Raw genomic sequence first — 113,089 nt, 5'->3', positions numbered from 1 at the left:
CTTTGCGCATCGTACCACGGCGTTTCTGACTGTTTTCGGCCTCTGTCAAATGGGCCAATTCCCGCTCCTGGATAGACAGGATCAGTGAATGCAGGTCGGGATCGCGTTTTCGAAGATATCGCAGTTGCTTCTCAAGGTGCCGATGAACGGTACTCTCCACCGCTTCAGTGCAGATCCACACGGTGTTGCGTCCACACAAAGCCGTCAGGAAACCGAGAACAAAACCGCCCAAGCTCCACAATGCCATGATCCGGCAGGGCCTTGCGTCTCGTGCAGGCATAGCGTCACGGAACAACCGGCAGTGATCGATCTCATCGTCGCGCATCTCTTCGAGTTTCGAAACGATATCCGGGAACAACCAGCGGGCGATGAAAATCTGCGCGCCGTAAATCCTGATGGCACCGAACTCGCCAGCGTGGTTCACCTTTAAAATTCGGCGCACGGTCAACGCGGGATCGCGGGAATCGGTCACATCAAATCCATTTAGCACAGGTGAATGCTTCGGTTATAGCGCAACCTTAAAGAGTGTATTCTGGAGCGCTCGTCAAGGTCATGCTTAGACTGAAATGAAAGAGGCCCCGCAACGCGGAGCCTCGATGTGTTCTTCAGTGCTGAGAGCCCTGCTTAGAAAAAGCCGCGTCTCTGCCACCAGCCGCCCTTGCGAGGCTTGGAGGGATCGCTTTCTGCGGTATCGGAGGATCCAGACGCGGATGTGACCACGGGCTCGGAAGACGAGACGTTTTCACCGCGGTTGGCGCGAACGGGCTTTGCGGTTTCCACTGGCGTTTGGGTTCCCAGATCAGCTGATGCTTCGCCGACTTCCTCGATGGCCGCTTCAGCAACGGTCACGTCAACGATCACCGGTTCCACGGTTTCGACTTCCACGGCTTTGACAGGGGCAGGCGTTGCGGCCGCAGCAGGTTCTACAGATGCCTCCGGCGCCGTTTCCTTTGCCTTGCGGGTCCGGCGTGGCTTCTTCGGCTTTTCCGTTTCTTCTACTGTCGGTGTCGGTGCTTCTGCCTCGACTGCTTTGACAACGGCGGGTTCTTCAACGCCCTCGATCGCAGCAGCAGCAGCGCCATCTTCAACAGCCTCAGACGTTTCTGACTCTGTGCCATCCTCGTCGATGATGTTGCCGTTTTCGTCGCGGTTGCGGCGTCCACCGCGTTTGCCACGGCGGCGACGCTTGCGCTTGCCATCGTCAGATGTTGCATTGTCGCCTGTTTCCGGTGTCGAGGCTGAAGCCTCCTCATCGGAATCCGCGTCTGCATCATCATCCTGATCGTCAGACGATGTTTCGTCATCCGCATCACCATTGGCATCGGCACCGTTCTGGCCGCCATTCTTGCCCCGACGACGACGACGACGCTTGCGCTTGCGCTTGCCATCTTCGCCAGTGTCGGCCTGCGCTGGACGTGCATCGGTCTTTTCAGCCTTTACAACGACCTCTTCATCGTCCTCATCTTCATCGGCTTCGATGATGATGTCGTCTTCCTCTTCCTCGAAGTCCGGAAGCATCTGTATGAGGCTTTCGATCTTGACAGGGTTTTCGACTGCTTCACCGCGATCGATTGCGAAGTGCTGTGCACCGACGCTCTCATCGGCTGCTATGATGATCGCAACGCCGAAGCGGGCTTCGTAATCGACAATCGTCGCGCGCTTGTGGTTGAGCAGGTAAAGCGCCGTATCCGGGGTGCAGCGAACGGTGATGTTGTGCGTGGTGTTGCGCAGCAAATATTCCTCAACGCCGCGCAGAACATGTAGGGCGATGGACGATTCGGAGCGCACATGACCCGTGCCGCCGCAATGCGAGCAAACCTGGGTCGTGGATTCCAAAACAGATGCGCGAATACGCTGACGCGACATTTCGAGAAGGCCGAAATGCGAGATGCGGCCGACCTGAATGCGGGCGCGGTCGTTCTTCAGGCAATCCTTGAGCTTCTTTTCGACGGAGCGGTTGTTGCGCTTTTCTTCCATGTCGATGAAGTCGACGACCACGAGGCCTGCAAGGTCGCGAAGACGCAACTGGCGGGCCACTTCTTCGGCGGCTTCAAGGTTTGTCTGAACAGCGGTTTCTTCGATGGAGTGTTCGCGAGTCGAACGACCGGAGTTCACATCGATGGCAACCAGCGCTTCGGTCTGGTTGATGATGAGATAGCCGCCCGATTTCAAGGTCACCTGCGGCTGCAACATACGGTCCAGCTGCGCCTCGATGCCGGAGCGCGCGAAGATCGGATGAATATCGCGATAAGGCTGAACGACCTTGGCGTGACTCGGCATCAGCATCTTCATGAAGTCTTTCGCTTCACGATAGCCTTCTTCACCGGATACGATGATTTCGCTGATGTCCTTGTTGTAGAGATCGCGGATCGAACGCTTGATCAGCGATCCTTCTTCATACACGAGGCACGGCGCGGTCGAATTGAGCGTCAATGTGCGAACGTTCTCCCACAGACGCATCAAATACTCGAAGTCGCGCTTGATTTCGACGCGGGTGCGGTTTGCACCGGCCGTGCGCAGAATAACGCCCATGCCCTGCGGCACTTCCAGATCGCGCGCGATTTCCTTCAGGCGCTTACGGTCCGTTGGCTGGGTGATCTTGCGGGAAATACCGCCGCCACGCGCCGTGTTCGGCATCAGAACCGAATAGCGACCGGCAAGCGACAGGTAGGTCGTCAGCGCAGCACCCTTGTTGCCACGTTCTTCCTTGGCAACCTGCACCAGCAAAATCTGGCGGCGCTTGATGACTTCCTGAATGCGATATTGCTTGCGTGGCTTGCGCGATACACGGTCTGGAACTTCTTCCATTGCGTCTTCGGCACCAACGGATTCGATGACTTCTTTCTCGTGATGATCGTCATCGTCATCATCGTCGTCATTGTCGCGACGGCCAAGACCTTCAACCTCTTCAGAGATCGTATCTGTGTCCACCATGGCAGCCATTTCACCGCCCTTGCTGCCATCATCCTCGGAGCTTTCATCCGAAGGGGCTGCATCGGCGGAAACGTCGTCTGCATCGGTCTTCTTTTTTGTGCGTGGACGACGAACGCGCTTTTTCGGCTTTTCGTCCTCGGCGGGTGTCTCTACTGCAACGGTCTCGACGGCGTCAGTCTCGCTTAAAGCCGGTTCTGCTGCGATCTCTGAGGCTTCATGCGTTTCATCGGCGACGTCTGTTGCTGCGACGATACCGACATCTGGCTGATCGGTCTGGGAAAGATCGACTGCAAGCGACGATGTGGAGGTCGGCTCGTTCGGTGCGTCGTTTGCTGATTCGAAGTCGTCATTGCGACGATGATCCTCTGCTTCCGCTCTCAGCAGAGCCTGACGATCGGCCAGCGGGATCTGGTAATAATCCGGGTGGATTTCTGCGAAAGCCAGAAAGCCGTGACGATTGCCGCCGTAATCCACAAACGCAGCCTGAAGCGAAGGCTCCACGCGCGTTACCTTGGCAAGATAGATATTGCCGCGGATCTGTTTCTTGTGTTCCGACTCGAAATCAAATTCTTCAATTCGATTTCCACGGACTACAACAACGCGCGTCTCCTCTTCATGGGACGCGTCGATAAGCATTTTGTCTGCCATGTAAGCTGTGCTCCTCGGCGCAGCCCTGTCTTATACGAGAACAGGCCCGTCGCAGGGACAGGCCTTTCATCTAAGGTCGAGGGTGTGCCGGAAATGAAGTTTCCTGCCCGGCGTCTGTAAACTGGCAGCATCCGAACACATGGCAGAGCATAAAGCCTGCTCGTCGTATCCGGTTCATATGAAAGCTGCTGCAACGACATCATTGGCCAAGCGAGAACGACTTTAATAAATAGACCCCGAAGGATCCGATGAAAATGCTCTCCTCGAGCGTGCGGTGGCATGCCACCGGGTATTGTTCTGGCCACGACCAGAATTAATCAAGTTTCAGGATAAAAATGCAGCGACGGCAGATGATTGCCCGATTTTACAGCGCCAGCGTCTTTGTCGATTGGCAGCCGGCGGGCGTCTATCCCGTCAACACTTTTAACCCTCATTCACGTTGTATGGTCTATCCGTCACAATAGCAATAGGGTGGCTAAATATGCCATATCGTTGGTGGAATGTCGTAGTTAAGAATTGCTTCACCAACGGCTGCGATTGTTGCGCGCCAGCGCAAATCAGTCCATTCTGTGATAGGAAAACGGGGCTATTTGGTTTGAACGGCGGCGATTTCTGTCGAAATAACTGAAATACGGAATTTACTTTGGCGACCATCAAAACCGGCATCAAAAGGGCATTTACCTCACGGACTGGCGTCTGTCTTGAGCGAATCGGCAGGCTGTTGGCCCTAGCAACTCTGGGTCTTGTTTCCCTATCGAATCCATCCAGTGCGCAATTGAAGCCCCCCGCCCTCATCGTCAGTGCCGCACGCATCATCGGTGACGAGGCCCGTACCCGTATCGTGATGGATTTCAACGAAGAGCCCGATTTCGACATTCATTATCTGGATTCGCCAGCGCGGATCGTGGTGGATTTTCCAGCCGTCGGCTTTTCGTTTCCAACAAAGGACTTGGCGCCAACGGGTCTTTTCAGCGAGATTCGTTTCGGAAGTATGGGCGAGGGCAGTGCACGTCTGGTGCTGACATCAAAAAAGCCAGTGCAGGTGGCGATTGCAGAAGTGAAAGCGGAGGACGGCGGCAAGGTCTTTCGTTTCGTTCTTGATAGCGAAATTGCCACGAAGCAGAAGTTCACCCAACTTTTGAAGAATCAGAACTGGCAAGCGCTTGCACCTGCGACGACGGCATCGATCACGCCCGATGTCGCTCCGAAGTCTGACCGGCATTCCGATTTTGTGATTGCCGTGGATGCGGGCCACGGCGGAATCGATGCCGGTGCCAAAGGTGGTGTCAGTGGGACTGACGAAAAGGTGATCACGCTCACCTTCGCTAAACAGCTGATGGAGCGTCTCAACAAAACCCCCGGTATCAAGGCATTTCTGACGCGGGATGACGATACCTTCCTGGCCCTGTCGGAGCGCGTAACGCTTGCGCGGCAGCAGAATGCCAACCTTTTCATCTCTGTTCATGCAGACACCTTGAAGCAAAAAGGTATTCGCGGCGCGACCGTCTATACGATTTCCGACCGGGCATCCGACCGAATGGCGCAAGACCTTGCAGAGCGTGAAAATCTGTCCGACCAGATCGCCGGTGTCGCAGCCCAGCATGAGCAGCCGGAAGTGGCGGATATTCTGCTCGACCTCACGCGCCGCGAAACGCAGGCATTTTCAGTCACATTGGCCGAAAATATCGTTCGCTCTTTCGAGGGGCAGGTCGGCTTGATCAACAATCCGCACCGCTATGCGGGTTTTCAGGTCCTGCGCGCTCATGACGTGCCATCGGTTCTTTTGGAGCTGGGCTTTCTATCCAACCCGGACGACGAAAAGCTTTTGCTGGACGAGCAATGGCGTGCGAAGGTTGCCGAAACGCTAGCGACAGCTGTGACGCGGTATAGGGCACAGGCCTTGGCCAATGGCGGCTGATTTAGAGCGTCAGACCAGACTGTGACATCTGAGCGACCCCGGGCTAAAACATCTCGATCGTGTTGGCTCTAGCGCCGATAATTGGGCGTGAGCCCTATTTTACTCACATTCAAGCCGTTACTCAAACACTGGATTCGATGGCGATGTTCTGGTCTTTTCATCTGCGAAGAAAGGCAGCTCGCGATAACATCTCTGAAAATGCCGCTACGGGCGCTTGTCATTGATGAAGCGGTGTGCAAAACGGCACACTATATGCAAAGATGCGCTTATAACTGTGAGCGCAGCCAGTTACGATTCGAAGTATCGGTAGCCTAATATGATCAGACTTATTGGATATTTCTTCGGCTTGGCCAGCATGCTGTTCCTTGTGGCAGCTGGTGGTGTTGCCATCTATTTGGTGACCATCACGAAGGATCTTCCCGATTACGCGGTTCTGAGCAGTTACGAGCCGCCGGTGACGACGCGCATTCATGCGGGTAACGGCGCATTGATGGCGGAATATGCGAAGCAACGGCGCCTGTTTTTGCCGATCCAGGCGGTTCCTGACCGTGTGAAGGCCGCTTTCCTTTCCGCCGAAGACAAGAACTTCTATCAGCATCCCGGTATTGACGTGACAGGCTTTGCGCGTGCAGCCGTCGCCTTTTTGACAGGTGGCCCGACCCAGGGTGGCTCCACGATCACCCAGCAGGTGGCGAAAAACTTTCTTCTGACCAATGAACAGACAATGGAGCGCAAGGCCAAGGAAGCGGTTCTTTCGTTCCGCATCGAGCAAGCCTATAGCAAGGACAAGATCCTCGAACTGTATCTCAACGAGATTTTCTTCGGCCTCAACTCCTATGGTATCGCCAGCGCTGCACTGACCTATTTCAATAAATCCGTCACCGAGCTGACAATTGCCGAAACGGCGTATCTGGCGGCCCTTCCCAAAGGTCCAGCGAATTATCACCCATTGCGCCGCGAAAAGGCAGCGTTGGAGCGCCGCAACTGGGTCATCGACCGCATGGCGGAAAATGGTTACATTACGCAGGCCGATGCGGCAGACGCCAAGACACAGCCACTGGGCGTCAACATCCGCACCGGTGGAGCCCGTCTTGCAGCATCCGATTATTTCTCTGAGGAAGCTCGCCGGCAGATCGTTGAAAAATATGGCGAAAAGGCACTCCTGGAAGGCGGCCTTTCCGTTCGCACCTCGTTCGATCCGGACATTCAGATGGAAGCCCGCAAGGCGCTTCAGGATGGTCTGCTGGATTATGACGAACGCCGTGGTTTTCACGGTGCCGTTGATCAGGTCGACGCATCGGGGGACTGGGTTGCAGCGCTGTTGAAGCTCAGACCTCTGCGTGACGTGCCGGAATGGAAGATGGCCGTCGTCCTGTCTGCCACCGCTGACGGTGTGGATATCGGGCTTCGCCCGGATGGCGATACGGAAAATCCCGACCTTCGCAGCCGTGGCCGCATCAAGCCTGAAAATATGAAATGGGCCTACCGCGATGCCAAGGGCCAGCGCGCGACCGCCAAATCGCCCGCAACCGTGTTGAAGACCGGTGACGTCGTTTATGTCGAGCCTTTGGCCGACAAGGGGGACGACTACCGTCTGCGCCAGCCACCGAAGGTTCAGGGCGGCATGGTGGTGATGGACCCGCATACCGGTCGAGTGTTGGCCATGGTCGGCGGTTTCTCCTACGGACAGTCCGAGTTCAACAGAGCGACGCAGGCCATGCGCCAGCCGGGATCGTCCTTCAAGCCGTTCATTTATGCAGCCGCTCTGGATAACGGCTACACGCCTGCATCCGTCGTCATGGATGCGCCCATCGAGGTAGTGTCGGGTGGTCAGGTCTGGCGACCTCAGAACTACGGCGGTGAATCTGCCGGCCCGTCCACCCTGCGTCTCGGCATTGAAAAGTCTCGAAACCTCATGACTGTGCGTCTTGCTCAGGACATGGGTATGAACCTTGTGGCTGAATATGCGGAGCGTTTCGGCATTTACGACAAGATGCCGCCTCTGCTCGCCATGTCGCTCGGTTCCGGTGAAACGACGGTCATGCGCATGGTGTCTGCCTATTCGGTGATTGCGAATGGCGGCAAGCAGATCAATCCCACCGTGATCGACCGCATTCAGGACCGTTACGGCAAAACGATTTTCCGTCATGAAGACCGTGGCTGCGATGGCTGCAATGCCTCGAGCTGGCAGAATCAGGAAGAGCCGACCATTGTCGACAAGCGTGAGCAGGTTCTGGATCCTATGACCGCGTATCAGACGACATCAATGCTCGAAGGTGTCGTGCAGCGCGGGACTGCCGCAGGAAAGATAAAGGTCGATCTTCCGGTTGCTGGCAAGACCGGAACGACGAACGACGAAAAAGACGCTTGGTTCGTGGGTTACACGCCTGATCTTGTTGCTGGTCTCTATATTGGGTTCGATAGTCCGGCACCGCTTGGCCGTGGCGGCACCGGTGGCTCTCTGGCAGCGCCGATCTTCGGTGAGTTCATTGCGCAGGCCGTCAAGCATTTGCCGCAGAGCAAGTTCATTGTTCCGAACGGCATGCAGTTCGTGGCCGTTAACCGCAAGACCGGCATGGCTGCCAACGAAGGCGAACCTGACACCATTATGGAGGCCTTCAAGCCAGGCACGGGTCCTGCCAGCAGCTTCTCCGTCATCGGTATGGAAGGCACCATGTCGCAGGAGGATATCCTGCGTGCCTCACCTCAGGCCCAGCAGGCCATCACCGGCGGCGGCGGCGGCCTTTATTGATCCCACTGGTTGAAAGGCGAGGGGCGCGGTCTTTACATCCGCGCCCCTCGCCTTTATTCAGCCACCCAGTTTTAATGCCAATCTCCATGAAAGCGAAGTATCTGCGAAATGCGCAATGAGATCGTGAACATCGTCGACGAAATCAAGCAGGCCATAAGCCTGCTGAGGAGGCATCTTTGACTGGGACCAGGCGATAAGACGGCTGGACTGGTTGAACAACAAGGCAGAGGATCCCAACCTCTGGAATGACGCCACCGAGGCGCAGAAGCTGATGCGCGAGCGCCAGCAGTTGGACGAATCCATAAATGGTGTGAAACTGCTCGAGCAGCAGGTTAACGATAATATCGAGTTGATCGAGATGGGGGAGGCTGAAGGCGATGCTGACATCGTCAAGGAAGCCGAAGACGCGCTGAAGGTGCTGAGGAGCGAAGCGAACCGCCGTCAGGTGGAAGCGATGCTGTCAGGCGAAGCTGATAGCAACGATACCTATGTCGAAGTGCATTCCGGCGCCGGTGGTACAGAAAGTCAGGACTGGGCCAACATGCTGTTACGCATGTACACCCGTTGGGCGGAACGCCAAGGGTTCAAGGTCGAGATTCTCGAAATTCACGATGGCGAAGAGGCGGGTATCAAATCCGCGACCATTCTGGTCAAGGGTCACAATGCCTTTGGTTGGATGAAGACGGAATCGGGCGTTCATCGTCTCGTTCGTATCTCGCCCTATGACAGCAATGCGCGCCGTCACACATCGTTTTCTTCCATCTGGGTCTATCCGGTGGTCGATGATTCGATCCAGATCGACATCAATGAGAGCGACTGCCGCATCGATACATATCGCTCTTCGGGTGCCGGCGGACAGCACGTCAACACGACCGATTCCGCTGTGCGCATCACGCATATTCCAAGCGGAATCGCAGTTGCCTGCCAGCAGGAGCGCTCCCAGCACAAGAACCGCGCCAAGGCGTGGGAAATGTTGCGCTCGCGTCTCTACGAAGCAGAACTGATGAAGCGTGAAGCGGCGGCGAACGCTCAGGCAGCCTCGAAGTCCGACATCGGCTGGGGTCATCAAATCCGCTCTTACGTGTTGCAGCCATACCAGTTGGTCAAGGATTTGCGCACCGGCGTCGAAAGTACCGCGCCGAGCAACGTTCTTGATGGTGAACTGAACGAGTTCATGGAGGCGGCCCTTGCCCATCGCATCAGCGGCGGTGCGGATGTCGATGTCGCCGATATCGACTGAATGGGTTGATCGATTGGCAGCCAAGTTTCCGGCCTCTCGCGATGAACTTTGCGGGGGGCTTTTTTAATTGGGGGTGAGCATGAAGCAGGTTCTTTATATCGTTGACGTGCAGCCAAGCTTCCATCCGCCTGCAGACTTCGTACAAGACATAAGGAACCTCGCCCAGCAATTGCCAAGTGTGGCGAGCGTCGAGCGGCACAATGAAAGCATAACACCCTTCGAACGTCAGCTCGGTTGGGCTCCCGGAGTATCGGATGATTCTCTGGTTGACGCGGATCGCATCTTTATCAAGCACGGTTACGCGCCACCGTTGGAAGCCGTTGACTATCTCCTGTCTTTGGACGTGGATCGCGTGCTGGTTTGCGGAATTCAGGCCGATACCTGCGTTCTGGCGGCGGGGTTCAGCTTCTTCGATGCCGGATTGCATCCGACGCTTCTTCCTTGGCTCACGATTGGCTCCAGCCTCGACAGATCCGGCGCGCTGGGCGCAAGGCTATGGAAGCATCATTTTGGTGCGGTTCTGAACGATCCAGAAGACGTGTTCGTCTAGAGCGCTTCCATTGAACAAGGACGTGCTCTAATTGGAGGCTTTCTCGATCTTCATATCACCGAGTTCGTCGATGAGCACGGTCCATGCATCCGCATCTTTCTGAGCAGGATCGGTCTTGAGATGGACAGTAACGAACAGGCCGGGGACGTCAGATGCGCCGGTGGAGCTTTCGGGTCTGATATCGGTCACATAGACTTTCATCTGCGTGAATTCTTCGAGTTCGACGGTTTCAACAAGGTTCGGACCATTGGCCGTGTAAGCGATCTGCTGAAGATAAATTTTCGCCGTACCATCGTCCTGGCGCATGGCGATGACCTTGTAATATCCGCGCGTTGGCTCCTCAGCCGGCTTGGTTTGAGCAGGCGCATCACCCGGTTTGACATCGAGTTGAGCTGTTTTTTCCCACATCCCGCTGCTGGTCACGAAGATGGTAGAAGCGGGCAGGGCGCTGATATCGGCCGTCTGCGCTGACGCACAGGTGAGACTTGCGGCGAGAAATGTTGTCGTGAGAAATGTTTTGATCATCTTGGTTTTCATCAATTCGTGAATTGTTCTGCAAGCACTCTGTCGGACCACGAACGATCCGGGTCCGACAGGATTTTCGCGGTTCTATCCTGAGATTGGGCAATGCGAACCGATTGCACCGATTTGACCTCAATGTGGTCGGCGACCGCGTTGACGGGGCGTTTTTCGCCCTCCAACACGTGGACTTCGACGGTTACCTTGTTTGGCAGGAGGGCTCCACGCCAGCGCCGCGGGCGAAATGCACTGACTGGCGTCAGCGCCAGCAGTGGTGACTCCAAGGGCAGAATCGGACCATGAGCAGAAAAGTTATAAGCGGTGGATCCGGCAGGTGTGGCGACCATCATGCCATCGCAAACCAGTTCTTCCAGCCGCGTTTTACCATCGACGTCCACCCTCAACTTTGCGGCCTGGTGTGATTGACGAAACAGGCTGACCTCGTTCATCGCCAACGCCGAAAACTCGTGACCACTGGCATCGATTGTCGTCATTCGCAGCGGATGAAAGTCGTTGCCGGTCGCGACCGCGATCCGATCTTGCAAACCTTCCAAGCGGTAGTCGTTCATGAGAAAGCCGATAGAGCCCCGGTTCATGCCGTAGATACGCTTGCCGGAGTTCATCGTTTCGTTCAGCACCTGCAACATGAAGCCATCGCCACCAAGGGCAACGATGACATCAGCTTCATCGTAGGTGGCGTTGCCATAGTGCTCTACGAGTTCATCTCGCGCTGATTGCGCATTGTCTGTGGTCGACGCCAGGAAACACAACTTCTGACTTGAACGCGACATGCCGTCACCCCTGTTACCGGCCTTTGGTACATGAAGACACGGTGGGAGGACAAGCGCTTTAAAATTGCCGTGTGTTGGCAGCCAACTCAAGTGCCTCTCGTCATGACCAAAGTCCACAGCTTCTTGTCCGTGCATCATCAACCGGGGTTGCGGATGCGTGTGAGGTCGGGCAGTTTGCGCAGACGGACACGGTTGTGGAAGGTGTGGGGCGTGGCGATAAGTTACAGTATCTACGATGTTTTCACGCGCGATAAACTGGCGGGCAACCCACTGGCCGTGATGTTCAGTGCCGACGGTTTGGACGATATCACCATGCAGTCCATCGCCCGCGAAATGAATCTGTCGGAAACTGTCTTTGTCGAACAATCAGCAAACCCTGCCTATGCCGCGTCTCTGCGGATTTTTACACCCGCTCAGGAATTGCCGTTCGCCGGTCACCCGACGGTCGGTGCCGCCATCGCCATTGCCGAACACAATCATCCGGAAGGCGATACGGATATGGTGGCTATGCTGCAAGAGAAGGTCGGACCAGTACGCTGTGCCATCCGCGTTCGCCGGGGTGAACCCAGCTTTGCTGAATTTGATCTCCCCAGAAAATCTTCCCGTGTGACGTTACCGTTGGATATCGCACAGCTTGCGGATGCCATCAGCCTTGCGGAATCTCAGATCGGTTTCGAAAACCATGGGCCTTCGCTGTGGACCGCCGGGGTGCCTTTTGTCATGATACCCGCGCTTAATCTTGCTGCAATGGAAGAGGTTGATTTCGATCCGACCTTGTGGCTGAAACTGGCGCCTCTTGTCGAGGGGCGCTTGGCATCGGCCTATCTTTATTGTCGTGGGGGCATCAATCACGCGGCGAAGTTTCACACGCGGATGTTTTCGCCCAGCATGGGCATTGCGGAAGATCCTGCAACAGGTTCTGCCGCTGCTGCATTCTCTGGCGTAATTCACCATTTCGATGATCTTGCGGATGGGCATTACCCGATCCTGATTGAGCAAGGCGTTGAAATGGGTCGACCTTCACATATTCACTTGACGATGGATGTGAAGGCAAAAGAGATTTCACGGGCACGGATCGGCGGTCACGCCGTGCGTGTGGCAACTGGTATCTTCGATATTTGACGTTTCTGTCCGAGAGCTAAGCGTCGCCGCATTGACCAGGTAACGAGCTCGTGACAGCGTTGTTAACAACTTTTGTCAGAAAATATTAACCTTTGCGCTTTGAGCGAGGAACTAAACTGCTGTCCTTCCGTTTATTCACGCGAAGGAGACGTGACATGAAGTCGCAAAACAGTTCCGATACCCGTCGTACTTTAGAGGCTGCCAATTGTACATCGGCCTCGCAATACAAGCCTTTGATCGTCCCCCTCAGAGGCACGTACGTAGCGATGATATTCCGCCGCTCGCTTAAAAGTAGACTTGAAATGACAAAAAGCTAGTTTGAAAAGCGGTTATTGGTACGAAAATCCTAACCAGGCATTTGAAATTTAAGTTCAATCGATCAACGAAGGGAGAATGACATGAAGACAGCTCTCATCATTACGGCCCTCATTGGCCTTTCTGCCCCGGCAGCATTTGCGGACGGCATCGTTCGCCAAAACATCACTTCCACGATCCCTGTGGATCGCGAATTCAAGACAGCCAGCATCACCCCGCCAACGGATGTTGCTCAGAAGCCAGTTGTCATTTTGAAAAAGACGAACCGTCTTCCCGGTCTGACGGAAACGGCGACCGCGTCACCACAGTCAGCCTTAGCACGTATGCAATAAAGAAACCCATGGACAGTCTCATTTCAGGAAATCCCGTGCGCGAAACAGCCCATGGGATTTTTTGCTGGTGGTTGCACACTTTCGATGTGCGCCGGAAGACAAGCAAGACCACAACACTCGCCACAGTTTGTAATAACAAGCGTTAAGACCTTCGATTTTCCAGACGCACCTTGTCGAAAAAATTAGCTATCAAGGCGCAGTGACAATTGGCGCCCACCGTTTTTCTTCAAGATATAAAGGGGCTTCACTGTGAGCACCTCAGTGCGACGCTGAAACTCGCGCCGACGCTCCAGCGCGCGTTCGCGAAGGCTGCGCGACTGGGCAACAAGCGATAAAGCGTTTTCAATGGTTTTGTCTGTTGTTGTCATTGCTACAACTCCATTTGTTCACTTTATGTTCCGTTATTTGATTCGTTTTGTCAAGCGTCTTGGATCGGTTGGATTTTAAAGGATGGATTTTGAGCTGAGGAGATCGAAGCACTGGCGAGGCTTAGGTCGCCATTTTAAGCCGGGCAGGGACACAAGCACCGTTTGCTAAAGCCCTGGAATCAAAAACGGCGCAATAAGCGCCGTTTTTGTTTACCTGTCGCTCGGTCGATCTGCTTCCGTGGGAGGTCGGTCGGCAGATGACGTTTTACGCTGATTAGCGGAACGAACGGGAAGCAACGTTGCGAATGTCGTAACGTGTCAGGCCGATGTCGCTCAGAGCCTGGCTGGAAAGGCTGCCAAGTTCATTCATTGTACGACGATAGCTGATCCAGTTCTTGGCGATGCGGATAGGGTTCATGGTGTTTTCCTCAGTCTTGCTTTTGTTTGATCTTTGAAACTTGGTCTCAGAGGCTCAGTCATCTGCGCTCTCTGCTGTTGATCTGTATATACATATGCAGGACAAGGATGTGCAGTGCAGATTTTAGGCGACTGCCATGCAATTGTGCAATGTGTCGACTATTTTTGCATCCAATTTTGCTAGATGTGCATTTTTTAGGCGCAATGAGACCGCCGTGTGAATGGCGACCAAATTGTCTGAAAAACCAGCACAGAAAACGAAAAAAGGTCCTGAGCCGAAGCTCAAGACCTTTTCATATTCGTAGTTCGACGGAAAAGACCGCTTGAACTCAGATTAGATGCCGACTGCAGTACGTGCTACGCGGCGGATGTCGCTACGGCCGATGCCGAGGTCGCTGAGTTCGCGGTCGCTCATGCGGCCAAGTTCAGTGATGGTCTGACGATACTTGCGCCAGTTGTTCAGCGAGCGAGTGATGTTCATGGTCGTGTCCTTCGTTCTATCTTTGGCGCCGCTTGGGTCGGCGATTAACTCATTTCCTGACGCTGAATATAATCGGTTTAATGAGAACAAAAAACAGACAATGAAGTATGCCACCTATGCATCTGACGCAAAGCTCATTGAGATTCGGCGTCTAGTATGTTAACAAATGCATAATTTAAGGGCGTTTTCGTCACCAATCCGGTTATGGAATGCCTCATGCGCGTATTTTTGACCGTTGCAATCAGATTGAGCGCCGGAACCATGGGGTAGGGAGCATCGTCGGTGTTGAGAGGGCAGTCTCCACATTAAGGCTGAGAACTCACCACGGTTTGCGCCGATGTTGGCACAAATAGAGACGTAAAACCGTCATTTTTCCTTTGCGCTCCAGAAAACGGGTGATATAGAGACGCGCGCTCCGGAAGGCCTCGTGTGCCAGATGTTGTTTATGCAGGATTCAAGAGCGCGGGTATGGCGGAATTGGTAGACGCACCAGATTTAGGTTCTGGCGACGAGAGTTGTGGGGGTTCGAGTCCCTCTACCCGCACCAAATGAATCGCCGGGAAGATTGCGCGTTGCACATGCTTCGTCGCTTCTCTGGCTCAAGCGCAGTTTTTGCTCCGCAAAATGCTTGTGCATGCAGTTTATATAGCTACGGCCGGTGAATTTAGGTTCCGGCGCTGTGCTCGAACGTAAACCAACGGCTGTCTGAGCACCGCCGCCATGATGTGAAGGTATGAAAATGCAGGTTATCGAAACGCTCGCTGAAGGGCTGAAGCGCGAAATCAAGGTCGTCATTCCGGCCGCCGATATGAAGTCTCGCCTCGACGAGCGCCTTGCCGATGCCAAGGACAAAGTCCGTATCAACGGTTTCCGCCCAGGCAAGGTGCCATTGACACATCTCAAGAAGATGTACGGCAAATCGATCATGGCTGACCTCGTCAACGAACTGGTTCGTGACAAGCCATCCGAAATCATTTCCGGCCGTGGCGAAAAGTCTGCAACGCAGCCTTCTATCTCCATGACCGAAGATCAGGACGAAGCGGAGAAGATTCTGGCCGCTGAAAGCGATCTGGAATTCACGCTCGCTTATGAAGTGATTCCCGCGATCGAACTGAAGTCCAACGACGGCATCAAGGTGATTCGCGAAGTCGTTGAAGTGACCGAAGATGAAATCAACGAACAGATTCTCAAGATCGCCGAAAGCGCACGCACTTACGAGACCAAGAAGGGCAAGGCCGCTGAAGGCGACCGCGTCACGATGAATTATCTCGGCAAGGTCGATGGCGAAGCTTTCGATGGCGGCGCGGCTGACGATGCAGAGCTCGTGATCGGCTCCAACCGCTTCATTCCTGGTTTCGAAGATCAGCTCGTCGGCGTCAAGGCTGGTGATGAGAAGGCGATTACCGTTACCTTCCCGACTGAATATCCAGCAGCAAATCTTGCTGGCAAGGAAGCCGTGTTTGACATTACCGTCAAGGACGTTGCGTCTGCTGCCGACGTTGAAATCAATGACGATCTGGCAACCAAGCTCGGTCTCGATTCGGCGGAAAAGCTGAAAGAGGTCGTTCGCGGTCAGATCGAAAGCCAGTACAGCAATGTAACACGCCAGAAGGTCAAGCGTCAGATTCTCGATCAGCTGGACGAAGTCTACCAGTTCGAAACACCGGTTGGTCTCGTTGATGCCGAGTTTGAAAATATCTGGCGCCAGATCAACACCGATCTCGCGCAGTCCGGCAAAACTTTTGCTGACGAAGACACGACGGAAGAAGAAGCTCGCGAAGAGTATCGCAAGCTGGCTGAGCGTCGTGTTCGTCTGGGCCTCGTCCTCTCCGAAATCGGTGAAAAGGCAGGCGTAGAAGTCACCGAAGAAGAAATGCAGCGCGCACTGTTTGCGCAGCTTCAGCAGTTCCCAGGTCAGCAGAAGGAAATCCTTGATTTCTTCCGCAACACGCCTGGCGCTTCCGCTTCGCTCCGTGCGCCGATCTTCGAAGAGAAGGTCATCGACAAGCTGCTCGAGGAAGTCTCGGTTACGGACAAGACCGTAACAAAGGAAGAGCTGCTGGCTGACGACGCCGAAGACGGCGACAAGGCTGAAAAGAAGCCTGCGAAGAAGAAGGCTGCTGCCAAGGCCGACGCTGCTGAAGGTGAAGACGCTGCTCCGAAGAAGAAGGCGCCTGCCAAGAAGAAGGCTGCTGAAGGCGACGCCGAGTAAACTCTTCTTTCATGATTTTTTCGAAAGGCCGCTGTATCGACAGCGGCCTTTTGCATGTTTGGACACCGTTAACCTCTGTAACGTTTCGATCACATTGCAGCGCACAATGGCTTTTGTGCCATTTCCAACCTTGTTCATCTGCCGTTCATCTGGCAATCTTGGCTCATCGATTTGCGGTGTATCGCACACAAGCAAGTCCGCTGCGCAACGCGCGGCCCGGCAGTTTGCCCCAGTTTCAACTCTACATCTGGCGTCACCGCATGCGGTTGTTATGCCCGGTGATAACCTGCGCGCCTGATAGCGTTATCTGCAATTCTAAACGGCCGATCCTGCATGGGATCGTCGTCGAAGGCCCAACAAGGCGCACCATTTCTCCCAAGGATGGTGCGCTTTACGAAAGCTTGAGGAAGAGACATGACTTTGAATATGAAACACTGCGTCCTCATCGGCGCTGTTGCCGTCGGCTTGTCTTCTGGACTTGTGCATGCTCAGGAACGCGGGCTGATTTGGGCTCCGACAAAGAACTCCGATACGTCCTATTCGGCTCGGATCGGTGCGAAGCTGCCTACCGAGACACCCATTCGTGGTGGTCTGGAGATGGGCATGAATGCGTCAGATGGCGGAGCCCTGGTCGAGACGCCGGTAAAGTTCTGGGGCACCGTGACGCTTTTGTCCTCCAATCTGCCGGGTGCGAAGGTTGCAGGCGATATTGGCGTGCTGATGAATGCACTGACGGGTTCAAGTGCGTGGACGATGACGACATCGCAGAAACGTATTGCCACACCGGAGTTCGACCTGGAATCCAACCGCAACATGACCGTGCGCTATGATGGCACGGCGCAGCAGTGGAGCGGGCTTGATGTCTCGCAATCGCTGCGGCTGACGCGGTCCGCTACCGGGACGGCATTTGTACTGACGGGTGCCAGCCGCGACACGTTCGATGATTTCACGTCGACTGTCGGGCTGGAACAGAAGCTTGGTGAGAACCTCACCGTCTCGGGCAATCTCAATCAGGGGTATGAGGATCGCTTTCGGCCGTCGGTCAGCGCCCGCTACAACATCCGTTGGTAGGGGCGCTGAAAAGGTCGTTCAAACGGCCTCGTTTTTCTTGATGTCACCCATCCGGTTCCAGGCATCGAGACCGGCAATTTTGTAGGCTTCGGCGAGGGTCGGATAGTTGAAGGTATTTTCAACGAAATATTCAACGGTTCCTTTGAGGTTGAGGACCGCCTGTCCGATGTGGACGAGTTCTGTCGCACCTTCGCCGACGATGTGCACGCCCAGAAGGCGGCGTGTCTTCAGCGAGAAAATCAGCTTGAGTAGCCCGGTATCGAGCCCCATGATGTGGCCGCGCGATGTTTCGCGGAAACGCGCTATGCCGCATTCGTAGGCGATGCCACGTTCCTTCATTTCTTCTTCGGTCAGGCCGCACGTCGAGATTTCCGGTACGGCGTAAATGCCGTAAGGAAAGTATTTCTGTGGCTCCATACCGATGGCACCGACGGCCACACGCGCTGCAATGCGGCCCTGTTCCATGGAGGTTGAGGCGAGGCTCGGAAAGCCGATGACATCGCCCGCTGCAAAGATGCCGGGAACCGATGTCTCGAAGGTTTCCGGGTTGACGGAGAGGCGGCCACGGTTGTCGGCGCTGAGGCCCGCTGCGGCGAGATTGAGCGTATCGGTCGCGCCCATGCGGCCAGCGGCAAACAGCACCATTTCCGTCGTCAGCGTGCGTCCACAGTCCAGCGTCAGCATGACCTTGCCTTCCGGCGTATGCTCCACCTTGTCAGCTTTCTGTCCCAAAAGCAGTTTCATGTTGCGGTCACGCAGCTGGTAGGTGAAATCCTCCACGATTTCCTTGTCGATGAAATCCAGCATGGTCGGCTTCGGGTCTATGATGGTGACAGCAGTATCCAGCGCGCTGAAGATTGTGGCATATTCAATGCCGATAACACCTGCGCCAATGACAACCATGGAGCGTGGCAGCTTCTGCAGCTCCAGGATTTCGTCGCTGTCGATGACTGTCTTGCCATTGAACGGCATGTAATCCGGACGGAAGGGACGCGTACCCACGGCGAGCAAGATGCTCTTGCCCTTGACCAGAACGACCTCCCCATCGTCTTTCGAGATTTCCATCGTGTCTGATGTAACAAAGGCTGCATTGCCGCGAATGTGGGTCACGCGGTTGCGCGCAAACTGGTGTTCCAGTACCTCGACCTCGTGGTCGAGCGTGATCATCAGGCGGCGACGGAGGTCTTCTGCACTGATCTGCTGCTTGACCCTGTAGGAACGGCCGTAGAACCCGCGCTCGCGCCAGCCTGAAAGATTAAGCGCCGTCTCGCGCATGGTCTTGGACGGGATGGTGCCTGTGTGAACCGAGACGCCACCGACGCGGCTTCCTTTTTCGATGACCAGAACTGTTTTATCCAGCTTTGCAGCCTGGATGGCAGCACGTCGACCTGCGGGACCGCTACCGACAACAATAAGATCATATTGGTTCATGAAGAAAACCCCGGGACAGAAATTCGATGGCCGGACTGAATGTTTCCAGCGCGGAGGCGTCGCTACTCGGAAAAGCCTGATGCCATCCTGATACGGAACTGATTCCCGCGTCGCCGCACCAAGAGTGCAATGCAACAAATGCCCGCGTCAATCTGTAGCGGAAGAATCTGACGGATTCGTAACCAAGGCAGAAAAAGGCGCAGGAAGCGATCAATTTGCTAGCCGACTGTTGCGGGCGTACCAGTTATGGGGTGTTGCTACCGCTTTGGCGATGCGTGTGAAGCTTGGTAATCTCTTCACGAAGCAGGGCTAGTTCCGCCAGAACCTTCCCGTCGATCTTGTCATGCAGCGACAAGACCTCCAATTCGGCCTTGAGATTGACCTCATAGTCTTTGGCCGCTTCAAACCGGTCTCGGGTGCCCTGCCGGTTCTGCGACATCATGATAATGGGGGCCTGAATGGCGGCCAGCATGGACAGGATGAGGTTGAGAAAAACGAACGGGTAGGGGTCGAACGCTTTCGTCGTCAGCACCACCGTGTTGATGATGGTCCAGACGACCAGAAAGACCATGAAGCTGATGATGAAAGCCCAGGACCCCCCGATCCGCGCTATGCCGTCTGCCAGCCTCTCCCCGACAGTGGAACTTTCCGAGAAAGCGACGTTTGTATCCGTCGATATGAGTTGACGCTGGTGCGCAACATCGAGAATACGCCGTTCCACCTCACCGATATGTCTTGAGGAACGCTTGAAATGAGAGGAAATGTAATCAGGGAAAGCGGGCATTGGGGTCTCCGGCTAAGCTCGGAACGGCAGGGAAATGAAGAGTTCCGGCGCCTTTGACGAGATAAACCCGGGCACGGGCGATTTCAAATGAATTCGATTGCGGTTTCATGGCAGATCGCGACGATGACACGGTTCGGGACGGGATGTATGGTATTGCGAGAGAGTCCACCGGCCTGCGTTGCGCGATCCGGTAAGCCACGTTAAGTGAGAAGCATGAGCCAGATACACACAACTCCCAACGTCTTGAGAATTGCCGTCGGGCAGTTCAATCCCACTGTCGGCGATGTCTCGGGCAACCTTGCCCTGGCGCGCCAAGCGCGTGCCGATGCAGCCTCCCAAGGCGCCGATTTGCTGCTTCTCAGCGAGTTGTTCATTTCCGGTTATCCGCCGGAGGATCTGGTTCTCAAGCCCGCATTTCTGCATGCCTGCCTTAAGGCGGTCGAAGAGCTCGCGATAGAGACTGCCGATGGCGGGCCGGGCGTCATCATCGGTTTTCCCCGGCAGGGTGAGACCGGGCGTCACAACGCGGTGGCGCTGCTCGACGGCGGCAAAATCGTTGCGTTGCGCGACAAGGTTGATTTGCCGAACTATGGCGAATTCGATGAAAAGCGCGTTTTTTCCGAAGGCTCGATTTCCGGCCCCTATAATTTCCGGGGTGTGCGGATCGGTATAGCCATCTGTGAGGAAATCTGGAACGATCTGGGTGTGTGCGAGACTTTGGCCGAAAGCGGCGCTGAAATTCTATTGGTGCCGAATGGCTCCCCCTATTATCGCGGCAAGGTGGATGTCCGCCATCAGGTGGCATTGCGCCAGGTTATCGAAAGCGGACTGCCGCTCGTCTTCGCCAATCAGGTCGGCGGGCAGGACGAGCTTGTGTTCGATGGCGCAAGCTTTGCATTCAACGCAGACAAGACACTGGCTTTTCAGATGAGCCAGTTCGAAGCCACGCTTGCCGTCACGGATTGGAAGCGCACCGACAAAGGCTGGCATTGCGGCGAAGGACCGTTTTCGCAAATACCAGAAGGCGAAGAGGCTGATTACCGCGCCTGCATGCTGGGCTTCCGCGACTACGTCAACAAGAACGGCTTCAAAAGTGTGGTGCTGGGCCTTTCGGGCGGGATCGACTCGGCCATCTGTGCTGCAATTGCTGTGGATGCGCTGGGTGAGGAGCGGGTGCGCTGCATCATGCTGCCCTATCGCTACACGTCCGAGGACTCGTTCAAGGATGCTGCGGATTGTGCCAAGGCCCTTGGGTGCCGCTACGATATCGTGCCGATCGCCGATCCCGTCGATGGCTTCCTATCGTCGCTTGCCGAACTGTTCGAAGGCACGGAGGAGGGTATCACCGAGGAAAACCTGCAAAGCCGCGCGCGTGGCACCATCCTCATGGCCGTCTCCAACAAGTTCGGCTCCATGGTCGTGACGACGGGCAACAAGTCCGAGATGTCGGTGGGTTACGCCACGCTGTACGGCGACATGAACGGTGGCTTCAATCCGATCAAAGACCTCTACAAGATGCAGGTTTACGCAATCTCCGCCTGGCGAAACAGCCACGTGCCGCCGACGGCGCTTGGGCCATCCGGTAACGTCATTCCGGCCAACATCATCTCCAAGGCGCCATCGGCCGAGTTGCGCCCGAACCAGACCGATCAGGATTCGCTGCCGCCGTATCCGGTGCTGGATGATATTCTGGAATGCCTCGTGGAGTTGGAGATGTCGGTGGACGATATCGTCGCCCGCGGCCATGACATCGCCACCGTGCATCGTATCGAGCATCTGCTATATCTGGCCGAGTACAAACGCCGCCAATCCGCACCCGGTGTGAAGATCACAAAAAAGAACTTCGGCCGTGACCGCCGCTATCCGATCACCAACCGCTTCAGGGATCGGTAGTCCGATGGACAAACTGCGCAGTTCCGTTGAAATCTTCAACATTCGGACCCTTGAGAACCGGGTTGTCTGGCAGACGCCGGAGCTGTTTGAGGCGCCGAACTGGTCGCCGGATGGGACGTATCTTCTGCTGAACAGCGAGGGTTTGCTGTATCGTCTGTCACTGGATGGTGATGCGACTGTTGAAAAGGTCGATACCGGCTTTGCGAGCGCGTGCAACAATGACCATGGCATTTCGCCGGATGGCGCGTTCTATGCCGTTTCCGACAAGGTGGAATTCGGCAAAAGCGCCATCTATCTCATGCCATCTGCAGGCGGAACGCCGAAGCTGATGACCCGTAACCTGCCATCCTACTGGCATGGATGGGCGCCTGATGGCAAAAGTTTCGCCTATTGCGGCATTCGTGATGAGGTTTTCGATATTTATTCGATGGATATCGAAAGCGGCATCGAGACGCGTCTGACCCATGGCGAGGGGCGCAACGACGGGCCGGATTACTCAGCAGATGGGCAATGGATTTATTTCAATTCCAGCCGAACGGGTCGCATGCAGATTTGGCGGGTCCGGGTGGATGGTGGCGATGTCGAGCGCATCACCGACAGCGAATTTGGCGACTGGTTTCCTCATCCGTCACCCCGTGGTGATAAAGTGGTGTTCATTTCCTATGATGGCAGCGTCTTCGACCATCCGCGTGATCTCGATGTGCGTGTGCGATTGATGGATATGGATGGGGGCAGTGTGGAAACATTGTTTGAGCTGTTTGGCGGGCAGGGGACAATGAATTCGCCCAACTGGTCACCGGATGGTGATGAGTTCGCCTATGTCCGTTACATCCCGGCTTAAAAAGATAGCCTCAAACAAAAAGCCCGACCCAGATTTTACTCGGGGGTCGGGCTCGTAACATCTTAAATCGCCTCGATTAAAAGACTGCGAGATACTTCAACATCGAGATAATACCGATGATGATGACGATAACCTGTGCGATCTGCTTTGCGCTACCGCCGATTGGCAGGCGGTTGATCAGCCACAGAATGAGTACGATGACCAGAAATGTGATCAGAATGCTAACGAGTGTCCCTGTAACCATGTGTCCCAGCTCCTATTTTCCGTAAATCCGTAACGGTCGATCACCGTTCCGTGAGTAAAAGTCTTGGCGCGGATTTTGGTTCCATTGTGCAAAATGTAATTTCTGAAAATTCGAATGTAGGGACATTGGGTTGAGTGAGATCAGAGTGAAGACGCGGCAGACAGGAGCGATTGCCACTTTGGGGCGGAATGGGCATCCGCAGATCGAGACGCCCACTGGCGGGGCTCTTTCTGTCGTCACTGCGGCATCCGATCCCGGTTTCAATCCTCTTGATCTTCTTTATTCCTCGCTTGCTGCGTGTCTGGTGCTCAGCGCGCGCATCGCAGCGAGCCATATGGGTGTTCTGGACCGTTTCAAGAGCGTGGAGGCGCGTGTAACGGGTGAGAAGTCTGATGGCCAGCCGGCGCGGATCACGCATTTTCATATGAGCCTTAAGATCAGTGGCGATTTCGATGACGAAACGAAACAGGCGATAGCCCATGAGGCGGAGGCTATCTGCACCGTCAGCAACACGCTGCGCGGTCAGGCCGCTTTCGATCTTTCTGTCGAATGATTAGGCGCGCGATTTTTCCCATTTGCGGATAAGGCGGTCGCGCTTGAGTTTTGACAGACGCTTCAGCCAGAACATTCCGTTCAACTGATCGACTTCATGCTGAATGCAGATCGCGTGGAAGCCTTCAGCTTGCTCTTCGTGCGACTGCCCAGAGACGTCCTGAAAGCTGAGTTTGACGCTGGATGGGCGCTCGACCTCTTCCGTGACACCGGGCATGGAAACACTGCCTTCCACGTGCCGGATGGTCCCTTCAGATGTCTCCACAATCTCTGGATTGACATATGTCCGCACGTCGCCCGGTTTCAGTTCCAGCACGAAAACGCGTTGTGTCTGGCCGATATGAGCGGCGGTTATGCCGACACCGGGCGCTGCGCGCATCGTCTCCAGCAAGTCTTCTGCAAGCTGGGACAATTCGGGTCCGAAATCTGCCACAGGCTCGCAATGGAATGAAAGCGCCGGGTGCGGATAGGTCACGATAGAACGAATTGGCATTGGACGTTCCATTTATTCCATTTGGCTGAGCGAGGGTTTCAGCAGCACGTTCGAAGCAGATTGTGCCAGCATGGAGGCCTCTTCCGTCAATTCCACCCATGTTCGCTGCGTGCGCGCATCGCGTTTGGTGATGGTCATCAGGCGGCCTGAAAGCACGTTGATTTCTCGCAAGACCAGTGCATGGGCAATGCCGAGCTTGTTGGCGAGGCTGCGGCTATCGCTGCCAATGCCCAGATGAACCGCTGCAACAAGTGCGGCCCCGGTCGCGTCCAGCGCAACCGGGGCCGTTTCACTGATCTGTTCCACCACAACAAAAAAGCGCTCGGCGGATTGGTCTTCGCTCATCAGGCAGCAGCTGCTTCTATGCGCATGCGAACCGAAACCAGAACGGATTTCGATGTTGGTGTGAAGCTGCCTTCGCCGTAGCTATGCAGCGGCACCAGAACGTTGAGTTCCGGGTAATAGCCGCCGACGCTGCCTTCTGGAATATTGTAGGGCACGAGGCGGAAATTCTCGGCGATGCGCTCGACGCCGTCCCCATATTCGCCGATGACATCCACGCGCTGCTTGGCATGTGCGCCCAGCTTCTCCATGTCTTTCGGGTTCATGAAGATGACCTGACGCTCGCCATAGACACCGCGATAACGGTCGTCCATGCCGTAGATCGTTGTGTTGTACTGGTCGTGGCTTCGGAAGGTCTGTAGAACAAAAATTCCATTTTTGGAAAGCGCTTCCTGATGGTCGGTCTTTTCCGGCAGCGGTCCGGTGAAGAAAGTGGCTTTCTTGGCAGGCGTGTTCCATTCACGTTCCGCGGCTGCGTTGCGCAGGTGGAAGCCGCGTGGGACGCGGACGCGCGCGTTGAAATCCTGGAACCCGGGAAGAACGCGCGAAATCATGTCGCGGATCAGGTCGTAGTCGTCGGCGAGTTTCGCCCACTCAACTTTTTCATTTCCAAGCGTGGCTTGCGCGATACCAGCGATGATGGCGACTTCGGAGCGCAGTTGCGGTGACGCCGGTTCGTTGATGCCGCCAGAGCCATGCACCATGCTCATGGAATCTTCCACGGTCACGATCTGCGATTTGCCTTGCGAGTTGCGGTCGATTTCGGTGCGACCGAGACATGGCAGGATGAAGGATGTCTCACCGGGCACCAGATGCGAATGATTGAGCTTGGTGGCGATGTTGACCGTCAGCTTCTGCTTTTCGAACGCCTTGATGATGAGCGGGCTGTCCGGCGTGGCGCGCAGAAAGTTGCCGCCGAGCGCGATAAATGCCTGTGCCTTGCCGTCCAGCATCGCGCTGATGGCTTCGACCGTGTTGTGACCACGATTGCGCGGCATTGGAACGCCGAGTTCTTTTTCCAGCGCATCGAGCAAAGCAGGCGGCGCCTTCTCGTCGATACCGACGGTGCGGTCGCCCTGAACGTTGGAGTGACCGCGCACGGGGCAAAGGCCAGCGCCGGGGCGGCCGATATTGCCGCGCAGCAGCATGAAATTGGTGATTTCGCGGATGGTGATGACGGAGTGCTTGTGCTGGGTGATGCCCATCGCCCAGGTAGCGATCACGGACTTCGACGCCATGTAGATGCCAGCGGCTTCCTCGATCTGATCACGTGTCAAACCAGACTGGTCGAGAATGCTGTCCCAGCTTGTCGCATCGACGGCTGCGCGATACGCTTCGAATTCCACCGCGTGTTTGCTCAGGAAGTCGTGATCGATCACACTGGGTCTGCCAGCGGCGCGGGCGGCATCATCGGCAGCAAACACAGCTTTGCTCATGCCGCGCACAGCGGCCATATCGCCACCCTGGCGGGGTTGATAATAGTTTGTGGCAATCTTGGTGTTGCCGCCGGTGATCATCTCCAGCTTGTCCTGAGGATCGGTAAAGCGCTCCAGGCCCTTTTCACGGATCGGGTTTAAGACGACGATGCGGGCGCCACGGATGGCGGCGCGACGCAGGTCACCCAGCATGCGCGGATGATTTGTGCCGGGGTTCTGACCGATGACAAAAATCGCATCAGCCTTCTCGAAATCCTCCAGCAGTACTGTGCCCTTGCCAACTCCAACGGAGGCCTTCAGGCCAACGCCGCTCGCCTCGTGGCACATATTGGAACAGTCTGGAAAATTGTTGGTGCCATAGAGCCGCACCATCAACTGGTAGATGAAGGCCGCTTCGTTGGAAGCGCGCCCGGACGTGTAGAACTCGGCACGATCCGGACTGTCTAGGCTTTTCAGAATGCCGCCGATGGCAGTAAAGGCTTCGTTCCAGGATACGGGCAGATATCTGTCTGTCGCACGGTCGTAGCGCAGCGGGTCCGTGAGGCGGCCCTGCTTTTCCAGACTGTAATCCGACCATGTGCGAAGCTCAGACACCGTATGGCTGGCAAAAAAGTCCGGCGGAACGCGCGCTTCTGTGGCTTCCCATGCGACGGCCTTGACGCCGTTTTCGCAGAACTCAAAGGATGATCCGTGTTCAGGGTCGCCCCAGGCGCAGCCGGGACAATCGAAACCGTCGGGTTGGTTGGCTTTCAACAGGGTTCGCGCGCCAGAAATCGGTGCGCCCGATTCAAGCAGGCGTTTTCCCACGCTTTTGAGTGCGCCCCAGCCGCCTGCAGCTGAAGAGGCTTTGCCGATGAAATCCATCTTGCCCATTTCAAGGTCTCTTTCTGATTTGTTTTTCCGCCCGCCTCAGGTGCCAACCCGTGCGATTGTGGACGCGGTGTTTGGTGTCAGATTCCCGTATAACGACCATATGTCAACTCGTAACTGCCGGTCTTCGTCAATCGCGCGATCAATTCGCTGAGACTGTTTCGCAACCGTTAATGCAGAGCGGTCGGGCTGCGATGGATTGCACATGGAAATGCAACGGTTTTTCTCCTATCCTGTTGTTGACATTGTGCTTTTAAAAGCCATTCTCCTGCGCTTTGGCGAAGCAGGCAGTTTACCGGATAAAGGGGCGCAATTTGACGCAAGCGGACGACCATCATTCCGTGCCGGAAGACGCCAAGAGACCCGAGATCATGGCGGATATCTATTCCGACGATGGCTCGATTCGGTCCGATTTTCTCACGATGGTGGGTGCCGCGATTGCGGATCGGGATGTGCTGTTCTTAAGGCAGAATGTCGCCCGGCTGCACGAATCCGAACTGGGTGACCTGCTCGAATCCATTCAGTCGGAACAGCGCCACGCGATGGTGCGCCTGCTGGGTTCTGATTTCGATATGACGGCGCTGACCGAGGTGGACGAGGCGATCCGTCTCGACATCGTGGAGCAGATGCCGAACGACCAGATCGCCGCCGGTATCGGCGAGATGGATTCGGACGATGCCGTCTACATTCTCGAAGACATGGACCGCGAAGACCGCGAGGACATTCTCGCGCAGATGCCATTTACAGAACGGGTGCGGCTGCTACGTGCGCTGGACTACCCGGAAAGCTCGGCCGGTCGTCGTATGCAGACGGAGTTCGTGGCCGTTCCACCCTTCTGGACGGTCGGGCAGACCATCGACTACATGCGCGAAGAGGAAGAACTGCCGGAATCCTTTTCGCAAATCTTCGTCGTCGATCCCACCTTCAAACTCGTCGGTGCGATGGATCTCGACCGCCTGCTGCGCTCCAAGCGCCAGGTGAGGGTCGAATCGATCATGCATGAAACCAACCACCCCATTGCCGCTGAAATGGACCAGGAAGAGGCCGCACAACTCTTCGAGCAATACGACCTTTTGTCGGCGGCTGTGGTGGACGACAACGGCCGCCTCGTCGGTGTTCTCACCATCGATGACGTGGTGGACGTCATGCAGGAAGAAGCGGAGGAGGACTTGCTGCGCCTCGGCGGCGTGGGCGACGAGGAACTTTCCGATTCCATCGCGGTGACATCACGTTCACGCGTGCCGTGGCTTGCGGTCAACCTCATCACAGCCTTCATGGCCGCATCCGTCATCGGACTATTCGATGCGACCATCGAGCAGATCGTGGCGCTCGCCGTTCTCATGCCGATTGTCGCGGGAATGGGCGGCAATGCCGGTTCGCAGACCATGACCGTATCGGTTCGAGCGCTTGCGACGAAGAACCTCGATATTCACAACGCGGCCCGCATTATCCGGCGTGAGGCGGGTGTGGGTCTATTGAACGGAGCCCTGTTCGGTTGCGCCATCGGCATCATCGCCGGACTGTGGTTCAACGACGTCAATCTGGGTGGCATCATCGCAACCGCCATGCTGATCAATATGTTTGCCGCAGCGATTGCCGGCATTATCATTCCGCTGCTGTTGGACAAGTTCGGTGCTGACCCGGCGGTGTCGTCTGCCGTCTTCGTGACCGCTGTCACCGACATCGTCGGCTTCTTCTCCTTTCTCGGTCTTGCGACCTGGTGGTTCGGCATTTCAGGCTGACGGTTGAAAATTGACTTTTACGTGAAGGTCAATCATAGTGACGTCCATGAGAGATTTATGAGGCCCGTCGCGTCTCGTCATTCTATCTTGTTGTTTGAGCAACGGATATTCCGAAAGCAGTCTGTCATTTTCGGTCCTGTGCTCCAGAATCGGATGAAGCTTTGAACAAGTATTACAGCATTACGGAACTGACGCGTGAATTCGGGGTCTCTACCCGCACCCTTCGTTTTTATGAAGACGAAGGCTTGATTCACCCCGAACGCCGTGGACGCACACGGCTGTTTCGTATGGCGGACCGCAGGCTGATCCAGGAAATCTTACGCGGTCGCCGCATCGGATTCACCATCGCTGAAATCCGCGAAATCATACAGGTTTACAAAGAGCCGCCTGGTGAATCTGGACAGTTGGAGCTTCTGATGAAGAAGGTCGATGAAAAGCGCGCCGACTTGCGCCAGAAGCGCAAGGACATCGAGGAAACGCTGATTGAACTCGACAATGTCGAGGAGGCCTGCCTGACCCGTCTCGCCGAAATCGGCGTCGGCACCTGATCAGACGATCACTGAGTTTCCTTGGAACATTGCGCGGCGATTTCGCCGATCCTTGACTGCTGTTCGGGTACAAGGCTGTTGGCCATCATCGTATCGAACAGGTTTTCCGCTTGAAGTGTCTCCAGCGTACAGCCGCAAAACCGCTGGCACAGTTCCAGTCCGTTTTGTTGTTGCACACAGCTACTCTCGCAACTCTTCTTGTAGGCCTCGACCTGATCGACCGGCGGTGGCGGTATGATGAGCGAAGCAATATAAACGATGCCAATCAAGATCGGCTGGTGAAGTAGGTAGAAGATCAGACTGTTGCGACCAAAAAATGCAATGACGTTGCGTTTGCCGCTGTCTTTTCTGAAGCGATCCAGCCATCCTCGCGGTGTGACGATCTTGGACACTGCCAGTCCCAACAGAAGGGGGGCCAGAAACGGCAAGAGCGGCACATAGTCATTGGACCGGGGAGGCATCGTGGATAGCCCGATCCACGACAACCAGATCGGGTTGAAAGCGTCTGAACTCAGGTAAATCGGCGCGAGAAATGCGGCGACCGCCACCAACGCCGTGATCGCGACGGGAAGCCGCAGAAACAGGAGCCCGATGAGGCTGGCGGCGGCAATATTATGGAGGATGCCAAAGAAGATCCATCCATCCGGCAGCGCAAAAAAGGTTGCGACCGAGATCAGAAGCGCTGCACCGGCGACCATCGCGAAACGCTTGCCGAACGATGACCAGTTGATGCCGCGCTGATGGGCAAGATAAAGACCGAAGCCAGCCAAAAACAGAAAAGAACTAGCGATTGCGCGGGCGTAGAGACGCCACCAGCCCTGCGTCGGGGTGGCGGCGTCGATGTAGCCGAACATCCCCAGATCCCAGGTGAAATGATAGCTTGCCATCGCAATCAGCGCGAACCCGCGCACGGTGTCCAGGATGCCTATACGACCGCCCGGTTTTGGTGCCGCTGCTGTTGCCGGGGCGTCATTCATGCATCCGTTCCTTTATCGGGCTTTGCCAGCGCTTCGCCTTTAAACTGAGGCGATTTCAAGGCGGGTATTTATCTGTCGTCGATGATCGCGAGCCGGGCTTCCGAAAAAAATTGCCGCCGCAACAACGCAACGATGATGATGACCGTGCTGGCCATGAAGACATAGGCGTTGATGAACCAGCCGAGATAGCCAATCGACAGGAAGATGGTGCGCAGACCGTCGTTGAAGTTCTTGGCTGCAATGACATTCATGCGGATCACGTTTTCGGCCGCATGTTCTGCGGCCTTCCTGTCGGCATTGGCCTCATGCATCATCGGCATCGCACCGAACAGGATGGTGCAGTAGTTGAACAGTCGATACGACCAGCCGAACTTGAAGAAGGCGTAGCCGAAGAGGGTTGTCAGCCCGATGACCTTCATCTCGAACGCCGTTCGTCCGCCGTAATAGACGAAGGGCATGTCGCGAAAAACCGATTCGACCCGTTCCGTTGCCCCCAGAAGGGCAAAGCAGCCACCAATGGCAAAGATCGACGTTGAGGCGAAGAAGGCTGTTCCGTTCTGGAGCCCAGCCATGATCTGCGTGTCGATCATCTTTAGATCGCGCGTCAGCGAATTATAGATCCACTTTCTGCGTCGATCGGCCATCGCCTGATTGAGGCTCGTGCGGGGAAATGGCGACCGGGCGGTCGTAAGGTATGTATAGAGATACCAGAGAACCACGAAGATCGTCAGTGCGATGTAATCGATAGTCGTCATGTCGTGCTTGTCCGTCCATTCACGCCGTCGTCCCGCTCTTATATCTCTAGGTTTCGGCTGCAACGCAATTGCGACATGAATATTGTGCCGACTTTGTTTTCGAGAGGCGCGCTAACGATCCGGTAAGGTTATACCGCTAAGACGGATTGTGTGGCGCCGGATTGGGTTTTGCGTACCGGTTGCCTTACGTTCGCTCCTCGTGTTTCGGAGCTCAAGACCGCGTCTGCAGCTTCTGCAACGCGGTTTTTGCGTCTTGAAAATTGACAGGAAGCCGTTTTCTCCCTAGTTTGATATCAGCGATCCGGTGTTGTCGTGTTTTATCTATTTGTCGATATGTCCGCACGGTGCGGGCAGGGACATTCCGGATAAAGACGATACTGTGCCGGTGATGCATGATCGACCGGGAGAACGCCTCCATATCTACGAATCGTTCTCTTTTCATGCTTTTCGCCCCTCAGCGTGCGGTTCTGTCCGCGCTGGCGTCCGGATCGCTTTACCTCTTCCCAATTTCCTAGGTTTTGAATGACAGAGGCGTCCCGTTCCATCCTGGTCCTCGGCGGTGCCCGCTCGGGCAAATCCGCTTTTGCCGAAGATCTGGTGCTGTCGCTCGAAGGGTGCGCGCATTACATCGCCACAGGCCGTGCCTGGGACGAGGAAATGAAAGCGCGGATCGCGCAGCATCGCAGCGATCGCGGCGACGGGTGGATCACCCATGAAGAGCCGTTACGACTGGTCGAGACGCTGAAAAGGCTCGACACCGCCCCCAATACCATTCTCGTCGATTGCCTGACGCTGTGGGTGACGAACCTGATGATGGAGGAGGGCACCGATATGGGCGCGACCTTCGACGCGCTGGTGCACCATGCGGCGGTAGCCCGCGCGACCATCGTCTTCGTCTCCAACGAGGTCGGGCTCGGGATCGTGCCAGAGAATCGCATGGCGCGTGAATTTCGCGATCATGCCGGACGCCTGCATCAGAAGATCGCAGCCGTCGCGGCAAGCGTCTACTTCGTGGCCGCAGGATTACCCCTTAAGATGAAAGGGTGAAATCCCGCATTCCGTGCCGCGCCTTCTCCCTTAAATTCGCCACACAAGTTGCGCGTTCTGGCATCGTCAGGAACGCTTGGCATCAACGACAATAACCCGGAGCGAGAAGCACATGTCATCCTTGGTTATCAAGTCACTCGCCTGCAGCATTTTTCTGGTGGTCGCAGGCCCGTCATTTGCCACCGACATGGCTTGGCCCGACACCCCGGTCCAGCGTCTCGCGGCACTGGCGGTGGTGCAGGATTTGAACATTAAGCTGCTCAGCCACGACAGCGCCACCTTGACGCTCGAGCGCTGGTGCGAGGATCATCGGCTTGCCGATCCGGCAAAAATTTCCGCGACAAGGCTGAAGGACACCAAGGAGCCGCCCGAGACTGTGCGCAAGCAATTGAACGTCACAGCGGCAGACAAGCTCGGCTACCGCCATGTCCTGCTCAAATGCGGCACGCTGGTGCTATCGGAGGCCGACAACTGGTATGTGCCCGCCCGTTTGACGCGAGAGATGAACCAGACGCTGGACACGACCGATACACCTTTTGGAAAGGTCGTGGCACCGCTTCAGTTCCAGCGTCATACCATCTCGTCGCAATTGCTGTGGCAACCTTTGCCGGAAAACTGGGCTGTGGGAGGAGCAATTCCGGCCTCAACGGGTAAGATCATCGATATTCCCGAAACCCTCATCAGCAACCAGGCGCTGTTGAGCAAGCCAGATGGCACGCCGATCAGCTTCGTCGTTGAGAATTACAAGAGCAGCCTCTTGCAGTTTGCCCCGCCCGTTTTCCCGCAATGATCCTGGCACCTGGTGAAACCATACGGTTGGTCTTTTTCGCTCTGCCTAAGATCCAACGGTAGCTTTGATCTCGTGTTTTGCTCCATCCCAGACACGCAGGAAATTGCCGCTATAGACCTTGCAGATCCGCTCCTCCGGCCAGCCGGCGTCCAGCATGGCGCGGGTAAAGTTGCGCAGATCGGCACCCGTGCGCAAACCGATCGGGATGCTGCTGATGCCGCCGTCGAAATCGCTTCCGAAAGACAGGTGGTTCCAGGGATCTTCGGTTATGTCCATGCTGGCGATGAGCTGTGCCAGCCTGTCGTAATAACGCACGACATAGGCAAGGTCGGCGTCCCGGTCAGGGCGGCCGTCAGGCAGGCGTGCATCCTTGAGGTAAAAGGGCGAGAGGATGATGCTGATCGTGCCTCCAGTTTCGACAATAGCCCGTATCGCGTCGTCGGGAAACGTCCGTGCCAGATGTTTCGACCGGGAGGCCTTGTCCGTCGCGCTGATGCTGCGTGCAGCCCCATGCGAAGCGAGCAGCGGCACGCCGCGTGCCTTGCACAGGCCTGCAATATCGACGATCGCTTTGCTGCAGCTATGGGACACGTCGATCATCAGCCCCAGATCGATGCAGCGCTCTACGAAGCGCACTCCGAAAGCGGAAAGGCCGCCACCCCGAACCCGGCGCCAGGGGTTCATCGGCTGAAAGCCCGCCTCACAGATATCCGTATGGCTGAAATGGTTGAGGGTTATGTAGGCCGCCCCTTCTGCCGCGATCTGGGCAAGCCTTGAAAGCCGCTGGGCTTCGGTACGGCGACCGGAAGCTCCAAGTATGTGAGCGCCTTCGACCGACAGGATGGCGCTGGCAACACCATCGTCCCGCGCTTGTCTCACCTCGTCGGGCGTTGTTGTGATCCGCATCGCCCCTTTGCTCTCGGCGGCGATGTGCCGGACATAGCGACTATGATCGAGCCAGTTCTTCCAAGGGTCGAGGAAAGGGGAGGAAATGAGGTTTTCCCAAAGAGCATGAGCGCTGAAGCAAGCGCCGCCATAGCCGCCCTTGAGGAAGTCGGGACCGCTGACATGCTCGCAATGCGGACTGTTATTTCCTTTGGGTGTCGTCTTCTTGATGACCTTGATGGAAAAGGGCTCGTGGGCTGTTTTCCAGTCGCCTTTCCAGAAGTCATAGCCGCCGACGCGGGTGAAGTAGAGCGTGTCGAGATGGGTGTCAATCGGATACGCCTTGAGATGGACTGCGTCCAAAAGGTCGTTATCAATCACGGAGAGACCCGCACTTTGAATGATCATCGCTGCCCCTGAAGAAAAAATGTATGAAATCTAAAACGCAATCGTACAGCAAGAAGCCCCCCCAGAATTATGAAGGCAATAATCGTACCAGTCGCCCTTGTTCACAGGCGAACCCGCGCCCGCCTCGCTGCATCCAGCAGCGGACGGCACGGCCTTCGACACTCCGCTCGAGCCTTACCTGGCGCGTTTGTGCAAAGCAGACATGCGGCCGCGAATTTCACTTTTTTTCCATGGCTGTCGCCTTGCCGTTTGAGAGCTGGAGTGCCAAAACAAGCGCCATGAAATGCAAAATGGAGGCATATCCGTGGAACAGGCAGAAATCGGTTTGATCGGTCTTGGCGTAATGGGGTCGAACCTGGCGCTCAACATCGCAGAAAAAGGTAACAAAATTGCCGTTTTCAACCGAACACCGGAAGTCACGAAGAAATTTTACGCCGATGCTGGCGAATTGCAGGGACAGATCATCCCTTGCGAAACCATCGAAGACTTCATCGCCGCCATTCGCCCACCCCGCCCGATCATCATCATGATCAAGGCTGGCGATCCGGTCGATCAACAGATGGAACTCCTCAAGCCCCATCTCGAAAACGGCGACATCATGATCGATGCTGGCAACGCCAATTTCCGCGATACGATCCGCCGTTTCGACACTCTCAAGGACAGCGGCCTGACCTTCATCGGCATGGGTGTGTCGGGCGGCGAAGAAGGTGCGCGTCACGGTCCATCCATCATGGTCGGCGGCACGGAAGACAGCTGGAAGCGCGTCGAGAAGGTCCTGACCTCCATCTCCGCGAAATACGACAATGACCCATGCGTGGCGTGGCTCGGAAACGATGGCGCAGGCCACTTCGTCAAGACGATCCACAACGGCATCGAATATGCCGACATGCAGATGATCGCTGAGATCTACGGCATTCTGCGCGATGGCCTGAAGCTGAGCGCCACGGAAATTGCCGACGTTTTCGGTACGTGGAACAAGGGGCGCCTGAACTCCTATCTCATCGAGATCACGGAAAAAGTCCTGCGCGCCGCAGACCCTATTACCGGAAAACCGATGGTCGATCTCATTCTCGACAAGGCTGGCCAGAAGGGTACCGGCAAGTGGTCGGTCATCGAAGCGCAAAATATGGGTGTTGCCGCGACCGCCATCGAAGCTGCGGTTGCCGCACGCATTCTGTCGTCGCAGAAGTCGGAGCGCGAATCGGCTGAAAGCATTCTGGGTCTGCCGAAGGCGTTGCCCGCACCGACCGACAGGCAAGCCTTTATCGATGATCTCGAAAACGCACTGTTGGCAGCAAAGATCGGTGCTTACGCGCAGGGCTTTGCCGTGATGGCGGCGGCATCGAAGGAATTCGGCTGGGATCTGCCGATGCCGACCATCGCGCGCATCTGGCGCGACGGTTGCATCATTCGTTCGCAGTTCCTGGATGAGATCACCTCTGCCTTCACCAAGGATCCGCATGTTGCCAATCTGATCGTTACACCGGCATTCTCGCAGATGGTGAAGGATACGGATGCACCGCTACGCCATGTGGTTTCGTATGCCGTTCTGTCCGGTCTGCCGGTTCCCGCGCTGGCGTCGGCATTGGGGTATTTCGATGCCTACCGTCGTGCGCGTGGCAGCGCCAATCTCATTCAGGCGCAGCGTGACTTCTTCGGCGCACATGGTTTCGAGCGCACCGATGGGGTCGACAAGCCGCATGGCCCGTGGGGCAGTGGTCTGGATATTTTCTCGAAGTAATATCAAAAAGCCCGCTTCGCGCGGGCTTTTTTTATGGCCATGGTGCCAAGGCCGTTAAGGTCAACGGATGGTTAAACAAATGCGGTTAGGGTGATTCCCAGTAGCGCGTTTGAAGGCTGTTTCAGAGTATGTGGACCAAGCATCACAAGAAAAGACGTTTTGGACGTCTGGTCGTTCCGGCCATCACGGTCGCCTTTTTGTCCTATTTCGGGTATCATTCCATCCATGGCGATTTCGGTCTCGAAGCTGCAGAACGCCTGGAGCATCAGCGTGTTGCCCGCACAGCGGAGCTTGCGAAGCTGACAAAAACACGCGTTTCGCTGGAGCGGCAGGTCGAATTGATGAGCGATGGCTCGCTGGAGCGGGACATGATCGATGAAATCTCGCGTTACCAGTTGAATATGTCGCGCGCGGACGAAATCGTGATCATGAACGCATATTTCTGATTAACTTAATTCAGGTTAATCGACTTTTTTAATTTATTCACAGCAACTTAGCCAGAATATGAGCCATGCGTTTATAGCATTGCTGCTTTTCCTTTTCTTGCATATGGTGCCTCCCAATCCAACCATTCTAATGGCAACTCAGGGAGGGATGAATGGCGCCGCGAAAAACTGCGACCGTATCCGGCCGCAAGACTACGGCAAAGACCGCCACCAAGGAATTTACCGGCAAGAATACGCCGGACTTTGGTAAAGACGAAGAGTTGCACGCCTATCGTGAAATGCTTCTCATCCGCCGATTCGAAGAAAAGGCCGGCCAGCTTTATGGTATGGGCTTCATCGGCGGTTTCTGTCATCTCTACATCGGGCAGGAAGCTGTCGTTGTCGGCATGAACATGTCGCAGAAGGAAGGCGATCAGGTCATCACCGCTTATCGTGACCACGGCCACATGCTGGCTGCGGGCATGAGTGCGCGTGGCGTCATGGCCGAATTGACCGGCCGTAGCGGCGGCTTGTCCAAGGGCAAGGGCGGCTCCATGCACATGTTCTCGAAAGAGAAGCATTTCTATGGTGGCCACGGCATCGTCGGTGCGCAGGTTTCGCTTGGAACCGGTCTTGCCTTTGCAAATAAGTATCGCGGTAATGACAGCGTCTCCGTCGCTTACTTCGGTGACGGCGCGGCCAACCAGGGTCAGGTCTATGAGAGCTTCAACATGGCTGCTCTGTGGAAACTCCCGATTATCTATATCGTCGAAAACAACCATTACGCCATGGGGACGTCCAGCGCCCGCGCAACGGCGCAATCGAACTACTCGCTGCGCGGCGTCGGTTTCGGCATTCCTGGTGTGCAGGTCGATGGCATGGATGTTCGCGCCGTCAAGGCTGCTGCGGACGAAGCGCTTGAGCACTGCCGGTCCGGCAAGGGGCCGATCATTCTGGAAATGCTGACCTATCGTTATCGTGGTCATTCCATGTCTGACCCGGCGAAATACCGTTCCAAAGATGAAGTGCAGAAAATGCGCGCGGAACATGACCCAATCGAGCAGGTCAAGGCACGACTCCTTCAACAGGGTTGGGCCTCTGAGGACGAACTGAAGGCTATCGACAAGGATGTCCGTGACATCGTGGCCGACAGCGCCGAGTTCGCTCAGAACGATCCTGAGCCGGATGTTTCCGAGCTCTACACCGACATTCTGCTCTGATTTGGGAAGGGAGATATCATGCCTATAGAAATTCTCATGCCCGCCCTTTCTCCAACCATGGAGGAAGGTACGCTTTCCAAATGGCTGAAGAAAGAGGGCGACAAGGTTGCCTCCGGCGACGCGATTGCCGAAATCGAAACCGACAAGGCGACGATGGAAGTCGAAGCCGTCGAGGAAGGGACCATCGGCAAGCTGCTGATCGAGGCCGGTACCGAAGGCGTCAAGGTCAATACTGCCATTGCTATCCTGCTTCAGGACGGTGAGAGCGCTGACGCCATGTCGGCTGCTCCGAAGAAAGAAGAGCCAAAGGCTGAAGCGACAAATTCTGATTCGGACGCTGCTGGTGGCAAAAGCCGCGAAGCTTCGGAAGAGCCTTCTGCGAAGAAGGAGGCAGCCAAGGTTCCTGCAGCACCGAAGATTGACGTCGCGGCTGACCCTGATGTGCCGGAAGGTACGGAAATGGTCATGACAACCGTTCGCGAAGCGCTTCGTGATGCGATGGCAGAGGAAATGCGCTCCGACGAAAACGTCTTCGTCATGGGCGAAGAGGTGGCCGAATATCAAGGCGCTTACAAGATCACGCAGGGGTTGTTGCAGGAGTTTGGCGACAAGCGTGTTATCGATACGCCGATTACCGAACATGGCTTTGCCGGTATCGGCGTCGGCGCGGCGATGACGGGTCTGCGTCCGATCGTTGAATTCATGACGTTCAATTTCGCCATGCAGGCCATCGACCAGATCGTCAACTCTGCCGCAAAGACGCTCTACATGTCTGGCGGACAGATGGGCGCTCCGATGGTCTTCCGTGGTCCTTCAGGTGCCGCTGCTCGCGTTGGCGCGCAGCACTCGCAGTGTTATGCCGCATGGTACAGCCATATTCCGGGCCTCAAGGTCATCATGCCTTATACCGCCGCTGATGCCAAAGGTCTGCTGAAGGCAGCGATCCGCGATCCGAACCCGATTGTCTTCCTGGAAAACGAAATCCTGTACGGTCAGAGTTTCGAAGTGCCAAAGATGGACGATTTCGTTCTGCCGATCGGCAAGGCGCGCATTCATCGCAAGGGCAAGGATGTCACCATCGTGTCCTTCGGCATCGGCATGACCTACGCCATCAAGGCGATTGCCGAGCTTGAAAAGGACGGCATCGATGTCGAGTTGATCGACCTCCGTACGATCCGCCCGATGGATCTTCCGACGGTGATCGAATCCGTCAAGAAGACAGGCCGTCTGGTCACCGTCGAGGAAGGCTTCCCGCAGTCATCGGTCGGTGACTTCATCTCCAACCAGGTCATGCGCGCCGCGTTCGATTATCTCGACGCGCCGATCCTGACAATTGCCGGCAAGGACGTGCCCATGCCTTACGCCGCCAACCTGGAAAAGCTCGCTCTTCCGAACGTGGATGACGTCATTCAGGCTGTCAAAGCCGTCTGCTACAAGTGAAGGAGGAGAGTGTGAGTAAAATCAAACAGATCCTCCCTGCGACGGAAAACTGGCACCGCGTTCTGGGGTCCAAGGATACGCCGCAATTCGAGCGCGTCATCTTCTGGGCCGTCGTAAACGATGGTGAAGGCGATGTCGTCGTCGGTGTTCCGCGTGAGAACATCGGCGTTATCGGCGCTGTCAGTGAATGGCTTAACGACGTTGCGGGATATATCGAGATCGATCCATCGCAACTGAGCCGTTTTACGGAACATCCCGAAGAGTTGGAACAATATAATCTCGTTTGGGGGGAGGGCTAGTCATGCCTATCAACATCACAATGCCTGCCCTGTCTCCGACGATGGAAGAGGGCAATCTGGCCAAGTGGCTGGTCAAGGAAGGCGACAAGGTTGCGCCCGGCGACGTGATTGCCGAGATCGAAACCGATAAGGCGACCATGGAAGTGGAAGCCGTGGATGAGGGCACCGTTGCCAAGCTCCTGGTTCCTGCTGGCACCGAAGCGGTCAAGGTCAATGCCGTGATCGCCATCCTGGCCGGTGAAGGCGAAGACGTGGCCGAAGCTGCCAAGGGCGGCGATGCCGCGCCAGCCAAAACCGAGGCAAAATCTGAAGCCAAAGCCGAGGCTCCCAAGCAGGAAGCCAAGGCTGAAGCGCCGAAGTCGGAGGCGGCTCCAGCCAAGGCTGAAAAGCCGGTTGCCGATCAGGCGGCAGCGCCATCCACACCAGCATCGGTCTCGAAAAGCGGCGAACGTATCTTCGCTTCGCCTCTGGCCCGTCGCCTGGCGAAGGATGCCGGTCTTGATCTGTCTGCTGTTTCCGGCTCCGGCCCGCACGGCCGTATCGTGAAGACAGACGTGGAAAAAGCCGCCGCTTCCGGTGGTGCGAAGGCAGCTCCTGCTGCGGCTCAGTCTTCCGCTGGTGCGTCTGCTTCGGCAATGGCCAAGGGACCATCAGACGAAAACGTGCTCAAGCTGTTTGCGGAAGGCTCCTACGAGCTTCTACCGCATGACGGCATGCGCAAGACGATCGCTTCGCGCCTCACCGAGTCGACGCAGACCGTTCCGTCCTATACGGTTTCGATGGAATGCGAACTCGATGCGATGATGAAGCTGCGTGCCGAGATCAACGCCTCCGCACCGGTGAAGAAGACGGAAAAGGGCGAGGTTCCGGCCTTCAAGCTCTCCGTCAACGACTTCATCATCAAGGCGATGGCGCTGGCTCTGCGCGATGTTCCGATGGCGAATGCCTCATGGACCTCCACGGCCCGCGTTCTGCACAATCATGCAGATGTCGGCGTTGCGGTCTCGATCCCCGATGGCCTGATCACGCCCATCGTGCGCAAGGCCGAGGAAAAGTCCCTGTCCGTCATCTCCAACGAGGTGAAGGATTTGGCCAAGCGCGCCCGTGACAAGAAGCTGAAGCCGGACGAATACCAGGGCGGCACCACATCGGTGTCCAACCTCGGCATGTTCGGCGTCTCATCCTTCACGTCGATCGTCAATCTGCCGCAGGCGTCCATCGTCTCGATTGGAGCAGGCGTCGAGAAGCCGGTCGTTCGCGGCGGCAAGATCGAAGTGGGTACGGTCATGACCGCCACCTTTGCCTTCGACCATCGCGTCATCGATGGCGCGCTCGGCGCGGAACTCGCTTCCGCCTTCAAGCGCTACATCGAAAGCCCGATGTCGATGCTGGTCTGAGACAAGCTGAGCCGGAAGCCGCATGACGGCTTTCGGCTCGCTCCACCGAGGAGTCGGACGTGATGAAAACCGTGCTTTGCTATGGGGATAGCCTGACGTGGGGATATGACGCCGAAAATCTCGGGCGTCATGCCTATGAGGATCGCTGGCCGAGCGTCTTGCAAAAGGCGCTGGGCCAAGAGGTCAACGTCATTGCTGAAGGCCTGAACGGGCGCACGACCGCTTATGACGATCATCTGGCAGATTGCGACCGCAATGGCGCAACTCTGTTGCCAACGCTTCTGCACAGCCATGCGCCGATTGATCTGGTCATCATCATGCTTGGCACGAACGATCTCAAGCGCGGCATCGGCCCCGGCAATGCCGTCGGTGCGGTGAAGGGAGTGGAGCGTCTGGTCAGCCTCGTTCGCAAGCATGCCTGGTCCTTCGAGGATCACGACGAGCCAGAAATCCTGATCGTGTCCGCGCCGCATATCTGCGAGACGGGCAACGAGATATTCGCGGCCATGTTCATCGATGCGGTCGGACAATCGCAGATGATGGGCTCACTCTATCGCGATCTGGCGGATGACAAGGGGTGTGGATTTTTCGATGCGGCATCCGTCGCCGTTACCACGCCCGTGGATGGTGTGCATCTGGATGCGGAAAACACACGTGCGATCGGTCGCGGGCTGGAGCCTGTGGTGCGCATGATGCTGGGACTTTGAAGATACTCGATTGACGCAGCGGCGCAAAGTCGCCGTCAGAAGTTAAAGGCAGGAAATAGAATGGCTCAATCTTACGACGTCATCGTCATTGGCTCCGGTCCGGGTGGTTATATCGCTGCCATTCGCGCGGCTCAGCTCGGTCTGAAGGTTGCCGTCGTGGAGCGCGAACACCTGGCGGGCATCTGCTCCAACTGGGGCTGCATTCCCACCAAGGCCCTGCTGCGCACCGCAGACGTCATGCACAGCGCAACCCATGCGAAGGATTACGGCCTGACGCTGGAAGGCTCGATCAAGCCGGACGTGAAGGCCATCGTCGCCCGCTCGCGCGGCATCGCGGCACGCATGAACAACGGCGTCGGTTTCCTGTTCAAGAAGAACAAGGTTGATATCATCTGGGGTGAGGCCAAGCTGACAAAGCCGGGCGAAATCGTTGTCGGCAAGATGACCAAGCCGGTCGTCCAGCCGCAGGGTCCCGTGCCGAAAAACACGCTGGGCGAGGGCACCTATACCGCCAAGCACATCATCGTCGCCACCGGCGCACGTCCGCGCGCATTGCCGGGCATCGAACCGGATGGCAAGCTGATCTGGACATACTTCGAAGCGATGAAGCCGGAAGAGCTGCCGAAGTCGCTGCTCGTCATGGGTTCGGGCGCCATCGGCATCGAGTTCGCCAGCTTCTATCGCACCATGGGCGTCGATGTGACGGTCGTCGAAATCATGAGTCAGGTCATGCCGGTCGAGGATGCGGAAATCTCCGCCTTCGCAAAGAAGCAGTTCGACAAGCAGGGCATCAAGATCCATCTGGAAGCCAAGGTCGCCAAGGTTGAGAAGGGTGCAAATTCCGTCACCGCCACCATCGAAAAGAAGGACGGCTCGTCCGAGAAGATCACCGCAGACCGGATGATCTCCGCCGTCGGCGTTCAGGCCAATATCGAGAATATCGGCCTTGAAGCAGCGGGCGTGAAGACCGATCGCGGCTTCGTTGTCATCGATGGTTACGGCAAGACCAACGTTCCCGGCATCTATGCCATCGGCGATGTTGCGGGCGGCCCGCTTCTGGCCCACAAGGCCGAGCATGAAGCCGTCATCTGCGTCGAAAAGATCGCAGGCCTGCCGAATGTCCACCCCATGGACAAGAGCAAGATCCCCGGCTGCACCTATTGCAACCCGCAGGTCGCCTCGGTCGGTCTGACGGAAGCCAAGGCCAAGGAACAGGGCCGCGACGTGCGCGTCGGCCGTTTCTCCTTTGCGGCCAACGGCAAGGCCGTGGCGCTCGGCGAAGACCAGGGCATGGTCAAGACCATCTTCGACAGAAAAACCGGCGAGCTCATCGGCGCGCATATGGTGGGTGCGGAAGTGACCGAACTCATCCAGGGCTTCGTCGTCGCCATGAACCTCGAAACCACCGAGGAAGACCTGATGCACACCATCTTCCCGCATCCGACATTGTCGGAAATGATGAAGGAAAGCGTGCTGGATGCCTATGGACGTGCGCTGAACGCTTGATAATTGCGTTGCCTGCTCCCACTCTTTGTGGAGAGCGGCATCAACGGGAGAACGACATGTCAGTTGCAACGGAAGCCTGGATTATCTTTCTCCTGATCGGCCTTGTGGCCGGTTTTCTGGCAAGCCTCATCGTTGGCGGCGGTGGTCTGATCGGTTGCCTGCTCAGCGGTGTTATCGGCGCATTCGTCGGCGGTTATGTGTTCAACGCGCTTGGCATTTCGCTGGGCATTGAAAACGCGCTGGTGGTGCAGATCATCCATGCCACGGTGGGCGCAATCATCGTGACGCTGATTGCGAAACTGATTGTCTGACATAAAAGCGCAGGCGACGGCAGAAGGTGAAGGTTAAGGCATGGAAAGTGTAGGCTGGATTGGCGCAATCTTCATCGGCGGCTTGGCGGGATGGCTCGCAGGCAAGCTGATGGATATGCGTTTCGGCATTTTCATGAACATCATTCTCGGTATCGTCGGCTCCGTGGTGGCGGTTGCCGTGCTGCGCACCTTCGATGTCTTCGTGCAAGATAGTCGCCTCGGTTATTTCGTCACGTCTTTCTTGGGCGCAAGCCTTCTGTTATTCCTCGCCAAGCTCGTCAGGCGCTAAGGCCGCATCCAAGCGGTAGAAGCAGGTCTCTAATGGTCACTATTCTCGACAGGATGTCCCAGACGGACGAAAAGCGCGTTCGTCACCCGGAAAAGGCTCACAAGCCCGATACGGAAGTCCTGCGCAAACCGGAATGGATCCGCGTCAAGGCGCCGACGTCCAAGGGTTACCACGAGACGCGCGAACTGGTGCGCAGCCACAAGCTGGTGACCGTTTGCGAAGAGGCCGGCTGTCCGAATATCGGCGAGTGCTGGGAAAAGAAGCACGCCACCTTCATGATCATGGGCGAAATCTGCACACGCGCCTGCGCCTTCTGCAATGTCTCCACCGGCAAGCCGAATGCGCTCGACATGGCAGAGCCGGAAAACGTCGCCAAGGCCGTCAAGCAGATGGGCCTGTCCCATGTCGTCATCACCTCTGTGGACCGTGACGATCTGGACGATGGAGGTGCGGAGCATTTCGAAAAGGTCATCTGGGCCATCCGCGCAGCGTCGCCAGGGACCACCATTGAAATCTTGACGCCTGACTTCCTCAAGAAGCCCGGCGCGCTTGAACGCGTCGTGGCGGCCAAGCCTGATGTCTTCAACCACAACATGGAAACCGTCCCCGGCAATTATCTCACCGTGCGCCCCGGCGCGCGCTATTTCCATTCCGTACGCCTGCTTCAGCGCGTAAAGGAACTGGACCCGACCATGTTCACCAAATCCGGCATCATGGTCGGCCTTGGCGAAGAGCGCAACGAAGTGCTGCAACTGATGGACGACCTGCGCAGCGCAGACGTCGACTTCCTCACCATCGGCCAGTACCTGCAGCCGACCCGCAAGCACCACAAGGTCGAAAAATTCGTCACGCCGGAAGAGTTCAAATCCTATGAGACGATTGCCTACACCAAGGGCTTTCTGATGGTCGCATCCAGTCCTCTGACACGTTCCTCACACCATGCGGGTGATGATTTCGAGCGGCTACGGGCCAATCGCGAGCGGAAGTTGCTGGCTGCTGCGGAGTAGGTTGAGATACTGTTGTCAGGCAAGGCCTGCCAGCGTACGACGCCCTTATTCTTGGGCATGACACCCACCTTGTCCCGAGGATTTCCCGACGTTGCATGTAGCGGAGCGTTAATTCTGGGATCAAGCCCGAGCATGACGACGGAGGGGGAGGGTTTCCCCTTAGAAGGCAATTGTCTCGCATTGGTTCAAAGCCGTCGCGTTTTACCCATGCACCTTCGCAGGCCGATGCGCCTGCATGCACAGCAACACGCTCACCACGACAGACACAATAGCAGCAGTTTCTATCAGGGTCGGCCCGCGCTGTTCCCACACGAACCCATAGAGAAGCGCAAAAAGCGTTTCGAACAGGATCATCTGTCCGACCATGGTCAGAGGCAGCAGGCGGCTCATACGGTTCCAGAGCGCATTCCCGAAAATGGAGGCGGAGATTCCAAGACCCACCGCGACCGAGGCGAATTGCAGCCAGCCTGCGTGTGTGTGGACATCTGCGTTGAAGCCGAAGGCGGGGACCGCGAGCACGAGGGCCAACCCGCCTGTCACGACGCCCGTCATCAGGTTCCATTCGTCGGCGCTCACATCGTGCAGGCGCGTCAGCCAGCGGGCATTGCCGACGGCAAATGCCGTCCACGATGCGAGCGCTCCGATGGCGCAGACGAGGCCGACGATCTTCGTGAGATCGAACCCGTTTTGCCCTTGGGACAATGACTGCCACGACACGCCAAAAATGCCGATGGCCCCGAAGACGAGTGATGGCCACAGCCGTTTGAGCGAGATCGCGCCATGGTCACGAGTGCCGATAATGGTCACGGCCACAGGAAGAAAGCCGATGATGATGGAGGTAAAGGCGACGCCGCTGAGCTGCACCGCTGTGGAGATGAGAAAGTAATAGACGATATTGCCGATCAGGCTGAGCCACCCCAACGCAATCCATTCCGCTTTGCCGAACCGGGACGCAACACGGCGAAGTTTGGGGCCGATCAACATCAGCGCAAAGACGCCGTAGGTGAGATATCTCGCCGTCGACAGCTGCAACGGCGTAAAGCCATCAGGGATCAGCTTTGGAGCGAGAAAGATCCCTCCCCAAAGCGCGCCTGCCAGCATCCCGTAAAATACGCCCAGTCCCGTCCTGTTCATGCCATGCCCACTCGTTGCCTGACGCTCTTTGCCACGGCGGATGGGTGCTGTCTTGACATAAACTACTGCGGCAGCGCTGAAAACTCACGGCGATAGGCGGCGGGTGTGGTGCCCATGGTTTTCTTCATGGCGCGGGTGAGGGCAGTCTGATCGGAAAAACCTGCCCGGTCGGCAATCTGCGCAATTGGCAGGTTTGAGCCTGTCAGAAGCCTGCATATCGCCTTCATGCGCAGATCGCGGAGCCAGAGATGCGGGCTTTCGTCGAAGTGCTCGCGGAAAACCGCATGCAAGCGGCTGACACTGATGTCGGCCTGGTCTGCCATGCGTTCCAATCGCCACGGCATGAGCGGATTGATTTCCACGAGGGCTTTCAAAGCGGTCAATCGGGAAACAAGATCGGGATTTTCGTCCACGAGACTGGAGAGAAGGATCGGCGCCCAGGCGAGGCTGGCCTTGGCATCCTGTTCGCCGCTTTGAATCAAATCGTGCATGTAGCGGGTGAGCTTGGTGGTGCGCGTGTTGAGATCGATAAAGGGCGTCGACGCGAACCTGTCGAGAATCTGCGCAGGCACTGACTGTTCGTCGATATCGACGACCAGCGAGCGGTTCAAGATATCACTGGTTTGCGTGTGGGCGGTATGTCGATGAACGATCACGCCCTTGGAAGCGGATAGTTTCTCCTGAAGACCGCAGACGTCTATTTCGAGCTGCCCTGTAACGGGAAGAACGATCTGCACGAAGGCATGACGCTCATTCGGCGTTTCGTGGCGGTAGGAGCGCAGATCGACAGACACGGCTTTCATTCCACGACCCTCCCTTCCCAAAACGGAAGATGGCCGCGACGCGGCCACCTATGGACTGGATGATTTCATGTCGGCAGGCAAACCGCCAGCCAAAATCTCAAGCCTCGGCTTCCTGCTTGATGGTCGATTCGCCGCGCTTGCGCTTGCGCAGCACCGGTTTGTTTTCCCGTGCTTCGCACTTGGCAACGTCGATGAGATAGGCAAGCATCGGCATGCTGTTCATGGATGCCAGCTGTTTTGCGGATTCCAGAAGGTTGATGATGTTGGCAAAATCGTCCATCGTATCACTCGGTTGTTTGGTTGCATCCCAAGGCTGCAATCGTCGTTGTTGTTAAATAACGCCGAGCCCGGTCGGGTTGCAATAGTCAATTTCTGCAAACTGCTATGCAAGGGTAGACGAGATGGTCGCCATCAACAGCATCGAGGAAGCCGCCGAGCGTATATCCAAGGCATCCCGCATCATGGTCGTCGGCTCCTCAGGGGGCGGGAAGACGACGCTATCGAGCCAAATTGCGAAACGCTTAGGCCTCACACACATTTCGATGGATAAAGAATTCTTCTGGTTGCCTGGTTGGGTGCCCAGAGAGCGCGCCGAGCAACGTCAGATGATTTCAGAGTTCATCCAAAACGACCGCTGGATTATGGATGGTAGCAACCCATCTAGCTTCGATTTAAGGCTGCCAAGAACAGATTTCATTATATGGGTACGCATATCACGTCTCATCTGCATTTGGAGCGTTTTGAAGCGAGTGGCTAAGAGCTATGGGAAGACACGGCCGGATATGGCGACAGGTTGCGTGGAGCAATGGCCTGACAGGGAGTTCCTCAGCTACATCTGGAACTTCGAGAAGCACCACGCGCCCATATTCCTGCGCAATTTCGAGCTTTACGGTCCGCACGTGCCAATATTTCAGGTGAAATCCAGAGCGCAGGCCAGTCAGCTTCTTGATCTTGTTCGCGCGGCGCATTAACTGCCCCTCATGCCGCAATTCGAAACACGCCGCCCTGTCAAACACTCTCCCGAACGGATGTATAATCTCGTTGCCGATGTGGAGACGTATCCCCAATTTCTGCCGCTTTGCGATGGTTTGACCGTTCGGTCCAGAAAAGAACGCGACACCAAGACCTTGCTGGTGGCGGATATGACGGTGGGCTACAAAGCCATTCGTGAGACTTTCACGACTCAGGTTCTTCTCAAACCTGAGGAATCGGCCATCGATGTTAAATATCTGGATGGGCCGTTCAAATATCTCGACAATCGCTGGCGTTTCGAACCTGGCGAAAATGGTGGCTGCTCAGTCTACTTTTTTATCGATTACGAGTTCAAGAGCCGTTTTCTGGGCGCTGTCATGGGCTCGATGTTCGACCGCGCATTTCGCATGTTCGCGGAAGCGTTCGAAGCGCGCGCCGACAAGATCTATACCGACTGAGACAGTTCAATCAGCATCTCAAGGGATGTCTTGACCGTCGCGAGCCGAACCGTGTCGCGTCCGATATCTCCATACCGCATCTCCCGGTGAAGGATATCACCGGCACGTGTCTTTGCAGCAAGATGAACGAGACCGACCGGCTTGAGGGCGGACCCGCCGCCGGGACCGGCAATGCCCGTGACAGCAATGGACAACTGCGCGCGTGATCGATAAAGCGCGCCATGCGCCATTTGAAAGGCGGTTTCCATGGAAACTGCACCGAAGGTTTCCAGCGTCAGGGTGCTGACCCCGAGCATGTCCATCTTGGCGTCGTTGGTGTAGGTGACGAAGCCACGGTCGACCACGGCGGAAGACCCTGCGATCTCCGTCAGCGCTCCGGCGATCAGTCCGCCCGTGCAGCTCTCCGCCGTCGATAGCATGTATCCCCGTGCTGTGAAGTCGTGCACGATCTTTTGTGCCAGCGCCTCGATGTCTGACGGAAAAACGCTCATGCAGGCCTCTGGCGATAAACAACGGTCGCGGTTGCGATAGCGGCTATTCCCTCACGCCGACCGACGAAGCCTATGGTTTCGTTGGTGGTTGCCTTGACCGAGCAGCGGTCGAGCGAGATGTCGAGGATGTCCGCAAGGTTCTCACGCATCGCCTGCCGGTGAGGGCCGATCCGTGGCTCCTCGGCGATCAGCGAAACGTCGGCATTCATGATCGTGCCGCCATTGCCCCGCACGACCTTTGCCGCATGTTCCAGAAAAATGCGCGATGCAGCACCCTTCCACTGCGGGTCGGATGGCGGAAAATGATCGCCGATATCACCGGCGCCGCACGTCGCCAGCAACGCGTCCGTCAGGGCATGGAGCGCAACGTCTGCATCCGAGTGGCCGATAAGCTTCTGATCGTGGGGGATGAAGATGCCACAAAGCGTCACGCCATCGCCTTCACCCAGTTGATGCACATCGTAACCGTTGCCTGTGCGTACATCCGGCAACGCGGCGGAAAGCTTTTCGTCAGCCATGGTGATATCCCGTTTCAAAGTCAGTTTTACGTTATCGACGATGCCATCCACCAGCTTCACCGGTGTGCCGGCCCATTCGGCAATCGCGGCATCGTCGGTAAAGTCGCTGCGACCGGAAGAGGCGGCATGTCTATGCGCCCCTAAAATGAGACAATAATCGAAAGTTTGCGGCGTCTGTGCCGAGTAGAGATGGCTGCGCGAGACGGTTTCTCCGACATAGCCATCATGGCCGCGCTTCAAGGTATCGGCGACGGGCACCGCAGGCAAAACGGCCTGCGCGCCTGCAGCAAGGGCGTTCGCGATACGCTCCAGCAGATCGACATCGATAAAGGGGCGCACGGCATCATGGATCATGACATGGGTGACGTCGTGAGCTTCAAGTGCTTCAAGCCCTGCCAGAACGGATTGCTGGCGCATCGGCCCGCCCGTCACTTGGCTGATCCGATCATGTGCATTCAGTCTTTGGGCGATAGGTTCGAACAGCGCACGATCGTCGGCATGGGTGACCACCACGATATGCGTGGACTGCTCCCAGTCCAAAAATTGAACGAGCGTGTGTTCGATGACGGCCTTGCCGCCGATAAGGCGATATTGCTTGGGGCCTTCTTCCGGTGCGCCTGCGCGTTCGCCACGACCTGCCGCCACGACGACGATACCGATTCTCATAGAGCTTTCCTGCATTGAACCCATATCATTTATGCATTTCTTCAACGGTTTACTTCGCTGGTCTAGCGTTTTAGGAAAAGGTTGACCAGTGGCAGACGCGCTGGCTTATCCCGCATCCTCGATGCGTATGATCTCTTCAAGCCGCGACAAAACGGCAAGTCAAAAAAACACACGCCTATATCAGTGAAAACGCTTGGCAAGAGCACGAACACTGTCTAAAAATAATGCAAATTTGAAAAATGCATGAAAGTTGACCATTTGCTTAATTCGAAGCTGTCAGACCCATTTCAGATCGGACCCGTCACCGTTCGCAACCGGGCGGTGCTTGCGCCCATGTCTGGTGTGACCGATCTGCCGTTTCGTCAGCTTGCCTGGCGCTTCGGTGCCGGTCTTGTGGTGACGGAAATGGTGGCCAGCCGCGAACTGGTCGCCAATCGCGGAGAATCATGGGCACGACTGAAGAATGCGGGCATGGTTCCGCATATGGTCCAGCTTGCCGGGCGCGAGGCTTACTGGATGGCCGAGGCCGCAAAAATCTCCGCAGATAATGGCGCCGGGATCATCGACATCAATATGGGTTGCCCGGCCAAGAAAGTGACAGGTGGGTTTTCCGGCTCGGCGCTGATGCGGGAGCCCGATCATGCGTTGACACTGATCGAGGCGACGGTCAAAGCGGTGAACGTACCGGTCACATTGAAAATGCGACTGGGCTGGGATGATGATTCCATCAACGCCCCGGAGATTGCCGCGCGTGCAGAGGCCATGGGCGTCAAGCTCATCACCATTCACGGTCGCACACGCATGCAGTTTTACGAAGGCCGCGCCAATTGGGATGCCATCAAGGCTGTGCGTGACGTCATCTCTGTACCTCTCATCGCCAATGGCGATGTGGAAACGAGTGCCGATGCCTCTGAGATCCTGCGCCGCTCCGGCGCGGATGCCGTCATGGTGGGGCGAGGGGCGCAAGGGCAACCGTGGTTGCCGGCTGTTCTGGCAGGCCATGCACCGCCGATGCCGGAGCAGATCGCTGATATCGCCGTCGAACATTATGAATTGATGCTGGAATTTTACGGCATTGAAGCCGGGCTTCGTCACGCGCGCAAGCATCTCGGATGGTATCTGGATCGATTTGCGCCTGACATGAAGACAGATGACAAGGTTGACATCATGACATCGAAAAACACGGCGCAGGTGATAGTCCTGCTGCGCTCGGCCCTGCAGCAGGGCGCGGAAAACTCTGCCGCGAGGCAGGCCGCATGAGTGCCGAGACTGCACCCCCCGGTGGCAGCAATGTGCTGGCCATGGCCGTTCTCAACGCCGTTCAAAACCCGGTGATACTGGTCGATGGAGAGGGCTTCATTGCGTTTGCCAACTGGGAGGCAGAGGCGTTTTTCGGCGCAAGTGCCACGCACCTGGCGCGTTACCGCATTTCGACCTTCATTCCATTTGGTAGCCCACTGCTCGCCCTGATCGATCAGGTGCGCGAACGCCGTGCGCCGGTCAACGAGTACCGCGTCGATCTCTCGTCGCCGCGTCTGGGCCAGGACAAGCTGGTCGATCTCTACGTTGCGCCTGTCGTCAGCGAGCCGGGTTCGGTTGTGGTGGTGTTTCAGGAACGCTCCATGGCCGACAAGATCGACCGTCAGTTGACGCATCGTGCCGCAGCCCGCTCGGTGACGGGGCTGGCGTCGATGCTGGCCCATGAGATCAAGAACCCGCTTTCAGGCATCCGCGGTGCGGCGCAGCTGCTCGAAACATCCGTTCCCGATGAAGACCGCGCACTGACCCGGCTGATCTGCGATGAGACCGACCGCATCGTATCTCTTGTGGATCGAATGGAGATTTTCTCCGACGAGCGCCCCGTCGATCGTATGCCGATCAACATTCACTCGGTTCTGGACCATGTGAAGGCCGTGGCAAAAGCCGGGTTCGCGCGCAATGTGAAGATCAGCGAAAACTACGATCCGTCCTTGCCCCCCGTCTATGCCAATCGCGATCAACTGGTGCAGGTGTTCCTCAATCTGGTGAAGAACGCCGCCGAAGCGGTCAGCAACCAGCAGGATGGCGAAATCATTCTGACGACGGCCTACCGCCCGGGCATTCGTCTGTCTGTCGCGGGGACGCGTGAGCGCATTTCGCTGCCGCTGGAATTTTGCGTGGTCGACAACGGTCCGGGTGTTCCGTCAGATCTCGTGCCGCATCTTTTCGACCCTTTCATTACGACAAAAACAAACGGTTCCGGTCTGGGCCTTGCCCTCGTTGCGAAACTCATCGGTGCCCACGGTGGCATCGTGGAATGCGACAGCCAGAACCACCGCACGACTTTCCGCGTTTTGATGCCTGTTTCCCCCGAAGTGGCGGTGGACGACAGCATTTTGCCGAACCCGACAGGACTTAATCGATGACAGCAACGATTCTCGTGGCCGATGACGACGCGGCCATCCGCACCGTTCTCAATCAGGCTCTCAGCCGTGCCGGGTACGACGTGCGCATTACCTCCAACGCGGCAACGCTGTGGCGCTGGATTTCTGCGGGTGAGGGCGATCTTGTCGTGACCGACGTGGTCATGCCGGACGAAAACGCATTCGACCTTCTTCCTCGAATCAAAAAAGCTCGACCAGATCTTCCGGTGCTGGTCATGAGCGCCCAGAATACTTTCATGACCGCCATCAAGGCCTCTGAAAAAGGCGCCTATGATTATCTGCCCAAGCCGTTTGATCTGACGGAGCTGATCGCCATTATCGGTCGCGCTCTGTCCGAGCCCAAGCGCAAGCCTGCGAAGCTTGATGACGACATGCAAGACGGCATGCCGCTGGTCGGACGGTCCGCCGCCATGCAGGAGATCTACCGCGTCTTGGCGCGGCTGATGCAGACGGATTTGACGCTGATGATCACCGGCGAGTCGGGCACGGGTAAGGAGCTTGTTGCGCGCGCGCTTCACGATTACGGCAAACGCCGCAACGGGCCGTTCGTGGCGATTAACATGGCCGCGATTCCCCGAGACCTCATCGAGTCAGAACTCTTCGGTCACGAAAAGGGCGCTTTTACCGGCGCGCAAAACCGCTCGACCGGTCGCTTCGAGCAGGCCGAGGGTGGGACGTTGTTTCTCGATGAAATCGGCGATATGCCGATGGATGCTCAGACCCGTCTTTTGCGGGTATTGCAGCAGGGGGAATATACCACTGTTGGCGGACGTACGCCCATCCGCACCGATGTTCGCATCGTCGCCGCGACCAATAAGGATCTGAAGACCTCGATCAACCAGGGTCTGTTCCGCGAAGACCTTTACTACAGGCTCAACGTCGTACCGTTGCGCTTGCCGCCCCTGCGTGACCGTGCGGAAGACATTCCCGACCTCGTCCGCCACTTCATCCAGACCGGTGAAAAGGAAGGGCTGGAGGGTAAGCGCTTCGAGACCGAGGCTTTGGAGTTGATGAAGGCCTATGCCTGGCCGGGCAACGTGCGTGAGCTGGAAAACCTTATCCGTCGTCTGATGGCGCTCTATCCGCAGGAAGTGATCACCCGCGAAATCATCGATCAGGAGCTTCAGTCCGATGTGGCCGACAGCCCGATTGATCGGACAGCCGTGCGCAACGGCTCGTTGACGATCTCGCAGGCCGTGGAAGAAAATATGCGCGATTATTTTTCAGGGTTCGGCGAAAGCCTTCCTCCGCCGGGCCTCTATGATCGCGTTCTGCGGGAAATGGAATATCCACTCATTCTTGCTGCACTGACGGCGACGCGTGGCAACCAGATCAAGGCTGCGGACTTGCTGGGATTGAACCGAAATACGTTGCGCAAGAAAATCCGGGAACTCGGCGTGTCGGTGTACAGGAGCTCTAGAACTGCCTGAGTCTGTTGACAAGGCTTGTGTGTCGTTGCATTTTCGCCACAAAGTGTTGCTTGAAAATCACGGGAACGTCTGGATTCGTCGATGAACGGCGTTCTCTCTAGCAAGACGATAATGTCGCAATAAAGCGGCTTGGGAAATGATCGATGCGCAAACCTGTCGCAGATAAGGTTTCCGACCGTGCGTCGGCCGATATAGTCATTGCCGACCGGCGAATGTCATTTGCCTTCCCTGGACTGGTGCTCGCAGGCGTTGCGCTGATCTGTGCGATGCTGACCCTGTTCGTGCTGCTCGGATTGACCCCGATTGCGCCGACGACAAACGTGGTCATCGCTTCGGTCATCATCAACTCGCTGTTCGTCATCGGGCTGATGTACCTTATCGGTCGCGAAATAAATCGTCTCATGAAAGCGCGGCGACGGGGCAGGGCGGCGGCGCGCTTGCATGTGAGAATCGTCGCTCTCTTTTCCATCGTCGCGATCACTCCCGCCGTTCTGGTGGCGATCTTTGCGAGTATTACGCTCAATGTCGGTCTCGACCGTTGGTTTGCCCTGCGCACTCAGGCCATTGTCGATTCGTCCAGCAATATTGCCCAAGCCTATATGCTTGAAAATGCGGGCTATTTGCAGGGCCAGACGCTCTCCATGGCGACTGACCTAGATCGTAACCGCGCGCTTTTCTATCTTGACCGCACCGGCTTTGTTGAACTGATGACGCGGCAGGCCAAGGGCCGCGGGCTGCTTGGCGCATTTCTGGTGCAACAAGACGGCGATGCGGTCGTCCAGGCTGACATCAAGACAGAAAGACCGCTTCCAGCCATTCCGCAGGATGCCCTTCAAAAGGCTGGCGCTGGTCAGCCTACCCTCATTCCTCCTGGTGTCACCAATCTGGTGGGCGCAATCATCAAGCTAGAGGGTATCGGTGGAACGTTTCTTTACACCGTGCGCGCAGTAGACCCGAAGGTCATGTCAGCCATGCGGTTGATGGAAGAAAACCGTGCCGAGTATAAAGCCATGGAGGCGGGTCGCGCACCGCTGCAAATCGCGTTTGCGATTCTCTATCTCGGTTTTGCGCTCATCGTTCTTCTTGCCGCCATCTGGACCGCCATCGCTGTTGCGGACCGTATCGTGCGCCCGATTCGGCTGCTCATCAGCGCAGCCGATAGTGTGGCTATGGGCAACATGCATGTGCTTGTACCCGTCCGTGCGGCCGATGGAGATGTCGGTAGACTTGCGCGAACCTTCAACAAGATGATTGGTGAAATTCGCAGCCAGCAGGACGAAATCATCGAGGCGAAGGATGATATCGACAACCGCCGTCGCTTCATCGAGGCGGTGCTATCGGGCGTGACGGCGGCTGTGATCGGCGTCGACGAACATCGCAACATCACGATTGCCAACCCCTCCGCAGAAGAGTTTCTGGCTGTTTCCTCCGAACAGCTGGTGGGTTCACCGCTGGTCGAGATCGCGCCTGAAATCGAGCACGTCGTGACGGAAGCCGCAGCGTCCGCGCGGATGGATTTCCGCCACCAGATCAATATCATCAGGCGCGGTAAAGAGCGTACGTTGAACGTTCAGGTGACGCGGGAGGATGCTCGTGATGGCCACGAATCCTACGTCATTACGCTCGATGACATCACAGATCTCGTCATCGCCCAACGCTCGACCGCGTGGTCGGAAGTGGCACGGCGCATCGCCCATGAAATCAAAAACCCGCTGACACCGATTCAGCTTTCGGCAGAGCGCATCAAACGTCGCTTCGGCAAGCAGATACACGATGAAACAGACCGTGCCGTGTTCGATCAGTGCACCGACACGATTGTGCGTCAGGTTGGTGATATCGGGCGCATGGTCGACGAGTTCTCCGCCTTTGCCCGTATGCCGAAGCCGACCAAGGAGATGTCCGATTTGCGGACAATCCTCAAGGACGCCACATTCCTCAGGGAAATGGGTGCAGCGCATGTAAAATTCACAACCGAACTGGGCGACGAGCCACTTGAGGCGATGTTCGATTCGCGCATGCTCGAGCAGGCCTTCGGCAATCTCATCAAGAATGCCACGGAGGCGATCGAGTCGGTTGAAACGAGCGATGCGCCCCGCGAAGGAAGAGTTCTCGTCAGGGCCTCTTTTGACGAGGAGAACAACCGGTTTATTGCAGATGTGATCGATAACGGTCGTGGTTTGCCAGTCGAAAACCGTCATCGCATTCTCGAGCCTTACATGACGATGCGCGAAAAGGGCACAGGCCTTGGTCTAGCCATCGTCAAGAAGATCATTGAAGAACACGGCGGTCATCTGGAATTGCATGATGCGCCGACCGATTTCGATCACGGCCACGGCGCCATGATCAGAGTGCTGCTGCCGCGTGTCGAAGTGGCGGTAAGCGAGAGAGACAAGGAAGTTGCATATGGCGTCTGATATTCTGGTCGTAGATGACGAAGCGGACATCCGCGAAATCGTAGCCGGTATTCTGTCCGACGAAGGCCATGAGACACGTATGGCTTTCGATAGCGACAGCGCGCTGGCCGCGATTTCCGAGCGCGTTCCCAGGCTGATTTTTCTCGATATCTGGATGCAGGGTAGCAAGCTGGATGGTCTTGCGCTGCTCGATGAGATCAAAAGCCGTCATCCCGATCTTCCCGTCGTAATGATTTCGGGTCATGGCAATATCGAGACGGCGGTCAATGCCATCAAGCGCGGCGCCTTCGACTTTATCGAGAAGCCCTTTAAAGCAGATCGTCTGATTCTGATTGCCGAGCGAGCGCTTGAAAATTCAAAACTGAAACGTGAGGTTTCAGAACTGAAAAAACGCACCGGAGATGCCGTCGAGCTCATCGGCGCGTCACTGGCGGTCTCGCAGCTGCGCCAAACTATCGACCGCGTTTCGCCCACCAATAGCCGCATCATGATTCTCGGTCCGTCCGGTTCCGGGAAGGAGCTTGTGGCGCGTATGATCCATAAGAAGTCCTCGCGGGCGACAGGACCCTTCGTCGCTCTGAATGCCGCGACGATCACGCCTGACCGTATGGAAATTGCGCTCTTCGGCACCGAAGGCCTTCCAGGTCAGCCACGCAAGGTTGGCGCACTGGAGGAGGCGCATCGCGGCGTTCTTTATCTGGACGAAGTGGGAGAAATGCCACGCGAAACGCAAAACAAGATTCTGCGTGTTCTTGTCGACCAGCAATTCGAGCGTGTCGGTGGTGGCAAACGGGTGAAGGTGGATGTCCGTATCATCTCCTCCACGGCCCATAATCTGGAAGGATTGATTGCAGACGGTCTGTTTCGCGAAGATTTGTATCACCGTCTCGCCGTGGTTCCGGTCAAGGTTCCGGCGCTTTCCGAACGTCGCGAAGATATTCCGTTTCTTGTCGATATGTTTATGCGCCAGATTTCCGAACAGGCAGGTATTCGTCCGCGTAAGATTGGGGATGACGCGATGGCTGTGCTTCAGACGCACGACTGGCCAGGCAATATCCGCCAGCTTCGCAACAATATCGAGCGGCTGATGATCCTTGCACGCCCCGATAATGTCGAGACGCCGATTTCCGCCGATATGCTGCCTGCCGATATTGGCGACATGCTGCCGAAGATCGCGGCGCAGGGGGACCAGCACATCATGACGCTTCCTTTGCGCGAAGCGCGTGAAATGTTCGAGCGGGATTATCTGGTGGCGCAGATCAACCGGTTTGGCGGCAACATTTCCCGCACGGCGGAATTTGTCGGGATGGAGCGGTCCGCTCTCCATCGGAAACTGAAGTCGCTTGGCGTCTGACGATCCTAAATTTGCTGTTCCGGCCTGTAGAGAGAGCGTATGAAAGTCATCATTTGCGGCGCAGGCCAGGTGGGTTACGGCATTGCGGAGCAATTGTCGCGAGAAGATAACGAGGTTTCCGTTATCGATACCTCAGCCGCTCTGATTGCAGCCATCACCGAAACGCTGGATGTGCGCGGATATGTCGGGCATGGCTCGCACCCGGACATGCTTGCGAAAGCGGGTGCCGATCAAGCAGACATGATCATCGCCGTGACGCTGTACGACGAAATCAACATCGTTGCCTGCGAAGTGGCGCACGCGTTGTTTAGCGTCCCCACGAAGGTTGCGCGCATTCGCGACCAAAGCTACCTCCAGCCGGAATACGGTGATCTGTTCAGTCGCGAAAACATGTCCATCGATGTGACGATTTCGCCCGAGATCGAAGTTGGCAAGATGGTGTTGCGGCGTATCGCGTTCCCGGGCGCGACGGATGTGGTGCGTTTTGCGGACGACAATGTCTCCATGCTGGCCATCGAGTGCAAGGAAGACTGCCCTGTCGTCAACACGCCCTTGCAGCAGCTCAGCCACCTTTTCCCCGACCTGATTGCGACAGTCGTGGGTGTGTATCGCAACGGACATCTGAAAGCAGTCGATTCGGCGGAGCAGCTTCGGACCGGTGATCTGGCCTACGTCATCTGCCAGCGCCAACACGCGCGCCGTACGCTTGGTCTTTTCGGCCACGAGGAAAAGGAGGCAGCCCGCATCGTGATCGCAGGCGGCGGTAACATCGGCCAATATGTGGCACGCTGCATCGAAGACGTTCAGCCAAAAACGCGTGTAAAGATCATTGAGTCTGACCGTGAACGCGCCATCGCGGCATCCGAAAAACTCAACTCGACAATCGTGCTGAATGGCTCGGTCCTGGACCAGAAAATCCTGCATCAGGCGGATATTCAGGATGCAGATCTGATCGTGACGCTGACCAACAACGATCAGACCAACATTCTGGGCGCGGTCATGGCTAAGCAACTCGGCTGCAAATCCAATCTCGCACTTCTGAACGGCCCATCATTTCACGATGTCGCGAAGTCGTTGGGTTTGGATGCCTATATCAATCCGCGTGCGGTCACCATTTCTCGTGTTCTTCAACACGTTCGGAAAGGTCGCATCCGTTCTGTCTATGCGGTGCAACGCGGCAATGGTGAAATTATTGAGGCCGAGGCCTTGGATACGTCGCCGCTGGTGGGGCAGGCGCTGCGCGATATGGAGTTGCCAGATGGTGTTCGCATCGGCGTCATCTACCGGGACAAAACCGTGATCCGCCCGGACGGCGGTACCAAAATCAAGGCGAGAGATCGCGTTGTCCTGTTTGCGTCATCGGATGCAGTGCGTGAGGTAGAACAGCTATTCCGTGTATCCATTCAATATTTCTAAAATATTGTGTATGAAGTGAAAAAGCTCATCCTAGTAAATCCGGGTAAGTTTTTCGACATTGCGGAACAGATCGTGATTTGATACCAGAGTTGCTGATCGGCTGACACGGGGACGAGGTTCAGCCGATCCCATTATTGATTATGCATTCCCGGTCTCCCATCCGGGCAAAAAAGAAAGAAGCGGCGCCATGGCGGAACGTTCTCAAAACCTGCAAGATCTTTTCCTGAACACAGTTCGCAAGCAGAAGATTTCGCTCACAATATTTCTCATTAACGGTGTTAAACTGACGGGTGTGGTTACATCCTTCGATAATTTCTGTGTTCTTCTTCGCCGTGACGGACACTCTCAGCTCGTCTACAAGCACGCGATTTCGACCATCATGCCCGGTCAGCCGATGCAGATGTTTGAGTCGGAAGAAGGCGCCGCTTGAATTAGCGGCCACGACGACAATACGACAGTCATGATTTTGCCAACAACGGAACCTTGAGCTAGGTTCCGTTGTTTTTCGGCGCATGCGCTCTTATATCTTGATGGAGCGATTTCTTTACGATCCGAAAGGTGCGGGCACATTTCTACACGCGACACATCGAATGAATCCATTATCCCGGAACTGGAAAAGCGTCGGGATGACATGCGCGCCGTCGTCATTATTCCGGTCCTGAAGCAGGGGCGCGCCCCAAAGGAAGCCTCTGCGACGACGCCCCCTCGTTCGATGGAAGCGAAGCTTGAAGAAGCAAAGGGTCTGGCCCTTGCCATTGACCTTCACGTGGCCCAAGGTTTGATCGTGCCGGTCAACCAGCCACGCCCGGGAACACTGTTCGGGAGCGGGAAGATCGAGGAAATCGGTCAGCTTCTGGACGAAACCGATTGCGGGCTGGTCATCATCGATCATCCTTTGACGCCGGTTCAGCAGCGCAATCTCGAAAAAGAGTGGAATGCCAAGGTCATAGATCGCACCGGCCTCATTCTTGAGATATTTGGCCGTCGCGCCAATACCAAAGAAGGCACGCTTCAGGTCGATCTTGCGCATCTGAACTATCAGAAGGGCCGTCTGGTCAGAAGCTGGACCCACCTCGAGCGACAGCGCGGTGGCGCAGGCTTCATGGGTGGCCCCGGTGAAACCCAGATCGAAGCTGACCGTCGTTTGCTGCAGGATCGCATCGTCAAGCTTGAGCGCGAACTGGAGCAGGTTGTTCGCACGCGCCAACTCCATCGCGCCAAGCGCCGCAAGGTGCCGCATCCGATCGTGGCGCTGGTCGGTTACACCAATGCCGGAAAATCGACCCTGTTCAACCGTGTAACCGGCGCAGGCGTGCTGGCAGAAGACATGCTCTTCGCCACGCTGGACCCGACATTGCGCCGCATGAAATTGCCGCATGGCCGCACCGTCATCATGTCCGATACGGTGGGTTTTATCTCCGATCTCCCGACCCATCTGGTTGCAGCGTTCCGCGCGACACTGGAAGAGGTTCTGGAGGCTGACCTTATTCTTCATGTCCGCGACATGGCTGATCCTGATAATGGTGCGCAATCGTCTGACGTTCTTCGTATTCTGAACGATCTCGGAATCGATGAGAAAGTCGCGGATGCGCGTATCATCGAAGTCTGGAACAAGGTCGACAGGCTGGATCAGGAAACGCACGACGCCATAATGCACAAGGCGGAAGGACGTGCCAACGTCCGTGCGGTCTCAGCTATCACAGGCGAGGGTGTTGACGCCCTGATGGATGAAATCTCGCAGCGGCTCTCCGGCGTTCTGGTGACAAGCTCAATTGTGCTCGACGTCGATCAGCTTCACCTTCTGTCATGGGTCTACAGCAATGCCATCGTTGATGGACGCCAAGACAACGAGGATGGCTCTGTCACGCTGGACGTTCGTCTTTCAGACGCGCAGGCGCTTGAACTAGACAGAAGACTTGGTCACCCGAACAAATCCGTATCGGAAGATTGGGAAGCCTAGAAGTCCGCTCGCCGCGCATGCAGGAGCGTCATATAGAATGCAAGGCTAGCCGGGATACCTCTGATCTAATTTCCGGTTGGGATTGATAATATTCACTATTCTAGAGTTTATGATCAAACTCTGATAAGTGTATCATCTCATCAATCACCACTATTTAGTTAGACTTTCGTAATGAAATCCATGCGATATCATTGTCTCGTTCGCACGAGCTGATGAATATGCAAGCTTTAGATCTCAACACCGTTATGCTGCTCCACAAGCTGTCCTTCTTTGTGGCTGGGCTTTGCTTTTTGTACGTACGTTCCCAGTCGCGTGAAAGCGTGGGGCTCGGTTTTCTGGCTGCGGGTTTCTTTCTGGTCGCGATGGCAACGACACTGCTCGGAATCGGCAAGATTTTCGCGGATTACACCAATGTCTTATCCTTAGCCGGTAACTTTGCCGGGTTGGTCGGATATTCCATCTTCTGGATTGGTATGTGCAGAATCAGCAGGCAGCGCCTGAGGCGCCGCGAGTGGTTCATGTTATGCTTGCCCGTCACCGTCTGTATAACCCTCTTTGTTACAGGCGGCTACAACTCGACTGAAATCCGTACGATTGTCTTTCAAACGACGGCAGCATCGCTGCTGTTCGCCGCAGCCTTCACCGTTTTTGCGGATCGGGTTGTTGAGCCTCTTCCGGTTCGAAAAGCGCTGGCGGGAACGATCATTTTTGCTTCGTTTCTCAGTGTCTTGATTGCCATCGGTATTCTTTTTCCCAGCATTGCATATGTCTCCCCACGGAACGCTTTCTTCATCTCCATCCTTTGCCACTTTGCCATTGCTGTCTTCGTTCTGGCATTGGTGAAGGAACGTGCCGAGGAGGGCCTGAAGCGACTGGTCGGTCTCGATGTCCTGACGGGCGTTCCGAACAGGCGGTCGTTTTCCTCCCGCCTTCCAGACCTGATGCGCCAAGGCGATGCAATTGTGATGATCGACATCGATCACTTCAAGCGCATCAATGACGGCTTTGGACACCTGGCAGGCGACGAGATCCTGATCCGGGTCGCTCAAGAATTGTCGAACCGAATTCGTCCGAATGAAAGCTTCGCGCGTTTCGGTGGAGAGGAGTTCATCCTCTATATTCCTGCAAAGGACGACGCCGACGCAATAACTTTTGCCGAAACTATTCGGCAGGTGGTCAGTTCGATCAAGCATTCCATAGAAGACCAGAAAGTCGTCGCAACACTCAGCATGGGGGTTGCCGTTTGCGAGGGCAAAAGCTGTTCTCCGCTGGCTCTGATGAAACGTGCCGACACAGCGCTCTACGCATCGAAAGCTGCCGGTCGGGACCGGATGACTGTTTACAGCGAGGGGGATGCCGCGCGTCCGCAAGATGTACGGCACGCGAGTTGATAGGCGACCTACGTCTCAATCTGGCGCTCAATAGCCTTTGCCGATTGCCATAGTTCCTCCATCCGCTCCAGCGTTGCCGCTTCCATGGTTTCACCACTTTTGCTTAACGACGTCTCGATGTGGTGGAAGCGACGGCGGAACTTGGTGTTGGTGCCGCGCAAGGCATTTTCCGCGTCAGTCTTGACGTGACGACCGATATTGACGAGCGCGAATATCAGATCGCCCAGTTCATCCGATACCTTCTCTGGTTTCCCCGATGCCAGAGCTTCTCGCAGTTCTCCGATTTCCTCTTCGATTTTATCGAGGATGGGCTCTGGTGCGGACCAGTCGAAGCCAACCTGTGCCGCCTGTTCCTGAAGCTTCAACGCTTCTGTCAAAGATGGCTGCGTCCGCTGGATTGATCCCAATAGCCCGGCTTTGAAATCCTCGGTCATTCCGCGAGCCGCACGACGCTCGGCACGTTCCCGCTTCTCCTCAGCCTTGATGACATTCCATTGGATTTTAACGGATTCCTGCGTATCTGCCTCAGATGCAGCAAACACATGCGGATGGCGGCGGATCATTTTCGAGGTTACGGCCTCAACGACGTCGCCAAACGTAAACGCACCCATTTCCTCGGCAATGCGGGAATGAAACACCACTTGCAACAACAGGTCACCAAGCTCTTCGCACAGATCATCCAAATCGTTACGCTCTATGGCGTCGGCGACCTCGTAGGCCTCCTCGACCGTATAGGGCTTTATCGTCTCAAACGTCTGCACGATATCCCAAGGGCACCCCGTTTCGGGTTGTCGCAATGCCTCCATTATCTCGATGAGACGGGAAATATCCTTCGAGGGTTCCATATGCTGGCTGCTTTCTGCTGCGGTTCAGTTGAGCGGAATATCGTTTTCAGCCTTGGAGGACTGATAGTTTACCGACAGGTCTGCGTAGGTTTTCTTGATACGGGCAACCTGCTCCTTAAGAGAGATCTTGCGCTGCGCTTCTTCGGTCTCAACGAGATCGGTGATGAAATACGAAGTCCAAAAAGCATTGCTGCGCCTGTAGCCGCCTGGCTCAAGACCGAAGACTTCTTTCAGAATTTTCAGATCATGCGGGATAGCGAAGGCATCACGCGAATCTTCATGGCTGAAGAAAGAATAGAAATTGTCGAACCCAGCCCAGGTTATGGCTGACATACACATTGTGCAGGGTTCATGGGTGGAAAGAAAGATCAGCTCTTTCGGATCCGGCTTCTCGCCCAATTCATGAAAGCGCTTCAGCGTGTGGACTTCACCATGCCACAAGGGGTTTTCCAGCTCATTGTTGGTTTCCGCCACCACGAGCGACAGGTCTGATTTGCGCAATATGGCGGCGCCGAAGACTTTATTACCCAGTGCGACGCCCTTTTTGGTCAGTGGCAGAATGTCGTTCTCGATGACCTCGAGAAGACGAGACGCGATCGTGTGTTCAGTCAAGGTATTTTCCTGTTCAATTGGAGCCTCATCATTGGGCATTCGGAAGCAAAAAACGCCAGCAAAATGCACAAAATTTGTAGAAAATGGTTGGAATTACAACAGTGTGACGAATTCGCGCCATCGGTCGCTTTTCCTCCAAATCAGCGCTTGCCGAGAAATAAAAATCTACTGCAATATAGCAATGGAATTTCTGTACCTTCAATCCTGACGCTTGATCGGACATAAGTATGGGTATGCTTACGAACGCCCCAGACAAAGCTGACCATCGGCTTACGACTTTTCCTGCTTTTTTCAAGGTGGACAAGCGTCCCGTCGCGGTTTTTGGAAATGGCGATGAGGCGTTCGCGAAGGTCCGTCTTCTGCTCAACACCAGCGCCGATATTCGCGCTTTTGCCGACGCGCCACAGGATGATTACGCGGCGTTGCTCGGGCGAGGAGAGGTGACCCATCACCCGCTGCCTTTCTCGCCGGAACTCGTTGATGGCATGGTCCTCGTTTTTGCTGCGACCGGTGAAGAAGCGCTCGACCGTCAGATTGTCGATGCTGCGCGTTCTAAATCTATTCCCGCAAATGCCGTGGATCAGCCCGGCTATTGCGATTTCTATACACCTGGCCTCGTGTCCCGCGCGCCTCTTGCCGTTGCCATCTGTACTGAAGGTGCCGGGCCTGTCTTGGGTCAGATCGTTCGCGCGCGGATCGATCAGATGCTGGCACCATCCCTTGGTCGGCTTGCCCGTCTGGCGGTCGAGTACCGGGATGCGGCCGAACAGAATATCCCCAAGGGTGCTCTGCGTCGAAACTTCTGGCGGCGTTTCTTCTCTGGCAGCGTCGCCGACTCCGTTGCGCTGAACGATATCGATGCTGCGCATAGTGCTGCTTCCCATCTGCTGGCGTCGCCGGAGCGCCCCGAAGGTTACGTCTGGCTAGTCGGCGCGGGTCCGGGTGCCGAGGATTTGCTGACATTGCGCGCCCAGCGCGTTCTGATGCAGGCTGATGTCATTGTCTACGACGCATTGGTACCCCTGGAAATCGTCAATATGGGCCGCCGCGATGCAGAGCGTCTTTCCGTTGGCAAGCGCAAGGGCTGCCACTCGAAATCGCAGTCCGACATCAACAGGCTTTTGGTGACGTTGGGTGAAGAGGGCAAGCGCGTTGTGCGTCTCAAGTCTGGCGACCCGCTTGTCTACGGTCGTGCAGCCGAGGAAATGGCTGCGCTGCGGGAGGCTGGCATTGGTTACGAGATCGTGCCGGGCATTACCTCGGCGTTTGCGGCTGCCGCCGATTTTGAATTGCCGCTGACGTTGCGTGGCGTTGCGTCTTCGCTCATTTTTACCACCGGTCATGATCTCGCGGGCGATATCCTGCCGGATTGGGCACGTCTGGCAGTGTCGGGTGCGACGATTGCGGTCTATATGGGCCGTTCGGTCGCGGCATCTGTTGCCACACGGCTGATGAATGCTGGCCTTAATGGAGATACGACGGTTGCTGTCATCGAAAATGCCAGCCGGTCCTATCGCCGCCTTATGCACGGGACACTGAAGGATCTACCCGATCTGGAACATCGCGACGAATTGACGGGTCCTGTCATGGTTATCATCGGCGATGCGGTCGCGGGTGCAAATTTCGAACGGTCTGAAGCGCTGGCATCTGCCGATGCCCTTTCTGATCCAAAGCAGGAGTATGCAAATGGTTGACAAGGTTCTGACAGCCAACCGTCTCGATGACGGCATCGCCGTATGGCTCGATGCGAACGGTGTCTGGAACGAAGATCTTCAGTCGGCGCTCGTTGCCCGTCACGCTGAGGCGGAAGCCTCGCTCGAAGAGATTGGCAAGCGCGATTTTTCTGCCAATAAGGTGGTGGATGTCAACATCGTCGACGTGACGGAAGAAAACGGCCTGTTGTGGCCGACACGCCTGCGTGAACGCATCCGCGCTGCTGGCCCAACAATTCCATACGCCGACGGCTTCAAGGCAGCCGACGCGGCATTCATTGCAGTCTGAGGAATACCATGTACCGCTACGACGAGTTCGACCACGCTTTTGTTCAGGGTCGCGTGGAGCAATTCCGCGATCAGGTGGAACGACGCCTTTCAGGTGAGCTGGCGGAAGACGCTTTCAAGCCGCTGCGCCTTATGAACGGCGTCTATCTGCAACTGCATGCCTATATGCTGCGCGTTGCCATTCCCTACGGTACCCTGAATGCAAAACAGATGCGGATGTTGGCGCATATCGCTCGCAAATATGACCGTGGCTACGGCCACTTTACGACGCGTCAGAACATTCAATACAACTGGCCTCGCCTTGCCGATACACCAGATATTCTGGCTGAACTGGCAAGCGTTGAGATGCACGCATTGCAGACATCCGGCAATTGCATTCGCAACGTCACGGCTGATCACTTTGCCGGCGCTGCGGCCGATGAAGTTGCAGACCCGCGTCCCTATGCGGAAATCCTGCGTCAATGGTCGTCCGTTCACCCGGAATTCTCTTTCCTGCCACGCAAGTTCAAGATTGCCGTTACGGGTGCAGAGAAGGATCGCGCTGCCATTCAGGTGCATGACATCGGTTTGCATTTGAAGAAGAACGAAAAGGGCGAGATTGGCTTTGCCGTTTATGTCGGTGGCGGGCAGGGCAGAACACCGATGATCGCCAAAAAGATCAACGACTTCCTGCCCGAAGAAGATCTGCTGTCTTACACGACTGCCATCATGCGCGTTTATAATCTGCATGGCCGTCGAGACAACAAGTACAAGGCTCGAATCAAGATTCTTGTTCACGAGACGGGCGCTGAGGAACTAGCGCGTCAGGTAGAAGCGGAATTTGCCCAGCTGAAAAATGGTGAGCTGAAACTGCCGGATGCCGATATCGCGGCCATTACCTCCTACTTCGCCCTGCCGGATTTAAAGGCGCGTCCCGAAGGGTGGGAAAGCCTTGCTCGATGGAAAAAGGCAGATACAGATTTTGCTCGCTGGGTGGACCAGAACGTCCAGCCGCATCAAAACCCGGATTACGGCATGGTGACGGTTTCGTTGAAGCCCATCGGCGGCATTCCCGGCGACGCATCCGACGCGCAGATGGATCTGATGGCCGATATAGCCGAAGAATACGCTTTTGATGAAATCCGCATCAGCCATGAACAGAATATCATTTTGCCGCATGTGGCGTTGGCCGATCTGGAACCCGTCTATAGAGCGCTCCTGGGGTCAGGACTCGCCACGGCGAATGCCGGGTTGATTACCGATATCATTGCCTGTCCGGGGTTGGATTATTGTGCGCTGGCCAATGCGCGCTCTATCCCAGTCTCGCAGGAAATCTCGAATCGCTTTGGTTCGCCGGAACGTCAGGCCGAAATTGGCGAGCTGAAGATCAAGATTTCCGGCTGTATCAACGCCTGCGGCCACCACCATGTCGGCCATATCGGTCTGCTCGGTGTGGAAAAGAAAGGTGCCGAACTCTACCAGATCACACTGGGTGGATCGGGTGATGAAAACTCGTCCATCGGTGAAATCATCGGTCGCGGTTTTGAGCCGGAGAAGGTAACGGACGCGGTGGAAACCATTGTCGATACTTACCTTGGCCTGCGCCTGTCGAAAGAAGAGACATTCCTTCAGGCCTATCGCCGCGTCGGTGCGCAGCCTTTCAAGGAAGCGCTCTATCCGGCAGCCGCCGCAGCCGCATAAGGAACAGCAGGATGACGAAAATCTGGAACGAGAGCGGCTTCGTGGAGAACGATCCGTGGGTTATCGAGACCGAAGAGGTCACGGCGCAGGATGGCCAACAGCCGGTTCTCGGCCTCGACGCGTTCATTTCGCGTGCCGAGGAAAGCAATGATATCGGCCTTGGGGTACTCGTGACACCGGCGGACGACGTTGAAAAGCTGCGTCCCTTCATCGATCGCATTGCTTTGGTTGCGGTCAGCTTTCCCGCTTTCAGCGATGGTCGTGGGTTCAGCCACGCATCTCTGTTGCGAACGCGCCTGAACTATCAGGGCGAGTTGCGGGCGGTCGGTGACGTATTGATCGATCAGGTGCCGCTCATGCTGCGGACCGGCTTTACAAGCTTTGCGGTCATGAACGAGACGGCAATCCGTCGTCTGTCCGAAAACCGTCTGCCCGCTATCGATGTCTATTACCAGCCAACGGCGAAACCTTCGGTGGGTGGAGAGGCGTATAGCTGGCGTCGTCAAAAAGCGGTCTGAGATATTGCGCAGAAACATGATTTTTTGACACATATTTCTGCGCGCATATCACCAATGACAATCCTTTGCCTTCAAAAGCAGGTCCAGATGGTTTATTGCCCCATCTGAAAATATTGCACATCACGTGAAATGGACGGATAGAGAATGAACGCTCCAGCCAAGACGGAAGAATTTGCTGTGAAGATCCCCGATGGCGTTTACGCCGAAACAGTGCTTTCGGTCGAGCATTATACCGATCACCTGTTCCGTTTTCGCATGACGCGGCCTGCGGGCTTTCGTTTCCGTTCAGGTGAATTCGCCATGATTGGTCTGATGGTTGGCGATAAGCCTGTCTATCGTGCCTATTCCATTGCTAGTCCCGCCTGGGATGAGGAACTGGAGTTCTTCTCCATCAAGGTGCCGGATGGCCCTTTGACCTCACATCTGCAGCAGATCAAGCCCGGTGACACCGTGCTGATGCGCAAGAAGCCGACAGGCACGCTGGTTCTGGATGCTCTGACGCCTGGCAAGCGCCTCTATATGTTTTCGACAGGAACAGGTATCGCGCCCTTCGCCAGCCTGATCCGTGATCCTGAAACCTATGAAAAGTTCGAGGACGTCATCCTCACCCACACGTGCCGTGACGTGGCAGAACTGAAATACGGCTTCGATCTGGTCGAGGAAATCAAGAACCACGAGTTCCTCAGCGAGTTGGTAGGCGATAAACTGAAGCATTATGCAACGGTAACGCGCGAGGACTATGCTTTCACGGGCCGCATCACCGACCTTATCGAGAATGGCAAGATGTTTGCGGATCTCGGTGTGCCATCATTCGACCCAGCCATTGACCGGGGAATGATCTGCGGATCGTCTGCCATGCTGAAGGATACCAAGGCGCTTCTGGAGCAGGCAGGTTTGAATGAAGGTGCCAACAACAAGCCTGCGGAGTTCGTTATCGAACGCGCTTTTGTTGGCTGATCATCTATGTATGGACTGAAAAAAGGAAGCTCTCGGCTTCCTTTTTTCGTATCAAACCCTTGCTTCAGCTTCTTCCTGGCTGGGCGCTATATCGTGTCTGAAGATCAGGAAGAGAACGATCGCGATGGCTGCAACACCGCCACCAACAAGGTGGGATAGCGCGTAACCGCCTTCCGTGGTCAACCAGCCGGCTACGCCATTGCTGAGCGAAGCGCCGATGCCTTGTACCGTCATGACACTGGCCAGCCCGACGTTGAAGCGTCCGGTACCCTTCAAGATGCGTTCGACGGCAATAGGGGTCGCGATGCCGAGAAGACCGGCACCGATGCCGTCCAGCAACTGGACCGGATAGATTACCCAGAAATCGCTGAACGATGCCGCCAGCAGGCCACGGATAGGTAGAGCGGCGAGCGCGATGATAAAAACCGCCGAAAGCCCGAAACGCCGGATAAGCCAAGGGGTGAGCGCCGCCACGAAGATCATGGCAAATTGTGCGACACCGGTGATGATCGCGGTCGTGCGGAAGGGCGTATTGAGCTCGATCGCGAAGTTTTGCGCGATCAACCGTCCCATAGGCGCATTACCGAAGTGGAAAATCAAAAGGATGATGGACAAAAAGATCAGGCCGCGCTCCTTGAAGAGGACCTTGAAGCCGGATGGTCCCGGTTCGCCTTCGTCATGGCCCAGGCCGCGCGCCACCTTGTGGTCGATGCGTTTGGGATCGATAGCCACGACGGCGGCAAGCGCGCCGATGGCGGTTGCGACCATAAGTCCGATCACGCCAGAAATGCCGAAGGCGGTTACAGCGAAGTAGGTCGCAAATAGCGAGACAAAATTACCGCCGTGGTTCCAGAACTCGTTGCGCGAAATCTGCTGGGAGAACATCCGTTCGCCAACCAGACCCAATGTTAAACCGGCAAGAGCCGGACCGACGACGGCACCAACGACCGCCGTCATGATCTGCCCGGTCCAGACCACAGCCTCGTTTGTAAAGATGAGCGTGATCAGCGCACCGACCGTGACCAGCACCACCGGCACAGCAATCAGGGTCCGTTTCCACGTCGATCCGTCCACGAGCGCGCCGCATAGTGGCGTGGCAGCGAGCCCGATGAGGCCACCAACCGTGGCGATAACGCCCAGTTGCATGGCAGACCATCCATTGGTCGCAAGAAATGCATCCAGAAACGGCCCAAGCCCGTCACGGGCATCCGCAAGGAAAAAATTGAGGGCAGCGAGCGCAAAAATAGAGCGGTCTGATAGGCCTGCATTCTGTGAACCTCCGGAGGAGCGTCCGCTTTCGGCGAGAGGCGTTGTCAGCGTTGTCATGGAAGGGCTCTCCGAAAGGGATGAGACGAAGCTGGCGAGAAACGCGTGGAACGGGTTTAGGTTGCTTATGGAGCATAACGACAGGTGCAAAGGAACTATCGTTGCGGTGGGGCGTTCGATTTTCACAAACAAGGAAAACGCGCATGAATGCCAAACTGATTTCCATAGTAGCACTCGCGGCCGGGCTGGCGGCATCACCGGTATTGGCTGACGAGAGCGAGTTTCTTTCTTCGCTGAAAGGAAGCTGGAAAGGTTCCGGCACAGTTACGATGAAGATTGGCTCAAAACCCATCAACGTCACCTGCACCTTCGACTCGACCGCTTCAGGCCCGACCCTGCGAATGAACGGAACATGCCGCGGACTGTTGGTCGTTCGCCGTGCGATTTCCGCCGATCTGAGTGCCTCGGGGACGCGCTACCGGGGGAACTATGTCGGTCCATCCGGAATACCTTCGGCACTTTCGGGCAGCCGCAGCGGCAACTCCGTCAATCTCTCGGTCGCCTGGAAGCGCGTCATCAATGGGGACCGGGTCGCAGCGATGACGATTACGAAGGTTGGCAGCAACGGCTTGCGTTTGCGCACCACCGATAAAGACGGTGCTGGCGGACCGACGGTGGTCACGGCGGATATTCAGCTGACCCGTTAACGACAGGCAGTCGCCGTTCAGTGAAAAGGCCCGGATCTCTCCGGGCCTTTCGTGTCTGTGAATGTTACTCCGCCGCTTCCGCGTATTCGCTCATCGGCGGGCATGTGCAGATGAGGTTGCGGTCGCCATAAACGTTGTCGACGCGGTTAACCGGTGACCAATATTTGTCCACGCGGAATGCACCCGGTGGATAGCAGGCCTGTTCGCGAGAGTAGGGACGATCCCACTCGCCGACCAGATCTTCCACGGTGTGAGGTGCGTTCTTCAGAGGATTGTTGGTCTTGTCGGACCGACCTTCCTCAATGTCGCGGGCTTCCCGACGGATGGCCAGCATCGCATCGCAGAAGCGGTCGAGTTCGGCCTTTGGCTCGGATTCGGTCGGCTCGATCATCAGCGTACCGGCAACTGGCCAGCTCATGGTCGGGGCGTGGAAGCCGCAGTCGATCAAGCGCTTGGCAACATCGTCCACCGTCACGCCGCAGCTGTCCGCCAGCGGGCGTGTGTCGATGATGCACTCATGTGCCACGCGTCCGGCCTCGGACTTGTAAAGCACATCGTAAGCGCCCTTCAGCCTGGCCGCGATATAGTTGGCGTTCAGGATCGCGACCTTGGTCGCCTGCGTCAAACCTTCGCCGCCCATCATCAGGCAGTAGCTCCAGGAGATCGGCAGGATCGACGGCGAGCCGAACGGTGCCGCCGAGACCGCGCCTGAGCGCCCATCGCTCGCAGGGTGGCCGGGCAGGTATGGCGCCAGATGGGCTTTGACGCCGATGGGGCCCATGCCGGGACCACCGCCGCCATGCGGAATGCAGAAGGTCTTGTGCAGATTGAGGTGGGAAACATCAGAGCCGATATCGCCCGGACGGGACAGACCGACCATGGCGTTCATATTCGCGCCGTCGAGATAGACCTGGCCGCCATGCTCGTGAGTGATATCGCAAATTTCGCGAACGGTCTCTTCAAACACGCCGTGGGTAGAAGGATAGGTGATCATGCAGCATGAGAGGTTTTCGGCGTACTGCTTTGCTTTTGCACGGAAATCATCGATATCGATATCGCCGTTTTCAAGCACTTTCACCGGGATAACGCGCATGCCCACCATCTGCGCCGACGCAGGGTTCGTGCCGTGTGCGGATGTCGGGATGAGGCAGAGATCACGGTGGGCGTCACCCCGTGCGAGGTGGTAGTTGCGAATGGTCAGCAGACCCGCATATTCGCCCTGCGCACCGGAATTCGGCTGCATGGAGAACGCGTCGTAACCGGTGACTTCGCATAGCTTGGAAGAGAGATCATCGATCATTTCCTTGTAACCCAGCGCCTGATCGGCTGGTACGAAGGGGTGAATATCCGAAAACTCAGGCCATGTGATCGGCAGCATTTCGGCTGTCGCATTCAGTTTCATGGTGCAGGAGCCGAGCGGGATCATAGAGCGATCAAGCGCCAGATCGCGGTCCGAAAGACGGCGGATGTAACGGGTCATCTCGCTTTCGGCGCGGTTCATGTGGAAGATCGGATGCGTCATGTACTGGCTGGTGCGCAACAAATCCTTCGGTAGGCGGTACTCCGGGTCGAAATCCGAGATCGAGAAATTACCGCCAAAGGCGCGCCAGACGGCTTCGAGCGTCGCGGGGCGTGTGCGCTCGTCGAGACTCATGCCGATCTTGGTCGCGCCGATCTTGCGAAGGTTCACGCCTCCTGAAACGGCCGCTCGCATAATGACGCCCTGCATGTGGCCAACATCGACGGTAATCGTGTCGAAGAATGTTTCAGGCTCGATCACGTAGCCCAGCTTTTCGAGCCCCTTGGCCATCAGCACAGCCTTCTGATGGGTCTGCTGAGCAATGGCCTTGATGCCCTGCGGGCCATGGAACACGCCATACATGGAGGCCATGACGGCGAGAAGCACCTGCGCGGTGCAGATGTTGGACGTGGCTTTTTCGCGGCGGATATGCTGCTCGCGTGTCTGAAGCGACAGGCGGTAGGCACGGTTGCCGCGCGCATCCACCGACACACCGACAAGACGGCCAGGCATGGAGCGCTTGATCGCGTCCTTGACGGCCATGAAGGCCGCGTGTGGGCCGCCATAACCAACCGGAACACCGAAACGCTGAGAGGAGCCAATGGCGATGTCAGCCTTCATTTCGCCTGGGGATTTTAAGAGCGTCAGCGCCAGAAGGTCAGTCGCGACCGCAGCGATGGCACCCGTCTGGTGCAGTCGGGAAATCAGTCCGGTGAAGTCGTTCACGTGGCCGTGCGTTCCGGGATATTGGAACAGGGCACCGAAAACGTCGACTGGATCGAGATCGGTGAAGGGATTGCCGACAATGACATTCCAGCCCAGCGGTGCGGCACGCGTTTCGATCAGCGCAATGGTCTGCGGATGGCAGTTGGCGTCCACGAAGAAGGCCGTCGCCTTGGACTTCGCAACGCGCTGGCACATCGCCATGGCTTCGGCAGCAGCCGTTGCTTCATCGAGCAGCGAGGCGTTTGCAACGTCCAGACCGGTGAGATCTGAAATCATGGTCTGGAAATTCAACAGCGCTTCAAGACGGCCTTGAGAAATTTCCGGCTGGTACGGCGTATACGCGGTGTACCAGGCAGGGTTTTCCAGAATGTTGCGCTGGATGACCGGCGGCGTGATGGTGCCGTAGTAGCCCTGACCGATGAGCGATGTCAGAACCTTGTTCTTGTTGGCGGTTTCGCGGAGACGGTCCAGCGCCTCGCGTTCCGTCAGCGCAGCACCCCAGGCGAGCGGCGCCTTCTGGCGAATGGAGGAGGGCACGGTCGCATCGATGAGGGCGTCGAGGCTGTTGTAACCGATGACCTTCAACATATCCGTCATTTCCGACGGAGACGGCCCGATATGACGCCGGTTGGCAAAGTCATAGGGCTGATAGTCGGTGAAATGGAACTCTGTGGGAGTCGTCATTACGCAATAAGCTCCTTATAGGCGGCTTCATCCAGCAGCGCATCGGCGTCAGACGTGTTGGAAAGCTTGAGCTTGAAGAACCAGCCGGCACCCTGCGGATCGGAGTTGACCAGCGACGGATCGTCCACGATCGCCTGATTGATTTCGGTGATTTCGCCGTCGAGCGGACAATAGACGTCCGATGCTGCCTTGACGCTTTCAACGGTTGCGGCATCTCCATCCTTGGAGAAGGTCGCGCCGACTTCCGGCAATTCCACAAAGACCAGATCGCCCAGCTGTTCTGCGGCATGGGTGGTGATGCCAACAGTTGCGACATCGCCTTCAATCTTCAGCCACTCGTGTTCTTGAGTAAATTTCAGCATTGGTCTCTCCGGAAATTAGCGTTTGTAAGTGGGTGTAATGAAGGGCAGGGCGGCAACGGCCACTGGCAGATACTTGCCGCGAACTTCCGCGAAAACAGCCGTGCCGGGTGTTGCGAATTCTTTTGGTAGATAACCCATGGCAACCGGGCCTTCGACAGTGGGGCCGAAACCGCCTGACGTGACTTTACCGATTTCAGTTTTGCCTTCCGCATCGGCAAAAAGCTTGGCGTGGCCGCGCACGGGTGCCTTGCCATCCGGCTTCAGGCCTACACGGCGACGGGTCGTGCCGTTTGCGAGTTCGTCCAAAATCCGGTCTGCACCAGGAAAACCGCCTTCGCGATCACCGCCCGTGCGGCGTGCCTTCTGTATGGCCCACTCAAGCGAGGCCTCGACAGGCGATGTCGTGGTATCGATATCATTGCCGTAAAGGCAGAGGCCAGCTTCGAGACGCAGGCTGTCGCGGGCACCAAGGCCAATGGCTTCGCAGTCTGGGTGTTCAAGCAGTGCCTTCGCAACCTCTTCGGCCTTGTCGGCCGGAATGGAAATTTCAAAACCGTCTTCGCCGGAATATCCGGACCGCGAGACGATGCAGAGGACGTCGTGGAGCGGTACCTCACGCACATCCATGAACTTCATGGCGGAAACGCCCGCCCAAAGTTCGGCCAGAACAGCCTCGGCACGGGGACCCTGGAGAGCAATCAAGGCGCGGTCATCGAGCAGTGTAATATCGCAGCTATCGGAAAGATGCGCTTTCATATGCGCGAGATCGGCGTCCTTGCAGGCGGCGTTGACGACGATGAAAAGGTGATCGCCACGGTTGGTGATCATGAGGTCGTCCAGAATGCCGCCATTGTCATCCGTGAAGAAACCGTAGCGCTGACGGCCTTCTTTCAGACTGAGGATGTCGACCGGAACCAGCTTTTCGAGTGCCAGGGCTGCGTCTTCAACCTTGCCGGACTTCGCCCTCACGATAACTTGGCCCATGTGGGACACGTCGAACAGGCCAGCGGATGTGCGGGTGTGGAGATGCTCCTTCATGACGCCAGCAGGGTACTGCACAGGCATGTCGTAACCTGCGAAGGGCACCATGCGGGCGCCAAGAGACAGATGAAGGGAGTGCAGTGGTGTGACTTGTAACTCGGCTGTATCGGCCAAGGACGCCTCCAGGGTTACGCGATGTCGCGCGGGCTCATGTCAAGACACCGTTGAAAGTGCCGGGTTCAAGAGCCCCCTCTGTCCTTGTCGCCTGAGATTGTTATCCCTTCGGCGAGCCGTCCTTATGCAGGTGGCTTCTCTCCAGAGTTCCGTCCTTTTCCGCTGGTCCTTTTGCCTGAGAGTTTCCGGGGCGGTTGCTCCTTCGGCCCCGCCCTGAGGCGGTGTCTCCCAGCGGGATAGACTTTCATTATCTGCTAAGCCAGTTTCTTGGCAAGGACCAAATGACGCAGCCAAACAGTTTTTTGTTCCGGTTGCGCCATCGATCAATGAGGGGCTTGGCAGATCGATCAGCGACGGACCGGATGTCCTGAGTCATCTTTCCTTTCTGGCAGTCTCGCGTGTTTAGTTGATGCCAAATCTTCAAGTTCCTTTTCTGTCATGGACTTAGCCATGGTTTTTGAAGCGCCTTGTAAACGTGATTTCGGCATATCGCCACGCTTTGCGGCAAGTGCGGCCCCAGCGGCCTTTTGTTGGGCTTTGGATTTTGCAGGCATGATGATCGTATCCTCACGGTTTTCGAACGTTGAGGGAACGTAGCTTTGGAGGCAGCGGTTCCGCTGCGGTGCAATTGTACTTTGATTTACGACAAAAACCGAGATATCGCTTCGTGCCATGAGAGCTTCGATGAGCAGGCAACAGGTATCGGCGAAAACGATTCTGCGCATCTTTTGCGCCACGCTGATGCTGTCGCTGGGTTTTGCTCACAAGCCCGTCGCGGCTATGGCAGCTCCTGCAATTGCTTTCGATGAAGCCTACCGTTTTCCCGATGGAAGTTTTGCCGAGATTTGCGCGGCACATGCGGACGTCGATACGCCGCATAAAACCAGCAAGTCGGATCACTCCGGCATGCCGTTGCTATTTTGCGAAGCCTGCCTTCTGGCGTCCTCGATTCTTCTCCCGACACCGGACACGACGTCTTGGGTGAGGGCGCATTTCGCGTGGCTCGACAATCGCCCGACGCTTTACATGTCGCCATCGCGGAGTGTCGATGACCACCGCCCCAGAGCGAGAGCACCGCCTGTTTCTCTTTGATCCTGAAAAACACTTTCCCCTGAAACGACGATTGCCGCGCTCCAGGAGCCGCAATCGAGAGGATCCAAAGATGAATATTCGCCACGTCTCGCTCTACACCGCTTTGCTGGCTTCCGCTTCTGCCGTGCCGGCGTTCGCGCACACCAGCTTCGTCAACCCCACAGCCGCACAGGAGAGCACCATCGTCGCTGCCCTTCAGGTTCCGCATGGTTGCGAGGGTGGTCTTGCCACCACAGAGGTGGACATAAAGCTTCCGGAAGGGTTCATTTCGGCAAAACCGCAGCCCAAAGCCGGTTGGGACATCGAGATCATGCAGGGCGATTACCAGAAGAGCTACATGAACCACGGTACCGAGGTTAAAAGCGGACCAGTGGAGATCCGATGGAAAGGCGGCGATCTGCCGGATGCCTATTACGATACCTTTAATGTGCAGGGGAAGATTTCAGGCGTCGATGCGGATACCAACCTGCCATTCAAGGTGACGCAGGTGTGCGGGAAGAACGGAACTGCACGCTGGGATGAGATCGCTGCGAACGGCCAGGACCCGCATGCGCTGAAAAATCCGGCCCCCACCATTCACATTGTCGCGCAAAAGGCCTCAGGTGCCGAGCATGACCACAGCTCGGCTGCAAAGGATCACGGCGCCATGGAAGAGATGGCAGATGTCGTCAAAGCCGGAGATCTGGAAATCTCTGGTGCGATGAGCAAGGCCATGCTTCCCGGACAACCGGTCGGCGGCGGTTTCGTCACGATCAAGAATGATGGTTCTGCTGATGATCGTCTGGTTTCGGTGGCATCACCACTGGCCGGTCGTGCCGAAATTCATGAAATGGCGATGGTCAGTGACGTCATGAAAATGCGTAAACTGGATGCCGGTATCGCCATTCCCGCTGGCAAGACAGTCGAACTGACGCCGGGTGGCCTTCACTTCATGTTCTTCAACGTCAGCAAACCATTCGCCGAGGGCGACAAGGTGCCTGTCACACTGACGTTCGAGAAGGCCGGGAAGGTCGATGTGATGATGAACGTCGGCTCAGCCAAGGGTGGCCAGGACAAGCATCAGCACAATTGATCGGACAAAAGCTGCCGGGGAGTTATCTCGACCCGGCAGTCAATCTGGTAGACGAGACCGCTCAGACTTCTGCGCGACCCTTGTTTTCCTCATAGGCCTCGATGACTTCCTCGAGAGTGGCCTGCGGGTTCTGATGTTGCCCGGCCGTCAGGAAATGCGTCGACATCGCGGATGGCTTGACGATGGCCGTCATCACATTGACGTCCGCCTCATCGCTCTGGCCGGTCTTTCGCGCGAGTTCACGAACGGCCTGCTCAACCTCCGCCTTTCTCGACGGACGCTGGACGGACTTGATGCTGTCGGCCACATATCCGGCGGTGGTCGCTGAAACTGTCAAAACTTGCACCATGCGATCACCCTCCTGATCTTGAATTTTACCAAGGTAGCAGCGGCGTATTTATTCTCAATTAAATCCATTGGTTGCAATTGAGGCGTATCTTAACGGATCCATCAATGGATTTTTTATGACGTTTGCAAGGTTGGGGATTTTCTCTTTCCTGACCTTTGTCGTAGACATCATTTCGGCTTTTATGGTCGTCAGTTCCTGTTGGAGATTCTCATGCTCAACATCGCCCTCGTGGCTGCCGGAGGCGCAATCGGTTCGATTGCCCGTTATCTCGTGGGCGTTTGGAGTGTGCGTCTCGCTGGTCCGAATTTTCCCTGGGGTACGATCACCGTCAATATCGTTGGCGCGTTCCTGATCGGCCTGATGGTCGAGGTGGTGGCCCGTCGCTTCGATGCTTCGGCCGAAATGCGGGTTTTTATCGTCACCGGAGTCATCGGTGGCTTTACCACATGGTCTTCGTTTACGCTGGATGCGGTGACGCTTTTCGAGCGTGGAGACATGGGGCAGGCGGCACTTTATCTGGCGGGAAGTCTCACCCTTTCTTTCGCCGCCATCTTTGCCGGGCTGGCCTTGGGGCGCAGTTTGTTCTAAAGGCAACCCAAATGCCGCACATCAACGATGCGGCGCCCAATAAAAGAAAGACTAGAATCGTCATGGCAGGTATCGAGCACATCAAGGTTGAAGCCGAAGAGTCCGGCATGCGGCTCGATCGCTGGTTCAAGATCCACTATCCCGGCCTCGGCTTCGGTCCGCTGCAAAAGCTCATGCGTTCCGGTCAGGTTCGTGTCGATGGCGGTCGCGTGAAGACGGATGCACGCGTGGAAGCCGGGCAGATGGTTCGGGTTCCGCCATTGGATGTCGATTCAAAGGTCAAGGGCGGGCCGATCAGCTCGACCGATTTGAAAAACGCTGACGATGTCGATCTGTTGAAGCGCATGCTGCTGCATGAAGACGAAAAAGTCTTCGTTTTCAACAAACCTGCTGGCATAGCCGTGCAGGGCGGCTCCGGCATCAACCGTCACATCGATGGTCTGCTGGAAGCATGGACAAGCTCCAAGGGCGAGAAGCCGCGTCTGGTTCACCGCATCGACCGCGATACGTCAGGCGTTCTCGTCGTTGCCCGCACCAGAGGTGCCGCGCAAAAGTTGACTGCCGCATTCCGCGAGCGCGATACCAAGAAGACGTATTGGTCTCTGGTCAAGGGCGTGCCGCGCAAGCATCAGGACAAGCTTTCGACGTGGCTCGTCAAGGAGCAAACGCCGGATGGTGATCGGATGCGGATTGCAAAGCATGGTGAGGAGGGCGCCGACCACGCCATATCCTATTATCGCGTCATCGATACCGCTGCGCAAAACCTCGCATGGCTGGAAATGGAACCCTATACGGGCCGTACGCATCAGCTGCGCGTTCATGCGCTTCACATGGGCCATCCGATTATCGGCGATCCGAAATATTATGTCGAAGACACCAACTGGGATTTCCCCGGTGGTGTCCAGAAACGCCTGCATCTGCATGCACGAAAGATTGACATCCCTCATCCCTCTGGTGGACGCCTGCGCGTAACGGCGCCCTTGCCGCCGCACATGGTTCAGACCTGGAACCTGCTGGGTCTCGACGTGGCCGATGGCGACAGGGACGACGAATGAAACTTGTTCTGTTTGATTGCGATGGCACGCTGGTCGATAGCGCCGGACTGATCCATGAGGTCATGGCCCGCACCTTCGTCCATTTCGGTTATGATCGGCCTGACGTCTCGCTGACGAAATCCATCATCGGTCTGACGCTGGATATCGCCATTGCCCGCATGCAGGGAAAGCCGCATGTGGATGATGAAGCCGTTGCGATGACCGCGCATTATAAGGCGATCTTCGGAGCAACACGTGCAGAAGCCGGGTTTGAGGAGCCAGCATTCGATGGCATTGGCGCCATGATCGAGACATTGGCCATACGCGCTGAGTTGTCGATGGGTGCGGTGACGGGCAAGTCGCGTCGCGGCCTTGATCTCATCATGGACACCCATGGTTTTCGCCAGCACTTCATCGTCTCGCGCACGGCCGACGATTGCCCTTCCAAGCCGCATCCGGCCATGGTGACGGAATGTTGCAGCCAGACGGGCATCGTTCCGGCAGATACCATTGTTATCGGCGATGCGATTTACGACATGCAGATGGCGAAGGCCGCGGGTGCCAAGGCTATTGGCGTTGCCTGGGGCTACGCATCCGTCGAAGATCTCTGGAAAGCGGGTGCTGACGCCATCGTCAACCATCCTAGTGAAATTCCCGGTCATATTCCGGGTTGATGAGGACGTATCATGCGTGACCTGTTGAATGATTTGACAGAGGGTCTGAGCCATCCAGATCCCATTCGCCGCTCGCAAATCCAGATGCAGAAGCCTCTGCCAAAGCGTTTCTACAAGGATGTGACCGTTGGTGAAACGGAGGAGGGTGGCTTTACCGTTCTGCTCGACGGCAAGACGATGCGCACGCCAGCGAAAAGCGTGCTGACCGTGCCGACGCGTGCGCTTGCGCAGTTGCTACGAGATGAATGGGATGCGCAGGTCGAGGTCGTCGATCCGACGATCATGCCTGTTTCCCGCCATATCAATACCGCTATCGATGGCATTGCCAGCGATCCCCAGGCGGTGTTCGAAGATATCTTGCGCTTTTCGTCCAGCGATCTTCTTTGCTACAGGGCAGGCGAGCCGCAGGCTCTTGTCGAACGCCAGTCGAAGCAATGGGACCCCATCATCGACTGGGCCGCCAACACGCTTGGCGCACGGTTCATTCTGGTCGAGGGTGTCATGCACCAAGACCAACCACGCGAAGCGATTGCGGCGTTTGCCGTCACGGTGAGAAGATACGATACGCCGATCGAGCTTGCGGCGCTCCATACCATGACGACGCTGACCGGCTCTGCTCTTCTGGCGCTTGCCCTGGCTGAGGGTGAACGCAGCGTAGAAGAGATTTGGGCGCTTGCGCATCTGGATGAGAACTGGACGGCCGAGCAATGGGGCGAAGACGAAGACGCGCAAATTCGAACTGCCAAGCGCTTCGTGGACATGCGTGCGGCTGTTGACGTCCTGCGAGCTGCTCGGGCAAACCGCGCTTGACGTTTTAACGGTTTTCTAACCGTAAATGATGATGATGGATGCAGAGCCTGACGTTGGGGGAGGCGTCTATCATGCATCATTCGCTGAAGCGCCTTTGCGTCATTCTACCCATGTCGCTCGCCCTCATGTCTTTCCGGCTTGAGCCGGAGGCGCGTGATGCCGATCGGCTGCTCTACGACGTCCGTGGCGCGTTCGTGGCTGCAAGACCCGAGATATCAGCCGAGCTGATGCAATCGATCCAATATGAGATATCCAACGCGATCGAGTCTACTACACGCGATAAAACCCGCCCGCGTATTGTCCTCACCATTCGTCTTTTGAACGTTTCCAACGCGTCGCTGATGTTCGGAGAGCGGGCGTCTGCACGTGTCATCGTTCGTGCCGCCGCTGTGCAGACCGGCGAGGTTATCGCAGAATCAAAATTCACCGCCACCATTCTCGGCATCGACAAATCCTCTATCCAGCGCGAACTTGCACATGGCATTGCCGAGCGCGTGATCACCGAGTTTCGCCTGAACCACCCGTCCGCTGTCACGACGGCCTTGTTTCCGAGCCGTTTTTAATTCACCGTCATAATCTTTGGATAGGCAGTGGTTGCAACGGCTGACGGAGGATAAGGTGAAGTTTCTCGGTATCATTGGTTTGACATTCTCTGTCCTCATGCCCTTCAGCCTTCACGCAGACGAAAACCGCATCGACAGAATTAGACCGGACGCGCCGCTTCTCGCGCCCTATGGTACGTTTCCTGTTGGCGTCCGCAGCCTCAAGGTGGTCAATCCAAAGCAGATCGATATCGTTCATATCGAGCCCGGCAAGGAACCTCCGCGCTATGACCGCCCGTTGCAGCTGGAAGTGTGGTACCCGACCGACAATGCCGATGGCGGCGGCACATACAGCGTTCTCTTGCGCGACGGACAGACATCGGTTTCCCTCAGGGGACGCGCCAAGCGTGACGCAGAGCCACGCAAGGCCAATGGCGAAAAATTCCCGCTCGTCATCATCTCGCATGGTTATCCGGGCAACCGCTTCCTGTTGAGCCCGATTGCGGAAAATCTTGCCAGCAAGGGATATGTCGTTGCTGCGATCGACCATACCGACAGCACCTATGACGATCAGACGGCTTTCGGCAGCACGCTGGTCAACCGCCCGCTTGATCAGCGCTTCGTCCTCGATGAAATAGCAAGACTGTCTGCCGATAAAAGCAGCTTTCTGTCAGGTCTCGTCGATGTCTCCAAGACGGGTTTGATCGGCTATTCAATGGGCGGATATGGCGCCGTGGTGACGGCTGGTGCCGGTGTATCGGAAAAGGCCGTTGACGCAGACTGGAGCGCGAATGATGGCGCACTGGCCATTCACCAGGCCGGAACCAAAGAACACGAGGCCCTCTTCGATCCCCGCTTCAAAGCCATCATCGCCATCGCGCCCTGGGGCATGCAGCGTGGGATGTGGGACGACAAGGGATTGGCTGAAATCAAGGTGCCGATCCTCTTCATGGCGGGCAGCGCAGACGACGTCTCCGACTATCAAAAGGGAATTCGCAAGATATTCGAAGGCAAGATGCCGGTCGACCGCTACCTCCTGACCTTCGCTGAGGCCAACCACAATGCGGCCGCCACCATGCCAGCACCTGCGGAAAGCTGGGCAATGAACGAGAAACTGGGCTTTGCGCCGTTCGAACACTATGCCGACCCGGTCTGGGACACGGTGCGCATGAACAACATCGCCCAGCACTTCGCCACCGCCTGGTTCGACCTGAAGCTCAAGAACGATGAGACCAAGGCACGTTATCTCGATCTCACCGAGCGGTCTGACGATGGCGTATGGGCAGCCGACAAGGATGGCAGCCTGAAACCCGAACATACCTATTGGGTTGGTTTCGCCAATCGCACCGCCAAGGGCTTGCGACTGGAACATCGCAAGCCGGATTGATCTTTTGGCGGCCTCAGTAATCAGCCAAGGCGTTCTGCATGCCACTTCAAATGATCGTCCATGAATGTGGAGATGAAATAATAGGAGTGGTCGTAGCGCTCGTGCATGCGCAGCGTCAGATCAATGTCCGTATCTTTGATCGCTTCCTCAAACAGCCAAGGACGCAGGCCTGATTCAAGGAAGTTGTCGGCCTTGCCCTGATCGATCAGGAATTCGGGAAAGCGCGCGCCGTCTTCGACCAGCGCACAAGCATCGTATGAACGCCATGCGGCCCTGTCTTCTCCGAGATATTTTTCGAAGGCAGGCGCGGACCAATCGGCGGATGAGGGAGCGACGATAGGTGCGAAAGCCGAGCAACTCTTGAAGCGGCTAGGATTTTTCAAGGCAATCGTCATAGCGCCATGGCCACCCATGGAGTGTCCGAAGATGCCTTGGCGGTTCATGTCTACCCGGAACTGTTCAGAGATGAGGGCAGGGAGCTCTTGCGTGAGATAGCTGTACATCTGGTAGTGATTGGCCCAAGGCTTTTCAGTCGCATCGAGGTAAAATCCGGCGCCTTTGCCCATCTGCCAGTTGGTAAGTTCATCTGCGACGTCATTGCCGCGTGGGCTCGTATCCGGGCAGACGATGATCAAGCCGAGCTCCGACGCCATGCGCCTGTATTCACCCTTATCCATCACATTGGCATGGGTGCAGGTTAGGCCGGACAAATACCAGAGAACCGGGCAGGGCGCCTCGATTGCTTTTGGCGGTACAAAGACTGCGAAGGTCATCTCGCAGTTGTTGACGTCTGAATCATGCGTGAAAACGCCCTGCATGCCGCCAAACGCGGTGTTTTGAGAGATGATTTTCATGGAGATTCCTTATTCTGGATGAGCAGATCACGTTGCGAGCGACACCGCGGCATTCACTGCCGCGGCTACCAGCACGGTGTTGAAGAAGAAAGACACGATAGAATGCAAAAGCACGACCTTGCGCATTGAGGTCGTCGTCACCGCGACATCCGATGTCTGCGCCGTCATGCCGATGACGATGGAAAAATACAGGAATTCATAAATGCTTGGCTCTTTGGTCTGAGGGAAGTCCATGCCACCGTGCGTTTGCTGTCTGCCGGTGGCCTTTGTCGGACGCCAGAACACATGAGCATAATGCATCGCGGTCATGGTGTGAATCGTCAACCAACCGAAAACGACGGACAGAAAAGCAAGAGTGAGCGACCAGACCGTTTCACCACTCGTATGATTGAGCGCGCTGAAAAGAGACGCGACCGCTACACCGACCGCCAGCAAGGTGATCGCGATGATCAGGATGGCGGGGAGGTCGTCGCTATCGGCATGCGCCTTCAAATGAGCGGCGGTGAGGCGAGGGAGCCGGAACAGGATGATCACCAGATAGGTCAGGAAGAAGACGATGGCAGCACCCTCAACCGCCAGGGAGGGCGTGACGATCAGTGAGCCGATCAGGACCAGTGCAGCGAGCGCGATCGCGATCAGAAAAGGACGATGGCGGTAGAAATTGCTGACCCGAGGCTGAGTGGGTTTCATTATGGCACTCCGATGCGTTGCCTATCTTTTGACGCGGCGGCAGAGGCGGTCAAGCGTTTCGAGAAACTGCGACCGGTCGCGAGGCGAGAAGGCCGCGTTGTAGCCCTTGCTTTCACCTGTCTCACGCAAATGCGCGCCCAAATCTCGCATCGCAGTCGCCATGCCGATATTGGTCTTGTCAAAGATTCGACCCGTCGGCCCGGTGACCTGCGCGCCGTTGGCAACGCAGCGTCCAGCCAAGGGAACGTCAGCGGTGATAACGATATCGTCGTCGCCAGCGCGCTCCGCAATCCAGTCGTCGGCCGCATCGAAAGAACTTGATACAATCACATTCTTGACCATGGGATCACGGGACGGTCGCAAACCCGAATTGGCCACGAACGTGACCTCCAGTCCATGCCGCTCAGCAACCTTCAAAATCTCCGCCTTCACAGGGCAAGCATCGGCATCGACATAGATTTGCGGCATCGTTCTCTTCTTAAGTCTAGTCTTCAGATCGCTTTTAGAAGGACTGGCCAAAATACCCAAGAGCTATTTGCAGCTTGGCTCTGGCTTCGTCAATTCCCTTGGAACATGAGGTCGCTCCTTAACAGAGAGGGCAGTTTCTCATAGCTTGACAATTATACGATATATATAATAATATAATATATATCGTATTTATGGAGCCCTTCATGCAAGCCGTCGCATTATCACCAAAACTCTCCGTCGCAACGCAGCCTGCTCTCGAAGACATCATGGTTCTTCGTGACCTAGGATTTACGACCCTTATCAATAACAGGCCGGATAAAGAAGACGATGTTCAACCGGGCACCCGCGCCGAACGGGATGAGGCAGAGCGCTTTAACCTCTCCTATTCATTCATTCCCATCAGCGTTACCACGATAACAGAGGCGGACGTTCGTGCGTTTCAGCAGGCAGTTGATCAATCGGAGGGCCGCGTGTTTGCCCATTGCAAAACCGGAACCCGATCCCTTAGCCTATATTTGATAGGTGAGGCTCTTGACGATCGCATGTCCGTTGATGGGGTGGTTGAATTCGGGCGCCGCAACGGCTTAGATACCAGCATTGCTGTGACTTGGCTTAGGGAGCATGCAGCGCGAAGGCCTCAGGTGAAGGGATTTTTCGATGAACGCACATCGAGCATTCAGTATGTCGTGTCGGATCCTTCAACGCGGAAGTGCGCGGTCATAGACCCTGTGCTCGACTTCGATGAAAAATCCGGTGCCACTGCGACGATCAATGCAGACGCGATCGTCGACTACATCCGCGACAATGACCTGATCGTTGAGTGGATACTCGACACCCATCCTCACGCCGACCACTTCTCAGCAGCTCACTATCTGAAGGGAAAGACCGGTGCGAAGACGGCGATCGGTGAGCGCGTGGTCGGTGTTCAAGAGCTTTGGAAAGCGATCTACCACTGGCCGGATTTTGCCACTGACGGCTCACAGTGGGATCGACTATTTGCCGATGGCGAGACCTTCAAGATCGGCTCGATTGACGCGCGGGTACTGTTTTCGCCTGGGCACACGCTCGCTTCTATCACCTATGTCATTGGCGACGCCGCCTTCGTAAACGACACGCTGTTTATGCCAGACAGCGGAACTGCCCGTGCCGACTTTCCTGGGGGCGATGCTCGCCGCCTGTGGCAGTCTATTCAGAGCATCCTCACGTTACCGGATTCAACGCGGATATTTACCGGCCACGACTATCAACCGGGTGGCCGGGCACCGCGCTGGGAAAGCACTGTGGCTGTTCAAAAAGCGTTCAACCCGCATGTCGTCGGTATTGGCGAGGAAGAATTCGTTGCCCTTCGAACGAAACGCGATCAGTCACTTCCCATGCCGAAGCTTATTATGCATGCATTGCAGGTGAATATTCGGGGAGGGCGTCTGCCGGAACCTGAAGCCAATGGCGAGCGCTATCTCAAGTTTCCGTTGAACGCACTACAGGGGGCCACATGGTCATGAATATAGACGGGAAAACAAAGGCTAAACTAGCACCTGCGGAGATGTCCCTGCGTGCTGACACGGTTTCAAGTCTCTTGAAGGTTCTATCGCACCCCGCACGGTTGATGATCGTCTGTACGCTGGTAGATGGCGAATACTCCGTCGGTGAACTGGAAGAAAAAGTCGATGTTCACCAACCGCATCTGTCCCAACATATGACGGTCCTACGCAGTTCCGGCATCGTTGAAACGCGCAGGGACGGTAAACAGATTTTTTACCGCCTGACAGAGAAGAAGGCCGCAAAACTGGTCGGCGCACTCTATGACATTTTCTGCGTGGAGGACGATCAGTGAACACATATCTTCTCTCCACGATCGGAGGCATGCTGATTGGCTTGTCTGCCGTCATGCTGTTGATCCTCAACGGACGCATTGCCGGGGTCAGCGGGATAGTCGGGCGTCTGGCTCTAGGGATCGATGTGGCGACCAATCTCGCCTTTATCGTCGGGCTGCTGCTTGGACCAATCGTCTATCTGTTTTTGTTTGGCGGTTGGCCCATCATACAGACGATCGCCGGCTGGCCACTAATCGTCCTTTCCGGGCTACTTGTCGGGTTCGGCACTCGCATGGGATCGGGATGCACCAGTGGTCACGGCGTGCTGGGTCTGGCACGCCTTTCTCCGCGATCCATCGTCGCTGTAGCGACGTTCCTGATTGCTGGCGTGGTCGCTGTTGCGGCTCTTCGAGGTCTGGGATCATGACAAGAGCCATATCTCAATTTGCGGCGGCGCTTGGATCGGGCGTGGTTTTCGGATTTGGATTGTCGCTTTCCGGAATGTTGAACCCGGTACGCGTTCAAGGTTTCCTCGATATCTTCGGTTTATGGGACGCCAGTCTCGCATTCGTTCTTGGTGGTGCAGTCTTGATCACCTTTGTCGGAATGCAGATAATAAAGGGCATGCCGCATCCTGTTCTGCACGACACTTTCGATTTGCCAAAGAACCGGCGGGTCGATGCACCGCTGGTTGGCGGATCAATTCTCTTCGGTCTCGGCTGGGGGCTAGGCGGCTTTTGCCCAGGTCCGGCAATTGCATCCCTTTCGCTGGGGCTGCCCCAAACCGCTCTGTTCGTTATCGCAATGCTGGTCGGTATGACCTTACACGACACATTATGGAGAAAACGCATTTGAGCGCTTCTATTGCTCGCTTGAAGATAGGGCCAATCAGCGAAATCTGTATGGTGATCAAAAAGGACATGACGACTCCGAACGCTTCTGACCGCAGTCAGGCTGAACATTGCCGCGCATCCTTGCTCCCAACGTTGATATTGACCAGCGTCGTCGTGCGAGGAGAGTGTCGCATTTCTATCCGGCCCAACTGTCGCATTTATAAATGGGCGCTATATACAAATATCGCATAAGATATATTATGGAACAATTCGAGTGGTATTATTGTATTGTCAGACCATGGTCCTCTTCTCGACCTCGATCTGAACGCCGCAATCAACTCGGCTTAACCGCACCTTGGTGGAAAAGCATCTGCCACCGGTGTCCATTACGCTTCCAGATCGAACTCCGCAAAACATGCCGTTTTGTCCCGTCTTTCTGTGTGCTCTCACTTTCATAGGTCAATAGCACAGCATCATCAGACACGCTCGTCAGAGCGTAATGGGTTGACCTGAGATTATTATCGCTCCTGCCATCATCCCGGATCAAACGATCGATAACAGTCGCTCGATTGTAAACTTTACCTGAGGCCCCGAATTCGACAAAACCGACTGCCAGCAATGCTTCAAGATCGTCTTTTGATCGCCTCACGTCCGGCCGCTGAAGCGTCTCTTCAAGGGATTGGATATCATCAAGTTCTGGGTAACGGCTTGTCATGGTTGGCAATTCCAGTGAAGCTCCGAAGCCGAAACCGCCTCTTTAGAGCTTTCTCGTGTGTTTCGGTGATCGGCGATGAGGCAATTTCCGTCAACAACATGCTTGCAATAAGGCTGGCGGCACCTGTCTCTGAACGATAATAATGCGACATGAAAATATGTATTCTGCCTGGATTGGATGGAACTGGACTTCTTCTAACGCAAGTTGAGGCTGTACTGGCCCGAGAAAACGCGGTTTCTCTGATCCGATATCCTACGGACATATACCGATACGATAGTCTCCTCAAATGGGTTGAAGATGCAGTTCCCGACGAGGATTTTATCGTTGTAGCAGAATCTTTTTCAGGGCCGTTGGCTATCATGCTGGCATCGCAAAAGCCTAGAGGTTTGAGAGGCGTCGTTTTCGTTGCGACGTTTGCGCGATCGCCTATTCGTCTACCCTCTAAATTCGCCCGGATCGCAAGAGTGTTGCCGGTGAGATCGACTTTTTTGACGTGGCTCATCCAGCCGCTTCTCATGGGGCAATGGTCAAGTAAGGCATTTTCTCAACAGTTTAGGCGCGCTTTAAGATTGGTCCCCGCCAAAACGATCGCAGGAAGATTGGAAGAGGTTCTCAAAGTCGATGTACGAGAACACCTACAAAAATTGCCTTCTCCTTTTATCTATCTTCAAGCGACACGCGATCGACTGATACCGTCGAAAATCTCTCGCGATTTCGACTTTGCTCCCGATACAATTTTTAAGATCAACGGGCCGCACTTTCTTTTGCAATCAAAAGCCGATACCGCCGCCGCCTGCATATCGACGTTTATAGCTCACCTTGATTGATCGGACTTGGATGCGCAAACATGTGGTAAGTCCTTTGTTCTGGACTAACCCGATCTTGTCTCGATGCCCTATTTTGTTTCGATGACAGACACACCAATCAACCGGCATTATATCTCTCCCGATGCTTCGCGGCGTCTGATATCCAGTTCTTCGCTGTAGCGACGCAGCGTGTGGCTTTCGGTCAGCAAACCGATGGGTCTGTTTTCGATCCTGTCGTTGACCACAGCCAGCGCTTCACTTTCCGTCGTGTCGAACAAGGCCGCAGCCTGGCGGGCGTTCATGGTCGGGAGCAGCACGTCGGTCTTGTAGCGCAGATAGCTCTCAAGGCTGATTTTTTCAGCGTCGCGCTCCATCGGGTCGGCGTAGATTTCAGCGACCAGAACGATGCCGGCGTAGCGACCGTCGTCATGGATCATGATGACGCGTTGCGTTGAACCGAGCGAGAACGTCTCCTTGAACGCCGGCAGGCCCATGCTGACTTTTGCCGTTCGGACATCGGCACGCATGATCTTCCCAACCGTCAGGTCGCGTATCCAGCCGATGTCGTGGGCGCTGCGGATACTTTCACCACGAAGGTGGAAGCGCCATGTGGCGAACGAGTAGCCGAAGGTCGTGCGCACCACCAGAGACGTGGTGATCACGGCTGCGAGCACCAACACCGTGATCTGGAAATCGCCAGTGAGTTCAAGAGCGAGAAACGTCATCGTCAATGGTCCGCCGATGATGGCAGCCGCAAAAGCGCTCATACCGATGACGGCATAGACGATGGGTTGGGTGTCGCCGTAACCGATATAGGGCGCGCAAATGGAGAAGATCTTGCCAATCAGCGACCCCATGAAGAGTGAGGCGAAAAACAGACCGCCGCGGAAGCTGGATCCTATGGAGATCGCGCTGGCGGCGGCTTTCAAAAGAAAAATCCCAATCAACCCGGCCAGTGTCATATTGGCATCGAGGTTGAGATGTAGAGCACCGTGACCGCTGGAGAGAACCTGTGGCGAGATCAGTGCCAAGGCGCCAACCACTACGCCACCCATAGCCGGTCGCAGCCACAGCGGAATTTTGCTTTTACGCGCGGTTTCCTCGATGAAGGATACGGTCTGCATGAGCACGATGCCGATGCCAGCGCAGACCGCTCCCAGAAAGATCGCCGGTAGGTAGTCGGGCGGCGTAACTTCGCTGGTGCCAAAGATATCGATGCTGAGGCCGTTTTGCGATAACAGCCCAGCAACGACGGTCGCAACCAGCGCAGAAACGATCAAGGGTGCAAGCGTGACGATCGTATAGCTGCCGATGATGAGCTCGATGGCGTAGAACGCCCCGGTCAAAGGCGCATTGAAGGCCGCGGCAATGGCGCCTGCTGCGCCACAGCCGACGAGGATACGCATGTCCCCTCGCCGCATTTTCAAATTGATACCCAGTTTGGATGCGATGCCGCTTGCAACCTGCGTGTAGCCAGCTTCCAATCCCACGGATGCGCCAAACCCGTTGGAGATGATGTTTTGCGCGCACACGATGATACTGTCCGTGAGCGACAGGCGTCCGCCGTGCAAGGCATTGGCTTCGATCGGGTCGATCATCGGCTTTTTGCGGGTTCTGGAAATCACGAAGATGAAGGCGCCGAGCAGAATGCCACCCATCAGCGGCCCGGCCAGCACGATCCAGCTGGAGAGATCACTGCTGCTGAGCCTCTCCACACCGAAGATGACGACATGAAGCTGAGTGGCGACGGCGCCGATCAGCACGACGAAAAGGCCCGCAGCAGCGCCGACGAAGATGGCAAGCACGACGAGAGCAAGCTCGCCGCGACGAAAGACAGCGCGCAGTCGCGTGGAACGCAGATTATCGAAAAAACTTGCGAGACTAGGGGCGCTGAAGGGTTTTGTCGGCATCATATTCCCTTGGCTTATTCATGGCGGTCACGCACCGCTAACCCTGAACTGCGAGCTCGATTTCAAATTGCATCTGATCATAGCCGGGCTTGACGTGATCCGGCGTCTCACGCAAGACTATGTCATAATCAAGTGGTGTGTGCATATGCGTGAGCACGGCCCGTTTTGGGTCAAGCTTCTCGATCCAGCCCAGGGACTGTTCTAGGGACAGGTGGCTGGGGTGATACTTGTATTGCAGCGTATCGATAATCAATACGTCGAGACCGCCAAGCGTTGCCACTGCCTCCGGCGGAAAATCGCTGACGTCGGTGCAGTAAGCGATGTCGCCGATGCGAAAGCCGAGCGAGTGAGTATCACCATGCGTTTGCATGTGAGGCTTGAAATAGATTGTCCCACCTGCCCCGCTGACCGAGAATTCCACGCCCATATCGGCAATCAGGTGAGGTTCAACGATAGGCGGATAATTGCTGCCTTGCGGCGTCTCAAGGCAATAGGGAAAGCCATAGCGAATGCGCTGCATGGTGACGGTGTCTGCGTAGATGGGAATGCGTTTGCGGCTGGAGATGAAATAACCACGGAGATCGTCAATGCCGTGGAGATGATCGGCATGGGCATGGGTGTAAAGGACGGCGTCGATATGCTCAACCTTCGCCGCGATCAGTTGTGCGCGTAAGTCCGGCCCGGTATCGATAACAACGGTCGTCACGCCACCGTCGGGCGAAAATTGCTGCACCATGAAGGCGGCGCGGGTGCGCTGGTTCTTGGGGTTATCAGGATCACAGGCACCCCAGTCGCCGTTGATGCGCGGCACACCGGGCGAAGAGCCACAACCGAGTATCGTGAAGCGACGCCGAAAGCCTGTCACAGCCTACACCTTCGTCATTTTCGAAAAACAGCGGAAGGCGTTTTCGGTGGTTATACGTGCCATCTCTTCGTAGCTGATGCCATGAACCTCTGCCAAGATCTCAGCGGTGTTGACCACGTAAGACGGCTCGTTGCGCTTTCCACGCCAACGCTTCGGTGCAAGGTAGGGCGCGTCGGTTTCCACCAGCAGGCGGTCCAACGGAATGGTTGCGGCTATGTCGCGGATATCCTGTGATTTCGGAAAGGTCAGAATGCCGGACAACGAAACGTAGCCGCCAAGCTCCACGCCGGTTTTTGCAAGTTCCGGTCCTGCCGAGAAGCAATGGAGAATGAAGGGAAACGCCCCCTTCCCGCTTTCCTCGCGCAGGATGGAAATCATGTCGTCGTCGGCACTGCGACTATGAATGACGAGCGGCAACCTTGTGACACGCGCAGCCTCGATGTGGCGTCGCAGGCCGGTCTTCTGATCTTCCGGTTTCTGCGTGTCATAGAAATAGTCGAGACCCGCCTCGCCGATGGCGACGATCTTGTCGTGACTGTTGGCCAGCTGCACCAGATCATCTGCTGTGATGTCGAGTTCTTCATCCGCGTTGTTGGGATGCGTACCCACAGAGCAAAATACGGACGGATATTTTTCCGTGATCTTCAATAACTCCGGCAGGCGCGCGACCCGGGTGGAGATCGTCACCATCTGGGCCACGCCGGATGCATGAGCGCGCGCAATAATATCGTCGCGCTCCGCATCGAAGTCGGCAAAATCCAGGTGGCAGTGTGTATCGATCAGCATCGGCTTCAAGTCTCTGGGGCCACGTAACGCGGGAAGACCGGCTTTGGCGCTTCGAGTGGTGTGCCCGGAACGAGACGACCCGCCTCTCCCAACGCGGCGAAATCACGCTTGTCTGCGGCAGACGCCACGAGATCCAGCAGCTTTTCGCAGGAACCGGGCATGAAAGGCTGCAGCAAAATACCAATCTGGCGCACGACTTCGGCGGTTATATACAGCACGGTGCCCATCCGCTCGGGATCGGTTTTCTTCAGTGCCCATGGCTCCTGACCCGCAAAGTAGCGGTCGGTTTCCGATACGACAGCGATGATCGCAGCAAGTGCTTTGTGGATCATCTGCTTGCCCATCTCGTCTCTGCAAATCGAATGCAGCGCATCGGCAGCAGCGAGCATGGCCCTGTCTTCATCCGTGAAAGCTGCAGGTGTCGGAATCTGTCCATCGCAGTTCTTGACAATCATCGACAGCGAGCGGCTGGCGAGATTGCCGATGCCATTGGCAAGATCCGCGTTGATGCGCGTGGCGATGCCCTCTTCGCTGTAACTGCCGTCCTGTCCGAAGGAGACTTCGCGCAGGAAGAAGTAGCGTACCTGATCGAGCCCGAAATGGTTCACCAGATCCACGGGGTCGACGACGTTGCCGACGGACTTCGACATCTTCTCACCCTTATTGAGAAGGAAGCCGTGCGCATAGACGCGCTTGGGCAGCGGCAATCCAGCGCTCATCAGGAAGGCAGGCCAGTAGACCGCGTGGAAACGGATGATGTCCTTGCCGATGATGTGAACGTCGGCGGGCCAGTATTTTGCACGCGGACCGTTTTTGTCTTCGATGTAGCCAGTTGCGGTCATGTAGCTGGTCAGCGCGTCGACCCACACATACATGACGTGTTTCGGATCATTCGGCACCTTGACGCCCCAGTCGAATGTCGTACGTGAGATCGAAAGATCCTTCAGTCCGGACTTGACGAAGGAGATCACTTCGTTACGTCGCTCCGACGGACCGATGAAGTCAGGATTGTCTTCGTAGAGTTTCAGCAGCTTGTCCTGATATTCCGACAGCTTGAAGAAATAGCTTTCTTCCTCAACCCACTCCACGGGTGAGCCCTGCGGACCATAGCGAACGCCATCGGCACGAACTTCGGTTTCATCCTCGCCATAATAGGCCTCGTCACGCACGGAATACCATCCGGCATAGCTGTCCTTGTAGATGTCGCCAGCATCAGCCATCCGTTTCCAGATGTTGCACGATGCCTCATGATGACGCTCTTCGGTAGTGCGGATGAAATCGTCGTTGGAGGCGTTGAGCAATTTGCCCATGGCGCGGAACTGGTCGGAATTGCGCTGCGCCAATTCCTGCGGCGTAATGCCTTCCGCCTTTGCGGTCTGCTGCATCTTCTGGCCGTGTTCGTCCGTGCCGGTCAGGAAAAAGACGTCCTTTCCATCCAGACGCTGAAAGCGCGCCATGGCATCCGTCGCGATAAGCTCGTAGGCATGGCCAATATGCGGCTTGCCGTTGGGATAGGAAATCGCTGTGGTGATGTAGAAAGGTGTCTTGTCTGTCATGACGCTCAATCGGTTTCATGGTCTGTTTTGAGATAAACCGCTCTTAGCCTATTGTTCGCACAAGCGAAAGCAAAAGCCGTACAAAAACGACGGGTTCAAACCGAGCGCATGTCTTCCAGAATGGAAAGGACCATCTGCTTCTTGTCCAGATTATACGCCTGCGCAATGGTGATGCGTTCTGAAAGCGACGATGACAAACGTGCGTGACGTTCGGCGGCGTTGAGATCGCCTGCCATGGCCGCCGCCCTCGCCCGCTCCATCAGGGTCTCGGTGGCGTGTTCCATGAAGAAGCCGAGGACGATATCCCCCTCTTTTTGCGCCAGAACGTCGGCCAACTTGTGCATTTGCCTGCGGGCAGACGGTCCCGTCGCCGCCATGACTTCATCGAAGACATCGACGATATCCGAGCCGCCGTAATTGAGAAGTTTCAGGGCTTGGGAAACGCTGCCCTTGGACGCATCCAGCAAAGTATCGCGCTTGTCGGCAGACATGGTCAGGCCGAGGTTTTGCAGCGCCTGCTCCATCTCGTCGTTCTGCAAAGGCAGCAGACGGAGCGGCATGCAACGTGAACGGATGGTGGGCAACAGCTTGCCGGGTGCATGCGATAACACCAGAAACATCGCCCGTTTCGGTGGCTCTTCGAGTATTTTCAAAATGGCATTGGCAGCGTTTCGATTGAGGTCGTCGGCCGGATCGATGATGACGATGCGCCAGTTTCCCGTGCCGGACGTCTGAGAGAAGAAATGCCCTGCCCTGCGCACCTCATCCACTGTGATGGCGGATTTAACCTTGCCGGTCTTCTCGTCCACCGGACGCGTCAGATGCAGCAGATTATGCGATGCGCCGGAGGATATCTGACGGCTGACCATGGATGCGATGTCAGGATCGGCAATGGTTTCCGGTGCGAACAACGGGTCCTGATGAGATAAGACGTGGTTGGCGAAACGGAAAGCCAGCGTTGCCTTGCCGATACCCTCGGGTCCTTCGATCAGAATGGCGTGGTGGCCTTTGCCGGAACGATAGGATTGCGCCAGAAATTGCTCCGCCTCGTGATGGCCGAACAGTTTCGTGTTTTCCTGCGGCGCGATCGCCCCGTCCAGAACGCCCTGAACGTCGCTCATTCCGTTACGTCCGCCCGGGGTTTGATTTTATCGAGAAGCGACTCGACCAGCGCAAGCACATCCTCCGTCACCTTGTCCTGCGGCTGATCGGCATTGACCGTGCGACAGCGTCGTGGCTCGTCGAGTGCTATGTCGAGATAGGCTTCGCGGCGCTTCTCGTGCGTTTCAAGCTCTTCCTTTTCGAAGCGGTCTGGTGTCGCGCCCTCGTCTGCACGCTTGCGCGCACGGGCAAGGCCAGCGGCGGCGGGAATATCGAAGATCAATGTCAAATCCGGCATTGTTCCGTCGATGGCAATCCGTTGCAGGGTCTCGATAAATTCGGGTTCAAGGTTCCCCGTGGCTCCCTGGTACACACGCGAGGAATCGAGAAAACGGTCGCACAACACGACGGCTCCTTTCCCGAGCGCTGGACGAATGACTTCTTCGACATGGTCATTTCGGGCTGCGGCAAACAGCATCGCCTCCATACGCACGCCGAATGGCTCGGCAGCGCCAGATAGCAGCACATGCCGTACCGCTTCGGCGCCCGGCGAACCGCCGGGCTCACGCGTGACAACAACCTCAAACCCACGCTCGCGCAAGGTTTCAGCCAGAATCTTGATCTGCGTGGATTTACCAGCGCCCTCGCCGCCTTCGAAACTGATGAACAATCCGGTATTTTCGGGCAATATCTTTTCCTGATTTCAGCGGTTACGCCAACGCCTGTTTAAACCATCTAGAACCGTCGGGAAACCGGGCATATCACAGCCAGAAGAAAAGGAGTTCCTTTAGCGCGCCGGTCGCGTTCTGGGTCAATGTTCCCTTTTCCACCGCAGCCGTCGTATAAAGCGGCACTTCACGCAACAGCTTTTCACCGGAAAAAATTTTCAATGTCGCTGCGTTGTAACCTGCCTCCAAGGGCGCGTTCAACGGCCAATTATAAACGATGCGACCCGATAGACGATCGGGATTGTTGATTGATACCAGCACACTCACCTGCTCGCGCACCGCAAGGTCGACTGCGCTCGTCGAGCCGCCGTAAACGCCGATATTGCCGACTGTCTCGTCTTTTTGGAACAGATCGCGCTTTTGAAATGCCGTCAGTCCCCACTCCACCACGCGGCGGGCTTCTTCCTGACGGGTCTTGTCGTCCGGTAAGCCTGCAAGCGTCAGATAGATGCGGCGCCCGTCACGTTCAGCGGAAACGACCGCGGAAAAGCCTTGCCCCTCGGCAAAACCAAGGCCAACGCCATCGATACCGTTACCCAGAAGGGAATTTTTGTTGCGCTGAAAAATACGGTTCCATTCGAAATCCGGCTTGCTGAAAAGGCCGTAACGATCCGCATAACTGTCGTGAATGTGCTTGGCCAGAACAACCATATCACGCGCTGTCGTCTTGCTGACCTGATCAGGCAGGCCTGTCGAATTGGCAAAGGAACTGCCGGTGAGGCCCAAAGAGCCAGCGCGTTCCGTCATGCGTTTGGCAAATGCCGTGTCAGATCCGGCCATGCCCTCGGCAACGACAAGGCAGCCGTCATTGGCGTTCTGGACGATGATACCAATCAGGAGATCATTGATGCTGACGGTGGATTTGAGCGCCGCGAACATGGTTGAAGTGCGAGAAGGCGCTCCACCCGTGCGCCAGGCGTATTCCGAGACGGGATAACTGGCATCGGCACTGATTTGACCTGTGGTCAGCGCATCCATTACCACTTCAACCGTCATGAGCTTAGCCAGCGAGGCCGGTGCAAATGGCGTGTTTTCATTGATAGCCAGCAAAACAGTGCCGGTTTCGGCATCGATCATATAAGCCTGTTGCGCCTTTATGGCCAAACTGCCGGACTGTGCGTGGAGCGTGCAGACGCTCGCCCCCAGTAGGGAAGCTGAAATCAACAACGCTGTGATGTATCGGTTTAATATGCGCTTCAAAACGCGAGCCCGCCGTCGCTTGTATCACAATGCCTGCGCCACGTCATAACACACCAGCATCCGGCTGTGGCCGATACCAACGGAGTGATACGCAGGGTCTCAGATTATGCGCGAGACAAAACCAAAGGGTAAAGATCAGCGAAGATTACCCTGTCTGTTTTTCACGAAAGCAACGATGGACTGCTCGTTTAGCTGGTCTTTGTTGACAAGAACTTTATCGAAGGCACTTGCTGCCCTGGAGACGGATGCGGGTTCTTCCGAATAGGCTGAAGCAAACCGGCCGGATGGTGTCGGCGCTCTCAGGAAGTTACCTTCAGGCCGTTCATTCAGGAGCGGGCCGAATTCCGGCAGGACAACGAATTGTTCTGCGCCCTGACCCGTCGTAGGTGCAGGACCATTGACGAGTGGCATGGCCTGAAGCGCCTGGCTCTTCTTGGAGCCGACCAGCGCCGTTTGTGCAGAACCGCCATATGCAGGACTATTTGGGATAGGAAGGTTCGACGATGACGCGGATGCCACCATCACGCCACTGGCGATCTGCCCCTCGGGATTGATGCCCGGATAACGGGATCCCTTCGGCGAATAGGACGCCATCAGATATGGCATATCGTGGCCATCCAGCGGTGCACGTCCAACGTATTGAACGCGCACATTGGCGGTCCCTGTCGCCTTCATGTCCAGCAAATCTGCGGTCTTGCTCGAAACGTCGATCAGACGACCTTCATGGAACGGGCCACGATCGTTCACGCGAACGACGACGGAAGAGCCGTTGGTCAAATTGGTCACACGAGCGTAGCTGGGCAGCGGAAACGTCGGATGGGCAGCGGAGAGATGTTCTTTGTCGTACGCTTCGCCGTTGGCCGTCAGACGACCGTGAAATGCTGCGCCATACCAGGATGCGAGACCTGACTTGTCGTAATTCTGCTCTTCCTTGGGGAAGTAGCGACGACCCTTGACGGTATAGGCGTTGCCGACCAGAAAACGTCCGCCGCCCTTCGGCACGTTCGCGCCGTCGGCGACACGGGGGCTGGCTTTCACGCCGTATTCGGCTTCGGAAAAATATTCCTTGCTGCGTTTTTGCTTCGGCTTTGTTTCCGACGTTGTCGAACAGGATGCGGTTGCCGCGCACAGAACGGCAATGCCGAGCCACTTGGCGCCCACACCGACTTTCATAACAGCAGATTTCAAATCCATGCCCCGTATCACTATGGGCTTGCTCCGCAGCAGCCCTACACGCCTCGATCGTCACGCCCTTTGACATCGAAGCACCTAACAGGCGCCTAATCTTGCCCGTAACATGGCGAAATTGCGAACGTCGTGTGCGATTTCAGTAAAATTGTAATCAACGTGGTTAGCTTTTAGTTAATGCGACGCGGCCCCAACCGACACAGAAATGCCTGCCGCAACGGATTGACGGCGTGACGCAAACCGATATAAAGCGACACGCACAACACGGATGGGTGTCCGAGTGGTTTAAGGAACCGGTCTTGAAAACCGGCGTGCGTGAGAGCGTACCGTGGGTTCGAATCCCACCCCATCTGCCATAAGATTATGTGGTGTGTTTGTCTGTCGCCTGTTCGACATTGATACCAAAACCTAAAATCACAAGAGAATATGCATTGGTCGCAAGACCATACCTCTCGCTCAACCGCAAAAATGCTTGAGACTCACCCCCGTGGCTTTATAAGGGCATCAATAAGCGATTCTTTAGGGGCTTTGCGATGTGGATTGAAGTGACAGCGGTGAGCAACAATCAGAAGTTTGCCATTAATTTTGATCACGTCTTGCAGATATCGCCGCTGGCGCAAGGCACACTTGTGCTTCGCAGTGGAAATGATCGCGTCCACGTGATGGAGGGCTATGACTACATCATCGCGCGTCTCCACGCGACTGCGGTCAAATAATCAGATACCTGCCAGAACGGCTAGAAGCGCGATAGCCGCAGGAAGCGCCTGGATGAGCAGGATTTTTTTGTGCGCCGTGACCGCGCCGAAAACGCCAGCCACGAAAACACACACGAGGAAGAACGTCGCGACTGTTCTATCACCTTGTCCCGGCATTAGGCCAAAGATGAGACCTGCCGCGAGAAAGCCATTGTAGAGACCCTGATTTGCAGCCAGCGCTCTGGTAGACTGCGCAAATTCGGGCGAAAGTCTGAAAGCTTTGCGACCGGCCGGTTTTGTCCAGAACACCATTTGCAGAACAAGAATGTAGCAATGCAACAGGGCAATCAGCCCGATCAAAATATCGGCAATCAATTTTCATCCTCCCACAGCAACTAGATGCTGAATGAAGGACGAAAATCGTTTGAACGCAATGTTGCTTATGGTTTCAGCAGGACTTTTCCAGCTTTGCCTGGCGCCAGCGACGCTTTCACCGCGTCGGAAATATCTGCCAGATCAAATATCGCCTCGACAGGAAGGCGGATCGTTCCTTGGACAACATGCTGGATCAACTTGCCAATCAGGCGCCGGCGTTCATCAGCAGGCGTCTTGGCGATAACGGTGCTGCCCCAGAAACCCTTGATCGTCAGCTGTTTGAAAATGACCGCGCCGGAGGAGATTTGCATGTGCTCTCCCGTCATCGACCCAAATGACACAAGGAGGGCCTCATCGCCGAGAAGCTCCGCGATATCGTTGCTTGCACCGCCGCCAATCGAGTCGACGCCAGCGCGGATTGGCTTGTCTGCCGTAAGTTTTCGAACACGGTCTTTCCAGTCGTTTTCGGCAGTCGAAATACCGTTAGCGATACCCAGTTCGGAAAGCTCCTCGACACCTTCAGGGCGGCGAACGAGATTCACCACGTGGATGCCGCGTGCATGCGCCAACATTGCGACCGCCTTGCCAACCGCACCGTTTGCCGTGTTCTGGATGATCCAATCACCCGTCTTTGCGCCCAAGAACTCTAGCAATGTCATGGCGCTAAACGGCATTGCGATCAGTTGTGCTGCTGCCTCGTCAGAAATTTCATCCGGGACCGGAACGACGCCCGCCGCCGGTGACAGAAAATATTCGGCCCATGCGCCGTGCACACCGGCTGCCGTGACACGTTTGCCCTTGAGAGATGGGTCGGCGCCCTCGCCCAGCGCATCGACAATACCGACTGCTTCACTGCCGCCGATGGCGCCTGGCAATGGCGGTTTGTATCCATAATTGCCACGTACGGTCCAAAGGTCATGATTGTGGATCGGCGATAACAGAGTGCGGATCCGCAGCTGTCCTTTGCCGGGCTCCGGAACCGGGGCTTCGGTCAACTGAAGCACATCCTGCGGTTCGCCGAAAATATCGTGTGTTGCGCTGCGCATGGCTCATCCTCGTCATGTTGTTCGTGATCAGAGCGTTTCGAAACAATGCGGCAATGCTATGAAGAGTCGTCACACCTGCAAACAACAAAGCCGGCCACGTGGCCGGCTTCATGATCTATCGTTGCGTCATGCATTACTGGCAGACGCGCATGCTTTCCATGTGCCAGCCGCCATCATAGGCATTGCGGACCTGGCGATCTTCGAACCAGCAACGTGGCGGTGGTGGTGGCGGCTCTACGTAGCGGGGACCATCATCTCTTGCCAGAGCGCCGCCGATGAGACCACCCAGGACGCCAGCGGCGATGCCACCGGCAATGATCCTGCCATTATCGCGATCGCGGTGTCTGCGCGGCGGGTCGCGATATGGCGGTGGTGGTGGTCCACGCCGATCGTAGCGGTAAGGGCCATCATAATATTGAGCTGACGCAGGCTGCACACTGGTCAAGACAGCGCCACTGGCGATCACTGCTGCAAGTGTGGTGAGAAGAAATTTCTTCATGGGGGTGTCTCCAATTGAGACGAACCTACACAGGCTCGCATCTCAGAACGCCGGTAAATTGACATGGGACTGATGAACAAGTCCTGAATGCGAGGTGCGCAAACCGTTCATGAACGTTCATCTGGCGTTTACGCCAGGGCGTACCGTAAGCCACCACACTGACCTTTCGCGCAGGCGCATATGTGGCTATCGCTGACCTGCTTCCTCCATGCGAGGAGCTCCCAAGTCCTGAAAGCCAATCAGGCAAACTTTGGCCCCGCCTTTTGGTGGGGCTTTTTTTATGATGCTATCTGTAGCGCTTGGATAAAAGCCTATTGCATTAACGCACTTTGTCTCTCAGGCGTAAGGAATGGGCGACACTTGCCCATCCAGCGCTCGTGAATTTCGTTTATCGAGAGCGTATCGCTGAAGGGCTTTGCCCGATTTTTCCGCAAGCGACCAGCCTGCCCCGCGGAGATTGCGGGCCTTTCTTGTTTGAACCGCCAGGACTTATTGCAGTGTCGGCCGCGTCGCGACGGAGACATCAAGTTTCGGGGCCGTGCGACCATCATCCTGATGCTCTTTCAGCAAATCTCTGAACAGTTCGATGATTTCGGACGGCATGTTGCGAGAAAACTCTTCGAATAGCTCCGATGCACGGTTCCAGGAATAAATTGCAGCCAAGGTCAAGATCAGCAGCAGAAGCCATGGCCATAATGGTTTTTTGCGGGGTGGCCTGTTGTCAAGATTCTGATCTGTTGTCATAGGCAGCCCTTTGTTCCTCACCGTCGTCCCTGCCTCGGCTCTCCGCCTGGTGCATAGGCGACTTTTTGCTGGAAGCGGAAGATATTGCCGCATTGAGCGCAGCGTATCATGTATTCGGCCGGATTGACCGAAGGACGCTCCGTGCGAAAACCGGCTGGCATTTCATCGATGCGAAAATCCACGTTGGTTTTCTGCTTCTCATCCTTTTCCGATACTTCGGCAAAGCCGCTATGGCCGCATTTCGAGCATTCGAGTTTGCGGGAATATCGATCACGAGAAGCCATGGTCCATCCTTCTTTTGGCGACAGGTAGCAACCGACGCTCGCCAGTTCAATACATATTGCCAGTCCATCCCCGCTTTGCACCCCTCATCAACAGCCCGACTGTGCCAAACCTGCAAAAACTTGTGTGCTGATTTCGATCAATCGCCGCATTTTATCAGCTTCAGATACCATTCATAAACCACTTGGTAACGCCATCCCTCTAAGGTTGGCGGATGAAAAGTCTGGCGGGGCGTGTCGGACGGAAAAATGTGGCATGCGATTAAAGAGTTTAACCGTGTTGAAAAAGCTATCTGAGGCACTACAGCGCGCGGCAGGCGCTACGTCTTTCGTGAAGGTTTTCATGTTTGCGATGGCGATGGCGACGACAACCGCCGCTACCACCCAAATCGCGAAAGCTGACCCGAAGTTTGCTGGTATCGTCATTGATGCCAAGACGGGCAAGGTTCTCTACGGAGAGGATCCTGATGGCTTGCGTTATCCAGCATCTCTGACGAAGATGATGACCCTGTATTTGACGTTTGAGGCGTTGAATTCCGGGCGCATCACGTTGGATTCGAGGGTTCCGGTATCGGCTAACGCTGCCAAGGAGCCTCCCTCCAAGCTTGGTGTGCGGGCTGGCGGCTCCGTCTCGGTCGAGCAGGCCATCCTGGCACTTGTCACGCGTTCGGCCAATGATATCGCCACTGCGTTGGGCGAGTACATCGGCGGAAACGAAGAGCGTTTCGGCCGCATCATGACGGCAAAAGCCCGTGCACTTGGTATGACGCGTACGACCTATCGCAACGCCAACGGTTTGCCAAACACGGCGCAGATGACGACGGCGCGCGATCAGGCTCGTCTCAGTGTCGCGCTGCGCCAGCACTTCCCGCAATATTATGGTTATTTCAACACGCGCAGCTTTACCTTCGGCAAGCAGGTCATCGGTAATCACAACCGGCTCGTCGGTACTGTTCGTGGCGTCGATGGCATCAAAACGGGCTATACCCGTGCCGCTGGTAGCAATCTGGCGACATCCGCACAACTCGATGGCCGCTCTATCGTCGCCGTTGTTCTTGGCGGTCGCTCCAGCGCCGCTCGTGATGCCACGATGCGCAAGTTGGTGGCCGAATATCTTCCCCAGGCATCGCGCGGTGCCAGCAGCAACCTCATTGCCGCGTCGGCCTCAGCGCCGATCGAAGAGCCTCAGGCCGTTGTTGCTGCAACAGCCACAACAGGCCTGCCGAACGATGGTCCTGTTCCACAGGCACGGTATGCTGACGAGACACCCATGTCTGCCTTCGCCCCGACACAGGCCAACGCTGCCGTCAAGGCAATGGATGTGGTAACGCGTCCAAAGTCGCAGGCACGCGCTGTTCCGCCAGTTAACATGAAGCCGGATCGCTCGCTGGTGACCAATTCGACCAAGGTTGACAACATCGTGACGGCCTCGACAACGCCAGCTTCCTCCGTCGCCGGAAACGATGGTTGGGTGATCCAGATCGGCGCATCTCCAGACGAAGGCTCCGCACGGAACTTGCTTCAGGTTGCACAGGAAAAGGGTGGTGTCCTGCTTCGCTCGGCTAAGCCCTTCACGGTCGCCTTCAGCAAGGATGGCGCCCAGATGTATCGCGCCCGTTTCGGTGGCTTCGGTGGCCAGAACGATGCGGTCAACGCGTGCAACGCTTTGAAAAAGAAAGGCATCAGCTGCTGGGCCTCTCTCCAGTAGCCAAGTGACGATTTCAGGGGCCGGTAATGCGCATGAAACTACAGATTACCGGTTCCGCTCCTCGAATTGTATTGTGTAACGAGGCTTTCCAAATGGCGATCAACGAAAACTATTCGGATATGGCAGCAGTTAAAGGCAGACAGCAAAGTCTTTCCGTTCTGCACCCGATCCACGAAGCGGCGATGAGAATTGCAGATCTCGGCTTGAACAAGTCGCGACATAAGACCCGTGATCTCGTCAACTTATTGCTTTCCCACGGAGCTCGAGCTTGGCGCAGCAACCAGCCGGAAGCAAAAATCCATCTTCACATTGCTTCCCGCTCCGGCCGTGGCGCAATCCATATGCGTCTGCGCTGACGACAACGTCGAAACGGGCACCAGCAGTGCTTTGAGATCGAACAGAAAAAGGCCCCGCGAAACATTCGTTTCGCGGGGCCTTTTGTTTGGAACGTCACTTCAATGGATAGGGGCGAGTGACGATCACACGCCCCTTTTGCTTTGGACGTATCAGGCTTCGCCCTCAGGTGCAGCACCGTCCTCTGGCTGTGCGCCGGTGATCTCGGCCTCACCATCGAGCACGTCAACCTCTTCCTCGCCCTCCGGCTCGTTGATACGCTCAACGGAAACGACCTTTTCGTCCTTTGCCGTCGAGAAGATCGTAACGCCCTTGGTGGCGCGGCTTGCAAAGCGAATGCCGTTGACGGGCACGCGGATCAACTGGCCACCGTCGGAGACAAGCATGATCTGATCTGTGTCTTCAACCGGGAAGGCAGCAACAAGTTCGCCAATCTCCGCCGTCTTGGAAGTATCCGTTGCGCGGATGCCCTTGCCGCCGCGACCCGAGGTACGGAAGTCGTAAGAGGATGAGCGCTTGCCAAATCCCTTTTCGGAAACAGTCAGCACGAACTGCTCCTGCGACTTGAGGAACTGGTATCGCTCTTCGGTAAGATGACCTTCTTCCGTCACGTCCTCACCAACGAGTGCGATTTCTTCGACTTCCGTCTCGCCTGTCAGCGCCCGACGTTCGGAGGCCGCACGCTTGAGGTAAGCGGCCCGCTCCCACGGTTCGGCATTGACGTGGCTGACGATGGTCATGGAGATGATCCGGTCGCCCTCGCCCATGTTGATCCCACGAACACCAACCGAATTGCGGCCAGCAAACACGCGAACATCGTCAACGGGGAAGCGAATGCATTGGCCAAGCGCCGTCGTCAGCAACACGTCGTCACCGGCCTCTTCGCCAAGCGCATCCGGACCGCTGCAGGTTTCGACGGAGAGGATTTCGTCACCCTCCTCGTCCAGCTTCATGGCAATCTTGCCGTTGCGGTTCACCTGCACGAAGTCCGACAGCTTGTTACGGCGAACCGTTCCGCGTGTGGTGGAGAACATCACGTCCAGTGTTTCCCAGGTCGTCTCGTCTTCCGGTAATGGCATGATGGTGGTGATGCGCTCACCTGCTGCCAAAGGCAGCATATTGATCAGCGCCTTGCCCTTGGACTGAGGCGTACCAATCGGCAAACGCCAGACTTTTTCCTTATAGACAATGCCGCGCGACGAGAAGAACAGGACTGGTGTATGGGTGTTGGCAACGAACAGGCGATTGACGAAATCGGCATCGCGTGTCGCCATGCCGGAGCGGCCCTTGCCGCCGCGACGTTGCGCCTTGTAGGTCGTCAGCGGTACGCGCTTGATGTAACCTAGATGCGACACTGTGACGACCATATCTTCGCGAGCGATGAGATCCTCATCGTCCATATCAGGGCCACCTTCGACGATCTGACTGCGGCGCGGTGTGCCGAACTCGTCGCGAACAGCTGCAAGTTCATCCTTGACGATCTGTTGGATGCGAATGCGCGATGAAAGAATATCGAGATATTCGCTGATTTCGGCGCCGATCTTGTTCAACTCGTCGCTGATCTCATCGCGACCGAGAGCCGTCAGACGGGCCAGGCGAAGCTCGAGGATCGCACGGGCCTGTTCCTCGGAAAGATTGTAGGTCAAATCTTCGTTGATACGATGGCGTGGGTCATCGATCAGAAGAATAAGGCTTTCCACGTCGGATGCTGGCCAGCGGCGCGTCATCAACTGCTCGCGGGCTGTCGCCGGGTCCGGTGCCTGACGGATGACACGGATGACTTCATCGATGTTCGCAACAGCAATGGCCAGACCGACCAACACATGCGCGCGGTCACGCGCCTTGCGCAGCAGGTACTTGGTGCGTCGGCTGACGACTTCTTCGCGGAAGGACACGAAGGCCCGAAGCATGTCGAGCAACGTCATCTGCTCTGGCTTGCCGCCATTGAGCGCCACCATGTTGCAGCCGAACGAGGTTTGCAAAGGTGTGTAGCGGTAAAGCTGGTTCAGAATGACTTCAGCATTTGCATCGCGCTTCAGTTCAACGACCACGCGGTAGCCCTGACGGTCGGACTCGTCGCGAAGGTCGGAAATGCCCTCCACGCGCTTGTCTTTGACCAGTTCGGCCATCTTTTCGATCATCGAAGACTTGTTCACCTGGAAGGGAACTTCGGTGATGATGATCTGCTCGCGGTCGCCACGCATCGGTTCGATCGTTGCACGGCCGCGCATGATGACGGAGCCACGACCCGTCTCGTAAGCAGAGCGAATGCCCGAGCGTCCCAGAATGAACGCGCCTGTGGGGAAATCCGGGCCGGGAATGATTTCCATCATTTCCGGAAGCTCGATCTCTGGGTTGTCGATCAACGCGATGGATCCGTTGATAACTTCGGTCAGATTGTGCGGCGGAATGTTGGTGGCCATGCCGACGGCGATGCCGCCTGCGCCATTGACGAGAAGGTTGGGAAATTTCGCAGGCACAACGACTGGCTCAGACATGGTGCCGTCATAGTTGTCGCGGAAATCGACCGTTTCCTTGTCGAGATCGTCGAGCAGCGCATGCGCCACTTTCTCGAGTCGGCATTCGGTATAACGCTGGGCTGCTGGCGGATCGCCGTCGATGGATCCGAAATTGCCCTGACCATCGATCAGCGGCATCCGCAGCGACCAGTCCTGAGCCATACGTGCCAAGGCGTCATAGATGGCCGAGTCACCATGCGGATGGTATTTACCCATCACGTCACCGGTGACACGAGCGGACTTGACGTATTTCTTGTTCCAGTCGAGGCCGAGTTCATTCATCCCGTAAAGGATACGACGATGAACGGGTTTCAGTCCGTCACGAACATCGGGAAGTGCGCGGCTGACGATAACGCTCATCGCGTAATCGAGATACGACCGCTGCATTTCCTCTATGATGGAAATGGGCTCAATACCTGGCGGAAGCTTTCCGCCGCCTGGGGGGCTCTGATCAGTCAAATCGGATCACATTCTATGTTAAGAATCGGATGGATTTTTATAGCGGAAACAGCGCTAAAGCGCTAATTTCCAGCGCCGTTATGAACAGTCTTTTGCGTCATTTGCAAGACGATGCACAGTTTTCTCCGCGTGCTTGATGAAAACAGGGCAATCAGGGTTTCAAACACCGGCAGACTTACCTAACATCCTCCGATAAGCGATCCTGAAACAGGCCGAGACGCCTCGATTTTTAGGACACAAGACGGGGACATCATGGCAACCACCGAACTTCTCATCAACGCGTTGACGACGATGCTGGTTACGCTAGATCCGCCGGGTCTCGCTCCCGTGTTTCTGGCGCTGACGGTTGGCATGACGCGGGCTCAGCGTGGCCAGGTGGCAATGAGAGGCTCCATCATCGCCTTTGCCATTCTCGCCATGTTCGCGCTGTTCGGATCGTCCATTCTGGAACTGCTTGGTATTTCTCTCGGTGCTTTCCGTATCTCCGGCGGCCTGTTGCTTTTCTGGATATCGTTCGAAATGATTTTCGAGAAGCGACAGGAGCGCAAGGAGAAGACATCTGAAATGGCCATCACCCTGGATCACATCCAGAACATCGCCGTTTTCCCGCTGGCACTTCCGCTGATCGCCGGCCCTGGTGCGATCTCGGCTACCGTGCTGATCTCAGGCTCGATGCAGACCACTGTCGACAAGGTCATCTTCATTCTGCTGCTCGCATTCAGCATGTTGCTGGTGTTTCTCGCGTTGCTCGCAGCCGACCGGCTGGATCGCTTCCTGGGCAACACCGGCCGCGCCATCCTTACACGCTTGCTTGGCGTCCTTCTTGCCGCGCTTTCGGTTCAATTCGTAGTGGACGGCGTGAAATCCGTGATCGTATCGTGACGGAACTGACCAGATTTTGAGTCAGGAAGGACAAACCACAGACGATCCTCGGGTCAAGCCCGAGGATGACGCCGTTGGGGAACGAACCCGTTTACACACTCACGAAACAACCGGATCCAGTGAACCGGATGCATAACGCTTTGCCATCTCTCGAAGCGGAATCGGCGTGATCTTAGAAGCCTGCCCCGCTGTCCAGAAGAGTTCAAACCGTTCCTTGCAAAGCTTCGTCATCGCGTCACGCGCAGGCTTCAGATACTTGCGCAGATCGAATTCCGCCGGGTCTTCTGCCAAAACCTTGCGGATTTGTCCGGTGATGGCCATGCGGCAGTCGGTGTCGATGTTGATCTTGCGAACGCCGTTCTTGATCCCGCGCTGGATTTCCTCGATCGGCACGCCCCAGGTCGGCTTGATCGCGCCGCCATAGGCATTGATGATATCCTGCAAATCCTGCGGCACGGTCGATGATCCGTGCATGACGAGATGGGTGTTCGGCAGCTTGTTGTGGATTTCCTCGATGACGTTCATCGCCAGCACGCTGCCATCCGGTCTGCGCGTGAATTTGTAAGCGCCGTGGCTGGTGCCCATGGCAACGGCCAAAGCATCCACCTTGGTTTCCTGTACAAACTTGACCGCCTCATCCGGGTCGGTCAGCAACTGGTCGTGCGAGAGAACACCTTCGGCACCGTGGCCGTCTTCCGCCTCGCCCATGCCACTTTCCAGCGAACCGAGAACACCCAGTTCACCCTCGACGGAGATACCACCGTAATGCGCCATCTCGGTAACCTGGCGCGTGACGCCGACATTGTAATCCCAGTCACCCGGCGTCTTACCATCGGCCTTGAGAGAGCCATCCATCATGACGGATGTGAAACCGGCCTGAATGGCGGTCATGCAGCTGGCGGCCTCATTGCCATGGTCCAGGTGCACGCAGACGGGTATGTGCGGGTAGATTTCCACGACCGCATCCATCATGTGCTTGAGCATGATGTCGTTTGCGTAGGCACGTGCGCCGCGCGACGCCTGCATGATGACAGGTGAGTTGGTCGCATCCGCTGCGTCCATGATGGCCAGCGCCTGTTCCATATTGTTGATGTTGAAGGCAGGGACGCCATAGCCGTTTTCTGCCGCGTGATCGAGCAATTGACGGAGCGTTATTCGAGCCAAGGTATTTCCCCCTAAACGAGTTGTTTTGAGAATGGCATCCCTCAACACCACCCTGTCCTTTACCGGACAGTTGCTAGTATTGCCTTGGCAATACCAACTATCCAGCTTTTTTTGACATCGATCAGCAAAGATTGAGCGATCCCCAGGTCACAAGCCGACAGTGCTGAAAGTTACCTGAAGATTAAAATGCCGTGACCTGTCGTGGTTTGGCGAATGGCCGTCGCATTTCGCGTAGGTTCACGGTCGGGCTTCACGCCATCATCCCATCAACTTTGCAAAGACAAAGACAGGGGCAGACCCAAGCGGCAGGTTCGTCTCTTTATAAGCGTCGCCAATAAAGGGAACAGATATGAAGACATTGCTTGCATCGACCTGTCTGGTGTTCGGTTTGCTGGGCGGCGCGGCTGCGGCCAGCGCTGCAGAGTGCGGTAGTCCGACCATTGCCAGCATGAACTGGCAGAGCGCCGAAGTGCTGTCCGCCATCGACAAGATTATTCTCAACGAAGGCTATGGTTGCAGCGCCGATATCACCATTGGCGATACCGTTCCAACCATCACATCCATGGTCGAAAAAGGCCAACCCGATATCGCGCCGGAAGCCTGGGCCGATACATTGCCGGAAGTCGTCAAGCGTGGCGTGGACGAAGGCAAGCTGGTGGTTGCCGCAACGGCCTTGCCTGATGGCGGTATTCAAGGCTGGTGGATTCCCAAATACGTGGCCGACGCACATCCTGATATCAAGACCATCGGCGATCTCATGAAGAACCCGAAGCTTTTCCCGGATGCGGAAAATCCAGACAAGGGCGCCATCGTCAACGGTCCACAAGGCTGGGGCGGTACCGTTGTCACAGGTCAGCTCTACAAGGCATTCGACGCAGAAGAAGCAGGCTTCAACCTTATCGATAGCGGCTCGTCCGCTGGCCTCGATGGCTCCATTGCCAAGGCCTATGAGCGTAAGCAGCCATGGGTTGGCTACTACTGGTCGCCGACCGCCCTCCTCGGCAAATACGAGATGGTGAAGCTCGAGCCCGGCGTTGCCGGCGATGCCGCCGAGTGGAAGCGCTGCAACACGGTTGCGGATTGCCCGGACCCGAAGCCGAACGCATGGCCGGTGGACAAGGTTGTGACGCTGGTTGCCAAACCATTTGCCGACAAGGCAGGTCCAGAGATCATGGACTACCTGAACAAGCGCTCGTGGAGCAACACCACCGTCAACAAGCTGATGGCATGGATGACCGACAATCAGGCGACCGGTGAAGACAGCGCCAAGCATTTCCTCAAGGAAAACCCAGACATCTGGACGAAGTGGGTTTCTGCCGACGCTGCGGAAAAGGTCAAGGCCTCGCTCTGACAGAGTTCCCTCCTGCCTGACGAAGCGTCCGGCAGACACGCAACCAGACATGCGATTGGCAAACACCCATCGCATGTCGACGTGATCACAGGGGACGCGCATGGACTGGTTTTACAAGTTTCCGAGCATGAACGACGATACGCTTCGTGGTCTGAAAAAGATGATCGATGACGGCTTTCGTGAGTTCACCCGCGCCTGGGGCGGAAGCATCGAAGGTTTCTTTTCACCACTGCAGCAATTTCTGATCTGGGCCGAGCGTTTTATGACGCAAACGCCGTGGCCAATCATCATCCTGATCATTCTCGCCATTGCCTGGGCTGGCAGCCGCAGCCTCAAGATCGTGCTGGGCTGTCTTTTCACACTTCTGGCTATCGGTTACTTCGACATGTGGACGGATACGATGCGGACGATCTCGATGATCTTCGTCTGCACGGTTTTGTCCATCGCCATCGGGCTTCCTCTCGGCATTGCCATGTCGCATTCCAACCGTGTCCAGCGGGTCGTCAATCCGATCCTGGATGTCATGCAGACCATGCCGAGCTTCGTCTACCTCATCCCCGTCGTCATGCTGCTGGGTATCGGCCGCGTGCCGGGTCTGATCGCCGTCGTCATCTATGCCATTCCGCCGATGATACGCCTCACCAATCTCGGTATCCGGCTGGTGGATGGGGATGTGCTGGAGGCCGCCGACGCCTTCGGCTCTTCCGGCTGGCAAAAGCTCTTCAAGGTGCAATTGCCGCTGGCACTCCCCACCATCATGGCCGGCATCAACCAGACCATCATGATGGCGCTCGCCATGGTCGTCATCGCCTCGATGATCGGCGTGCAGGGACTGGGCCAGCCGGTTCTCAAAGCCATCGCCAACCAGTATTTCACGCTGGGCATCTTCAATGGCATGGCCATCGTCGGCATCGCCATCATCTTCGACCGCATCAGCCAGGCCTATGGCAAAAGGCTCCAGAAACATCAGGAGATTGCCCATGGCTGAAACTGCATTCGGCGGCATAAAGATCAGCAACCTCTACAAGGTGTTCGGCGCCAAACCGCACGCTCATATCGACGCCGTTCGCAATGGGCTGACAAAAACCGAACTCAACGAGAAGCACGGTCATGTCCTTGGCCTTCGAGATATCAACATCGATATTCCCTCCGGCTGCATTCAGGTCATCATGGGCCTTTCCGGCTCCGGCAAGTCAACGTTGATCCGCCACATCAACCGGCTGATAGACCCAACGGCTGGCGAGGTGCTGGTCGATGGCGTTGATGTCATGAAGATGAATGCGACAGAGCTGCGCGCCTTTCGCCGCCACCAGACAGCGATGGTTTTTCAAAAATTCGCCCTTCTGCCGCATCGCAACGTTCTGGATAACACCCTCTATGGCCTTGAAGTGCAGGGCATGGCGAGGGCGAAGAGCGTCGATATTGCCATGCGCTGGCTGGACCGCGTCGGCCTGAAAGGCTTCGAGACACGCTTTCCCAACCAGCTGTCGGGTGGCATGCAGCAGCGCGTGGGGCTGGCGCGGGCGCTCTCCAACGATGCGCCTGTTCTCCTGATGGATGAAGCCTATTCCGCGCTCGACCCGCTGATCCGCACCGACATGCAATCCGTGCTTCTCGATATTCAAAAGGAAATCAGGAAAACCATCGTCTTCATCACCCATGATCTGGACGAGGCACTTCGGCTGGGCGATCAGATCGCGATCCTGCGGGATGGCGAGGTCATTCAACAGGGCACCAGTCAGGACATTGTGCTGCATCCGGCCGATGAGTACATCGCCAACTTCGTGAAGGAGGTGAACAGGGGTCGGGTCATCAATGTCGAGGCCGTGATGTCTCCAGTTGCGCCGGGAATACCGGCCGTCGGTCCGCAAGTTGTTGTCGGCACCAGCATCGAGGACACGATGCGAATGCTGGCGCGGAGCGGCGATGAAAAAGCAACGGTCTGCGACCCCTCGGGCAAGGCTATGGGAACCGTCAGCTTCCGCCAACTTGCCAGCGCAATCGTCGATGTGTCGGCGGCGGACCTCAATCTTAGCGAGACGACGGATCTTGCTCGGGCCAAGGCCTGAACAGACTGTTCACAATCTTGGCCGTACATTCCCTGAATTGCGCACTATATGTTTGGCAACGAAACATATGCAGATTCAGGTAGAATATCATGAAGAAGATTGGCTTTCTGTCTTTTGGACATTGGGGTCCGGGGCCACATTCCCAAGCACGCACCGCCAAGGACGTACTTCAACAATCGATAGAGCTTGCTGTCGCGGCCGAAGAGATCGGTGTCGACGGCGCATACTTTCGCGTGCATCACTTCGCCCGGCAACTGGCCTCGCCGTTTCCTTTGCTGGCAGCCGTCGGCGCCAGAACGAGCAAAATCGAGATCGGCACGGGCGTCATCGATATGCGTTATGAAAACCCGCTCTACATGGCGGAAGATGCGGGTTCTGCCGACCTGATTTCCGATGGTCGCCTGCAACTTGGCCTCAGCCGTGGTTCGCCCGAACAGGTGATCGAGGGTTGGCGCTACTTCGGCTATCAGCCGAAAGACGGCGCGAGCGATGCCGACATGGGTCGCAACAACACGGAAGTGTTTCTGGAGGTGCTGAAGGGCGAGGGTTTTGCCGAGCCCAATCCCCGGCCGATGTTTGCCAACCCTCCCGGACTGCTGCGTCTCGAACCGCATTCCGAAGGTTTGCGTGAGCGTATCTGGTGGGGTGCTGGCTCCAATGCCACCGCCGTCTGGGCGGCAAAGCTCGGTATGAACTTGCAGAGTTCGACGCTGAAGGACGACGAGACCGGAGAACCGTTTCATGTCCAGCAAGCCAAGCAAATCCGCGCCTATCGTGCCGCTTGGAAGGAAGCTGGCCACACCCGCACACCGCGTGTGTCCGTCAGCCGCAGCATTTTTGCGCTGGTGGATGATCGCGACCGCGCCTATTTCGGTGGCAGCGGCAAAGAGAGCGACAGCATCGGTTATCTCGATGCAAACACCCGCGCTGTTTTCGGACGCTCATATGCCGCAGAGCCGGAGATGCTGATCAAGGAGCTGGCGAAGGATGAAGCCGTCGCTGAGGCCGATACCCTGTTGTTGACGATCCCGAACCAGCTCGGCGTCGAGTACAACGTCCATGTTCTCGATTCCATCTTGAAACACGTCGCGCCAGAACTCGGCTGGCGTTGATGGTACTGGGTCCACGGCATCCGTGAATGCTGTGGACCAGCGCCGTTATTCGGCGACATCCAGAACCAGTGCCTTCGTCAGTTCCAGCGCCTGGCGTTCGAACAGACCGCGATAGATGCCACCTTTTTCTGGATGAGGCTGACATGCGTTCTCTCTCCGATAATCGTTCCATGGCATGCTTTGTAAGCGTTTGCGCATATCGGTATGGTCCGTTGCCAACCTGGCCTTCACGCCAGCAGGAACCGGATCAATGCGGAT

General features: G+C 56.3%; 113 protein-coding genes, 2 tRNA genes and 1 riboswitch (2 of these 116 only partly in view). Of the genes, 66 read left to right on the top strand and 49 right to left on the bottom strand.

Features of this window, described 5'->3' with window-relative positions; genetic code table 11:
- Both RMR21_RS07435 and RMR21_RS07430 read right to left on the bottom strand, forming a co-directional pair.
- Positions 1 to 472, bottom strand: partial view of a demethoxyubiquinone hydroxylase family protein gene (locus RMR21_RS07435; protein WP_498670009.1) — the 5' portion only. 110 nt of this gene lie to the left of the window's left edge; 472 of the gene's 582 nt are visible here — the first part of the coding sequence; its start codon is at positions 470 to 472; its stop codon lies beyond the left edge, outside the window.
- A 152-nt stretch (positions 473 to 624) separates the two neighbouring features.
- Positions 625 to 3,582: an Rne/Rng family ribonuclease gene (locus RMR21_RS07430; protein WP_498670008.1), complete on the bottom strand. Its 2,958-nt coding sequence runs from the start codon at positions 3,580 to 3,582 to the stop codon at positions 625 to 627.
- Between the two features lie 652 nt (positions 3,583 to 4,234).
- On the opposite strand from RMR21_RS07430, the gene RMR21_RS07425 reads away from it, so the two are divergent.
- From RMR21_RS07425 to RMR21_RS07410, 4 genes are all read left to right on the top strand, one after another.
- On the top strand, positions 4,235 to 5,500 hold the full coding sequence (locus RMR21_RS07425; protein WP_498670107.1) for an N-acetylmuramoyl-L-alanine amidase: 1,266 nt from the start codon (positions 4,235 to 4,237) through the stop codon (positions 5,498 to 5,500).
- A gap of 316 nt (positions 5,501 to 5,816) precedes the next feature.
- The gene (locus RMR21_RS07420; protein WP_498670007.1) at positions 5,817 to 8,252 is read left to right on the top strand and encodes a penicillin-binding protein 1A; all 2,436 of its coding nucleotides are present in this window, start codon (positions 5,817 to 5,819) and stop codon (positions 8,250 to 8,252) included.
- 108 nt (positions 8,253 to 8,360) lie between these two features.
- Positions 8,361 to 9,492 (top strand): peptide chain release factor 2 gene (gene prfB, locus RMR21_RS07415; protein WP_498670006.1). Its coding sequence is split into 2 segments (ribosomal slippage): positions 8,361 to 8,429 and positions 8,431 to 9,492, totalling 1,131 coding nucleotides; the frame shifts between segments, so codons are not numbered across the junction.
- 79 nt (positions 9,493 to 9,571) lie between these two features.
- Positions 9,572 to 10,042, top strand: coding sequence for a cysteine hydrolase family protein (locus tag RMR21_RS07410; RefSeq protein ID WP_498670005.1), 471 nt, complete (start codon positions 9,572 to 9,574; stop codon positions 10,040 to 10,042).
- A 27-nt stretch (positions 10,043 to 10,069) separates the two neighbouring features.
- On the opposite strand, the gene RMR21_RS07405 is transcribed toward RMR21_RS07410, so the two are convergent.
- A complete protein-coding gene (locus RMR21_RS07405; RefSeq protein ID WP_498670004.1) occupies positions 10,070 to 10,567 on the bottom strand; it encodes a hypothetical protein in 498 nt (165 codons plus the stop codon).
- Between the two features lie 11 nt (positions 10,568 to 10,578).
- Complete coding sequence (locus RMR21_RS07400; RefSeq protein WP_498670003.1) at positions 10,579 to 11,352, bottom strand: NAD kinase; 774 nt, start codon at positions 11,350 to 11,352, stop codon at positions 10,579 to 10,581.
- A gap of 210 nt (positions 11,353 to 11,562) precedes the next feature.
- Between RMR21_RS07400 and RMR21_RS07395 the strand changes: the two genes are divergently transcribed.
- Complete coding sequence (locus RMR21_RS07395; RefSeq protein WP_498670002.1) at positions 11,563 to 12,474, top strand: PhzF family phenazine biosynthesis protein; 912 nt, start codon at positions 11,563 to 11,565, stop codon at positions 12,472 to 12,474.
- Between the two features lie 398 nt (positions 12,475 to 12,872).
- Positions 12,873 to 13,121, top strand: a complete 249-nt coding sequence (locus RMR21_RS07390; protein WP_498670001.1) for a hypothetical protein — start codon at positions 12,873 to 12,875, stop codon at positions 13,119 to 13,121.
- A 182-nt stretch (positions 13,122 to 13,303) separates the two neighbouring features.
- Here the strand turns inward: RMR21_RS07390 and RMR21_RS07385 are convergent, their stop codons facing one another.
- The 3 genes from RMR21_RS07385 to RMR21_RS07375 form a co-directional block, all read right to left on the bottom strand.
- A complete protein-coding gene (locus tag RMR21_RS07385) occupies positions 13,304 to 13,489 on the bottom strand; it encodes a hypothetical protein (protein ID WP_498670000.1) in 186 nt (61 codons plus the stop codon).
- A gap of 274 nt (positions 13,490 to 13,763) precedes the next feature.
- On the bottom strand, positions 13,764 to 13,907 hold the full coding sequence (locus RMR21_RS07380; RefSeq protein ID WP_065698172.1) for a DUF1127 domain-containing protein: 144 nt from the start codon (positions 13,905 to 13,907) through the stop codon (positions 13,764 to 13,766).
- Positions 13,908 to 14,240: 333 nt separating this feature from the next.
- The gene (locus RMR21_RS07375) at positions 14,241 to 14,387 is read right to left on the bottom strand and encodes a DUF1127 domain-containing protein (protein WP_174153172.1); all 147 of its coding nucleotides are present in this window, start codon (positions 14,385 to 14,387) and stop codon (positions 14,241 to 14,243) included.
- 462 nt (positions 14,388 to 14,849) lie between these two features.
- On the opposite strand from RMR21_RS07375, the gene RMR21_RS07370 reads away from it, so the two are divergent.
- The 3 genes from RMR21_RS07370 (at position 14,850) to RMR21_RS07360 (ending at position 17,670) form a co-directional block, all read left to right on the top strand.
- A tRNA-Leu gene (locus RMR21_RS07370) sits at positions 14,850 to 14,934 on the top strand.
- 192 nt (positions 14,935 to 15,126) lie between these two features.
- Positions 15,127 to 16,599, top strand: a complete 1,473-nt coding sequence (gene tig, locus RMR21_RS07365; RefSeq protein ID WP_498670106.1) for a trigger factor — start codon at positions 15,127 to 15,129, stop codon at positions 16,597 to 16,599.
- A gap of 426 nt (positions 16,600 to 17,025) precedes the next feature.
- A complete protein-coding gene (locus tag RMR21_RS07360; protein WP_498670105.1) occupies positions 17,026 to 17,670 on the top strand; it encodes a hypothetical protein in 645 nt (214 codons plus the stop codon).
- Positions 17,671 to 17,688: 18 nt separating this feature from the next.
- Here RMR21_RS07360 and sthA read toward each other — a convergent pair whose 3' ends face one another.
- Together sthA and RMR21_RS07350 are read right to left on the bottom strand one after the other, a co-directional pair.
- Positions 17,689 to 19,101, bottom strand: a complete 1,413-nt coding sequence (sthA, locus tag RMR21_RS07355) for a Si-specific NAD(P)(+) transhydrogenase (RefSeq protein WP_498669999.1) — start codon at positions 19,099 to 19,101, stop codon at positions 17,689 to 17,691.
- Positions 19,102 to 19,345: 244 nt separating this feature from the next.
- Positions 19,346 to 19,885, bottom strand: coding sequence for a DUF1003 domain-containing protein (locus tag RMR21_RS07350; protein ID WP_498669998.1), 540 nt, complete (start codon positions 19,883 to 19,885; stop codon positions 19,346 to 19,348).
- Positions 19,886 to 20,098: 213 nt separating this feature from the next.
- Here RMR21_RS07350 and RMR21_RS07345 point away from each other — a divergent pair, with 213 nt between their 5' ends.
- Positions 20,099 to 21,778, top strand: coding sequence for an NAD+ synthase (locus RMR21_RS07345; protein ID WP_498669997.1), 1,680 nt, complete (start codon positions 20,099 to 20,101; stop codon positions 21,776 to 21,778).
- 13 nt (positions 21,779 to 21,791) lie between these two features.
- Positions 21,792 to 22,619, top strand: coding sequence for a TolB family protein (locus tag RMR21_RS07340; protein ID WP_498670104.1), 828 nt, complete (start codon positions 21,792 to 21,794; stop codon positions 22,617 to 22,619).
- 76 nt (positions 22,620 to 22,695) lie between these two features.
- Here the strand turns inward: RMR21_RS07340 and RMR21_RS07335 are convergent, their stop codons facing one another.
- Positions 22,696 to 22,863, bottom strand: coding sequence for a Thivi_2564 family membrane protein (locus RMR21_RS07335; RefSeq protein WP_174153176.1), 168 nt, complete (start codon positions 22,861 to 22,863; stop codon positions 22,696 to 22,698).
- 130 nt (positions 22,864 to 22,993) lie between these two features.
- On the opposite strand from RMR21_RS07335, the gene RMR21_RS07330 reads away from it, so the two are divergent.
- Positions 22,994 to 23,416, top strand: a complete 423-nt coding sequence (locus RMR21_RS07330; RefSeq protein WP_498669996.1) for an OsmC family protein — start codon at positions 22,994 to 22,996, stop codon at positions 23,414 to 23,416.
- On the opposite strand, the gene RMR21_RS07325 is transcribed toward RMR21_RS07330, so the two are convergent.
- The 3 genes from RMR21_RS07325 to RMR21_RS07315 are packed head-to-tail and all read right to left on the bottom strand — an operon-like array spanning position 23,417 to position 26,559.
- Positions 23,417 to 23,908, bottom strand: a complete 492-nt coding sequence (locus RMR21_RS07325) for a peptide deformylase (protein WP_498669995.1) — start codon at positions 23,906 to 23,908, stop codon at positions 23,417 to 23,419.
- Between the two features lie 12 nt (positions 23,909 to 23,920).
- Positions 23,921 to 24,253 carry a hypothetical protein gene (locus RMR21_RS07320; protein ID WP_498669994.1) on the bottom strand — a complete coding sequence of 111 codons (333 nt, stop codon included), beginning with the start codon at positions 24,251 to 24,253 and terminating at the stop codon, positions 23,921 to 23,923.
- Positions 24,253 to 26,559, bottom strand: a complete 2,307-nt coding sequence (locus RMR21_RS07315; RefSeq protein ID WP_498669993.1) for an FdhF/YdeP family oxidoreductase — start codon at positions 26,557 to 26,559, stop codon at positions 24,253 to 24,255. Before RMR21_RS07315 ends, RMR21_RS07320 begins: the two co-directional genes overlap by 1 nt.
- A 368-nt stretch (positions 26,560 to 26,927) precedes the next feature.
- Here RMR21_RS07315 and mgtE point away from each other — a divergent pair, with 368 nt between their 5' ends.
- Together mgtE and RMR21_RS07305 are read left to right on the top strand one after the other, a co-directional pair.
- Entirely contained in the window at positions 26,928 to 28,298 is a 1,371-nt protein-coding gene (mgtE, locus tag RMR21_RS07310) for a magnesium transporter (protein WP_498670103.1), read from the top strand.
- 161 nt (positions 28,299 to 28,459) lie between these two features.
- Complete coding sequence (locus RMR21_RS07305) at positions 28,460 to 28,846, top strand: MerR family transcriptional regulator (protein WP_174153181.1); 387 nt, start codon at positions 28,460 to 28,462, stop codon at positions 28,844 to 28,846.
- Between the two features lie 8 nt (positions 28,847 to 28,854).
- Here RMR21_RS07305 and RMR21_RS07300 read toward each other — a convergent pair whose 3' ends face one another.
- Positions 28,855 to 29,823 (bottom strand): heparan-alpha-glucosaminide N-acetyltransferase, encoded by a 969-nt coding sequence (locus RMR21_RS07300; protein ID WP_498669992.1) that lies wholly within the window; start codon positions 29,821 to 29,823, stop codon positions 28,855 to 28,857.
- 68 nt (positions 29,824 to 29,891) lie between these two features.
- Positions 29,892 to 30,578, bottom strand: a complete 687-nt coding sequence (locus RMR21_RS07295) for a DUF599 domain-containing protein (RefSeq protein WP_498669991.1) — start codon at positions 30,576 to 30,578, stop codon at positions 29,892 to 29,894.
- 522 nt (positions 30,579 to 31,100) lie between these two features.
- On the opposite strand from RMR21_RS07295, the gene cobU reads away from it, so the two are divergent.
- Positions 31,101 to 31,625, top strand: a complete 525-nt coding sequence (gene cobU, locus RMR21_RS07290) for a bifunctional adenosylcobinamide kinase/adenosylcobinamide-phosphate guanylyltransferase (protein WP_498669990.1) — start codon at positions 31,101 to 31,103, stop codon at positions 31,623 to 31,625.
- A gap of 112 nt (positions 31,626 to 31,737) precedes the next feature.
- On the top strand, positions 31,738 to 32,415 hold the full coding sequence (locus RMR21_RS07285) for a hypothetical protein (RefSeq protein ID WP_498669989.1): 678 nt from the start codon (positions 31,738 to 31,740) through the stop codon (positions 32,413 to 32,415).
- 45 nt (positions 32,416 to 32,460) lie between these two features.
- Here RMR21_RS07285 and RMR21_RS07280 read toward each other — a convergent pair whose 3' ends face one another.
- Positions 32,461 to 33,708, bottom strand: a complete 1,248-nt coding sequence (locus tag RMR21_RS07280) for a membrane dipeptidase (RefSeq protein WP_498669988.1) — start codon at positions 33,706 to 33,708, stop codon at positions 32,461 to 32,463.
- Between the two features lie 304 nt (positions 33,709 to 34,012).
- Between RMR21_RS07280 and gnd the strand changes: the two genes are divergently transcribed.
- The 11 genes from gnd to lipA all read left to right on the top strand — a co-directional run bounded on the left by gnd (position 34,013) and on the right by lipA (position 44,050).
- Complete coding sequence (gnd, locus tag RMR21_RS07275) at positions 34,013 to 35,449, top strand: NADP-dependent phosphogluconate dehydrogenase (RefSeq protein WP_498669987.1); 1,437 nt, start codon at positions 34,013 to 34,015, stop codon at positions 35,447 to 35,449.
- Positions 35,450 to 35,577: 128 nt separating this feature from the next.
- A complete protein-coding gene (locus RMR21_RS07270) occupies positions 35,578 to 35,895 on the top strand; it encodes an FtsB family cell division protein (RefSeq protein ID WP_045230427.1) in 318 nt (105 codons plus the stop codon).
- Between the two features lie 152 nt (positions 35,896 to 36,047).
- The gene (gene pdhA, locus RMR21_RS07265) at positions 36,048 to 37,094 is read left to right on the top strand and encodes a pyruvate dehydrogenase (acetyl-transferring) E1 component subunit alpha (protein ID WP_498669985.1); all 1,047 of its coding nucleotides are present in this window, start codon (positions 36,048 to 36,050) and stop codon (positions 37,092 to 37,094) included.
- 18 nt (positions 37,095 to 37,112) lie between these two features.
- Positions 37,113 to 38,534: a pyruvate dehydrogenase complex E1 component subunit beta gene (locus RMR21_RS07260; protein ID WP_498669984.1), complete on the top strand. Its 1,422-nt coding sequence runs from the start codon at positions 37,113 to 37,115 to the stop codon at positions 38,532 to 38,534.
- An 11-nt stretch (positions 38,535 to 38,545) separates the two neighbouring features.
- Positions 38,546 to 38,833, top strand: coding sequence for a hypothetical protein (locus tag RMR21_RS07255; RefSeq protein WP_498669983.1), 288 nt, complete (start codon positions 38,546 to 38,548; stop codon positions 38,831 to 38,833).
- 2 nt (positions 38,834 to 38,835) lie between these two features.
- Positions 38,836 to 40,230, top strand: coding sequence for a pyruvate dehydrogenase complex dihydrolipoamide acetyltransferase (locus tag RMR21_RS07250; protein ID WP_498669982.1), 1,395 nt, complete (start codon positions 38,836 to 38,838; stop codon positions 40,228 to 40,230).
- 62 nt (positions 40,231 to 40,292) lie between these two features.
- A complete protein-coding gene (locus RMR21_RS07245; RefSeq protein WP_498669981.1) occupies positions 40,293 to 40,937 on the top strand; it encodes an SGNH/GDSL hydrolase family protein in 645 nt (214 codons plus the stop codon).
- Positions 40,938 to 40,997: 60 nt separating this feature from the next.
- Positions 40,998 to 42,443: a dihydrolipoyl dehydrogenase gene (gene lpdA / locus RMR21_RS07240; protein ID WP_498669980.1), complete on the top strand. Its 1,446-nt coding sequence runs from the start codon at positions 40,998 to 41,000 to the stop codon at positions 42,441 to 42,443.
- A gap of 56 nt (positions 42,444 to 42,499) precedes the next feature.
- Positions 42,500 to 42,754, top strand: coding sequence for a GlsB/YeaQ/YmgE family stress response membrane protein (locus RMR21_RS07235; protein WP_183896836.1), 255 nt, complete (start codon positions 42,500 to 42,502; stop codon positions 42,752 to 42,754).
- A gap of 40 nt (positions 42,755 to 42,794) precedes the next feature.
- On the top strand, positions 42,795 to 43,043 hold the full coding sequence (locus RMR21_RS07230; protein ID WP_498669979.1) for a GlsB/YeaQ/YmgE family stress response membrane protein: 249 nt from the start codon (positions 42,795 to 42,797) through the stop codon (positions 43,041 to 43,043).
- 32 nt (positions 43,044 to 43,075) lie between these two features.
- On the top strand, positions 43,076 to 44,050 hold the full coding sequence (gene lipA / locus RMR21_RS07225) for a lipoyl synthase (protein ID WP_498669978.1): 975 nt from the start codon (positions 43,076 to 43,078) through the stop codon (positions 44,048 to 44,050).
- Between the two features lie 201 nt (positions 44,051 to 44,251).
- Here lipA and RMR21_RS07220 read toward each other — a convergent pair whose 3' ends face one another.
- From RMR21_RS07220 to RMR21_RS07210, 3 genes are all read right to left on the bottom strand, one after another.
- A complete protein-coding gene (locus RMR21_RS07220; protein WP_498669977.1) occupies positions 44,252 to 45,184 on the bottom strand; it encodes a DMT family transporter in 933 nt (310 codons plus the stop codon).
- A 62-nt stretch (positions 45,185 to 45,246) separates the two neighbouring features.
- Positions 45,247 to 45,987: an AraC family transcriptional regulator gene (locus RMR21_RS07215; protein ID WP_498669976.1), complete on the bottom strand. Its 741-nt coding sequence runs from the start codon at positions 45,985 to 45,987 to the stop codon at positions 45,247 to 45,249.
- 97 nt (positions 45,988 to 46,084) lie between these two features.
- On the bottom strand, positions 46,085 to 46,267 hold the full coding sequence (locus tag RMR21_RS07210) for a hypothetical protein (protein WP_174153199.1): 183 nt from the start codon (positions 46,265 to 46,267) through the stop codon (positions 46,085 to 46,087).
- A gap of 121 nt (positions 46,268 to 46,388) precedes the next feature.
- On the opposite strand from RMR21_RS07210, the gene RMR21_RS07205 reads away from it, so the two are divergent.
- Positions 46,389 to 46,958, top strand: a complete 570-nt coding sequence (locus RMR21_RS07205; protein WP_498669975.1) for a P-loop NTPase family protein — start codon at positions 46,389 to 46,391, stop codon at positions 46,956 to 46,958.
- Between the two features lie 9 nt (positions 46,959 to 46,967).
- The gene (locus tag RMR21_RS07200) at positions 46,968 to 47,417 is read left to right on the top strand and encodes a type II toxin-antitoxin system RatA family toxin (RefSeq protein ID WP_498669974.1); all 450 of its coding nucleotides are present in this window, start codon (positions 46,968 to 46,970) and stop codon (positions 47,415 to 47,417) included.
- On the opposite strand, the gene RMR21_RS07195 is transcribed toward RMR21_RS07200, so the two are convergent.
- Both RMR21_RS07195 and RMR21_RS07190 read right to left on the bottom strand, forming a co-directional pair.
- A complete protein-coding gene (locus tag RMR21_RS07195; protein WP_498669973.1) occupies positions 47,405 to 47,908 on the bottom strand; it encodes a CinA family protein in 504 nt (167 codons plus the stop codon). The two genes, RMR21_RS07200 and RMR21_RS07195, sit on opposite strands and share 13 nt — an antisense overlap.
- Complete coding sequence (locus RMR21_RS07190) at positions 47,905 to 49,092, bottom strand: bifunctional 2-C-methyl-D-erythritol 4-phosphate cytidylyltransferase/2-C-methyl-D-erythritol 2,4-cyclodiphosphate synthase (protein WP_498669972.1); 1,188 nt, start codon at positions 49,090 to 49,092, stop codon at positions 47,905 to 47,907. Before RMR21_RS07190 ends, RMR21_RS07195 begins: the two co-directional genes overlap by 4 nt.
- A gap of 243 nt (positions 49,093 to 49,335) precedes the next feature.
- Between RMR21_RS07190 and dusB the strand changes: the two genes are divergently transcribed.
- From dusB to RMR21_RS07145, 9 genes are all read left to right on the top strand, one after another.
- Entirely contained in the window at positions 49,336 to 50,352 is a 1,017-nt protein-coding gene (dusB, locus tag RMR21_RS07185; RefSeq protein ID WP_498669971.1) for a tRNA dihydrouridine synthase DusB, read from the top strand.
- The gene (locus RMR21_RS07180) at positions 50,349 to 51,497 is read left to right on the top strand and encodes a two-component system sensor histidine kinase NtrB (protein ID WP_498669970.1); all 1,149 of its coding nucleotides are present in this window, start codon (positions 50,349 to 50,351) and stop codon (positions 51,495 to 51,497) included. The genes dusB and RMR21_RS07180 overlap by 4 nt, the downstream gene beginning before the upstream one ends.
- Positions 51,494 to 52,945 carry a nitrogen regulation protein NR(I) gene (gene ntrC, locus RMR21_RS07175; RefSeq protein ID WP_498669969.1) on the top strand — a complete coding sequence of 484 codons (1,452 nt, stop codon included), beginning with the start codon at positions 51,494 to 51,496 and terminating at the stop codon, positions 52,943 to 52,945. The genes RMR21_RS07180 and ntrC overlap by 4 nt, the downstream gene beginning before the upstream one ends.
- 143 nt (positions 52,946 to 53,088) lie before the next feature.
- Positions 53,089 to 55,359, top strand: a complete 2,271-nt coding sequence (locus RMR21_RS07170; RefSeq protein ID WP_498669968.1) for a sensor histidine kinase NtrY-like — start codon at positions 53,089 to 53,091, stop codon at positions 55,357 to 55,359.
- A complete protein-coding gene (gene ntrX, locus RMR21_RS07165; RefSeq protein WP_498669967.1) occupies positions 55,349 to 56,713 on the top strand; it encodes a nitrogen assimilation response regulator NtrX in 1,365 nt (454 codons plus the stop codon). The genes RMR21_RS07170 and ntrX overlap by 11 nt, the downstream gene beginning before the upstream one ends.
- Positions 56,714 to 56,752: 39 nt before the next feature.
- A complete protein-coding gene (gene trkA / locus RMR21_RS07160) occupies positions 56,753 to 58,129 on the top strand; it encodes a Trk system potassium transporter TrkA (RefSeq protein ID WP_498669966.1) in 1,377 nt (458 codons plus the stop codon).
- 187 nt (positions 58,130 to 58,316) lie between these two features.
- Positions 58,317 to 58,559 (top strand): RNA chaperone Hfq, encoded by a 243-nt coding sequence (gene hfq, locus RMR21_RS07155; RefSeq protein WP_003496145.1) that lies wholly within the window; start codon positions 58,317 to 58,319, stop codon positions 58,557 to 58,559.
- 201 nt (positions 58,560 to 58,760) lie between these two features.
- Positions 58,761 to 60,089: a GTPase HflX gene (gene hflX / locus RMR21_RS07150; RefSeq protein ID WP_498669965.1), complete on the top strand. Its 1,329-nt coding sequence runs from the start codon at positions 58,761 to 58,763 to the stop codon at positions 60,087 to 60,089.
- A 218-nt stretch (positions 60,090 to 60,307) separates the two neighbouring features.
- Positions 60,308 to 61,480 (top strand): GGDEF domain-containing protein, encoded by a 1,173-nt coding sequence (locus RMR21_RS07145; RefSeq protein WP_498669964.1) that lies wholly within the window; start codon positions 60,308 to 60,310, stop codon positions 61,478 to 61,480.
- An 8-nt stretch (positions 61,481 to 61,488) separates the two neighbouring features.
- Here RMR21_RS07145 and mazG read toward each other — a convergent pair whose 3' ends face one another.
- The gene (gene mazG / locus RMR21_RS07140) at positions 61,489 to 62,325 is read right to left on the bottom strand and encodes a nucleoside triphosphate pyrophosphohydrolase (RefSeq protein WP_498669963.1); all 837 of its coding nucleotides are present in this window, start codon (positions 62,323 to 62,325) and stop codon (positions 61,489 to 61,491) included.
- Between the two features lie 24 nt (positions 62,326 to 62,349).
- Positions 62,350 to 62,937, bottom strand: coding sequence for a tRNA-specific adenosine deaminase (locus RMR21_RS07135; protein ID WP_498669961.1), 588 nt, complete (start codon positions 62,935 to 62,937; stop codon positions 62,350 to 62,352).
- Positions 62,938 to 63,170: 233 nt separating this feature from the next.
- Between RMR21_RS07135 and cysG the strand changes: the two genes are divergently transcribed.
- The 5 genes from cysG (at position 63,171) to RMR21_RS07110 (ending at position 68,092) form a co-directional block, all read left to right on the top strand.
- Positions 63,171 to 64,631 carry a siroheme synthase CysG gene (cysG, locus tag RMR21_RS07130; RefSeq protein WP_498670102.1) on the top strand — a complete coding sequence of 487 codons (1,461 nt, stop codon included), beginning with the start codon at positions 63,171 to 63,173 and terminating at the stop codon, positions 64,629 to 64,631.
- A complete protein-coding gene (locus RMR21_RS07125; protein ID WP_174153213.1) occupies positions 64,624 to 64,938 on the top strand; it encodes a DUF2849 domain-containing protein in 315 nt (104 codons plus the stop codon). The genes cysG and RMR21_RS07125 overlap by 8 nt, the downstream gene beginning before the upstream one ends.
- 8 nt (positions 64,939 to 64,946) lie before the next feature.
- The gene (locus tag RMR21_RS07120; RefSeq protein ID WP_498669960.1) at positions 64,947 to 66,617 is read left to right on the top strand and encodes a nitrite/sulfite reductase; all 1,671 of its coding nucleotides are present in this window, start codon (positions 64,947 to 64,949) and stop codon (positions 66,615 to 66,617) included.
- 11 nt (positions 66,618 to 66,628) lie between these two features.
- A complete protein-coding gene (locus tag RMR21_RS07115) occupies positions 66,629 to 67,135 on the top strand; it encodes a DUF934 domain-containing protein (protein WP_498669959.1) in 507 nt (168 codons plus the stop codon).
- Positions 67,136 to 67,279: 144 nt separating this feature from the next.
- Complete coding sequence (locus tag RMR21_RS07110) at positions 67,280 to 68,092, top strand: ferredoxin--NADP reductase (RefSeq protein WP_498669958.1); 813 nt, start codon at positions 67,280 to 67,282, stop codon at positions 68,090 to 68,092.
- A 51-nt stretch (positions 68,093 to 68,143) separates the two neighbouring features.
- Here RMR21_RS07110 and RMR21_RS07105 read toward each other — a convergent pair whose 3' ends face one another.
- Complete coding sequence (locus tag RMR21_RS07105) at positions 68,144 to 69,418, bottom strand: MFS transporter (RefSeq protein ID WP_498669957.1); 1,275 nt, start codon at positions 69,416 to 69,418, stop codon at positions 68,144 to 68,146.
- Between the two features lie 143 nt (positions 69,419 to 69,561).
- On the opposite strand from RMR21_RS07105, the gene RMR21_RS07100 reads away from it, so the two are divergent.
- On the top strand, positions 69,562 to 70,065 hold the full coding sequence (locus RMR21_RS07100) for a hypothetical protein (RefSeq protein WP_498669956.1): 504 nt from the start codon (positions 69,562 to 69,564) through the stop codon (positions 70,063 to 70,065).
- A gap of 64 nt (positions 70,066 to 70,129) precedes the next feature.
- Here the strand turns inward: RMR21_RS07100 and gcvP are convergent, their stop codons facing one another.
- From gcvP to RMR21_RS07080, 4 genes are all read right to left on the bottom strand, one after another.
- Positions 70,130 to 72,994 (bottom strand): aminomethyl-transferring glycine dehydrogenase, encoded by a 2,865-nt coding sequence (gene gcvP / locus RMR21_RS07095; RefSeq protein WP_498669955.1) that lies wholly within the window; start codon positions 72,992 to 72,994, stop codon positions 70,130 to 70,132.
- Positions 72,994 to 73,356 (bottom strand): glycine cleavage system protein GcvH, encoded by a 363-nt coding sequence (gcvH, locus tag RMR21_RS07090; RefSeq protein WP_498669954.1) that lies wholly within the window; start codon positions 73,354 to 73,356, stop codon positions 72,994 to 72,996. The genes gcvP and gcvH overlap by 1 nt, the downstream gene beginning before the upstream one ends.
- A 15-nt stretch (positions 73,357 to 73,371) precedes the next feature.
- Positions 73,372 to 74,511 carry a glycine cleavage system aminomethyltransferase GcvT gene (gene gcvT / locus RMR21_RS07085; RefSeq protein WP_498669953.1) on the bottom strand — a complete coding sequence of 380 codons (1,140 nt, stop codon included), beginning with the start codon at positions 74,509 to 74,511 and terminating at the stop codon, positions 73,372 to 73,374.
- Positions 74,512 to 74,664: 153 nt separating this feature from the next.
- Positions 74,665 to 74,752: riboswitch (glycine riboswitch) on the bottom strand.
- Between the two features lie 106 nt (positions 74,753 to 74,858).
- Positions 74,859 to 75,065 carry a DUF3008 family protein gene (locus tag RMR21_RS07080; protein ID WP_498670101.1) on the bottom strand — a complete coding sequence of 69 codons (207 nt, stop codon included), beginning with the start codon at positions 75,063 to 75,065 and terminating at the stop codon, positions 74,859 to 74,861.
- A 130-nt stretch (positions 75,066 to 75,195) separates the two neighbouring features.
- On the opposite strand from RMR21_RS07080, the gene RMR21_RS07075 reads away from it, so the two are divergent.
- Positions 75,196 to 75,603 carry a hypothetical protein gene (locus tag RMR21_RS07075; protein WP_498669952.1) on the top strand — a complete coding sequence of 136 codons (408 nt, stop codon included), beginning with the start codon at positions 75,196 to 75,198 and terminating at the stop codon, positions 75,601 to 75,603.
- Between the two features lie 70 nt (positions 75,604 to 75,673).
- Positions 75,674 to 76,675 (top strand): copper chaperone PCu(A)C domain-containing protein, encoded by a 1,002-nt coding sequence (locus RMR21_RS07070; RefSeq protein ID WP_498669951.1) that lies wholly within the window; start codon positions 75,674 to 75,676, stop codon positions 76,673 to 76,675.
- A 61-nt stretch (positions 76,676 to 76,736) separates the two neighbouring features.
- Here RMR21_RS07070 and RMR21_RS07065 read toward each other — a convergent pair whose 3' ends face one another.
- On the bottom strand, positions 76,737 to 77,024 hold the full coding sequence (locus tag RMR21_RS07065) for a hypothetical protein (protein ID WP_498669950.1): 288 nt from the start codon (positions 77,022 to 77,024) through the stop codon (positions 76,737 to 76,739).
- 210 nt (positions 77,025 to 77,234) lie between these two features.
- On the opposite strand from RMR21_RS07065, the gene crcB reads away from it, so the two are divergent.
- The 6 genes from crcB (at position 77,235) to RMR21_RS07035 (ending at position 82,059) form a co-directional block, all read left to right on the top strand.
- A complete protein-coding gene (gene crcB, locus RMR21_RS07060; RefSeq protein WP_498669949.1) occupies positions 77,235 to 77,612 on the top strand; it encodes a fluoride efflux transporter CrcB in 378 nt (125 codons plus the stop codon).
- Positions 77,613 to 77,674: 62 nt separating this feature from the next.
- The gene (locus RMR21_RS07055) at positions 77,675 to 78,667 is read left to right on the top strand and encodes an RluA family pseudouridine synthase (RefSeq protein ID WP_498669948.1); all 993 of its coding nucleotides are present in this window, start codon (positions 77,675 to 77,677) and stop codon (positions 78,665 to 78,667) included.
- The gene (locus RMR21_RS07050) at positions 78,664 to 79,320 is read left to right on the top strand and encodes an HAD-IA family hydrolase (protein WP_498669947.1); all 657 of its coding nucleotides are present in this window, start codon (positions 78,664 to 78,666) and stop codon (positions 79,318 to 79,320) included. Before RMR21_RS07055 ends, RMR21_RS07050 begins: the two co-directional genes overlap by 4 nt.
- Before the next feature lie 12 nt (positions 79,321 to 79,332).
- Positions 79,333 to 80,130, top strand: a complete 798-nt coding sequence (locus tag RMR21_RS07045; protein WP_498669946.1) for an ATP12 family chaperone protein — start codon at positions 79,333 to 79,335, stop codon at positions 80,128 to 80,130.
- A 71-nt stretch (positions 80,131 to 80,201) separates the two neighbouring features.
- Positions 80,202 to 80,693, top strand: a complete 492-nt coding sequence (locus RMR21_RS07040) for a hypothetical protein (protein WP_498669945.1) — start codon at positions 80,202 to 80,204, stop codon at positions 80,691 to 80,693.
- Positions 80,694 to 80,748: 55 nt separating this feature from the next.
- Positions 80,749 to 82,059: an alpha/beta hydrolase family protein gene (locus RMR21_RS07035; protein ID WP_498669944.1), complete on the top strand. Its 1,311-nt coding sequence runs from the start codon at positions 80,749 to 80,751 to the stop codon at positions 82,057 to 82,059.
- A 20-nt stretch (positions 82,060 to 82,079) separates the two neighbouring features.
- Here the strand turns inward: RMR21_RS07035 and fghA are convergent, their stop codons facing one another.
- The 3 genes from fghA to RMR21_RS07020 are packed head-to-tail and all read right to left on the bottom strand — an operon-like array spanning position 82,080 to position 84,071.
- Positions 82,080 to 82,913, bottom strand: coding sequence for an S-formylglutathione hydrolase (gene fghA, locus RMR21_RS07030; RefSeq protein WP_498669943.1), 834 nt, complete (start codon positions 82,911 to 82,913; stop codon positions 82,080 to 82,082).
- 27 nt (positions 82,914 to 82,940) lie between these two features.
- On the bottom strand, positions 82,941 to 83,603 hold the full coding sequence (locus RMR21_RS07025) for a DUF1345 domain-containing protein (protein WP_498669942.1): 663 nt from the start codon (positions 83,601 to 83,603) through the stop codon (positions 82,941 to 82,943).
- Between the two features lie 21 nt (positions 83,604 to 83,624).
- Positions 83,625 to 84,071: a YaiI/YqxD family protein gene (locus RMR21_RS07020; protein WP_498669941.1), complete on the bottom strand. Its 447-nt coding sequence runs from the start codon at positions 84,069 to 84,071 to the stop codon at positions 83,625 to 83,627.
- A 203-nt stretch (positions 84,072 to 84,274) separates the two neighbouring features.
- Between RMR21_RS07020 and blh the strand changes: the two genes are divergently transcribed.
- Genes blh through RMR21_RS07000 form a run of 4 tightly spaced genes read left to right on the top strand, consistent with a single transcriptional unit; the run spans position 84,275 to position 86,740 of the window.
- The gene (gene blh, locus RMR21_RS07015) at positions 84,275 to 85,573 is read left to right on the top strand and encodes a bifunctional sulfur transferase/dioxygenase Blh (RefSeq protein WP_498669940.1); all 1,299 of its coding nucleotides are present in this window, start codon (positions 84,275 to 84,277) and stop codon (positions 85,571 to 85,573) included.
- Positions 85,564 to 85,905 carry a sulfite-sensing transcriptional repressor BigR gene (gene bigR / locus RMR21_RS07010; RefSeq protein WP_498669939.1) on the top strand — a complete coding sequence of 114 codons (342 nt, stop codon included), beginning with the start codon at positions 85,564 to 85,566 and terminating at the stop codon, positions 85,903 to 85,905. The genes blh and bigR overlap by 10 nt, the downstream gene beginning before the upstream one ends.
- Positions 85,902 to 86,312, top strand: a complete 411-nt coding sequence (locus RMR21_RS07005; RefSeq protein WP_498669938.1) for a YeeE/YedE family protein — start codon at positions 85,902 to 85,904, stop codon at positions 86,310 to 86,312. The genes bigR and RMR21_RS07005 overlap by 4 nt, the downstream gene beginning before the upstream one ends.
- Positions 86,309 to 86,740 carry a DUF6691 family protein gene (locus RMR21_RS07000; RefSeq protein WP_498669937.1) on the top strand — a complete coding sequence of 144 codons (432 nt, stop codon included), beginning with the start codon at positions 86,309 to 86,311 and terminating at the stop codon, positions 86,738 to 86,740. Before RMR21_RS07005 ends, RMR21_RS07000 begins: the two co-directional genes overlap by 4 nt.
- A gap of 312 nt (positions 86,741 to 87,052) precedes the next feature.
- Here the strand turns inward: RMR21_RS07000 and RMR21_RS06995 are convergent, their stop codons facing one another.
- Complete coding sequence (locus RMR21_RS06995; protein WP_498669936.1) at positions 87,053 to 87,433, bottom strand: nuclear transport factor 2 family protein; 381 nt, start codon at positions 87,431 to 87,433, stop codon at positions 87,053 to 87,055.
- Positions 87,434 to 87,582: 149 nt separating this feature from the next.
- On the opposite strand from RMR21_RS06995, the gene RMR21_RS06990 reads away from it, so the two are divergent.
- Positions 87,583 to 88,260, top strand: a complete 678-nt coding sequence (locus RMR21_RS06990) for an alpha/beta fold hydrolase (RefSeq protein ID WP_498669935.1) — start codon at positions 87,583 to 87,585, stop codon at positions 88,258 to 88,260.
- Between the two features lie 107 nt (positions 88,261 to 88,367).
- Here the strand turns inward: RMR21_RS06990 and RMR21_RS06985 are convergent, their stop codons facing one another.
- The 8 genes from RMR21_RS06985 to RMR21_RS06950 all read right to left on the bottom strand — a co-directional run bounded on the left by RMR21_RS06985 (position 88,368) and on the right by RMR21_RS06950 (position 97,579).
- Complete coding sequence (locus tag RMR21_RS06985; protein ID WP_498670100.1) at positions 88,368 to 90,149, bottom strand: chloride channel protein; 1,782 nt, start codon at positions 90,147 to 90,149, stop codon at positions 88,368 to 88,370.
- Positions 90,150 to 90,186: 37 nt separating this feature from the next.
- The gene (locus tag RMR21_RS06980; RefSeq protein WP_498669934.1) at positions 90,187 to 91,014 is read right to left on the bottom strand and encodes an MBL fold metallo-hydrolase; all 828 of its coding nucleotides are present in this window, start codon (positions 91,012 to 91,014) and stop codon (positions 90,187 to 90,189) included.
- A gap of 3 nt (positions 91,015 to 91,017) precedes the next feature.
- Positions 91,018 to 91,800, bottom strand: coding sequence for a TatD family hydrolase (locus RMR21_RS06975; protein WP_498669933.1), 783 nt, complete (start codon positions 91,798 to 91,800; stop codon positions 91,018 to 91,020).
- 5 nt (positions 91,801 to 91,805) lie between these two features.
- Positions 91,806 to 93,356 (bottom strand): methionine--tRNA ligase, encoded by a 1,551-nt coding sequence (gene metG / locus RMR21_RS06970; RefSeq protein WP_498669932.1) that lies wholly within the window; start codon positions 93,354 to 93,356, stop codon positions 91,806 to 91,808.
- Positions 93,357 to 93,451: 95 nt separating this feature from the next.
- A complete protein-coding gene (locus tag RMR21_RS06965; RefSeq protein WP_498669931.1) occupies positions 93,452 to 94,477 on the bottom strand; it encodes a DNA polymerase III subunit delta' in 1,026 nt (341 codons plus the stop codon).
- The gene (gene tmk, locus RMR21_RS06960; protein ID WP_498669930.1) at positions 94,474 to 95,145 is read right to left on the bottom strand and encodes a dTMP kinase; all 672 of its coding nucleotides are present in this window, start codon (positions 95,143 to 95,145) and stop codon (positions 94,474 to 94,476) included. The genes RMR21_RS06965 and tmk overlap by 4 nt, the downstream gene beginning before the upstream one ends.
- A gap of 73 nt (positions 95,146 to 95,218) precedes the next feature.
- Entirely contained in the window at positions 95,219 to 96,331 is a 1,113-nt protein-coding gene (locus tag RMR21_RS06955) for a D-alanyl-D-alanine carboxypeptidase family protein (protein WP_498670099.1), read from the bottom strand.
- 189 nt (positions 96,332 to 96,520) lie between these two features.
- The gene (locus RMR21_RS06950) at positions 96,521 to 97,579 is read right to left on the bottom strand and encodes a septal ring lytic transglycosylase RlpA family protein (protein ID WP_498669929.1); all 1,059 of its coding nucleotides are present in this window, start codon (positions 97,577 to 97,579) and stop codon (positions 96,521 to 96,523) included.
- A gap of 260 nt (positions 97,580 to 97,839) precedes the next feature.
- On the opposite strand from RMR21_RS06950, the gene RMR21_RS06945 reads away from it, so the two are divergent.
- Positions 97,840 to 97,929: transfer RNA gene (locus RMR21_RS06945), tRNA-Ser, on the top strand.
- A 177-nt stretch (positions 97,930 to 98,106) separates the two neighbouring features.
- Positions 98,107 to 98,289, top strand: coding sequence for a hypothetical protein (locus RMR21_RS06940; RefSeq protein ID WP_498669928.1), 183 nt, complete (start codon positions 98,107 to 98,109; stop codon positions 98,287 to 98,289).
- On the opposite strand, the gene RMR21_RS06935 is transcribed toward RMR21_RS06940, so the two are convergent.
- The 5 genes from RMR21_RS06935 to RMR21_RS06915 form a co-directional block, all read right to left on the bottom strand.
- The gene (locus RMR21_RS06935) at positions 98,290 to 98,643 is read right to left on the bottom strand and encodes a DUF1304 domain-containing protein (RefSeq protein WP_498669927.1); all 354 of its coding nucleotides are present in this window, start codon (positions 98,641 to 98,643) and stop codon (positions 98,290 to 98,292) included.
- Between the two features lie 65 nt (positions 98,644 to 98,708).
- Positions 98,709 to 99,689 (bottom strand): zinc-binding dehydrogenase, encoded by a 981-nt coding sequence (locus RMR21_RS06930; RefSeq protein ID WP_498669926.1) that lies wholly within the window; start codon positions 99,687 to 99,689, stop codon positions 98,709 to 98,711.
- A gap of 133 nt (positions 99,690 to 99,822) precedes the next feature.
- Entirely contained in the window at positions 99,823 to 100,188 is a 366-nt protein-coding gene (locus RMR21_RS06925) for a hypothetical protein (RefSeq protein WP_498669925.1), read from the bottom strand.
- 489 nt (positions 100,189 to 100,677) lie between these two features.
- Positions 100,678 to 100,932, bottom strand: coding sequence for a hypothetical protein (locus RMR21_RS06920; RefSeq protein WP_498669924.1), 255 nt, complete (start codon positions 100,930 to 100,932; stop codon positions 100,678 to 100,680).
- 17 nt (positions 100,933 to 100,949) lie between these two features.
- Positions 100,950 to 101,216, bottom strand: coding sequence for a hypothetical protein (locus RMR21_RS06915; RefSeq protein WP_498669923.1), 267 nt, complete (start codon positions 101,214 to 101,216; stop codon positions 100,950 to 100,952).
- Between the two features lie 340 nt (positions 101,217 to 101,556).
- Here RMR21_RS06915 and RMR21_RS06910 point away from each other — a divergent pair, with 340 nt between their 5' ends.
- Positions 101,557 to 102,921, top strand: a complete 1,365-nt coding sequence (locus RMR21_RS06910; RefSeq protein ID WP_498670098.1) for a D-alanyl-D-alanine carboxypeptidase — start codon at positions 101,557 to 101,559, stop codon at positions 102,919 to 102,921.
- Between the two features lie 92 nt (positions 102,922 to 103,013).
- The gene (locus RMR21_RS06905; protein WP_498670097.1) at positions 103,014 to 103,277 is read left to right on the top strand and encodes a hypothetical protein; all 264 of its coding nucleotides are present in this window, start codon (positions 103,014 to 103,016) and stop codon (positions 103,275 to 103,277) included.
- Positions 103,278 to 103,427: 150 nt separating this feature from the next.
- On the opposite strand, the gene gyrA is transcribed toward RMR21_RS06905, so the two are convergent.
- Positions 103,428 to 106,253 (bottom strand): DNA gyrase subunit A, encoded by a 2,826-nt coding sequence (gene gyrA, locus RMR21_RS06900; RefSeq protein WP_498669922.1) that lies wholly within the window; start codon positions 106,251 to 106,253, stop codon positions 103,428 to 103,430.
- A 252-nt stretch (positions 106,254 to 106,505) separates the two neighbouring features.
- Here gyrA and RMR21_RS06895 point away from each other — a divergent pair, with 252 nt between their 5' ends.
- Positions 106,506 to 107,135, top strand: a complete 630-nt coding sequence (locus tag RMR21_RS06895; protein ID WP_498669921.1) for a MarC family protein — start codon at positions 106,506 to 106,508, stop codon at positions 107,133 to 107,135.
- A 99-nt stretch (positions 107,136 to 107,234) separates the two neighbouring features.
- On the opposite strand, the gene fba is transcribed toward RMR21_RS06895, so the two are convergent.
- Positions 107,235 to 108,299 carry a class II fructose-bisphosphate aldolase gene (gene fba / locus RMR21_RS06890; RefSeq protein ID WP_498669920.1) on the bottom strand — a complete coding sequence of 355 codons (1,065 nt, stop codon included), beginning with the start codon at positions 108,297 to 108,299 and terminating at the stop codon, positions 107,235 to 107,237.
- Between the two features lie 349 nt (positions 108,300 to 108,648).
- On the opposite strand from fba, the gene RMR21_RS06885 reads away from it, so the two are divergent.
- From RMR21_RS06885 to RMR21_RS06870, 4 genes are all read left to right on the top strand, one after another.
- Positions 108,649 to 109,650, top strand: coding sequence for an ABC transporter substrate-binding protein (locus RMR21_RS06885; protein WP_498669919.1), 1,002 nt, complete (start codon positions 108,649 to 108,651; stop codon positions 109,648 to 109,650).
- Between the two features lie 100 nt (positions 109,651 to 109,750).
- Entirely contained in the window at positions 109,751 to 110,638 is an 888-nt protein-coding gene (locus tag RMR21_RS06880; protein ID WP_498669918.1) for an ABC transporter permease, read from the top strand.
- The gene (locus tag RMR21_RS06875) at positions 110,631 to 111,719 is read left to right on the top strand and encodes a quaternary amine ABC transporter ATP-binding protein (protein WP_498669917.1); all 1,089 of its coding nucleotides are present in this window, start codon (positions 110,631 to 110,633) and stop codon (positions 111,717 to 111,719) included. Before RMR21_RS06880 ends, RMR21_RS06875 begins: the two co-directional genes overlap by 8 nt.
- An 89-nt stretch (positions 111,720 to 111,808) precedes the next feature.
- Entirely contained in the window at positions 111,809 to 112,831 is a 1,023-nt protein-coding gene (locus RMR21_RS06870; protein ID WP_498669916.1) for an LLM class flavin-dependent oxidoreductase, read from the top strand.
- Between the two features lie 45 nt (positions 112,832 to 112,876).
- On the opposite strand, the gene RMR21_RS06865 is transcribed toward RMR21_RS06870, so the two are convergent.
- A protein-coding gene (locus tag RMR21_RS06865) for a hypothetical protein (protein ID WP_498670243.1) crosses the window boundary here: on the bottom strand, positions 112,877 to 113,089 show its 3' portion. The gene runs 51 nt beyond the window's last position; only the last 213 of its 264 coding nucleotides appear in the window; its start codon lies beyond the right edge, outside the window; it ends in the stop codon at positions 112,877 to 112,879.

This window comes from Agrobacterium sp. rho-8.1, from assembly GCF_033957725.1.
Classification (GTDB): domain Bacteria; phylum Pseudomonadota; class Alphaproteobacteria; order Rhizobiales; family Rhizobiaceae; genus Agrobacterium.
Note: the sequence above shows the minus strand (reverse complement) of the source record. Positions and strands in the feature narration are given on the sequence as shown.

Excerpts from the sequence above, each read along its gene's own strand:
- RMR21_RS07190 (WP_498669972.1), bottom strand. The coding sequence starts at position 49,092 with ATGAGAATCGGTATCGTCGTCGTGGCGGCAGGTCGTGGCGAACGCGCA.
- RMR21_RS07070 (WP_498669951.1), top strand. The coding sequence starts at position 75,674 with ATGAATATTCGCCACGTCTCGCTCTACACCGCTTTGCTGGCTTCCGCT.
- cobU (WP_498669990.1), top strand. The coding sequence starts at position 31,101 with ATGACAGAGGCGTCCCGTTCCATCCTGGTCCTCGGCGGTGCCCGCTCG.
- ntrX (WP_498669967.1), top strand. The coding sequence starts at position 55,349 with ATGGCGTCTGATATTCTGGTCGTAGATGACGAAGCGGACATCCGCGAA.
- RMR21_RS06895 (WP_498669921.1), top strand. The coding sequence starts at position 106,506 with ATGGCAACCACCGAACTTCTCATCAACGCGTTGACGACGATGCTGGTT.
- RMR21_RS07120 (WP_498669960.1), top strand. The coding sequence starts at position 64,947 with ATGTACCGCTACGACGAGTTCGACCACGCTTTTGTTCAGGGTCGCGTG.
- dusB (WP_498669971.1), top strand. The coding sequence starts at position 49,336 with ATGAAAGTTGACCATTTGCTTAATTCGAAGCTGTCAGACCCATTTCAG.
- RMR21_RS07075 (WP_498669952.1), top strand. The coding sequence starts at position 75,196 with ATGAGCAGGCAACAGGTATCGGCGAAAACGATTCTGCGCATCTTTTGC.
- RMR21_RS06920 (WP_498669924.1), bottom strand. The coding sequence starts at position 100,932 with ATGACAACAGATCAGAATCTTGACAACAGGCCACCCCGCAAAAAACCA.
- cysG (WP_498670102.1), top strand. The coding sequence starts at position 63,171 with ATGCTTACGAACGCCCCAGACAAAGCTGACCATCGGCTTACGACTTTT.
- RMR21_RS06880 (WP_498669918.1), top strand. The coding sequence starts at position 109,751 with ATGGACTGGTTTTACAAGTTTCCGAGCATGAACGACGATACGCTTCGT.
- RMR21_RS07400 (WP_498670003.1), bottom strand. The coding sequence starts at position 11,352 with ATGTCGCGTTCAAGTCAGAAGTTGTGTTTCCTGGCGTCGACCACAGAC.
- sthA (WP_498669999.1), bottom strand. The coding sequence starts at position 19,101 with ATGAACCAATATGATCTTATTGTTGTCGGTAGCGGTCCCGCAGGTCGA.
- hfq (WP_003496145.1), top strand. The coding sequence starts at position 58,317 with ATGGCGGAACGTTCTCAAAACCTGCAAGATCTTTTCCTGAACACAGTT.
- RMR21_RS07235 (WP_183896836.1), top strand. The coding sequence starts at position 42,500 with ATGTCAGTTGCAACGGAAGCCTGGATTATCTTTCTCCTGATCGGCCTT.
- RMR21_RS07080 (WP_498670101.1), bottom strand. The coding sequence starts at position 75,065 with ATGCCTGCAAAATCCAAAGCCCAACAAAAGGCCGCTGGGGCCGCACTT.
- lipA (WP_498669978.1), top strand. The coding sequence starts at position 43,076 with ATGGTCACTATTCTCGACAGGATGTCCCAGACGGACGAAAAGCGCGTT.
- bigR (WP_498669939.1), top strand. The coding sequence starts at position 85,564 with ATGGTCATGAATATAGACGGGAAAACAAAGGCTAAACTAGCACCTGCG.
- RMR21_RS07420 (WP_498670007.1), top strand. The coding sequence starts at position 5,817 with ATGATCAGACTTATTGGATATTTCTTCGGCTTGGCCAGCATGCTGTTC.
- RMR21_RS07320 (WP_498669994.1), bottom strand. The coding sequence starts at position 24,253 with ATGAGCGAAGACCAATCCGCCGAGCGCTTTTTTGTTGTGGTGGAACAG.
- RMR21_RS07270 (WP_045230427.1), top strand. The coding sequence starts at position 35,578 with ATGTGGACCAAGCATCACAAGAAAAGACGTTTTGGACGTCTGGTCGTT.
- RMR21_RS07300 (WP_498669992.1), bottom strand. The coding sequence starts at position 29,823 with ATGAATGACGCCCCGGCAACAGCAGCGGCACCAAAACCGGGCGGTCGT.
- RMR21_RS07205 (WP_498669975.1), top strand. The coding sequence starts at position 46,389 with ATGGTCGCCATCAACAGCATCGAGGAAGCCGCCGAGCGTATATCCAAG.
- RMR21_RS07065 (WP_498669950.1), bottom strand. The coding sequence starts at position 77,024 with ATGGTGCAAGTTTTGACAGTTTCAGCGACCACCGCCGGATATGTGGCC.
- RMR21_RS06950 (WP_498669929.1), bottom strand. The coding sequence starts at position 97,579 with ATGGATTTGAAATCTGCTGTTATGAAAGTCGGTGTGGGCGCCAAGTGG.
- trkA (WP_498669966.1), top strand. The coding sequence starts at position 56,753 with ATGAAAGTCATCATTTGCGGCGCAGGCCAGGTGGGTTACGGCATTGCG.
- RMR21_RS07250 (WP_498669982.1), top strand. The coding sequence starts at position 38,836 with ATGCCTATCAACATCACAATGCCTGCCCTGTCTCCGACGATGGAAGAG.
- RMR21_RS07215 (WP_498669976.1), bottom strand. The coding sequence starts at position 45,987 with ATGAAAGCCGTGTCTGTCGATCTGCGCTCCTACCGCCACGAAACGCCG.
- RMR21_RS06990 (WP_498669935.1), top strand. The coding sequence starts at position 87,583 with ATGAAAATATGTATTCTGCCTGGATTGGATGGAACTGGACTTCTTCTA.
- RMR21_RS07375 (WP_174153172.1), bottom strand. The coding sequence starts at position 14,387 with ATGAACATCACTCGCTCGCTGAACAACTGGCGCAAGTATCGTCAGACC.
- RMR21_RS07360 (WP_498670105.1), top strand. The coding sequence starts at position 17,026 with ATGAAACACTGCGTCCTCATCGGCGCTGTTGCCGTCGGCTTGTCTTCT.
- RMR21_RS07210 (WP_174153199.1), bottom strand. The coding sequence starts at position 46,267 with ATGGACGATTTTGCCAACATCATCAACCTTCTGGAATCCGCAAAACAG.
- RMR21_RS07145 (WP_498669964.1), top strand. The coding sequence starts at position 60,308 with ATGCAAGCTTTAGATCTCAACACCGTTATGCTGCTCCACAAGCTGTCC.
- RMR21_RS07410 (WP_498670005.1), top strand. The coding sequence starts at position 9,572 with ATGAAGCAGGTTCTTTATATCGTTGACGTGCAGCCAAGCTTCCATCCG.
- RMR21_RS07125 (WP_174153213.1), top strand. The coding sequence starts at position 64,624 with ATGGTTGACAAGGTTCTGACAGCCAACCGTCTCGATGACGGCATCGCC.
- mgtE (WP_498670103.1), top strand. The coding sequence starts at position 26,928 with ATGGCGGATATCTATTCCGACGATGGCTCGATTCGGTCCGATTTTCTC.
- RMR21_RS06915 (WP_498669923.1), bottom strand. The coding sequence starts at position 101,216 with ATGGCTTCTCGTGATCGATATTCCCGCAAACTCGAATGCTCGAAATGC.
- RMR21_RS07020 (WP_498669941.1), bottom strand. The coding sequence starts at position 84,071 with ATGCCGCAAATCTATGTCGATGCCGATGCTTGCCCTGTGAAGGCGGAG.
- RMR21_RS07350 (WP_498669998.1), bottom strand. The coding sequence starts at position 19,885 with ATGCCCGCTTTCCCTGATTACATTTCCTCTCATTTCAAGCGTTCCTCA.
- RMR21_RS07230 (WP_498669979.1), top strand. The coding sequence starts at position 42,795 with ATGGAAAGTGTAGGCTGGATTGGCGCAATCTTCATCGGCGGCTTGGCG.
- RMR21_RS07295 (WP_498669991.1), bottom strand. The coding sequence starts at position 30,578 with ATGACGACTATCGATTACATCGCACTGACGATCTTCGTGGTTCTCTGG.
- RMR21_RS07000 (WP_498669937.1), top strand. The coding sequence starts at position 86,309 with ATGACAAGAGCCATATCTCAATTTGCGGCGGCGCTTGGATCGGGCGTG.
- pdhA (WP_498669985.1), top strand. The coding sequence starts at position 36,048 with ATGGCGCCGCGAAAAACTGCGACCGTATCCGGCCGCAAGACTACGGCA.
- RMR21_RS07385 (WP_498670000.1), bottom strand. The coding sequence starts at position 13,489 with ATGACAACAACAGACAAAACCATTGAAAACGCTTTATCGCTTGTTGCC.
- RMR21_RS06910 (WP_498670098.1), top strand. The coding sequence starts at position 101,557 with ATGTTTGCGATGGCGATGGCGACGACAACCGCCGCTACCACCCAAATC.
- mazG (WP_498669963.1), bottom strand. The coding sequence starts at position 62,325 with ATGGAACCCTCGAAGGATATTTCCCGTCTCATCGAGATAATGGAGGCA.
- RMR21_RS07025 (WP_498669942.1), bottom strand. The coding sequence starts at position 83,603 with ATGAAACCCACTCAGCCTCGGGTCAGCAATTTCTACCGCCATCGTCCT.
- RMR21_RS07390 (WP_498670001.1), top strand. The coding sequence starts at position 12,873 with ATGAAGACAGCTCTCATCATTACGGCCCTCATTGGCCTTTCTGCCCCG.
- RMR21_RS07040 (WP_498669945.1), top strand. The coding sequence starts at position 80,202 with ATGCATCATTCGCTGAAGCGCCTTTGCGTCATTCTACCCATGTCGCTC.
- crcB (WP_498669949.1), top strand. The coding sequence starts at position 77,235 with ATGCTCAACATCGCCCTCGTGGCTGCCGGAGGCGCAATCGGTTCGATT.
- RMR21_RS07055 (WP_498669948.1), top strand. The coding sequence starts at position 77,675 with ATGGCAGGTATCGAGCACATCAAGGTTGAAGCCGAAGAGTCCGGCATG.
- tig (WP_498670106.1), top strand. The coding sequence starts at position 15,127 with ATGCAGGTTATCGAAACGCTCGCTGAAGGGCTGAAGCGCGAAATCAAG.
- RMR21_RS06905 (WP_498670097.1), top strand. The coding sequence starts at position 103,014 with ATGGCGATCAACGAAAACTATTCGGATATGGCAGCAGTTAAAGGCAGA.
- fghA (WP_498669943.1), bottom strand. The coding sequence starts at position 82,913 with ATGAAAATCATCTCTCAAAACACCGCGTTTGGCGGCATGCAGGGCGTT.
- metG (WP_498669932.1), bottom strand. The coding sequence starts at position 93,356 with ATGACAGACAAGACACCTTTCTACATCACCACAGCGATTTCCTATCCC.
- RMR21_RS07245 (WP_498669981.1), top strand. The coding sequence starts at position 40,293 with ATGAAAACCGTGCTTTGCTATGGGGATAGCCTGACGTGGGGATATGAC.
- RMR21_RS07200 (WP_498669974.1), top strand. The coding sequence starts at position 46,968 with ATGCCGCAATTCGAAACACGCCGCCCTGTCAAACACTCTCCCGAACGG.
- RMR21_RS07105 (WP_498669957.1), bottom strand. The coding sequence starts at position 69,418 with ATGACAACGCTGACAACGCCTCTCGCCGAAAGCGGACGCTCCTCCGGA.
- lpdA (WP_498669980.1), top strand. The coding sequence starts at position 40,998 with ATGGCTCAATCTTACGACGTCATCGTCATTGGCTCCGGTCCGGGTGGT.
- RMR21_RS06995 (WP_498669936.1), bottom strand. The coding sequence starts at position 87,433 with ATGACAAGCCGTTACCCAGAACTTGATGATATCCAATCCCTTGAAGAG.
- RMR21_RS07335 (WP_174153176.1), bottom strand. The coding sequence starts at position 22,863 with ATGGTTACAGGGACACTCGTTAGCATTCTGATCACATTTCTGGTCATC.
- RMR21_RS06985 (WP_498670100.1), bottom strand. The coding sequence starts at position 90,149 with ATGCCGACAAAACCCTTCAGCGCCCCTAGTCTCGCAAGTTTTTTCGAT.
- RMR21_RS06940 (WP_498669928.1), top strand. The coding sequence starts at position 98,107 with ATGTGGATTGAAGTGACAGCGGTGAGCAACAATCAGAAGTTTGCCATT.
- RMR21_RS07380 (WP_065698172.1), bottom strand. The coding sequence starts at position 13,907 with ATGAACCCTATCCGCATCGCCAAGAACTGGATCAGCTATCGTCGTACA.
- RMR21_RS07180 (WP_498669970.1), top strand. The coding sequence starts at position 50,349 with ATGAGTGCCGAGACTGCACCCCCCGGTGGCAGCAATGTGCTGGCCATG.
- RMR21_RS07045 (WP_498669946.1), top strand. The coding sequence starts at position 79,333 with ATGCGTGACCTGTTGAATGATTTGACAGAGGGTCTGAGCCATCCAGAT.
- RMR21_RS06965 (WP_498669931.1), bottom strand. The coding sequence starts at position 94,477 with ATGAGCGACGTTCAGGGCGTTCTGGACGGGGCGATCGCGCCGCAGGAA.
- RMR21_RS07110 (WP_498669958.1), top strand. The coding sequence starts at position 67,280 with ATGAACGCTCCAGCCAAGACGGAAGAATTTGCTGTGAAGATCCCCGAT.
- RMR21_RS07170 (WP_498669968.1), top strand. The coding sequence starts at position 53,089 with ATGCGCAAACCTGTCGCAGATAAGGTTTCCGACCGTGCGTCGGCCGAT.
- ntrC (WP_498669969.1), top strand. The coding sequence starts at position 51,494 with ATGACAGCAACGATTCTCGTGGCCGATGACGACGCGGCCATCCGCACC.
- RMR21_RS07260 (WP_498669984.1), top strand. The coding sequence starts at position 37,113 with ATGCCTATAGAAATTCTCATGCCCGCCCTTTCTCCAACCATGGAGGAA.
- RMR21_RS07050 (WP_498669947.1), top strand. The coding sequence starts at position 78,664 with ATGAAACTTGTTCTGTTTGATTGCGATGGCACGCTGGTCGATAGCGCC.
- RMR21_RS07430 (WP_498670008.1), bottom strand. The coding sequence starts at position 3,582 with ATGGCAGACAAAATGCTTATCGACGCGTCCCATGAAGAGGAGACGCGC.
- gcvH (WP_498669954.1), bottom strand. The coding sequence starts at position 73,356 with ATGCTGAAATTTACTCAAGAACACGAGTGGCTGAAGATTGAAGGCGAT.
- RMR21_RS07220 (WP_498669977.1), bottom strand. The coding sequence starts at position 45,184 with ATGAACAGGACGGGACTGGGCGTATTTTACGGGATGCTGGCAGGCGCG.
- RMR21_RS06925 (WP_498669925.1), bottom strand. The coding sequence starts at position 100,188 with ATGAAGAAATTTCTTCTCACCACACTTGCAGCAGTGATCGCCAGTGGC.
- RMR21_RS06885 (WP_498669919.1), top strand. The coding sequence starts at position 108,649 with ATGAAGACATTGCTTGCATCGACCTGTCTGGTGTTCGGTTTGCTGGGC.
- RMR21_RS06930 (WP_498669926.1), bottom strand. The coding sequence starts at position 99,689 with ATGCGCAGCGCAACACACGATATTTTCGGCGAACCGCAGGATGTGCTT.
- RMR21_RS07345 (WP_498669997.1), top strand. The coding sequence starts at position 20,099 with ATGAGCCAGATACACACAACTCCCAACGTCTTGAGAATTGCCGTCGGG.
- RMR21_RS07100 (WP_498669956.1), top strand. The coding sequence starts at position 69,562 with ATGAATGCCAAACTGATTTCCATAGTAGCACTCGCGGCCGGGCTGGCG.
- blh (WP_498669940.1), top strand. The coding sequence starts at position 84,275 with ATGCAAGCCGTCGCATTATCACCAAAACTCTCCGTCGCAACGCAGCCT.
- RMR21_RS07285 (WP_498669989.1), top strand. The coding sequence starts at position 31,738 with ATGTCATCCTTGGTTATCAAGTCACTCGCCTGCAGCATTTTTCTGGTG.
- RMR21_RS07325 (WP_498669995.1), bottom strand. The coding sequence starts at position 23,908 with ATGCCAATTCGTTCTATCGTGACCTATCCGCACCCGGCGCTTTCATTC.
- hflX (WP_498669965.1), top strand. The coding sequence starts at position 58,761 with ATGCGCGCCGTCGTCATTATTCCGGTCCTGAAGCAGGGGCGCGCCCCA.
- RMR21_RS07405 (WP_498670004.1), bottom strand. The coding sequence starts at position 10,567 with ATGATCAAAACATTTCTCACGACAACATTTCTCGCCGCAAGTCTCACC.
- RMR21_RS07315 (WP_498669993.1), bottom strand. The coding sequence starts at position 26,559 with ATGGGCAAGATGGATTTCATCGGCAAAGCCTCTTCAGCTGCAGGCGGC.
- RMR21_RS07115 (WP_498669959.1), top strand. The coding sequence starts at position 66,629 with ATGACGAAAATCTGGAACGAGAGCGGCTTCGTGGAGAACGATCCGTGG.
- RMR21_RS06975 (WP_498669933.1), bottom strand. The coding sequence starts at position 91,800 with ATGCTGATCGATACACACTGCCACCTGGATTTTGCCGACTTCGATGCG.
- gcvP (WP_498669955.1), bottom strand. The coding sequence starts at position 72,994 with ATGACGACTCCCACAGAGTTCCATTTCACCGACTATCAGCCCTATGAC.
- RMR21_RS07195 (WP_498669973.1), bottom strand. The coding sequence starts at position 47,908 with ATGAGCGTTTTTCCGTCAGACATCGAGGCGCTGGCACAAAAGATCGTG.
- RMR21_RS06870 (WP_498669916.1), top strand. The coding sequence starts at position 111,809 with ATGAAGAAGATTGGCTTTCTGTCTTTTGGACATTGGGGTCCGGGGCCA.
- RMR21_RS06875 (WP_498669917.1), top strand. The coding sequence starts at position 110,631 with ATGGCTGAAACTGCATTCGGCGGCATAAAGATCAGCAACCTCTACAAG.
- RMR21_RS07280 (WP_498669988.1), bottom strand. The coding sequence starts at position 33,708 with ATGATCATTCAAAGTGCGGGTCTCTCCGTGATTGATAACGACCTTTTG.